This is a genomic window from Flavobacterium psychrolimnae, assembly GCF_003312425.1.
GTDB classification, from domain to species: domain Bacteria; phylum Bacteroidota; class Bacteroidia; order Flavobacteriales; family Flavobacteriaceae; genus Flavobacterium; species Flavobacterium psychrolimnae.
Genome location: NZ_QNUX01000015.1, coordinates 1 through 111,652, shown reverse-complemented (window position 1 = coordinate 111,652; position 111,652 = coordinate 1). Strand labels below are relative to the sequence as shown.

At 34.0% G+C, this 111,652-nt stretch carries 101 protein-coding genes, 2 tRNA genes, 1 other RNA gene and 1 pseudogene; 52 read left to right on the top strand and 53 right to left on the bottom strand.

What is annotated here, in order from left to right; genetic code table 11:
• The coding region (locus DR980_RS14520) for an Ig-like domain-containing protein (protein WP_208630817.1) at nucleotides 1-1,698 on the bottom strand (1,698 nt) is incomplete at its 3' end.
• Nucleotides 1,699-1,778: 80 nt separating this feature from the next.
• Complete coding sequence (locus tag DR980_RS14515; RefSeq protein WP_113637462.1) at nucleotides 1,779-2,057, bottom strand: hypothetical protein; 279 nt, start codon at nucleotides 2,055-2,057, stop codon at nucleotides 1,779-1,781.
• Between the two features lie 394 nt (nucleotides 2,058-2,451).
• Between DR980_RS14515 and DR980_RS14510 the strand changes: the two genes are divergently transcribed.
• From DR980_RS14510 to DR980_RS14500, 3 genes are all read left to right on the top strand, one after another.
• The gene (locus tag DR980_RS14510) at nucleotides 2,452-2,937 is read left to right on the top strand and encodes a SixA phosphatase family protein (RefSeq protein WP_113637460.1); all 486 of its coding nucleotides are present in this window, start codon (nucleotides 2,452-2,454) and stop codon (nucleotides 2,935-2,937) included.
• The gene (gene ppk1, locus DR980_RS14505) at nucleotides 2,934-5,021 is read left to right on the top strand and encodes a polyphosphate kinase 1 (protein ID WP_113637479.1); all 2,088 of its coding nucleotides are present in this window, start codon (nucleotides 2,934-2,936) and stop codon (nucleotides 5,019-5,021) included. The genes DR980_RS14510 and ppk1 overlap by 4 nt, the downstream gene beginning before the upstream one ends.
• Nucleotides 5,022-5,089: 68 nt before the next feature.
• The gene (locus DR980_RS14500; RefSeq protein WP_113637458.1) at nucleotides 5,090-5,980 is read left to right on the top strand and encodes a Ppx/GppA phosphatase family protein; all 891 of its coding nucleotides are present in this window, start codon (nucleotides 5,090-5,092) and stop codon (nucleotides 5,978-5,980) included.
• A gap of 12 nt (nucleotides 5,981-5,992) precedes the next feature.
• Here the strand turns inward: DR980_RS14500 and DR980_RS14495 are convergent, their stop codons facing one another.
• Nucleotides 5,993-6,385: a DNA polymerase III gene (locus DR980_RS14495; RefSeq protein ID WP_244199317.1), complete on the bottom strand. Its 393-nt coding sequence runs from the start codon at nucleotides 6,383-6,385 to the stop codon at nucleotides 5,993-5,995.
• Nucleotides 6,386-6,473: 88 nt separating this feature from the next.
• On the opposite strand from DR980_RS14495, the gene DR980_RS16625 reads away from it, so the two are divergent.
• A complete protein-coding gene (locus tag DR980_RS16625; protein ID WP_262510253.1) occupies nucleotides 6,474-6,599 on the top strand; it encodes a hypothetical protein in 126 nt (41 codons plus the stop codon).
• A 43-nt stretch (nucleotides 6,600-6,642) separates the two neighbouring features.
• Here the strand turns inward: DR980_RS16625 and dnaX are convergent, their stop codons facing one another.
• Both dnaX and DR980_RS14485 read right to left on the bottom strand, forming a co-directional pair.
• Nucleotides 6,643-7,728: a DNA polymerase III subunit gamma/tau gene (dnaX, locus tag DR980_RS14490; protein ID WP_113637452.1), complete on the bottom strand. Its 1,086-nt coding sequence runs from the start codon at nucleotides 7,726-7,728 to the stop codon at nucleotides 6,643-6,645.
• A gap of 241 nt (nucleotides 7,729-7,969) precedes the next feature.
• Nucleotides 7,970-8,269: a hypothetical protein gene (locus DR980_RS14485; protein WP_113637450.1), complete on the bottom strand. Its 300-nt coding sequence runs from the start codon at nucleotides 8,267-8,269 to the stop codon at nucleotides 7,970-7,972.
• 118 nt (nucleotides 8,270-8,387) lie between these two features.
• Here DR980_RS14485 and rnpB point away from each other — a divergent pair.
• Nucleotides 8,388-8,711, top strand: an RNA gene (gene rnpB, locus DR980_RS14480) — RNase P RNA component class A.
• A 99-nt stretch (nucleotides 8,712-8,810) separates the two neighbouring features.
• On the opposite strand, the gene DR980_RS14475 is transcribed toward rnpB, so the two are convergent.
• From DR980_RS14475 to DR980_RS14455, 5 genes are read right to left on the bottom strand one after another with little or no spacing between them, the layout of a single operon-like run.
• On the bottom strand, nucleotides 8,811-10,595 hold the full coding sequence (locus tag DR980_RS14475) for a chloride channel protein (RefSeq protein WP_113637448.1): 1,785 nt from the start codon (nucleotides 10,593-10,595) through the stop codon (nucleotides 8,811-8,813).
• A gap of 42 nt (nucleotides 10,596-10,637) precedes the next feature.
• On the bottom strand, nucleotides 10,638-11,306 hold the full coding sequence (locus DR980_RS14470) for a DNA alkylation repair protein (RefSeq protein ID WP_113637445.1): 669 nt from the start codon (nucleotides 11,304-11,306) through the stop codon (nucleotides 10,638-10,640).
• Between the two features lie 41 nt (nucleotides 11,307-11,347).
• The gene (gene ggt, locus DR980_RS14465; RefSeq protein ID WP_113637442.1) at nucleotides 11,348-13,033 is read right to left on the bottom strand and encodes a gamma-glutamyltransferase; all 1,686 of its coding nucleotides are present in this window, start codon (nucleotides 13,031-13,033) and stop codon (nucleotides 11,348-11,350) included.
• Nucleotides 13,034-13,049: 16 nt separating this feature from the next.
• Nucleotides 13,050-14,735 carry a gamma-glutamyltransferase gene (ggt, locus tag DR980_RS14460; protein WP_113637439.1) on the bottom strand — a complete coding sequence of 562 codons (1,686 nt, stop codon included), beginning with the start codon at nucleotides 14,733-14,735 and terminating at the stop codon, nucleotides 13,050-13,052.
• Complete coding sequence (locus DR980_RS14455) at nucleotides 14,732-15,316, bottom strand: acyl carrier protein phosphodiesterase (RefSeq protein WP_113637438.1); 585 nt, start codon at nucleotides 15,314-15,316, stop codon at nucleotides 14,732-14,734. Before DR980_RS14455 ends, ggt (DR980_RS14460) begins: the two co-directional genes overlap by 4 nt.
• Nucleotides 15,317-15,487: 171 nt before the next feature.
• Here DR980_RS14455 and glmM point away from each other — a divergent pair, with 171 nt between their 5' ends.
• From glmM to DR980_RS14430, 4 genes are all read left to right on the top strand, one after another.
• The gene (gene glmM, locus DR980_RS14450; protein ID WP_113637436.1) at nucleotides 15,488-16,876 is read left to right on the top strand and encodes a phosphoglucosamine mutase; all 1,389 of its coding nucleotides are present in this window, start codon (nucleotides 15,488-15,490) and stop codon (nucleotides 16,874-16,876) included.
• A 201-nt stretch (nucleotides 16,877-17,077) separates the two neighbouring features.
• Nucleotides 17,078-17,854 (top strand): membrane metalloprotease, encoded by a 777-nt coding sequence (locus DR980_RS14445; protein ID WP_113637434.1) that lies wholly within the window; start codon nucleotides 17,078-17,080, stop codon nucleotides 17,852-17,854.
• 32 nt (nucleotides 17,855-17,886) lie between these two features.
• Nucleotides 17,887-18,468, top strand: a complete 582-nt coding sequence (locus tag DR980_RS14440; RefSeq protein WP_113637432.1) for a porin family protein — start codon at nucleotides 17,887-17,889, stop codon at nucleotides 18,466-18,468.
• Nucleotides 18,469-18,745: 277 nt separating this feature from the next.
• Entirely contained in the window at nucleotides 18,746-20,233 is a 1,488-nt protein-coding gene (locus tag DR980_RS14430) for an aminotransferase class V-fold PLP-dependent enzyme (protein WP_113637428.1), read from the top strand.
• 96 nt (nucleotides 20,234-20,329) lie between these two features.
• Here DR980_RS14430 and DR980_RS14425 read toward each other — a convergent pair whose 3' ends face one another.
• Nucleotides 20,330-21,199, bottom strand: a complete 870-nt coding sequence (locus DR980_RS14425; protein ID WP_113637425.1) for a lysophospholipid acyltransferase family protein — start codon at nucleotides 21,197-21,199, stop codon at nucleotides 20,330-20,332.
• 114 nt (nucleotides 21,200-21,313) lie between these two features.
• On the opposite strand from DR980_RS14425, the gene DR980_RS14420 reads away from it, so the two are divergent.
• From DR980_RS14420 to DR980_RS14390, 8 genes are all read left to right on the top strand, one after another.
• Nucleotides 21,314-21,952, top strand: a complete 639-nt coding sequence (locus DR980_RS14420) for a rhomboid family intramembrane serine protease (RefSeq protein WP_113637423.1) — start codon at nucleotides 21,314-21,316, stop codon at nucleotides 21,950-21,952.
• Between the two features lie 50 nt (nucleotides 21,953-22,002).
• Nucleotides 22,003-22,692 (top strand): SIMPL domain-containing protein, encoded by a 690-nt coding sequence (locus tag DR980_RS14415; protein ID WP_113637421.1) that lies wholly within the window; start codon nucleotides 22,003-22,005, stop codon nucleotides 22,690-22,692.
• 559 nt (nucleotides 22,693-23,251) lie between these two features.
• Nucleotides 23,252-23,401: a hypothetical protein gene (locus tag DR980_RS16385; RefSeq protein WP_165151136.1), complete on the top strand. Its 150-nt coding sequence runs from the start codon at nucleotides 23,252-23,254 to the stop codon at nucleotides 23,399-23,401.
• Nucleotides 23,402-23,417: 16 nt separating this feature from the next.
• Nucleotides 23,418-23,660: a hypothetical protein gene (locus tag DR980_RS14410; protein WP_113637418.1), complete on the top strand. Its 243-nt coding sequence runs from the start codon at nucleotides 23,418-23,420 to the stop codon at nucleotides 23,658-23,660.
• A gap of 20 nt (nucleotides 23,661-23,680) precedes the next feature.
• Complete coding sequence (locus DR980_RS14405) at nucleotides 23,681-24,061, top strand: YchJ family protein (RefSeq protein ID WP_113637416.1); 381 nt, start codon at nucleotides 23,681-23,683, stop codon at nucleotides 24,059-24,061.
• A gap of 91 nt (nucleotides 24,062-24,152) precedes the next feature.
• Nucleotides 24,153-25,271 carry a vWA domain-containing protein gene (locus tag DR980_RS14400; protein WP_113637414.1) on the top strand — a complete coding sequence of 373 codons (1,119 nt, stop codon included), beginning with the start codon at nucleotides 24,153-24,155 and terminating at the stop codon, nucleotides 25,269-25,271.
• A gap of 60 nt (nucleotides 25,272-25,331) precedes the next feature.
• A complete protein-coding gene (locus DR980_RS14395) occupies nucleotides 25,332-26,795 on the top strand; it encodes an AAA family ATPase (protein WP_113637411.1) in 1,464 nt (487 codons plus the stop codon).
• Nucleotides 26,796-27,015: 220 nt separating this feature from the next.
• The gene (locus DR980_RS14390) at nucleotides 27,016-27,609 is read left to right on the top strand and encodes a 2OG-Fe(II) oxygenase (protein WP_113637409.1); all 594 of its coding nucleotides are present in this window, start codon (nucleotides 27,016-27,018) and stop codon (nucleotides 27,607-27,609) included.
• Nucleotides 27,610-27,624: 15 nt separating this feature from the next.
• On the opposite strand, the gene DR980_RS14385 is transcribed toward DR980_RS14390, so the two are convergent.
• On the bottom strand, nucleotides 27,625-28,620 hold the full coding sequence (locus tag DR980_RS14385) for a metal-dependent hydrolase (protein WP_113637407.1): 996 nt from the start codon (nucleotides 28,618-28,620) through the stop codon (nucleotides 27,625-27,627).
• 180 nt (nucleotides 28,621-28,800) lie between these two features.
• Between DR980_RS14385 and DR980_RS14380 the strand changes: the two genes are divergently transcribed.
• Nucleotides 28,801-29,655 carry a DMT family transporter gene (locus DR980_RS14380; protein WP_113637405.1) on the top strand — a complete coding sequence of 285 codons (855 nt, stop codon included), beginning with the start codon at nucleotides 28,801-28,803 and terminating at the stop codon, nucleotides 29,653-29,655.
• A 34-nt stretch (nucleotides 29,656-29,689) separates the two neighbouring features.
• Here the strand turns inward: DR980_RS14380 and DR980_RS14375 are convergent, their stop codons facing one another.
• The 3 genes from DR980_RS14375 to DR980_RS14365 all read right to left on the bottom strand — a co-directional run bounded on the left by DR980_RS14375 (nucleotide 29,690) and on the right by DR980_RS14365 (nucleotide 32,362).
• On the bottom strand, nucleotides 29,690-30,250 hold the full coding sequence (locus DR980_RS14375) for a 2'-5' RNA ligase family protein (RefSeq protein WP_113637403.1): 561 nt from the start codon (nucleotides 30,248-30,250) through the stop codon (nucleotides 29,690-29,692).
• A gap of 94 nt (nucleotides 30,251-30,344) precedes the next feature.
• Nucleotides 30,345-31,496 (bottom strand): saccharopine dehydrogenase family protein, encoded by a 1,152-nt coding sequence (locus tag DR980_RS14370; RefSeq protein WP_113637401.1) that lies wholly within the window; start codon nucleotides 31,494-31,496, stop codon nucleotides 30,345-30,347.
• A 383-nt stretch (nucleotides 31,497-31,879) separates the two neighbouring features.
• Nucleotides 31,880-32,362 carry a hypothetical protein gene (locus DR980_RS14365; protein ID WP_113637399.1) on the bottom strand — a complete coding sequence of 161 codons (483 nt, stop codon included), beginning with the start codon at nucleotides 32,360-32,362 and terminating at the stop codon, nucleotides 31,880-31,882.
• Between the two features lie 584 nt (nucleotides 32,363-32,946).
• On the opposite strand from DR980_RS14365, the gene moaCB reads away from it, so the two are divergent.
• The 4 genes from moaCB to DR980_RS14345 all read left to right on the top strand — a co-directional run bounded on the left by moaCB (nucleotide 32,947) and on the right by DR980_RS14345 (nucleotide 38,447).
• Entirely contained in the window at nucleotides 32,947-33,861 is a 915-nt protein-coding gene (gene moaCB / locus DR980_RS14360) for a bifunctional molybdenum cofactor biosynthesis protein MoaC/MoaB (protein ID WP_113637477.1), read from the top strand.
• A gap of 430 nt (nucleotides 33,862-34,291) precedes the next feature.
• The gene (locus tag DR980_RS14355; RefSeq protein ID WP_113637397.1) at nucleotides 34,292-35,839 is read left to right on the top strand and encodes a GmrSD restriction endonuclease domain-containing protein; all 1,548 of its coding nucleotides are present in this window, start codon (nucleotides 34,292-34,294) and stop codon (nucleotides 35,837-35,839) included.
• Between the two features lie 57 nt (nucleotides 35,840-35,896).
• Nucleotides 35,897-36,763, top strand: a complete 867-nt coding sequence (locus DR980_RS14350) for a protein NO VEIN domain-containing protein (protein WP_113637394.1) — start codon at nucleotides 35,897-35,899, stop codon at nucleotides 36,761-36,763.
• A 373-nt stretch (nucleotides 36,764-37,136) separates the two neighbouring features.
• Nucleotides 37,137-38,447: a M28 family metallopeptidase gene (locus DR980_RS14345; protein ID WP_113637392.1), complete on the top strand. Its 1,311-nt coding sequence runs from the start codon at nucleotides 37,137-37,139 to the stop codon at nucleotides 38,445-38,447.
• 410 nt (nucleotides 38,448-38,857) lie between these two features.
• Here DR980_RS14345 and DR980_RS16680 read toward each other — a convergent pair whose 3' ends face one another.
• The 8 genes from DR980_RS16680 to DR980_RS14310 all read right to left on the bottom strand — a co-directional run bounded on the left by DR980_RS16680 (nucleotide 38,858) and on the right by DR980_RS14310 (nucleotide 44,391).
• Complete coding sequence (locus tag DR980_RS16680) at nucleotides 38,858-39,019, bottom strand: helix-turn-helix domain-containing protein (protein ID WP_208630816.1); 162 nt, start codon at nucleotides 39,017-39,019, stop codon at nucleotides 38,858-38,860.
• A gap of 293 nt (nucleotides 39,020-39,312) precedes the next feature.
• Nucleotides 39,313-39,615, bottom strand: a complete 303-nt coding sequence (locus DR980_RS16420; protein WP_208630815.1) for a carboxymuconolactone decarboxylase family protein — start codon at nucleotides 39,613-39,615, stop codon at nucleotides 39,313-39,315.
• Nucleotides 39,616-39,619: 4 nt separating this feature from the next.
• Complete coding sequence (locus DR980_RS14335; protein WP_208630814.1) at nucleotides 39,620-40,480, bottom strand: (R)-mandelonitrile lyase; 861 nt, start codon at nucleotides 40,478-40,480, stop codon at nucleotides 39,620-39,622.
• A gap of 232 nt (nucleotides 40,481-40,712) precedes the next feature.
• Nucleotides 40,713-41,183 (bottom strand): cyclophilin-like fold protein, encoded by a 471-nt coding sequence (locus DR980_RS14330; protein ID WP_208630813.1) that lies wholly within the window; start codon nucleotides 41,181-41,183, stop codon nucleotides 40,713-40,715.
• A gap of 7 nt (nucleotides 41,184-41,190) precedes the next feature.
• A complete protein-coding gene (locus tag DR980_RS14325) occupies nucleotides 41,191-41,595 on the bottom strand; it encodes a (R)-mandelonitrile lyase (protein WP_113637475.1) in 405 nt (134 codons plus the stop codon).
• A 104-nt stretch (nucleotides 41,596-41,699) separates the two neighbouring features.
• On the bottom strand, nucleotides 41,700-42,878 hold the full coding sequence (locus DR980_RS14320) for an NAD(P)-dependent alcohol dehydrogenase (RefSeq protein ID WP_113637387.1): 1,179 nt from the start codon (nucleotides 42,876-42,878) through the stop codon (nucleotides 41,700-41,702).
• A 14-nt stretch (nucleotides 42,879-42,892) separates the two neighbouring features.
• The gene (locus tag DR980_RS14315; protein ID WP_113637385.1) at nucleotides 42,893-43,471 is read right to left on the bottom strand and encodes a sugar O-acetyltransferase; all 579 of its coding nucleotides are present in this window, start codon (nucleotides 43,469-43,471) and stop codon (nucleotides 42,893-42,895) included.
• Between the two features lie 92 nt (nucleotides 43,472-43,563).
• Nucleotides 43,564-44,391: a helix-turn-helix domain-containing protein gene (locus DR980_RS14310; RefSeq protein ID WP_113637382.1), complete on the bottom strand. Its 828-nt coding sequence runs from the start codon at nucleotides 44,389-44,391 to the stop codon at nucleotides 43,564-43,566.
• Between the two features lie 421 nt (nucleotides 44,392-44,812).
• Here DR980_RS14310 and DR980_RS14305 point away from each other — a divergent pair, with 421 nt between their 5' ends.
• The 8 genes from DR980_RS14305 to DR980_RS14270 all read left to right on the top strand — a co-directional run bounded on the left by DR980_RS14305 (nucleotide 44,813) and on the right by DR980_RS14270 (nucleotide 51,346).
• Nucleotides 44,813-45,931, top strand: a complete 1,119-nt coding sequence (locus tag DR980_RS14305; RefSeq protein ID WP_113637380.1) for an XdhC family protein — start codon at nucleotides 44,813-44,815, stop codon at nucleotides 45,929-45,931.
• 10 nt (nucleotides 45,932-45,941) lie between these two features.
• Nucleotides 45,942-46,922, top strand: a complete 981-nt coding sequence (gene moaA, locus DR980_RS14300) for a GTP 3',8-cyclase MoaA (RefSeq protein ID WP_113637379.1) — start codon at nucleotides 45,942-45,944, stop codon at nucleotides 46,920-46,922.
• Nucleotides 46,919-47,509: a nucleotidyltransferase family protein gene (locus DR980_RS14295; RefSeq protein WP_113637378.1), complete on the top strand. Its 591-nt coding sequence runs from the start codon at nucleotides 46,919-46,921 to the stop codon at nucleotides 47,507-47,509. The genes moaA and DR980_RS14295 overlap by 4 nt, the downstream gene beginning before the upstream one ends.
• Nucleotides 47,506-48,684, top strand: a complete 1,179-nt coding sequence (locus DR980_RS14290; RefSeq protein ID WP_113637377.1) for a molybdopterin molybdotransferase MoeA — start codon at nucleotides 47,506-47,508, stop codon at nucleotides 48,682-48,684. The genes DR980_RS14295 and DR980_RS14290 overlap by 4 nt, the downstream gene beginning before the upstream one ends.
• A gap of 48 nt (nucleotides 48,685-48,732) precedes the next feature.
• On the top strand, nucleotides 48,733-49,467 hold the full coding sequence (locus DR980_RS14285; protein WP_113637376.1) for a sulfite exporter TauE/SafE family protein: 735 nt from the start codon (nucleotides 48,733-48,735) through the stop codon (nucleotides 49,465-49,467).
• A 104-nt stretch (nucleotides 49,468-49,571) separates the two neighbouring features.
• Nucleotides 49,572-49,799: a MoaD/ThiS family protein gene (locus DR980_RS14280; RefSeq protein WP_113637374.1), complete on the top strand. Its 228-nt coding sequence runs from the start codon at nucleotides 49,572-49,574 to the stop codon at nucleotides 49,797-49,799.
• A gap of 1 nt (nucleotide 49,800) precedes the next feature.
• Nucleotides 49,801-50,922, top strand: coding sequence for a HesA/MoeB/ThiF family protein (locus DR980_RS14275; RefSeq protein WP_113637372.1), 1,122 nt, complete (start codon nucleotides 49,801-49,803; stop codon nucleotides 50,920-50,922).
• The gene (locus DR980_RS14270; RefSeq protein ID WP_113637368.1) at nucleotides 50,906-51,346 is read left to right on the top strand and encodes a molybdenum cofactor biosynthesis protein MoaE; all 441 of its coding nucleotides are present in this window, start codon (nucleotides 50,906-50,908) and stop codon (nucleotides 51,344-51,346) included. Before DR980_RS14275 ends, DR980_RS14270 begins: the two co-directional genes overlap by 17 nt.
• Before the next feature lie 140 nt (nucleotides 51,347-51,486).
• On the opposite strand, the gene DR980_RS14265 is transcribed toward DR980_RS14270, so the two are convergent.
• From DR980_RS14265 to DR980_RS14220, 11 genes are all read right to left on the bottom strand, one after another.
• Nucleotides 51,487-52,623, bottom strand: a complete 1,137-nt coding sequence (locus DR980_RS14265) for a cysteine desulfurase family protein (protein ID WP_113637365.1) — start codon at nucleotides 52,621-52,623, stop codon at nucleotides 51,487-51,489.
• A gap of 183 nt (nucleotides 52,624-52,806) precedes the next feature.
• Complete coding sequence (locus DR980_RS14260; RefSeq protein WP_208630812.1) at nucleotides 52,807-54,972, bottom strand: xanthine dehydrogenase family protein molybdopterin-binding subunit; 2,166 nt, start codon at nucleotides 54,970-54,972, stop codon at nucleotides 52,807-52,809.
• 42 nt (nucleotides 54,973-55,014) lie between these two features.
• Nucleotides 55,015-55,638: a hypothetical protein gene (locus DR980_RS14255; RefSeq protein WP_113637363.1), complete on the bottom strand. Its 624-nt coding sequence runs from the start codon at nucleotides 55,636-55,638 to the stop codon at nucleotides 55,015-55,017.
• Nucleotides 55,639-55,704: 66 nt separating this feature from the next.
• A complete protein-coding gene (locus tag DR980_RS14250) occupies nucleotides 55,705-56,178 on the bottom strand; it encodes a (2Fe-2S)-binding protein (protein WP_449404197.1) in 474 nt (157 codons plus the stop codon).
• Nucleotides 56,179-57,411: 1,233 nt separating this feature from the next.
• Complete coding sequence (locus tag DR980_RS14245) at nucleotides 57,412-58,560, bottom strand: cytochrome-c peroxidase (protein ID WP_113637358.1); 1,149 nt, start codon at nucleotides 58,558-58,560, stop codon at nucleotides 57,412-57,414.
• Between the two features lie 20 nt (nucleotides 58,561-58,580).
• The gene (locus DR980_RS14240; RefSeq protein WP_146779249.1) at nucleotides 58,581-60,050 is read right to left on the bottom strand and encodes a hypothetical protein; all 1,470 of its coding nucleotides are present in this window, start codon (nucleotides 60,048-60,050) and stop codon (nucleotides 58,581-58,583) included.
• Entirely contained in the window at nucleotides 60,037-61,518 is a 1,482-nt protein-coding gene (locus DR980_RS14235) for a RagB/SusD family nutrient uptake outer membrane protein (RefSeq protein ID WP_113637354.1), read from the bottom strand. The genes DR980_RS14240 and DR980_RS14235 overlap by 14 nt, the downstream gene beginning before the upstream one ends.
• A 1-nt stretch (nucleotide 61,519) precedes the next feature.
• A complete protein-coding gene (locus tag DR980_RS16550) occupies nucleotides 61,520-63,535 on the bottom strand; it encodes a TonB-dependent receptor domain-containing protein (protein WP_244199316.1) in 2,016 nt (671 codons plus the stop codon).
• A gap of 74 nt (nucleotides 63,536-63,609) precedes the next feature.
• Nucleotides 63,610-64,845 carry a SusC/RagA family TonB-linked outer membrane protein gene (locus DR980_RS16545; protein ID WP_244199315.1) on the bottom strand — a complete coding sequence of 412 codons (1,236 nt, stop codon included), beginning with the start codon at nucleotides 64,843-64,845 and terminating at the stop codon, nucleotides 63,610-63,612.
• A gap of 38 nt (nucleotides 64,846-64,883) precedes the next feature.
• Nucleotides 64,884-65,996: a FecR family protein gene (locus DR980_RS14225; protein WP_113637352.1), complete on the bottom strand. Its 1,113-nt coding sequence runs from the start codon at nucleotides 65,994-65,996 to the stop codon at nucleotides 64,884-64,886.
• A 161-nt stretch (nucleotides 65,997-66,157) separates the two neighbouring features.
• Nucleotides 66,158-66,760 (bottom strand): RNA polymerase sigma-70 factor, encoded by a 603-nt coding sequence (locus tag DR980_RS14220; protein WP_113637349.1) that lies wholly within the window; start codon nucleotides 66,758-66,760, stop codon nucleotides 66,158-66,160.
• Between the two features lie 1,213 nt (nucleotides 66,761-67,973).
• On the opposite strand from DR980_RS14220, the gene DR980_RS14210 reads away from it, so the two are divergent.
• Nucleotides 67,974-68,252 (top strand): MerR family transcriptional regulator, encoded by a 279-nt coding sequence (locus tag DR980_RS14210; RefSeq protein WP_113637347.1) that lies wholly within the window; start codon nucleotides 67,974-67,976, stop codon nucleotides 68,250-68,252.
• 348 nt (nucleotides 68,253-68,600) lie between these two features.
• Here DR980_RS14210 and DR980_RS14200 read toward each other — a convergent pair whose 3' ends face one another.
• The 7 genes and pseudogenes from DR980_RS14200 to DR980_RS14170 all read right to left on the bottom strand — a co-directional run bounded on the left by DR980_RS14200 (nucleotide 68,601) and on the right by DR980_RS14170 (nucleotide 73,265).
• Nucleotides 68,601-69,911: a site-specific integrase gene (locus tag DR980_RS14200; protein WP_113637343.1), complete on the bottom strand. Its 1,311-nt coding sequence runs from the start codon at nucleotides 69,909-69,911 to the stop codon at nucleotides 68,601-68,603.
• Nucleotides 69,912-70,200: 289 nt separating this feature from the next.
• Nucleotides 70,201-70,284 (bottom strand) — tRNA-Tyr (locus tag DR980_RS14195).
• A 174-nt stretch (nucleotides 70,285-70,458) separates the two neighbouring features.
• A pseudogene (locus DR980_RS14190) lies at nucleotides 70,459-70,845 on the bottom strand (TlpA family protein disulfide reductase); the annotation flags it as partial.
• An 18-nt stretch (nucleotides 70,846-70,863) separates the two neighbouring features.
• Entirely contained in the window at nucleotides 70,864-71,625 is a 762-nt protein-coding gene (locus tag DR980_RS14185; protein WP_113637340.1) for a DUF4369 domain-containing protein, read from the bottom strand.
• Between the two features lie 376 nt (nucleotides 71,626-72,001).
• A complete protein-coding gene (locus tag DR980_RS14180) occupies nucleotides 72,002-72,232 on the bottom strand; it encodes a hypothetical protein (protein ID WP_113637338.1) in 231 nt (76 codons plus the stop codon).
• 174 nt (nucleotides 72,233-72,406) lie between these two features.
• Entirely contained in the window at nucleotides 72,407-72,847 is a 441-nt protein-coding gene (locus tag DR980_RS14175) for a KTSC domain-containing protein (protein ID WP_113637335.1), read from the bottom strand.
• Between the two features lie 172 nt (nucleotides 72,848-73,019).
• On the bottom strand, nucleotides 73,020-73,265 hold the full coding sequence (locus DR980_RS14170; protein WP_113637332.1) for a hypothetical protein: 246 nt from the start codon (nucleotides 73,263-73,265) through the stop codon (nucleotides 73,020-73,022).
• 90 nt (nucleotides 73,266-73,355) lie between these two features.
• Here DR980_RS14170 and DR980_RS14165 point away from each other — a divergent pair, with 90 nt between their 5' ends.
• Entirely contained in the window at nucleotides 73,356-73,901 is a 546-nt protein-coding gene (locus DR980_RS14165) for a hypothetical protein (RefSeq protein WP_113637329.1), read from the top strand.
• Nucleotides 73,902-73,948: 47 nt separating this feature from the next.
• Here DR980_RS14165 and DR980_RS14160 read toward each other — a convergent pair whose 3' ends face one another.
• The 4 genes from DR980_RS14160 to DR980_RS14140 all read right to left on the bottom strand — a co-directional run bounded on the left by DR980_RS14160 (nucleotide 73,949) and on the right by DR980_RS14140 (nucleotide 82,327).
• The gene (locus tag DR980_RS14160) at nucleotides 73,949-74,344 is read right to left on the bottom strand and encodes a response regulator (protein ID WP_113637327.1); all 396 of its coding nucleotides are present in this window, start codon (nucleotides 74,342-74,344) and stop codon (nucleotides 73,949-73,951) included.
• Nucleotides 74,341-77,184, bottom strand: coding sequence for a PAS domain S-box protein (locus DR980_RS14155; protein WP_167400572.1), 2,844 nt, complete (start codon nucleotides 77,182-77,184; stop codon nucleotides 74,341-74,343). Before DR980_RS14155 ends, DR980_RS14160 begins: the two co-directional genes overlap by 4 nt.
• A 363-nt stretch (nucleotides 77,185-77,547) precedes the next feature.
• Complete coding sequence (locus DR980_RS14150; RefSeq protein WP_113637322.1) at nucleotides 77,548-79,224, bottom strand: amino acid permease; 1,677 nt, start codon at nucleotides 79,222-79,224, stop codon at nucleotides 77,548-77,550.
• 187 nt (nucleotides 79,225-79,411) lie between these two features.
• Entirely contained in the window at nucleotides 79,412-82,327 is a 2,916-nt protein-coding gene (locus DR980_RS14140) for an FAD-binding and (Fe-S)-binding domain-containing protein (RefSeq protein ID WP_113637316.1), read from the bottom strand.
• 237 nt (nucleotides 82,328-82,564) lie between these two features.
• Between DR980_RS14140 and DR980_RS14135 the strand changes: the two genes are divergently transcribed.
• The 13 genes from DR980_RS14135 to DR980_RS14075 all read left to right on the top strand — a co-directional run bounded on the left by DR980_RS14135 (nucleotide 82,565) and on the right by DR980_RS14075 (nucleotide 95,819).
• Nucleotides 82,565-84,097, top strand: a complete 1,533-nt coding sequence (locus DR980_RS14135; RefSeq protein WP_113637314.1) for a glycoside hydrolase family 10 protein — start codon at nucleotides 82,565-82,567, stop codon at nucleotides 84,095-84,097.
• Nucleotides 84,098-84,124: 27 nt separating this feature from the next.
• Nucleotides 84,125-85,390: an AmpG family muropeptide MFS transporter gene (locus DR980_RS14130; RefSeq protein ID WP_113637312.1), complete on the top strand. Its 1,266-nt coding sequence runs from the start codon at nucleotides 84,125-84,127 to the stop codon at nucleotides 85,388-85,390.
• Between the two features lie 163 nt (nucleotides 85,391-85,553).
• Nucleotides 85,554-87,164 carry a glycoside hydrolase family 3 protein gene (locus DR980_RS14125; protein ID WP_113637310.1) on the top strand — a complete coding sequence of 537 codons (1,611 nt, stop codon included), beginning with the start codon at nucleotides 85,554-85,556 and terminating at the stop codon, nucleotides 87,162-87,164.
• A gap of 141 nt (nucleotides 87,165-87,305) precedes the next feature.
• A complete protein-coding gene (locus tag DR980_RS14120; RefSeq protein WP_113637308.1) occupies nucleotides 87,306-87,944 on the top strand; it encodes a peroxiredoxin in 639 nt (212 codons plus the stop codon).
• A gap of 126 nt (nucleotides 87,945-88,070) precedes the next feature.
• Nucleotides 88,071-88,379 carry a thioredoxin family protein gene (locus tag DR980_RS14115; RefSeq protein ID WP_091172170.1) on the top strand — a complete coding sequence of 103 codons (309 nt, stop codon included), beginning with the start codon at nucleotides 88,071-88,073 and terminating at the stop codon, nucleotides 88,377-88,379.
• A gap of 111 nt (nucleotides 88,380-88,490) precedes the next feature.
• Complete coding sequence (locus DR980_RS14110; RefSeq protein ID WP_113637306.1) at nucleotides 88,491-88,748, top strand: DUF6952 family protein; 258 nt, start codon at nucleotides 88,491-88,493, stop codon at nucleotides 88,746-88,748.
• Nucleotides 88,749-88,935: 187 nt separating this feature from the next.
• Nucleotides 88,936-89,433 (top strand): thiol peroxidase, encoded by a 498-nt coding sequence (gene tpx / locus DR980_RS14105; protein WP_113637304.1) that lies wholly within the window; start codon nucleotides 88,936-88,938, stop codon nucleotides 89,431-89,433.
• Between the two features lie 10 nt (nucleotides 89,434-89,443).
• Nucleotides 89,444-89,818: a diacylglycerol kinase family protein gene (locus DR980_RS14100; protein WP_113637302.1), complete on the top strand. Its 375-nt coding sequence runs from the start codon at nucleotides 89,444-89,446 to the stop codon at nucleotides 89,816-89,818.
• Nucleotides 89,819-89,837: 19 nt separating this feature from the next.
• Entirely contained in the window at nucleotides 89,838-92,285 is a 2,448-nt protein-coding gene (locus DR980_RS14095) for a DNA translocase FtsK (protein WP_113637468.1), read from the top strand.
• Nucleotides 92,269-92,979, top strand: a complete 711-nt coding sequence (locus DR980_RS14090; protein ID WP_113637300.1) for a LolA family protein — start codon at nucleotides 92,269-92,271, stop codon at nucleotides 92,977-92,979. The genes DR980_RS14095 and DR980_RS14090 overlap by 17 nt, the downstream gene beginning before the upstream one ends.
• 8 nt (nucleotides 92,980-92,987) lie before the next feature.
• Complete coding sequence (locus DR980_RS14085) at nucleotides 92,988-94,427, top strand: LptF/LptG family permease (protein ID WP_113637297.1); 1,440 nt, start codon at nucleotides 92,988-92,990, stop codon at nucleotides 94,425-94,427.
• 7 nt (nucleotides 94,428-94,434) lie between these two features.
• Nucleotides 94,435-95,568 carry a 3,4-dihydroxy-2-butanone-4-phosphate synthase gene (ribB, locus tag DR980_RS14080; protein ID WP_113637295.1) on the top strand — a complete coding sequence of 378 codons (1,134 nt, stop codon included), beginning with the start codon at nucleotides 94,435-94,437 and terminating at the stop codon, nucleotides 95,566-95,568.
• A 166-nt stretch (nucleotides 95,569-95,734) separates the two neighbouring features.
• Nucleotides 95,735-95,819: transfer RNA gene (locus DR980_RS14075), tRNA-Ser, on the top strand.
• A 924-nt stretch (nucleotides 95,820-96,743) separates the two neighbouring features.
• Here DR980_RS14075 and dnaN read toward each other — a convergent pair.
• The 6 genes from dnaN to DR980_RS14040 all read right to left on the bottom strand — a co-directional run bounded on the left by dnaN (nucleotide 96,744) and on the right by DR980_RS14040 (nucleotide 102,167).
• Complete coding sequence (dnaN, locus tag DR980_RS14065; protein WP_113637292.1) at nucleotides 96,744-97,862, bottom strand: DNA polymerase III subunit beta; 1,119 nt, start codon at nucleotides 97,860-97,862, stop codon at nucleotides 96,744-96,746.
• A gap of 103 nt (nucleotides 97,863-97,965) precedes the next feature.
• On the bottom strand, nucleotides 97,966-99,651 hold the full coding sequence (gldG, locus tag DR980_RS14060; protein ID WP_113637289.1) for a gliding motility-associated ABC transporter substrate-binding protein GldG: 1,686 nt from the start codon (nucleotides 99,649-99,651) through the stop codon (nucleotides 97,966-97,968).
• On the bottom strand, nucleotides 99,651-100,376 hold the full coding sequence (gene gldF, locus DR980_RS14055; protein ID WP_113637288.1) for a gliding motility-associated ABC transporter permease subunit GldF: 726 nt from the start codon (nucleotides 100,374-100,376) through the stop codon (nucleotides 99,651-99,653). The genes gldG and gldF overlap by 1 nt, the downstream gene beginning before the upstream one ends.
• 84 nt (nucleotides 100,377-100,460) lie before the next feature.
• The gene (locus tag DR980_RS14050) at nucleotides 100,461-100,757 is read right to left on the bottom strand and encodes a putative quinol monooxygenase (RefSeq protein WP_113637286.1); all 297 of its coding nucleotides are present in this window, start codon (nucleotides 100,755-100,757) and stop codon (nucleotides 100,461-100,463) included.
• A gap of 48 nt (nucleotides 100,758-100,805) precedes the next feature.
• Nucleotides 100,806-101,282 carry a DUF1493 family protein gene (locus DR980_RS14045; protein ID WP_113637284.1) on the bottom strand — a complete coding sequence of 159 codons (477 nt, stop codon included), beginning with the start codon at nucleotides 101,280-101,282 and terminating at the stop codon, nucleotides 100,806-100,808.
• A 57-nt stretch (nucleotides 101,283-101,339) separates the two neighbouring features.
• On the bottom strand, nucleotides 101,340-102,167 hold the full coding sequence (locus DR980_RS14040) for an SAM hydrolase/SAM-dependent halogenase family protein (RefSeq protein WP_113637282.1): 828 nt from the start codon (nucleotides 102,165-102,167) through the stop codon (nucleotides 101,340-101,342).
• Between the two features lie 120 nt (nucleotides 102,168-102,287).
• Between DR980_RS14040 and DR980_RS14035 the strand changes: the two genes are divergently transcribed.
• The 6 genes from DR980_RS14035 (at nucleotide 102,288) to DR980_RS16380 (ending at nucleotide 108,484) form a co-directional block, all read left to right on the top strand.
• Complete coding sequence (locus DR980_RS14035) at nucleotides 102,288-102,815, top strand: hypothetical protein (RefSeq protein ID WP_113637280.1); 528 nt, start codon at nucleotides 102,288-102,290, stop codon at nucleotides 102,813-102,815.
• Between the two features lie 20 nt (nucleotides 102,816-102,835).
• Complete coding sequence (locus DR980_RS14030; protein ID WP_113637278.1) at nucleotides 102,836-103,786, top strand: PhoH family protein; 951 nt, start codon at nucleotides 102,836-102,838, stop codon at nucleotides 103,784-103,786.
• 160 nt (nucleotides 103,787-103,946) lie between these two features.
• On the top strand, nucleotides 103,947-104,792 hold the full coding sequence (locus DR980_RS14025) for an HAD family hydrolase (RefSeq protein ID WP_317047946.1): 846 nt from the start codon (nucleotides 103,947-103,949) through the stop codon (nucleotides 104,790-104,792).
• Nucleotides 104,793-104,841: 49 nt separating this feature from the next.
• On the top strand, nucleotides 104,842-107,190 hold the full coding sequence (locus tag DR980_RS14020; protein WP_113637276.1) for a S9 family peptidase: 2,349 nt from the start codon (nucleotides 104,842-104,844) through the stop codon (nucleotides 107,188-107,190).
• A gap of 103 nt (nucleotides 107,191-107,293) precedes the next feature.
• Nucleotides 107,294-108,247 (top strand): phosphoribosylaminoimidazolesuccinocarboxamide synthase, encoded by a 954-nt coding sequence (locus DR980_RS14015; RefSeq protein WP_113637274.1) that lies wholly within the window; start codon nucleotides 107,294-107,296, stop codon nucleotides 108,245-108,247.
• Between the two features lie 60 nt (nucleotides 108,248-108,307).
• Nucleotides 108,308-108,484, top strand: a complete 177-nt coding sequence (locus DR980_RS16380; protein ID WP_167400571.1) for a hypothetical protein — start codon at nucleotides 108,308-108,310, stop codon at nucleotides 108,482-108,484.
• A gap of 60 nt (nucleotides 108,485-108,544) precedes the next feature.
• Here the strand turns inward: DR980_RS16380 and DR980_RS14010 are convergent, their stop codons facing one another.
• Both DR980_RS14010 and DR980_RS14005 read right to left on the bottom strand, forming a co-directional pair.
• Nucleotides 108,545-109,000, bottom strand: coding sequence for a DUF1801 domain-containing protein (locus DR980_RS14010; protein WP_113637271.1), 456 nt, complete (start codon nucleotides 108,998-109,000; stop codon nucleotides 108,545-108,547).
• Nucleotides 109,001-109,208: 208 nt separating this feature from the next.
• Nucleotides 109,209-110,297: a M42 family metallopeptidase gene (locus tag DR980_RS14005; RefSeq protein WP_113637269.1), complete on the bottom strand. Its 1,089-nt coding sequence runs from the start codon at nucleotides 110,295-110,297 to the stop codon at nucleotides 109,209-109,211.
• A gap of 82 nt (nucleotides 110,298-110,379) precedes the next feature.
• On the opposite strand from DR980_RS14005, the gene DR980_RS14000 reads away from it, so the two are divergent.
• Entirely contained in the window at nucleotides 110,380-111,057 is a 678-nt protein-coding gene (locus DR980_RS14000) for a DUF4294 domain-containing protein (protein ID WP_113637267.1), read from the top strand.
• Nucleotides 111,058-111,652: the final 595 nt, after the last annotated feature.

Here is a 111,652-nt window from a genome sequence, read left to right as displayed (position 1 = left end):
TTGAGTAGGAGTTGCAGTGAAGGCAATTGCATCAGGAGCCGCGTTGATAGTAACGGTTATAGATTTGGAACAACCGTTTGCATCAGTAGCTGTGTAGGTATAATTTCCGGCAGCTAAATTAGATGTAGCAGTTGTGTTGAAAGTGATACTTCCTGTTCCACCAGTTGGCGTGCTAAGAACCACCGATCCTTTTTCACCAAAACATTTTGGTTGCGTAGGGGTTGCAGTGAACGCAATTACATCAGGAGCCGCATTGATAGTAACGGTTATAGATTTGGAACAACCGTTTGCATCAGTGGCTGTGTAGGTATAATTTCCGGCAGCTAAATTAGTTGTAGCAGTTGTATTGAAAGTGATACTTCCTGTTCCTCCTGTTGGCGTGCTTAAAACAACCGACCCTTTTTCACCAAAACATTTTGGTTGAGTAGGAGTTGTAGTGAAGGCAATTGTGGGTGTAATAGTTAATTTAACGGCTGTTCTGGTTAAACTTGAACATGTGCCATTAGAATATTCCGCATAATAAGTTATCGAGCCTACCGTTTTTAAGGTTGGACTTGAAACAATATTTCCATTCGTTGCGGCATCATACCAAGTTATTCCAGTAGTTGATGTTAAAGCAGTATTTGCATTTAGCGTCTGTATAGGTGTTGATTCACATTCAGTAATATTCCCGTTGCTCGTTGGTTGATTTGGCGCAAATGTTATCGTTATTTTAGCTTGGTTTGATAGTAATCCAGTTAAATCTTTGATGGTATAATTAATAGGCGTTGGATTATTTTTAAAACTAGCTAACGGAACAAAAGTTACTATTCCACTTGAGTTAACAGACCAAGTTCCCTGTCCTGATACCGTTAAGGAAGTTTGAATTCCCGACTGTGTTGGGTTTAAATCTACAGTTGATTTGTCGATGTTTTGGTTAGAATCAATATCATTAGATGTAACATCTATGGTGATCGTGCCGTATGATTTGCATAAACTTGAATCATCATTTGCAATTGGTGCCTTTGGTATGGTGAAAATTACCTCTCCAAAACTAATCGAACTTTGTCTTTGACTAGATGTAGAACTATTTCCTAATCTAAAAGATATTGAATTAAGAGTTCCAAAGTTAACTGCGGCAATATACCTTGTATTAGAAATGCTAATAGGGTCAACAGAATTACTAGGTCCTTGAAATCTTGTATATATTCCTACGGAGCTTACTGTAATAAAACTATTGTTTTCTGTTGTATAACTTTCATTGTTAGGTCTGGCTACATCAAAAAATTCATTTCCGTCCAAATCAAGAGCTTCTAAAATGAAAGAGCTTAAATCAATTTTTAATTCTTGTGGAGTATTAAATGTGCCTCCTTTGTAAAAAGCAAATTGAAATTCAACATTTCCATTAGCCTTCGAGGTACTGATAACAGGTTGAAATCTATCTTTTAGACTGCCGCCCCCATTATTTGCATTGTCAACATCAACAATTGTAGCATTTGTTATACTAAGAATTGTAACGATGGCATCAACATCAGTACCGTCAACTTGTGTGACAGAAGGATAACGATATTTTGCACCTGCTGCTTTATCATTTCCAGATATTAATGTTGGTGTTGTGAATTTTGGTGTTTGTGAATATGAATTTAGGGAAACTAAAAGACATAGAAAAAGTAATAATACACTTCCTAATTTATGTTTTTTTATAGTAATTTTATTCATAGTTATATTTTTTAGTAGAAAATGCTTGATGATATTTTTTATAAACTGTCTTTTTTAATTTTTTATATAGTGAAAGACAGCTAATCAAAAAATGTTATAAGTAAATTTTCCAAGCGTTTAGATTCAGGTTTCGCTGATCTTGAATTTTGCTCAGATTTCTTCATTGATGCAATCAAAGATTTCACCTCCATAACTTGAGGCGTTTTATCATTTGATTTTGATACTTGGGCAGTTAGTAAAGTTGTCAATAAAGTGAAACACAACAAAACTAATTTTTTGAAATTTTGATTGAAAGAATTTTCAAAGAAATCACAAAAATCGGAGAAGATATTTTTTGAGGTAAAGTATTTTTTTATCATGTAGGTTCTTATTTTTAGATTTGAGCTCTTTCTGTTAAACAGGGCAATGTTTAAGATGCTAAATTAAATGTAAAAATTTAGAGTTAACTTTTTTTTCTTTAAACAACCTAAATAGTCGTTGAATTACCTTTTTTCTGTTAATTCAATCTTAAAAAATTATAAAAAAAATATTAATATTTTTAAAACATAGCTTGACTGACGTGGATATTTTTAGTTTTTTAACTTTAATTTTCAGGACGATTACAATATTATTAATCAGAAAAATTAGATTTTAAGTGAACAATATTAATAAGATTTTATAGAATAAAAAGTTAAAAAAAAAGATTGTAAGTTTTAGTTTTGTAAATTGTATCTAATAAATTTTACCAGTTGATAACAAAATTATTTTCTACTCATGAAAAACTTAATATTGGTTCGCCATGCAAAATCAAGTTGGGAAGTTCCTATGCATGATAAAGATCGCGGTTTGACCTGTCAAGGTGTAAAAGATGCTCATCTTGTCTCTGTGGAGGCTAAAGATTCGATTCCTAAAACATATATAATTTGGAGTAGTACAGCCAAAAGGGCTACTGATACTGCTTTAATTTTTGCTCAAAATATTTCATATCCTATTGAAAGTATCATTTACAAAGACGACCTTTATACCTTTGATGAAAAGAAACTGGAAAAAGTAATTAAATCTTGCAGTAATAATTTTGATAGTGTTATTCTTTTTGGACATAACGCGGCAATTACAGATTTTGTTAATAAATTTGGAGACGTTTCCATTGAAAATGTTCCTACTTCAGGTTTTGTGTCGTTTAAATTTGACACAGATGATTGGAAAAAAATAAAGAAAGGCAAAATAAAAAAAATAATATTTCCCAAAGATTTAAGATGAATAAAGTATTAGAATATAAATATATTGATAGAGAAAAAAGCTGGTTGGCTTTCAACGCCAGAGTGCTTCAAGAAGCTGGTGATCATTCCGTTCCGTTATTAGATAGGTTGCGTTTTTTAGGTATTTTTTCTAATAATTTAGATGAATTTTTCAGAGTGCGATTTGCCGCAATCAGACGTTTAAGTTTAACAGGCATATCCGGTGAAAAATATCTTGGAGGCATATCTGCTCAGCAATTAGTCAAGGATATTACCGAAATCGTTATTCAGCAACAATCTGAAAGTCTTCGAATATTAAATATTATCGAAAGCGAACTGGAAACTAAAAATATTTTTATCATAACTGAAACCGATATTACTGTTGAACAAGAAATTTTCCTAAAAGATTTTTTTATTCAAAAAGTGAGTCCTGAATTAGTTACTATAATCTTAAATGATTTAGCAGAATTCCCCGTATTGAAAGATACTTCAGGATATTTAGCGATTAAATTGGTGATGAACAAAAACTCAGAAGTTCGTTATGCAGTAATCGAAATTCCTAAAACGATTAACCGATTTGTTGTTTTACCATCCAATAATGAAAAACAATATGTTATACTTCTGGATGATGTTATTCGCCATAATCTTAGTAATATTTTTAATATTTTTGATTATAAAAGCGTTTCTGCTCACATGATAAAAATCACTAGAGATGCGCAACTTGACATCGACAGTGATTTGAGTAAAAGTATGATCGAAAAAATATCTTTGAGTGTAAAAGACCGAAGAATAGGGGAGCCGGTGCGTTTTATTTACGATCAATTAATTGAAGAAGATACTTTAAAGTTTTTTCTGGATAAAATGAAAATTGTCTCCACTGACAGTATCATTCCAGGCGGCAGATACCACAACAGGAGGGATTATATGAATTTCCCAAACCTTGGAAGATATGATTTATTATATCAAACGAATGATCCGCTTCCTATTCCTGGATTAAGTCTTGAAGGCAGTATGCTTGAAAAAATAAGCGAAAAAGATTATTTATTAAATGCGCCCTACCAATCATTTTCCTATTTGACTAAGTTTTTGCGTGAAGCTGCCTTAGATCCTAAAGTAGTTTCGATAAAAATCACGTTGTATCGATTGGCAAAAAATTCTCAAATTATAAGTTCGCTTATAAATGCGGCTAAAAACGGGAAAAAAGTTACCGTTCAAATCGAATTGCAAGCCCGCTTTGATGAAGCATCCAATATTTCCTATGCAGAACAAATGCAATTGGAAGGTATTGAACTTATTTTTGGAATAAAAGGCCTGAAAGTGCACAGTAAAATTTGTGTTATTGAAAGAATTGAAAATGAGAAAATAAAAAGATACGGCTTTATTTCAACTGGAAATTTCAATGAATCTACTGCCAAAGTATATACGGATGTTACTCTTTTTACCAGTCATCAGCAGATTCTGAAAGATATTATGAGGATTTTCGAGTTCTTTGACATCAATTACAGAGTGCATCGCTACAAACATCTTATTGTTTCTCCACATTATACCAGAACGAGATTCGTGAAGTTAATTGATAGAGAAATAACGCATGCTCTGGCCGGACGAAAAACTCACATAAAACTAAAAATGAATAGTTTATCTGATTTTGCAATGATTGATAAATTATATGAAGCAAGCAGAGCCGGAGTAAAAATTCAACTTGAAGTCAGAGGGATTTGTTCGTTGATTCCAGGAATCCCAGGGATGAGTGATAACATCGAGGCAATAAGTATTGTAGATAATTATCTAGAGCATTCTAGAATTTATATTTTTGGAAATGCCGGACAAACTGAAGTTTATATTTCTTCAGCGGATTTCATGACTAGAAATCTGGATGGAAGAGTTGAAGTGACTTGTCCTATTTACGATCAGGGAATAAAAAATGAGCTAATTGATAATTTTGATATTGGTTGGAAAGGAAATGTCAAGGCGCGTTTTCACTCTTATAAATTAGATAATAAGTATCGCCCTAGAAATCATAATCCTATTTTTAGAGCACAATTAGAGACCTATAAATACTACCAAAAAAAGCTGGACGCAGTATTAAATGAAAAGGAAAAAGTATAATTGTTTGTTGATGATTAAAGGGAAACTTTAACAAAAGAATCAAACAATAAATCAGAAATTAAACGAATATGATTAAAATAAAAAAATATGCAGCAATTGATATTGGTTCCAATGCCATGCGTTTGTTGATTGCTAATATTGTGGAACAAGAGGGTAAAGAGCCTCAGTTTAATAAAAGTTCCTTGGTTCGTGTACCTATTCGTCTTGGGCAGGACGCCTTCACCGTTGGAGAAATTTCAGAGGAGAATATCGAAAGAATGTGTGATGCAATGAAAGCTTTCAACTTGTTGATGAAGGTTCATAAAGTAGAGCGCTATATGGCTTTTGCGACATCAGCAATGCGTGAGGCCTATAATGGTAAGGAAGTTGTAGCATTAATTAAGAAAAAAGCAGATATAAAAATAGAAATTATTGATGGAAAAAAAGAAGCAGCCATAATTGCATCAACCGATTTACATCATTTGTTAAAAACAGATCAAACCTATCTTTTTGTAGATGTTGGTGGAGGAAGTACTGAGTTTACACTTTTTTCTAACGGCAAAATGATTAATTCAAGATCGTTCAAAGCCGGAACCGTTCGTTTATTGAACGATATGGTTTGCGATGTCGTTTGGGATGAAATTGAAAAATGGATAAAAGTAAATACTAAAGAATACGACGAAGTTACACTGATTGGGTCTGGTGGAAATATCAATAAAATTTTCAAAATGTCTGGAAAATTGCAAGAAAAACCACTTTCCTATATTTATATGAATTCGCAATATGCTTTTTTGAATTCTCTTACTTATGAACAAAGAATTTCTGAATTAGGTCTGAATCCGGATCGTGCCGATGTAATTATCCCAGCGACAAGAATTTATCTGAATGCGATGAAGTGGAGTGGAGCACGAAATATTTATGTTCCTAAAATAGGTCTTTCAGATGGAATTGTAAAAGCAATGTATTACGGTAAAATATAATTTTAATAATGATTATGCGTCTAAATCTAATCCAAATGTTGTGCGTAAAAGCTCAATATTTGGATTTATTTCTAATAACCTGTTGTAGCGGTCTTGGTCATTAAAGCTTCTTTTGTTTTCTATACTTTCATTTACAATAACTTCAATTGTAATGTCATGATTGTGTAAATGACCTTTTAAATGGCCTAAAAGTCCATGTATTTCCTTTTCAAAATCTAATTTTGATCCTTCGTTAGGCAATTCAATTGTGATGGCGGTTCCATTTAATTTTGGATCATTAATAAGTAACAAAGATTCCATAATTCTATAGCCTTTGTCGCCTAAACGTTGCGCATATTTATTCCATTGTAGCAACATTTCAGTCTCTGAGAAAGGCTCGGTTGGCAAATGAAGCACTTCTTTCACAAATCCTCTACTACTTTCTTCTAATGCTTTTTTTGCACGAATACTGGCTAATGAAAACGCAGAAACCTTTGGTCCATCGGATTGCAGAATGTTTATTTTTGCTGCTGGAGTAGGTAATGGAATTGATGTAACAGCATCTGTAGTTTCCGGTTCTTTTAATGGAACAGAATCTATAACTGGGATAGCAGGTTTTGAATCTTCAATTTTCGGTTGAACCGTTATCGAATAATCATTCTTTCTATAATAAGTAGGGGGAATTATATATTGTTCAACTTTTTTTTTTCTCCATCAAAAGTGATAGAGGCAAGTTGCATTAGGCAAAGTTCAACAAGAAGTCGTTGGTTTTGACTCAGTTTGTATTTCAAATCACAATCATTTGCAATCTCGATTCCTTTCAAAAGAAAGTCTTGACTACATTTCTGAGCTTGCACGCCATACATTTGTTGTGCTTGTTCGCCAACTTCTAATAAAGTCAAAGTTGCAGGCGTTTTAGAAACTAATAAATCTCTAAAATGAGAAGCCAATCCAGATACAAAATGATGTGCATCAAAACCTTTAGCAAGAATTTCGTTGAACGCCATCAATAGATCCGGGATTTTGTTTTCCAAAATCAAATCGGTGATGTTGATGTATGTTTCGTAATCCAACACATTCAAATTCTCTGTAACGGCCTGACGTGTTAAATCTTTTCCACAAAAAGAAACTACTCGGTCAAAAATAGACAAAGCGTCACGCATGGCGCCATCAGCTTTTTGAGCAATAATGTGCAAAGCGTCATCTTCAAAAACTACGCCTTGACTGGTGGCCACTTCGGCAAGATGTTCTTTGGCATCTTTTACGGTAATTCTTTTGAAATCAAATATCTGACAACGAGAAAGTATCGTTGGAATAATTTTATGTTTTTCGGTCGTAGCCAAAATAAAAATGGCGTGCTTAGGCGGTTCTTCCAGTGTTTTCAGAAAAGCATTGAAAGCTGCCGAAGACAACATGTGAACCTCATCAATAATGTATACTTTGTATTGTCCCGTTTGTGGTGGGATCCGAACTTGGTCAATAAGATTCCTAATATCATCAACAGAATTATTAGAAGCGGCATCTAATTCGAAAACATTAAAGGCAAAATCTTCATTAGGATCATCATATCCAGGCTGGTTAATTTTACGAGCCAAAATACGGGCACAAGTTGTTTTTCCAACGCCACGAGGTCCTGTAAATAATAATGCTGAAGCTAAGTGATTGCTTTCTATGGCATTCAATAAAGTATTAGTAATGGCTTTTTGTCCTACAACATCTTTAAACGTTTGAGGACGATATTTACGGGCCGATACAACAAATTGTTCCATAGAAATTTTATTCGAAAGCAAATATAGGTTTTAATTTAAAGATGCAAAAATTTAAGGATTGAAAGATTTTATAATTTTCAGAATGGTTTTTGTTTCTCAAATTCCCTAGCCCAGATAGTAGCGAAAATCCTTATGCGCCGGGGTTCGGCGTATAAGATTGTAACGGATAGCTGGAATAAGCTCCTAAAAAATAATTGATTTAAATTCTTGATTTAGTTTTAAATTATTTTAGAAAACGAGCTTACTTGTCTCTTCCTTTGATGCTAAGATCGATTAAAACTCTTGCGGCACCATTATCTGAATTTGCGGCATATCCCGCTACAAACACACCTTTTTTTCCAGAAGTTGATTTTATACCATAAACCGTTGCTTCATCATCTGGATTGGTATCTCCTTCGTAGCGGTAAATATGTTGAATTTCATAGTGGCTTGGGTTTTTTATAATGTCTTCCTCATGGAGATTGAAATCATAGGTAAATCCCATCTCATTCAAATCGTCTAAGGCTTTAGAAACGCTGGCATAATGATACATATTTGACATAATAAAGAATTTATAGTTAGTTAATAAAGGTAACTATTTTATTATGAATAGATTGTAAAAGGCTTGTTAAAGTAAGTAGCAGTAAATGAAAAAAAAGAATTAAATAGTGTAAATTTGCACCGCAGACCGCCTTATCGCCGTTTTGAGCAATCAAGAGGGAGGAAAGTCCGGACACCAAAGGGAAGCATAGCGGGTAACACCCGTCGGTCTCGTCTTTACGGACGAGATTAGGACAAGTGCAACAGAAAGTATGTACAGGTAATGCTGTAGTGAAACCAGGTAAACTCTATGCGGTGAAATATCAAGTATATCAGCATTTAAGGGCTTCTCGTCCGTTGTTGAAGGGTAGATAGCTTGAGTCTCGCAGTAATGCGGGATCTAGATAAATGATAAGGCTCTAATTTATTGGAGACAGAATCCGGCTTACAGGTCTGCTTTTTTTTAAAATTTCACTTCAGATTTTTTCTTCTAAAAACTCTTATCTTATTGTAATTGCAAAATGTTGATAGCGAAATATCTCTTTTTTTAGACTATAAATGACCTACTCAATCGTCATTGATTTCAGTTTTGTTCGATAAGCTTCAAGCGCAACAGATTTAGAAATAAAACCGTGATATTTTCCGTCTTTAAGTACCGGTAAAAATGCTTTTTTCGATTTCTCAAATTTATTCATGACCATTTCCATGCTGTCGTCCGGTGAAATTGTTTCAACAGGTTTCAGCATTATTTCCTTCACCAATGTATATTTAACGCGGTAATTATTGAATATTATTTCGCGAATATCATTAAAATGAACAATGCCCAATAAGTTCTGTTCGGTATCAACTACTGCAAATATCACTTGGTTGGAATGAGAAATGAGATCAACGAGTCTTTCTAAATTTTCATTAGGAGTTACCGTAAGAAAATCTGTTTGAATAATGGTACTTGTCTCTAGTGTAGAAAGTACATTAGTGTCTTTATTACTGGTAAAGGCATGCCCTTTTTGCACGAGATTTTTCACATCCATCGAGTGTTTTTCAAAACGCTTTGAAATAGCAAAACTGATTGATGCCACAATCATCAGCGGAATCATCAAGTTATATCCTCCTGTAATTTCAGCAATTAAGAATATCGCAGTCAAGGGAGCATGAAATAAACCGCTCAAAATACCTGCCATTCCCACCAAAGTAAAATTACTAACGGGTAATTTAGTAAGTCCTGTGAGATTTAAAAATTTGGAAAAAAAGAAACCAACATAAGATCCGAGAAACAGGGAAGGAGCAAAATTTCCACCATTACCACCACTGCCTAAAGTAATTCCTGTCGCAAAAACTTTTATCATCATCGTGCACCCTACAAAAAGTAAAAGTGCCCAACTATTATCGCGAAAACTACTGAATAATGTGTTTTCTAATAATTTTCCGGGATCGTTCTCTGATAATGTTTTGATACTTTCATATCCTTCTCCAAAAAGTGTTGGAAAAATAAAAATAAGAATGGCTAAAATTGAAGAACCAAACAACGCTTTTTTATAGGGTGATAATTTAAGTCTTGCGAAAAAATGTTCTACTTTCTGAAAATTTCGGGAGTAATAAACGGAAATGAATCCGGTAAATAAACCTAAAAGAATATAAAAAGCAATATTATGATAATCAAAACTCTGTTGCTGTTTGAAGGATAGTAAAATTTCCTCGTTCAATGCAATTACAGAAACTAAAGCTCCTGTGGCAGCAGCTATCATGATAGGTGTAAAGGCTGCAATACTAACATCTACCAACAGTACTTCGATAGCAAATAATACTCCAGCAATAGGTGCATTAAAGGCAGCAGCAATTCCGGCTGCAACTCCACAACCAATTAGTAAAGTTCGGTCTTTATAACTTAATTTATATTTTTGTGCATAGTTTGAACCAAAAGCGGCTCCTGTAATTACAATCGGACTTTCTAAACCTGCGGAACCTCCCAAACCAACCGTTAATGAACTGGTTACAATTTGGGCGTACATTTGTTTTTTTGGAATAATACTTGCTTTTTTAGCTACTGCATATAAAATTTGCGAAGTCCCTTTTTGTATTGTTCCTCCTAAAACTCTTTTGATGACAAAAACGGTGAGCACAATACCAATTATAGGTAGAATACTATTAACGAAACCCAATTTTAAAATTCCGCTGACATAAGTTGCAAAAGAAAATACCCAATGCGCAAAAGTTTTCAGAACTATTACGGCAAATGCAGAGGAGATTCCAACCAAAACGGCAGATAAAAATATAAACTGTTTTGGAGTCAATATAGACTGTGCTACGGCAATTATTACTTCTAGTTTGGCTATTATTTTTTTGAACATGATACTTTTTAAGAGGGCTACAAAACTACTATTATTTTAATCCTAACACATATTTTTTAACGCTTCTTTTTTGCTTAATGGCTTTAAAGTATTGGTTTTTACAAATTCTTGAACATCTTCAGGATTTGATTTTGCATATTCCCGTAATGCCCAACCGATTGCTTTTTGAATAAAAAATTCTTTACAATGCGAATGCTTTAAACATTCGGAAAATAATAAATCAGCACTGGTTTTTTGTTTGTACCCCAATTGAAATAAAATTGCACTTCGGTTCAACCACATATTCTCAGACCTTGAAAATCGTTCTATTACATTTTTGGTTTCCAATGGAAATTCTCTTAGATATTTACCTAAAATATATTTTGCAATGGTATCAACGCTATCCCACCAAGAGTTATTCAGTATCAGTTTTTCAATCAGTTGAATGTCCTCCTTTTTGTAATTTCCTTTAAGTTCTTTTATCAAAATTTCAATGGCACAATACTGAAATTCCCGTTCTGGTTTTGAATATAAATCCAATGCAATTTCCCTTACGTTTGCCGAAACCTCTTCTTTGTTTTCTTTCCAAATTTCCTTAAAAATGCGTCTTCGTTCCTCCGTTTTTATTCCAAAAAACGGAAAGTTATTCTTCATGTATTTTGCCATGGCAAAAGCATTTTCAGGATTCTCATTTTGCTTAAAAGTGTTTTCTAAGGCAAGTATAAAGTTCATAAATATTTAAATTTTTAGTCATCCTGAGCGCAGTCGAAGGGCTAAAATCCAACCGCTTTATCGTCTCCTCTAAAATCAGCGCCACCTTCGATTTTTTTATTTGGTAAAACCAAAATCGCATCTACTTTTCCTATTACTGGTGTTGTTTTTTCATTGATAAGATATCCTTTTGACTTCAAGGTTTCAAAGGTTTTAGTATCGAATGTATTGGGTTCAAAAGTGATTAAATCCGGTAACCATTGATGATGAAAACGAGGTGCATTTACAGCTTCCTGCATACTCAAACGATACTCATAAACATTTAATATCGTTTGCAATACCGATGTAATAATCGTAGAACCGCCGGGAGAACCCACTACCATAAATAATTTTCCGTTTTTCTCTACAATCGTTGGCGTCATAGAACTCAGCATTCTTTTTTGAGGCGCAATACTGTTGGCTTCATTCCCCACTAATCCAAACATATTCGGTTCACCTGGTTTGGAACTGAAATCATCCATTTCGTTGTTTAGGAAAAAGCCCAATTCATCACAATAATATTTAGAACCATATCCGTCGTTTAATGTTGTAGTTGACGAAACCGCATTGCCAAACTGATCTACAATCGAATAATGGGTAGTCTCCGTACTTTCATTATAAGTTACTTTTCCTTCCTTTATATCCGATGATAAAGTGGCTTTTTCAAAACTAAAATTTGACATTCTTTGTTTCAAATAGTCCTCATCCATTAAGGCTTTCAAGGGAATTTTTACAAAATCCGGATCCCCCAGATAATAACTTCTGTCGGCATACGCTCTTCTTTCGGCTTCTACAATAACTTGAATGGCTTCGGTAGAATTATGACCCATTTTAGCCAAGTCATAAGGTGCAATCATTTTGAATATTTCAGCTAGACATATTCCGCCACTGCTGGGCGGAGGCATAGAAATAACCTTTAAATCTTTATAATCAAAAGTAAGCGGCGTTCTCCATTTGGCTTCATATTTGGCCAAATCTTCCAAAGTGATTATTGCTCCTTTCTCCTGAAGGTATTTGACTAATATTTTAGCTGTTTCTCCTTTGTAAAATTCATCTCTGCCATTTTTTAAGATCTTTTTCAATGTAGCTGCCAGCGCAGGATATTTTATAACATCATTTTCTTTAAAAGCAGTAGCAAATAATGTTTTATCGCCATTTACTGTTATGATTTTGTCTCGATATGCAGCCAATCGGTCTTCTTGTTTTTTGGTAACAATAACACCTCTTACTGCCAATTCAATTACAGGTTTTAGAATTTCTTCAATTGGTAATGAGCCCAATTTTTCGTGAACTGCAAAAACGCCGGCAATCGTTCCGGGAACTCCAATAGCAAGAGGGGATTCAGTACTTTTTCCTTTTATAACATTTCCTTTTTCGTCCAGAAACATGTCTTTAGTGGCTGCTATCGGCGCTTTTTCACGGTAATCTAACGAACCAATTTCACCGTTTGATTTTCTATAGACCATAAAACCACCACCTCCAAGATTTCCTGCAAACGGATAGGCTACAGCCAAAGCCAATTCGGTACCAACCATCGCATCAAAAGCATTACCGCCTTTTTTCATGATTTCAACTCCAATTTTGGAAGCTTCTTCACGTGCCGAAACGACCATTGCTTCATTGGCAACAAGTCCAGTAGGTTGAACCATTACATTTTGGGTTTTACAACCAATTGACAAAACACTCAATAGAATAATAATCTTTTTCATTCGAAATAGTATAAATTTAAAAACCAACGGCTTTGTTATCGCCTCTTTTGTCAGCGCCACCCTCCAGTTTTCCATTTGGCAACATCAAAATCGCATCTACTTCACCAATAATTTCTTTATTTTTTTCATTAATGATATATCCTTTTTTCTTTAAACCACTCAATAATTCTTTATCGAAAGAATTGGGTTCAAAAGTAATTTCGTCTGGCAGCCATTGATGGTGAAAACGGGGTGCATTTACCGCTTCTTGCATACTCATATCAAATTCATACACATTCAATATCGTTTGCAACACCGATGTGATAATAGTGGAACCTCCCGGGGTTCCTACAACCATGAAAAGTTTGTTGTCTTTTTCTACAATCGTTGGCGTCATGGAACTCAACATTCTTTTTCCCGGCGCAATGCTGTTAGCTTCACTTCCAGTCAATCCGTATAAGTTGGGAACTCCAGGTTTGGCGCTGAAATCGTCCATTTGATTATTCAAAAAGAAACCCAATTCGTCGCAATATATTTTGGAACCATAATTATCATTTAAAGTAGTCGTTGCCGAAACTGAATTTCCTTTTGAATCCACAATAGAATAATGCGTGGTTTGGTTGCTTTCGTATCCTTTAATTTTTCCATGTGCAATATCCGAAGATTTAGAAGCTTGATCGAATGAAAAATCATTCATTCTTTTTTCTAAATAAGATGGACTTAGTAATTCTTTCGTTGGAAGTTTTACAAAATCTGGATCACCTAAAAAGTAATTCCTGTCGGCATACGCTCGTCGTTCGGCTTCTGTAATTACTTGAACGGTTTTTATACTATTGTGTCCCATTTGCGATAGGTTGAAAGGCTCAATCATTTTCATGATTTGATTCAGACAAATTCCGCCACTGCTGGGAGGAGACATCGAAGTAATTTTTAAATTTTTATACTTAAAAGTAATTGGAGTTCTCCATTTGGAATTATAACTGTTGAAATCTTCTAATGTGGCATTTCCGCCTTTTTTAGCAAGAAAAGCTACTAACTTTTGAGCTGTTTCTCCTTTGTAAAATTCATCCCGCCCGTTTTTCGCAATCCTTTTTAATGTTGCTGCTAATGCGGTATATTTTATGGTATCATTTTCTTTGTATGCTTTGGAAAACAAACTATTCTTACCATTACTTTTTATAAAGGAAGCACTGTAATAAGCCAAGCTTTCGGCTTGAAATTTAGTGACAACAACTCCTCTTTCTGCTAAGGCAATTACAGGTTCCAGAATTTCATTGATGGGTAAAGAACCATATTTTTTGTGGACTTCAAATATTCCTGCAATCGTACCCGGAATTCCCGATGCTAAAGCCGTTGCAATACTTTTCCCTTCAATTACATTTCCTTTTTCGTCCAGAAACATATCTTTAGACGCTGCCAAAGGTGCTTTTTCTCTATAATCGATAGCACCCGTTTCGCCATTGGCTTTTCTGAAAACCATGAAGCCGCCACCACCAATATTTCCTGCCTGTGGATGAGAAACTCCCAATGCGAGTTCTGTGGCAACCATTGCGTCAAAAGCGTTTCCGCCTTTTTTCATGATTTCCACCCCAATTTGCGAAGCTTCTTCACGAGCAGAAACTACCATAGCTTTTGAAGTTACTAAGCCAGTTGGTTCAACCGCTTTTTCATTCGATTTACAACCTAAAACAGCTAAGACGAGTAGGAAAATTATTTTTTTCATAAAGTGGTTATTTTAATATTTGAATGTGCGATTAATTCCTCGAAAAACTCGCTAAAATGAGCTTCGAATTCCGAGTAATATTCAGTTAGTTCCTGACTGGCAAAACGCATTTTAGATTCGTTTTTGGTGCGTTGGTCCATTTGAGTTAAAATCCGATTAATTCCTTCAATCGTTTGATAACTCACCAGCCAATTGTGTTCAATCATATAAGGCATCATTCCCTTAGTTCTCTCCGAAAGAATACTGTGATTGTCGTGCAAGGATTGGTAAAAGCGTTCTACAAATTCTTCTAATTTTTCATCGGAATACCTATTCCAGTTTTTAGCCAAAAAATGATCGTAAAAAACATCAACTATTACACCTGCGTAATGATGGTATTTTTCATGAAGGCGTTTGGTACTTTTTCTAAAAATGGGATGGGCATCGGTGAATGTGTCAATAGCACGATGCAAAATGATTCCTTTTTGAATTTCTAAAGGATAACTTTCAAAATGCTTCCCCCGAATTCCATCAGCCATAAAATTGCCAATTTTGATTAAATCATTATCACCGGAAAGATAAATATGTGCTAAGAAATTCATTGTTTAAAGTTCTGTAGTTTCAAAGATACAAAGTTTCAAAGTTGAATCCATACAATAGAAATTTAGTTTTGTAAAAAAAATAAATGAAGTCTAAGTGCCTTTAACAGTAACAACTTTTTATATTTGTGAGTAATTTAATATTTATAATTCAAAATTTAAAATAGAAATAAGATGACTTTAATAAAATCAATATCGGGAATTCGCGGAACAATAGGAGGTAAAGTAGGTGATAATCTGACGCCTGTTGATGCCGTTAAATTTGCTTCGGCGTATGGAACTTGGTTGAAAAAATATATTGGAAAAGAAAAAATCACTGTTGTTGTAGGTCGTGATGCCCGTATTTCGGGACCAATGATTCACAATTTGGTGGTAAATACTTTAATTGGTTTAGGAATTGATGTGATTGATTTGGGGCTTTCGACAACACCAACTGTTGAAGTAGCTGTCACGCTTGAAAAAGCCGAAGGTGGAATTATTCTTACCGCTTCTCACAATCCAAAACAATGGAATGCCTTGAAATTATTAAATGAAAAAGGAGAATTCTTAAACGGAGAAGAAGGCTTGAAAATCCTTGAAATTGCTGAAGCGGAAGCTTTCGATTTCTCTGATGTAGATGATTTAGGAGTTATTATGATTAACGATGCTTATATGGATATTCATATTGATGAAGTCTTGAATTTACCTTTGGTAGATGTTGATGCCGTAAAAGCAGCTAAATTTAAAGTGGTTGTTGATGGTGTAAACTCTTCAGGAGGAATTATTATCCCAAGATTATTGGAATTAATGGGCGTTGAAGTGGTAGAATTATACTGTGAACCAAACGGACATTTTCCTCATAATCCGGAACCGTTAAAAGAACATTTGACTGATATTTCAGAATTGGTAGTAAAAGAAAAAGCTGATTTAGGGATTGTTGTTGATCCTGATGTGGATCGTTTGGCTTTCATTTGCGAAGACGGTGAAATGTTTGGTGAAGAATATACTTTGGTGGCTTGCGCCGATTATGTTTTAAGCAAAACACCAGGAAATACCGTTTCGAATATGTCTTCCTCTCGTGCGTTGCGTGACGTGACTAATTTGCACAACGGAAGCTATGAAGCCAGTGCCGTGGGTGAGGTGAATGTGGTAGAATTAATGAAAAAGAATAATGCCGTAATTGGTGGTGAAGGAAACGGTGGAATCATTTATCCTGAATTGCATTACGGACGTGATAGTTTAGTAGGAGTGGCGCTGTTTTTAACGCATTTGGCAAACAAAAAAATGACGGTTTCTGCTTTGCGTGCTTCGTATCCTGAATATTATATGAGTAAAAACAAAATCGAATTGACCCCACAAATTGACGTAGATGCGATTCTTGTTGCGATGACGGAGAAATATAAAAACGAAGATATCACAACCATTGACGGTGTGAAAATTGACTTTGCTGAAAATTGGGTTCATCTTAGAAAATCAAATACGGAGCCAATCATTCGTATTTATACTGAAGCGGCATCTCAAGAAAAAGCAGATGCTTTGGCATTACGAATCATTGATGAAATAAAAGCAATTGCCGGAATATAATTTCGTATTCATATATAAAACGAACCCTTTCAAAATAACATTTGAAAGGGTTTTTTCGTTTGAAATATGATGGTATGAATTTTTGTTTAAATTATTGAAGACAATATTTTTAATCCAAAAGACGTTAGTTTTCGTAAATGACTGAGAGCATAAATCCGTGTTCGATTAAGATACTATCAAAACTACTAATTTAGAAAAACTTTGAAAAAAATATTTACATTACTCGCGCTAGGTTTGTTTCTATCAGTAACCTCCTGTTCAAATGAAGATGATCCCTTAGATAATCCAGTTGCAATAAATCCAGTAACTAATAAACAGCCAACAGGAAGTTCTGCCAACGATTTATTATCTGATAAAAAATTTAAGAGTATGGTTATTGAAGTGGTATATGTAGCTGGTTTTGAACCAAGCAGTACCTCAATTAATAATTTTATAAATTTTCTTACAGCAAGAACATACAACCCAAACGGTATTCGTGTTGTCAAACGTTCTATACCTTCGCCTGGAAATTCGCCTTACACAAATGAAGAAATTGTAAGTATTGAAGATGTGAACAGAACAAAATACAACAATGCTGATGAAATTGCAGTTTGGGCATTTTTTGCAGATGGAAAATCTTCGAAGGATACAGATACATCAGTTATTCTTGGAACGGCTTATAGAAATACTTCTTTTGTTATTTACGAACAAACTATTCGAAGTTTGAGTGACAGTCCATTTGAACCCAACAGAAGTTTGTTAGAAACAACAGTAATCACTCATGAGTTCGGTCACATACTAGGATTGACAAACCTTGGGACACCTTTGCAAAGCAATCACGAAGATGCAGAACATCCAAAACATTGTATAGAAAAAACGTGTTTGATGTATTGGTCTTCAGAAACAGGAGGCGGTATTTCTAACATGGTTTCAGGCGGTGCAGCTCCACAATTAGATGCGCAATGTATTACTGATCTTCGTGCCAATGGAGGGAAATAAAAGTAGAATTTGAATAATCAAAAACAAAAAAGATGAAAATAAAACAGATAACAATACCTTTATTCTTTTGTGTAATAACATCAATGAATGCGCAGGACAATACGATTCCTAAATCGAATGGAGGGATAAAAGGAGGTTATAATTTAGCAGCCGTAAGTTTTGACGGAGATGGAGAAACGGAGCAACGACACGGTTTTCATATAGGAGTTTATGGCGAGTCATTTATTAGCGAAAGCTTTTCTATTCAACCTGAATTAATGTATTCTCAACAAGGATATGAAATAACAAATAGCAGTGGGACTTTTACCCAAAAATTAGATTACATAAACTTACCATTAATGCTTAAAGCCTATCCTTCTAAAAATTTCTTTTTGGAAGTGGGTACACAAATTGGATTAGCAGTTTCGCACAAAGAAGAATACGATGGACTTTTTAGTAGTTCACAAGAATATGATCCTAATAATTTTGATTGGGGAATGAACTTTGGAGGAGGATTTAAAACGGATTCCGGTATTAGTTTAGGAGTGCGTTATCATTTAGGTTTAGGAGATTTATATGATGAAGGCAAAGCTCAAAATAGAGTGCTGCAATTTTCTTTAGGATTTGATTTATAGTTCTAGATTTTTTTAAGCCAAATTTGTTTCCTGTCATGGAGCGAGTTATTGGTGCTTTTCAGAAATATCGTTCCCGTTTTCCGTTGCAATCTTTTCCTTTTTAAAGAAAAAAGGAAAAGGATTTTCACTGCAACCGGGGCTAAATTTGGAAAAATGATTCTTTTTTTGGAAGTATTAAAAAATAGCATTACCGAATTTCATAACTGATCCTCAAATAAGTTTCTAATTTCAGAAATACCAAGAAAACCTATATCTTTGAACTCAAATTAGAGATACAATGATTACCAAAGAAGCGCCAACACAATTAGAGCAATACTTTCAACAGTTCCGCGATAACATAATCGGAATAGATCAAGAGTTTGAATCTCCTTACGGACATAAACAAATTATTTATACGGATTGGACGGCGAGTGGTCGTTTGTATCGTCCTATTGAAGAAAAATTAATGAATCAATTTGGTCCTTTTGTGGCCAATACGCATACTGAAACCACGGTTTCAGGAACTGCCATGACTAAAGCGTATCATCAAGCGCGTCACATTATCAAACATCATGTGAATGCAAGTGCTGATGATGTTTTAATTACCGATGGAACTGGAATGACGGGCGTAGTCAATAAATTTCAACGTATTTTAGGTTTAAAAGTACCAGAAAATTTAAAAAATTTTATCACTATTCCAGCTGAAAAGAAACCAATTGTTTTTATTTCGCACATGGAACATCATTCCAATCAAACATCTTGGTTGGAAACAATTGCCGATGTTGAGGTTATTCCTTCTTCGGAAGATGGATTGTTCAGCATAGAAAATCTGGAACTTTTATTAGAAAAATATAAAGAACGACCTTTTAAAATAGCTTCTATTACCTCATGTTCGAATGTTACGGGAATCAGAACTCCATATCATAAAGTGGCAAAAATCATGCACAAAAACAATGGACTTTGTTTTGTGGATTTTGCTTGTTCAGGGCCTTACGTGAAAATCGACATGCATCCTGAAGATGTTGAAAGTTATTTAGATGCCATTTTCTTTTCACCACATAAATTCCTTGGAGGACCTGGAACTTGCGGAGTTTTGGTCTTTAATAAAAAATTATACCAAAATTTAGTTCCTGATAATCCAGGTGGCGGAACGGTAAGTTGGACGAATCCTTGGGGAGAACACAAATACATTGATAATATTGAAGATAGAGAAGATGGTGGTACTCCGGGTTTTCTTCAGGTCATAAAAACTGCATTAGCTGTTCAGTTGAAAGAGCAAATGGGAATTGAAAATATCTTAAAAAGAGAGCACGAAATCGTAGATTATATTTTCTCGGAATTAGGGAATGTTTCCAATATTAAAATTCTTGCAGGACAGCATCATGATAGGCTAGGAGTGATTTCTTTCTTTGTGGAAGATTTACATTTTAACTTGGGCGTTAAATTATTGAATGATAAATTCGGAATTCAAACTCGTGGCGGTTGCAGTTGCGCGGGAACCTACGGACACTTTTTATTGCATGTTGACCAAGAAACTTCCCACAAATTAATTGACGAAATTACTCTTGGAGATTTAATTAGAAAACCGGGTTGGATTAGAATGTCTATTCATCCTACAACTACAAATGCTGAAATTGAATTTGTTTGTAACGGAATAAAAGCATTGGCCGAAAATCATAAAACATGGGCTTTAGATTACGCATATAATCCTTCTACAAATGAGTTTGTCAATAAGAACGCGAAACCTTTAGAGGATGAATTGGTAAAAAACTGGTTTTCATTATAACAGAATTGAACTTTTAAAAATAAAAAAAATCACTAATTCAAAAGCGTATGTTTTTGAATTAGTGATTTTTTTTTAACTGAAAACAGCGACTTAATACTATCGCCTGTGTTTCCATCTTTTATGTGTCCAGAAATAATATTCAGGAGCTTCCAGAATTTGTTTTTCTACTTCATTAATGTACGCATCAGTAATTCCAAAATTAGGGACTGAATTAGGATTATCACTAATTGGGATAATTGTAAGTTCATAATATCCTCTTTTTACCTTTTTGACTTTTGCAAAAACAACGGTCATGCCATATTTTTTGGCCAGCATTTCAGGTCCTGTGTGTACTGGAACTTCTACACCCATAAAACTTTTCCAGTGAAATATTCTGTCTGCTTTTGGAGATTGGTCACTCGCTAGTCCATACACGCAGTTAATATTGTTTTTTTTGTTAAAAGCAATCAATGGAATTGTCTTGCTAGTAGGAACTAATTCCGTGTTGTATTTAGAGCGAATATCTCTTACGAGTTTATCAAAATATTTATTTGCTAATTTTTTATAAACGGCTACTCCTCGAAAAGATATTTTTTGATTCAATGTAATCAGCCACTCCCAACTTGCATAATGCGAAGCGATAAGCATGATACTTTTGCCTTTTTCTTCGTAATCCTTCATGACCTCCAGATTTGTGATTGTAAATCTTTTGTTCATTTCTTCCGATGAAATTGTCATGGTTTTTATCATTTCCATAAACATATCGCATAAATGATGATATGATTTTTTTTCGATAATAAGACGTTCTTCTTCATTAAGATGCGGCAAAGCCAAGACTAGGTTTGTACGAACAACTTTTCTACGGTATCCTATCACGTGGTATACTAAAAAGTAAACTACATCAGATAAACCATAAAAAATACGAAATGGCAGTATAGAAACGATCCAAAGAAAGGGGTAAGCAATAATAAAAATAAGGAATTGCATGCAGAATTTTTTATGCAAATATAATGTAAAAATGATTGTTGAGATAAAATTTGACAGCTTACTATATCCGTATTTTAGAATGACTATCTTTACAATTCACAATAAATATACTTTATGAATACCGTTTTAATAGTAATAATTGTAGTAAATGTTTTAATTAGTTATAAAGGATTTAATGATCTTTCTTTTTTTAGAAAATACGAATTTCATGTTGGAAGTATTCGTTCCGGTGAACAAATCAGAATGTTAACGTCTGGTTTTCTGCATGCTGACATGACGCATTTGATTTTTAATATGTTGACACTTTGGTTTTTTGCTCCTGTCGTTATTAGTTATTTAGGTGATTTTTCGTTTTTGCTGGTCTATTTTGGAAGTTTGATTTTTGGAAGTTTATTAACAATGGTTTTTCACAAAAATGATTATGGTTATAGGGCTGTAGGAGCATCTGGAGCTGTAACAGGAGTTTTATATTCGGCAATATTGCTGCAGCCTGATATGATGTTGGGCATCTTTTTTATTATTCCAATGCCTGCTTACATTTTTGGAATCCTTTATTTGCTGTATTCTATTTACGGAATGAAAGCTAAAAATGATAATATTGGTCATACGGCACATTTTGGTGGTGCGGTGGGAGGTTATTTAATCACTTTAGTAAAAGAACCAACTTTGTTAGTAGACCACACTTTGATGGTGGTATTATTGGCAATTCCAATTATCATTCTTTTTGTGATGGAAAAGATGGGGAAACTATAATGGCACAACTTTTGAAAAGCAATTAGTACAAACAATTAAATAATAAAAAAATGAAAAAAGCACTATTTATTCTGTCCATTCTATTTATTTCTATGTCTTATGGACAAGAAGTGAAGCAAGTTCCTCAAGTTAATGTTAATGGAGAAGGGAAAGTAAAGGTTGTTCCAGATCAAGCTACTATTGCGGTAACTGTTGAAACTAAAGGAAATAATGCCAAAGATGTAAAAAAACAAAATGATGAAAAGATAGAGGCTGTTATAAAATTTATCAAAAAAATGAATTTGGCACCGGCTGATTATAAAACACAACGTGTTGCATTGAATCCACAATACGATTACGAAAAAAAGAAACACAGCTACAACGCAACTCAAACTATTGAAATTCTTTTGAGAGATTTGTCAAAATATGATGAATTGATGGAAGGATTGGTAGACCAAGGAATTAATAGAATTGATAATGTTACTTTTCAATCTTCAAAACTAGCGCAATATCAATCGGAAGCTAGAAAATTAGCAATGAAAGAGGCAAAATTAAAAGCGGAAGATTATGTGTCTGTTTTAGGACAAAAAGTAGGTCGTGCAATGACTATATCTGATAATTCACAAACGTTTTATCCGCAACCGATGTATTCAGCAATGAAAACAATGGAAAGAAGTGATGCTGATGCACCTAGAGAAACGCTTGCAGTAGGAGAAATCAATATTACAGCAAATGTAACTGTGAGTTTTATTTTAGAATAAAGAAATATTATTACGGTAATGTAGTTTAGAAATTTATAATTTCAGAATAGTTAAAATCGGAATAGGTTCGCCTATTCCGATTTTTTTTGTTTTTTTCTATCTCTATTTCAAGTTAAACGGAATAGGTTTGTTACAATAAAATATAACATAATTTGAGGTACAGCATGATGGTAAAATTTTATAAATGTTACTCAATGTTTTGTTAAGTTATTTAGTAATTCAAAATTATGAATTTCATTATATTGTGTGATTTTATGCTGTTGTTTACTCTAAATAATTACGCCTAATGGATTATTATTTTTAATAGTTTTCTGATCATAAAAAACTTTTTTATGAATCACTGGACATGATAAATGGTTATAGCGTGACAATTGTAGTATTAGCTATTTGAATATAAATAAATTGGTTTTTCATTCATTGGTATAAATTCCAAATTGTGATTGCAATTTTCTAACAAGAAGAAAGAATCAAATTAAATATAATTTTAGTTTAATAATAAAACCGAACTTTGCAGTAGTTTTAGATCAAGGAACAGATTTGATTATTAAAAAGGAAACACATGAGCAGAAATAACGAAAGAAATATCAAAAAGCATAACGATAAGTTGCACAAAGCACAAGATAAAGCCAAACAAGCCGTGCTGTTGCGCAAGGAAAAACTAAAACAAATCACTAAAAAATTCAATGAAGATAAGGCTTCAGAAGAATAAAATATAAACTCATATTATGGAAAAAAATAAATTTAACGAAGTGAAAAATGGAGTTCAGCAGATAATTGATTTTATTGCCGAAAAAAATGCAAAAGAAGCCAACAATAAATTAGTAGAAGTTAGCGAGGAGTTAGACGAACTTCTAGATTTTGCTGAGGAAGATGAAGATCTAATGGAAATAAGCCGTTATCAAGTATTATTGAATCAGCTGCATCAACGAATAGTAGGACTTAATGGTCAGGCAACAGAATCTCTTTAAACGATTATTATCAAAAAATAATGAGAAATAAGTGTTATTGCGGTTCCCATAAAATTTTTCAGGATTGTTGTGAACCAATTATAAAAGGTATTCAAAAAGCGCCGACAGCTGAATCCTTAATGCGTTCCCGATATTCGGCTTATGCAACTCATCAAGCCGATTATTTGTTGGAAACCACACATATTTCGGAACGGAAATACTATTCGAAATCCGACATTCTAAATTGGGCAACTTCAAATCAATGGCTTCAATTAGAGATTATAAGTGCTACAGAAAATACGGTTGAATTCAAAGCTTATTTTTTGGACAGCAAACTTCAAAAACAAATTCATCATGAACTTTCGACTTTCAAACTCGAAAATGGAAGGTGGTTCTATGTAGATGGACAATTTTTTAATTAGTTTCATTATATCCTTTTCACAGTATTGTTTTAACTAAAAATTAATAAACGTTTGTATTCAGTACATTTTTATTGATGTAATTTTATTGTCTATGAAAAATGATAATAAAAAAGGATTTTATTTCAAGCAATACGAAGCACCATTTCAATCTCCGTTTGATAAACTCTTTGGTATTTTCAAAGAGTTAATTACGCATACTTCTGGAGATTTTGATGAAGCAATCGATTGGTTGCGGGAATTAGATAAAGAATATAAACTGACCGATGAACACTACACAATCGATGATTTTATCGAAGATTTAAAGAAAAAAGGCTACATCCGCGACGAGCTCAAAGAGGATGGAACTTCGGGAATTGGAATAACTGCCAAGACCGAACGCGCCATTCGACAGCAAGCTTTAGATAACATTTTTGGTAATCTAAAACGTTCTGGAAGCGGGAATCACAAAACTAAACATTCCGGAAACGGTGACGAACATACCGGCGAATTTCGGGAGTTTCATTTTGGTGACGGACTCGAACGAATTTCATTGACCGAAAGTTTACGCAACGCCCAAATCAATAATGGAGTAGCGGATTTTATGTTAACTGAAAATGATTTGGTTGTCGAAGAAACACAGTATAAATCTCAGATGAGTACCGTTTTGATGATTGACATCAGTCACAGTATGATTTTGTATGGCGAAGATAGAATTACTCCTGCTAAAAAGGTGGCAATGGCTCTTGCTGAATTGATTACGACACGTTATCCAAAAGACACGTTAGATATTTTGGTTTTTGGGAATGATGCCTGGACGATTGCAATTCGGGATTTACCGTATTTAAAAGTGGGTCCTTATCACACGAATACGGTTGCAGGTTTACAACTAGCCATGGATATTTTGCGTCGTAAACGAAATACCAACAAGCAAATTTTCATGATTACCGATGGGAAACCGAGCTGTGTTCGCGAAAAAGACGGTTCCTATTACATGAACAGTAACGGGCTCGACGAATATATCGTTGATAAATGCTACAATCAGGCGCAACAAGCCCGAAAATTGCACATTCCAATCACTACTTTTATGATTGCAAATGATCCGTATCTGCAAAAATTCGTAAATAAATTCACGGAATCAAATCAGGGTAAAGCATTTTATACCGGATTAAAAGGACTGGGCGAAATGATTTTTGAGGATTATGAAACCAATCGAAAGAAGAGAATTAAATAAGTGATCAATATTCAGATTTTAGTGTTCAGTTGATCCAATAAATAACAATAAAGTAAAAAAATGAAAATAGAAAATATAAAAACACTCGGAGAATTAAAAAAATCAGGTTACGAAAGGAAAGGCATTAAAGATGAATTGCGTTCTAATCTTAGAGAAAAAATAAAATCTGGAAAACCAACATTTGATGGCGTTCATGGTTTTGAAAACACCGTAATTCCTGAATTAGAGCGAGCTATTTTATCACGTCACAACATCAATTTGTTAGGTCTTCGTGGTCAAGCCAAAACCAGATTGGCACGTAAAATGATTGAATTGTTAGACGAGTACATTCCATTTGTGACGGGTTCCGAAATTAATGATGATCCGTTGCAACCGATTTCCCGTTTTGCAAAAGACATCATTGAAACCAAAGGCGATGAAACTCCAATTTCTTGGTTGCACAGAAGCGACCGTTTTTTCGAAAAATTAGCTACGCCAGATGTTACTGTTGCGGATTTGATAGGTGATGTGGATCCAATAAAAGCAGCCAATTTAAAATTGTCTTATGCGGATGATCGTGTGATACATTTTGGGATGATTCCAAGAGCGAATCGTTGTATTTTTGTAATCAATGAATTACCGGATTTACAAGCGAGAATCCAGGTAGCATTGTTTAATATTTTGCAGGAAGGCGATATCCAAATTCGAGGTTTTAAGTTGCGAATGCCACTCGATATGCAATTTGTTTTCACGGCAAATCCAGAGGATTATACGAATCGTGGTAGTATTGTAACACCATTAAAAGATAGAATAGGTTCTCAAATATTAACTCATTATCCGGAAACCATTAAAATTGCCCGAACCATTACGGAACAAGAAGCAAAACTGGATGCAACGCAAAATGATATGGTTTACGTGCCTTCATTGGCAAGGGATTTATTGGAACAAATCAGTTTTGAAGCTAGAGAAAGCGAATATATTGATAACAAAAGCGGAGTAAGTGCGCGATTGAGCATTACTGCTTTTGAGAATTTATTAAGTACTGCAGAAAGAAGGGCTTTGAAGTCCGGAGCCGACAAAACAACTCTACGTTTATCCGATTTTATGGGAATTATTCCTGCCATAACCGGAAAAGTAGAATTGGTTTATGAAGGAGAGCAGGAGGGAGCTGCCGCTGTAGCGCAACATTTATTGGGCGATGCGATTCATACTTTTTTTCCGGCTTATTTTCCAAAGATTGAAAAATTAGAGAAAGAAGGGGTAAAAAATGTTTATACGGATATTATTGAATGGTTTTTTGCCGAAAGTGGTTTTGAATTATTAGATGATTGTTCTGATGAAGAATATGAAAGAATTTTGGGAAGTATCGTTCCGCTTGAAATTTTAATCAAAAAATACCAACCGCAACTGGAAAAAGAAGATAAATTTTTCATGAAGGAATTTATTCTTTGGGGATTGGTTGAATACAAGAAACTAAGCAAAGACCGTTTTTCTGAAGGCTATCAGTTCAAGGATATTTACGGTAGCTTTATCAGTAAACTATAAAGAACGTACTGTTTTTTACCATATAAGTCATTTAAGAAATCAATATTTTGTGGTTTCTTAAATGACTTTTCTGCTTAAAATTGATATTTTGTTTTTACTTTTCTTCTTGGTTACGAAAGAAGTTTACACTTTAATTTTTATTTATTTCAGAATCAAGCTTTAACGATTTTTATTAGTCTACCTTGTCCCGTTGGCGGTATTTTCAGTCAATGCAAATGTCATGGAAAATAGCTTTGAGGATTTAATTGCCTCTTATATTGAAAATAAAGTGGGGATATCTGAACATTTTTTGAGTACCGATTTGGCCAATAATCTAAAACAAAATTTAATTGTTTTGAACCAAAAAAGTCTCTTGATGGAAGCTGGAATTGGCAACTCAGAGAAAGTTTCTTATGATGGTGCGATACGAAGCGATTCCATTTATTGGTTGGATAAAAAACACAACAATGCATTCGAAAATGAATTCTTTGCCCAAATAGAAGCCTTTATTATTTATTTGAATCAAAGTTGTTATGCCGGAATAACGGGGTACGAATTTCATTATTCGTTGTACGAATCGGGTGATTTTTATTTAAAACATTTGGATCAATTCAAGAATAATCCCAGCCGAAAATATTCAATGATTAGCTATTTGAATAGCAATTGGCAAGAAAGTGACGGTGGTGAATTACTCATTCATCAATTGGATAACAATCAAAAAATATCGCCTACTCAGGGTAAAACTGTTTTCTTTAAGAGTGACGAATTAGTTCATGAAGTTTTGGTTACCCAAAATACTAGAATGAGTATCACAGGATGGTTGAAGAGTGATTGATATTTTAAAAAACTTCTAGTTTCCTTTCAATCGAATCACTATTTTTTGAAGAAGTCGCTTTCCGTCTCTTTTGTTTTTAGGGACTTCTACTGCTTTTAATTTATCGTTGTTTCTAATAAATTGATAACTGAATGCAAATTGCGGGTTTTTTGGGTTGTCATTTAACAATCCAAAGCGCAAATCATTGAAGTATAAAGATTGATTTTTTTGAGAAATGATATACCAGCCTTCACTGGCATTTTGGAGTTTCTCAAAATCCGAATTACCATTTAATTGCGATTCTAAAATTTTATTTTTGCTGTAAGCAGTGAACGAAATGGGTTGTGTGTCAAAAAGAGAATAGTCTCCCAATAAGTAATTTTCCTGAGTTGCAACATTAGCATTCCATAAAATGAGATTGAAAGCGGTGGGTTTAACGATAATTTCGGAATATTCTATTCCTTGTTTTAATAACGCTTTTTCAAATTGTTTCAAGGCGTATATTTTTATAAAACAGGACAAAAGCAAATAGGAACTACTGATGAATAATCCTCTGAAGATGTATTTTTTACGAAGTATGGTGTCTTTTGTTTTCCAGACCATAATCAATGAAATTACTAGTGGAATGGTGTACAGCGGATCAATTACAAAAATGGTTTTAAATGCAAACCGATAATCTAAAGGCCATAAAATTTGTGTACCCCAAGACGTAAACATATCCAATAAAACATGGGTAAATAAACACCAAAATGCCATTGCTGTTGCTTGCATGAAGTTGATTTTGGCTCTTTCTATTTTTGAAATAATCCAACCCAATAAAGGCGATAAAAACAGAAAAAGAAAAAGGGAGTGACTAATACCTCGGTGAATCAAGACTGCATCTACTGGATTTAAAAATAATCCCACAACAATATCTAAATCTGGAATTGTCCCCAGAATTGAACCGTATAAAACCGTTTTGTTTTTAAGTTTTTTGCCAGCGCAAACTTCGGCTATGGCAATTCCTAAAGCGATTTGAGTAAAAGAATCCATAATGCAAAAGTAGTGGAAATCATGGAATATCTTTATGACACGAATCTAAATGTTTGTTATTCACTGAACCGTTTAGTGCAAGCCATAATTTGGATGAAGAACGGAAGTTCATATTAAAATTTTATAAAAGCAGTATTTGAAAGGACAATATATGGTAATTTTGCACTCTAAAAATTTGCTATGTTATTTCTTATTTTAAGTATTATTTGCAGTGTTACTGTTGGAGTGTTGTTTAAAGTGGCTCGCAGATATGAAGTCAGTCCTGTTCAAATTGTTGCTTGGAATTATGTATTTGCGCTTATTCTTTGTTATTTTTTCTTCAGTCCTGATGTAACAAACTTAGTAACCTTGGCACCTTGGGGAATTTATATTCCTCTTGGGATTTTGTTGCCAGCTATCTTTCTTTTTTTGGCGGCTTCAATCAAACGGGTAGGAATTGTAAAAACTGATGCAGCTCAAAGGCTTTCGCTTTTTATACCCATTTTGGCTGCATGGTTGTTATTCAAAGAAGAATTCAATAACCTAAAAATCACAGCCCTTTTGATAGGTTTTCCTGCGTTACTGCTTATTCTAGCCAAACCTTCCGAAAAAACAGAAAATAAATGGATTTATCCAACGGTTGTTTTACTGGGCTTTGGAATTATCGATATTCTTTTCAAGCAAATTGCACTTCACACTACTTTACCATATACTACGTCATTATTTGTAGTTTTTGGAATCGCTTTATTCATTATGATTGGCGCCGTTATTTATGACTTGATAAGAACTAGAATTCCATTAAACTTCAAAAATATTTTTTTTGGAGGTTTGGTGGGGATTTTCAATTTTGGAAACATACTTTTCTATCTAAAAGCGCATAAAGCTTTCGCTGAAAATCCTTCAACGGTTTTTGCCGGTATGAATATGGGAGTAATAGTGATTGGAAGCCTTGTTGGAATTTTTGTTTTTAAGGAAAAACTAACAAAAATGAATTATGCAGGTCTCTTTTTAGCTTTGATTGCGATTGTTTTAATCGTAGTCTCGCAGACTGTTTAAAATAAAGTAAATCATATGAGCTAAAAAATTTCAGTTAAAAAAGCTTCCCTTGTATAAATTCAGGTTGCGGATTATTATTGAATGTAAAGGTATTCGTTATGAAAAACTGTTTTATAATAGGATTATACTCGCGAAGAACAATAGTATCGCATAAAAATGAAGTATTTACTGTTGTAAATAAGTGTTTTGCAATTTCAAGATTATCAGGTTTAAGTTTACGGGCAATAGATATATGAGGAGCACTACTTTTTTTTGTTTTTATGGAACGAAGCGATTTAGTAACTTTTTTCATTATCACTTTTAGCTTGATTTTGGAATCTTCATTGGGAGTAATAACAAAAGCGCCATTGGAATACGAATCAAAACCATTCAGATAAACTTCAAAAGGTTCAAAAGTATCACATAACAGGTTTAGTTTATTTTTGATAATTTCAATTGCAGCGTCGGTAGCTATGAATTCACAAATCGTAATATGAGCGATCGAATTTTTACTGTTAAACCATCTTACTTTCTCAAATAATTTTTCCTTCATAGCTTTTACTAATACTATTATGGTTTCCGAAGTATAGAAGGCTATTGAATATTTTGTTTCCATTTTGAAAAAATATAAGATGATGCAAAAAGGAAATCTGCTGAAAAGTCGATGAATTTAATTAAGATTTCAAACTACGTTACGATGTCTTAATGTTTTATTTAGTTAATACTTTACCATAAACGGGTACAATATAATTACCATTCAAAAAGGCTATCGGATTAATTTTGCTTTGGAGAATCACTCCGCTGAGAGACGATTCAAGCAAAAGTTGTGCTACTTGTGCTAATGGCGCTGCAGTTGTGGTTTGTATTGCCCGTAATTGATGTTTCCCAACAATTTGCGGAAGAATCCGCTTGGCAATTTCTCGTCTTCGTAAAATTCCTAATGCATCTTTCCCTTGTACGGCAGCATACAAAATAATTTGGTCATCCTCAATATGTGGAATTATGGCTTCCATTTTTTCTTGTAGGCTTTTAATGGTATCTGCTGTGTTATCTAAATCATTTAGTTGCGCTTGTATCCACGCATAATGTCCTGGATGACGTAATGTTTTGTAATCGAGTGAACCTACTTTTCCGGACAAAGCATCTGGCAAATCTGCAGCGCCACCGGAAGTGAGATCTTCCTCGTAGGTGATTCCGTCAATAATGATTGTGGCTCTTTCAGATAATGATGGCCGATTTGTTTTTTTGAAATCCCGAAGTACGATAGTGTCCTTTATATATTCAGTAGCCACACCCACGGGACTCCACGTAAAACCATAATAATGTGGAGCAACGGCATGATTGGTTAGCGCTCCAACTTTAAATTCCAGCTTATCTACAGCATCTACTTCAAAATCCTTGCAAAATTGTTGGAATAGCCCATTAGCGAGTAAATCGATATATCCTGGAGCTAAGCCGGTTTGAAGTACAAAACCAGTTTTGGCATCTTTTGCTAAGGCTATTATTTGTTCGGTTTCAGCAACATATTCTGTTAGGTTGGCGTAATGAAGGTTATAATCTTTTGCAAATTGCGCTATTCTTGGCGCTTGGCTGCCCGGTAAGCAGTCAAGAATAATGTCTCCTTGACTTAAGATTGCTTTCATTTCCTCGTTTAAACCATTTTCTGCAAGATGAAAATCTTGGATTAATCCATTTTTTGTTGTTCCTTCTTGAATCCATTGAGCTACTTTTTGTGCTTTTGAATGGGTTCTGTCACCAATGAAAATTGTTGGCGCTACGGTGCTCCATTCCATTAATATCAAACCAACAGCTTCGGCAATTCCGCCGGCTCCTGCAATAATAATAGTGTGATGTTTTTTCATATTTTAAAGATACTATTTTTTATTGGTTTAGAATAGTGATTTGGCAGTTAAGGAATATCGATTTCCTGTCAAGGATAGCAACAAAAAGCCCGCAAAGGAAAAAGTCCTTTTATAAAATAAACATGAAAACAGCGACCGAAGGAAGCTCGTTTGAAGTTTTATTTTATGGACTTATCCCTGCGGACTTGTAGTGAATAGCCTGCCCGGACAGCATACTTAATATGTAAATCAAGAATTTTGATACTATATTTCAATTAATTGATATTCTTTTAAAAGGCAAATAAATTGAAATGCATTTAAGGCTGCTATTTTCCAAAAAAACTTTTATTGTTTACTCTTTTTGGTTATCATCAAAGGGAGTATAACTAGACTCGAATCGTTCCTTATTCAGCTACACACTCAACCGCTGAAAACTTAAACTTCACACTTTCAAAGTCTATAGGTGAGCTTTTATCAAAATACGTGGCTCCCATAGTGTTTAGCATTTTTCCATTTCCTAAAATAAGTTGTTCTCCTCGTTTTAAAAATGCCATTGGGTTTTTAAATGTTATTTTTTTATCATTGCCCTGAATAAAGGTGTAGCTTGCAAATAGCGTGTCTCCACTGAATTCTCCAGCAATTTTTCCAATCTTTTTTGGGGTGTTAAAAAATTTCATCACCATCTCGCCGGTTATTTTTCCGTTTTTTAAAGTATTCATTTTTAAATCTATGGTATCTTTTTCATACATAGCTTTATAGCACTGGACACTTACAGGTTTTTCAACGGCGATTTTTTTAGAATTAACGACTTTTTCGTTTTCATTTTTTTTACAGCTTTGGAATCCTATACTGGCACACAGTATACATAAAAGAAGAGAGATTTTCATGGGACTAAATATTTAGTTATTAATTATTGCTAATTTAGTCAAAATTACGCTTTTATATTTTAAATAATATAAAATATTGGCTATCAGTATTTTGAATAGTTTTTTTAGTAGTTTATTCCCGTTTCAGATGTTGAGGTATGAAAAACGGAACAAATGGGAACACAATAAAACGAAACAAAAATCACAAACTTTAATTCGTAATTTCAATTGAACGATAGCAATTTTGTTCGATACGATATCCTTTTAGATGAGGAATTGTTACAGTATGCTATGCAGGCAGAAATCATTTTTGTGTGTTAGCGTTTTGGTCATGTCGTCTGATTAAAAGGCGGCGATCCATCTGTTTTGGAAGAGTAAGCGAAGAAATTGAATATGATGAAAAATTGGATTTAGAAATAGCGATTGTTCCCGGAATATCATCTACTAACGGTTTATTCCCAAAAGAAGAATGTAGAAGATGTGCCTACTTTTGGTAAAATAAATATTTGAAAACAGTACTTTTACGGGAAGGAAAATATTTAATAGTCTTAATGTCGGTTGTCGATAAGGATTGTCTTGAAACCTTAAATCTGAAACATAAAAAAATGGTTGATATCACACATAAAATAAGTACGCTCCGTTCCGCAACCGCAAAGGCAACAGTGATTGTGAGTCTTCAAGACACCATTGATGCCGTTGTGAATAATTTGGTTCCCAAAGGAAACGTACTGGAAATGGCTAAAACGGCAGGTTTATTTGCTGTGAAAAATACGCATTTATCGATTCCGGATTGCCATCCTATTCCAATTGAATTTACATCGGTGGAATATGAAATCAACGGACTGAGCATTGATATTATTTTCAATGTAAAAACGGTGTACAAAACTGGAGTAGAGGTCGAGGCGATGCACGGTGCTTCGATTGTGGCGCTTACCATGTACGACATGCTGAAACCGATTGACAAGAATATTGAGATTTCTACCATTAAATTAATCAATAAAGAAGGCGGAAAATCGTCCTTCAAAAATAGAGTTTCAACCGCCATCACAGCAGCGGTTTTCGTTTGTTCCGATTCTATTTTTGCGGGAGATAAACAAGATCGTTCGGGTAAAATAATTGTCGAGAAACTGGAAATTAGCGGAGTAGAAACGACGCATTACGAAGTCATTCCTGATGAAATTGATGTGATTCAAGAGCGAACTAAAGCTTTCGCCAAAGAAAATCAATTGATCATTTTTACAGGCGGAACCGGGCTTTCGCCAAGAGATGTTACGCCGCAGGCACTAGAACCTTTATTAGAAACCAGAATTTCAGGAATCGAGGAAGCCATACGCAATTACGGGCAGGAGCGCATGCCGTATTCCATGCTTTCCAGAACCGTTGCGGGAACTTTAGGAAATTCGTTGGTATTGGCTTTGCCGGGTTCAACCAATGGCGCAAAGGAATCCATGGATGCCATATTTCCTCATGTGCTGCATGTTTTTCATATTTTAAAAGGCAATAATCACGACACTAAATAAAGTAGTTTTAACGGATAATTTTTGATGAAAACATAACAATTTCTGTATTTTCTTAAGTGAGAAATGCAATTTGGGTTGTACGTAATTGTATGCCTGCTGTTGTCAGGAGCTTCTCCCGAAGTGTCTTTATTCGTTCTACTACCACCAGAAATAGTGGTTTTCCACCTGCATGAGTTTTCACTGCTACGGGACTAGGAATTTTGTGTAAAAAGACCTTGAATGTGGTTTCCTGTAAAGTTTACAAGTAAGAAGGAATTAGTTTTGAAAATAAGTTAATTATCAAAACTAATTTATCAGTTTTTCGGTGATTAATAGTATATTTGAAATAAGTAAAGTCTGACGATTATCTGAACTATTTATCTAATTTAAGAGTGATAAGTTTGATAGCGTCAGACTTATTACTAGTTAGGCACAATAATTAAAAAACTATATGGCAAAAGTAAACTTAGACGCAATTATACCAAGAGAAGATTTTGAAGTTACTGGAAATCAGAATTCAACGAATTTATTTAATTCCATTTCGATATCTAATTTTACAGGTGGATTTTTCTATCCTTTTTTAAGGAAACCTGATTTTCAAAGAGAAACGAATGAATGGGATGCAAAAAAAATTGTAGAGTTTGTTGAGAGTTATATAAATGGAGAATTAATACCTGCAATTATTTTATGGAGAAATAATTCAGGATTATATTTCGTAATAGATGGAGCTCACAGATTAAGTGCTTTAATAAGTTGGATAAAAGATGACTATGGTGATGGTGAAATTTCTAAAAAATTTTATGGAGATAGTATAAATGATGAGCATAAAGACATTGCTGAAAAGACAAGAAAAATTATCAATAAAAAAATTGGAAGGTATGAAGACATTATAAATGCTCCATATACTGATAAACCAAGTGAAAATTTAATTCAAAAAGCTAAAAACCTTGGTGCTTATTCAATTCAAGTACAATGGGTTGATGGTGATGCTAAAAAGGCTGAAAAATCTTTTTTTAAAATTAACCAACAGCCTTCAAAGATTGACCCTACAGAATTAAAAATTCTTGAATCTCGCAAAAAAGGTAATTGTATTGCAGCTAGAGCAATTATTCGTGGAGGTCAAGGACATAAATATTGGTCCGATTTTTCAGCGGAAATTCAAGCAGAAATTCAAAAATTATCTAAAGAAATAAATGAAATAATTTATAATCCGACATTAAAAACACCAGTTAAAACATTAGATATTCCAATCGGTGGAAAATTGGTTTCTGCTCAAAGTTTGCCTTTGATACTTGAATTTGTTAATATGGCAAATAATATCGCGGCAGACTTTTCGGAAAAGTTAAGCGACGATATTGATGGCTCAGAAACGCTAAAATATTTAAAAAACACTAGAAAATTGGCTTGGAGAATAAACAGTGTTCACCCTTCTTCATTAGGTCTACATCCAATAGTTTATTTTTATTCAATTGAAGGCAAACATAAACCAGCATCATTCTATTTCACTTTAGCTTTTGTTATTGAGTTAGAAAAGAAAAACAAATACAAAGAGTTTATAGAAATAAGAGATAAATTTGAAGATTTCTTGTTAAACTATGATTATCTGATACAACAAATATCTAGAAAATATCGAAGTGCTTTTGCAGCAATTCCTCACGTAGTTGATTTTTACTTTGAAATTCTGAATAAATTAAAAATTGAAGAAGACGTAAAAAAAGTGATTGATGAGATTATAAAAAGTGAAAAATATAAGTATTTAACACTACAAACATTACTTGAATATAAAGACATTTACAGAAACTTTACTACAGATTCGAAATCAGAAGTTTTTATTAAAGAAGCAATCAAAAACGGCATTAAATGTAGTATTTGTAATGGGTTTATCCATAAAAATTCAATCTCAATTGATCATATTGACAGAAAAGAAGATGGAGGTAAAGGAAATGCAGAAAATGGACAAATTACGCATCCCTTTTGTAATACAACATATAAAAACTAAATATTACTGTGTGCCACTGCTACCGCCCCGCTCGTGCCCGTAATTAAACCCAACATAATGAGTACAAATTTTAAATTTATAGAAGACGAAAAGGAATTGGTTCAATCAACTATTGAGTTTTTTGGTAAACCTCAATTTTGGAAAGCAACTATTGGAAATGCACCTAAATATTTTGTTCATATTCAAAATGGCAAACAACACATTTTTGGACTTTCGAAATTTTGTGCATTTAAAAATATTACTGTAGAGGATTATATTGAAAGTTATAGGTACAAAACTGATGGAGGTTATACACAGAAACATATTGCAAAACGTACTGGCAAAGAGTGGATTCCACGAAAGAGGATCCAAAACGATATACGTGAAGAGTTTGACAATTGGATTACTGAATTTCATCCAAATTACACCCTTGACAACGCGTCGTTTATTACAATATCTTTAAAGGAAAAAGTAAAATTCCCTAAAGTAAAATTTACCGACCCTAAAACTCTCGAAGAAAAATTAAAGTTACAAAGAGAAATTGGAGAAATCGGAGAACTTATAGCATTTACTTATGAAATAAATCGTTTAAATAATATTGGTATAAAAAATCCAGAAAAATATATAGAGCATACTTCTAAAATAAATTCAAGTGCTGGATTTGATATAAGTTGTTTAGTTAAAAAAGACAATAGATTTATAGAAGTAAAATCATCTTTGAATGACGATTTGGATTTTTTTATAACAGAAAATGAATATCATACACTTGAGCAACTTGGAGAACAAGCCTTTATATATTTTGTTCATATTACAGACCTCATTAAAAAGAAGGGAAAAGTATTTCGAACTTTAAGAAATCCAATTGAAGAATTAAATATAAATGGAAATTTAAAACCAATAGCATATAGAGCAACTTTAGCCAAGTCTTCTGATTATATATCCTGAGTTAGGTACGGAAACTTATCACTGTATTGTGTCAGAAAGATAGGTTTGCAAAAGTGAATAGAATAGATAAATCAATCTACTTGATTTTTTTTCTTTTGTCATTATGAAAAAATATCGTGGTCCCTAGCCCTGATGGAAGCGGCATCCTCGTAATCCCGACGCTTCGGGATTGCGAGATACAGCGGACAGCAGGAGGTTTCGTTCTTGAGAACTGCAATCGTTCTGCTCCTAATTGTAAACAAGTTCTAAAACCTTTTTATTTTAGAAACAGGCTTTACGCTTAAATGCTACTATTTTTAGTAGTTTTACTGTAACACATTTTCAATACTGCACTCTTATCTGTAGAATTTATTGTTATTAAACGTTATACTTTATGAAAAAAAATATTTTAAGTGCTGTTGTACTTTGCTCGGCTTGCATGATGCAGGCACAGTCCATCAATAAAATTATCAAAATAAAACACGTTACCAAAATAGAGAAAGTACTTTCGGCAGATGATATGCAAGGCCGAAGAGCGTTTACTCCGGGTATCGATAAGGCTTCCTCTTTTATTGAATATGAATTTAAGAAAATAGGGTTGCAAACATTTAACGGTGCAAAAGATTTTAAGCAGGAATTTTTCATGACTGAGTCTAAAAATGTTTCATTAAAGGTGTTGATTGATGGTAAAGTGATAGACAAAGCGGATGTGGTTTCTTTTTCCTACCAACCGCAAATTGCCATGACTGAAAAAAGTGATGTTCAGGTTGTAAAAATAAATGCCGGAGATAAATTTGGCCCAAAGTTTTACGAATATTACCAAAGCGGAAAAAACCTTTTGGTGCTTGTGGATGCTTCTTTTAAAGCCCGAATTCCAAATGTGAGACACATTTCGCAAATGAGCGCTAATCCTGAGGGAAATACGGTGGTATATGTTTTTGGTGCTACTGAGGCGACTCAGTTTTCAATAGAAGGCACCAATACTGTTACAAAAAAGGCACTGAATAATGTAGTAGGGGTATTGAAAGGTAAAAGTAAACCCAATGAATATGTAGTGTTTTCAGGGCATTATGACCATCTGGGTATTGGTTCTCCTGCTGAGGGGGAGCAACATGATGCAACGGATTCTATTTATAATGGTGCCAATGACGATGCAGCGGGAACTACAGCCGTAATCATGCTGGCCAAGTATTTCAAGAAACTGAACAATAATGAGCGTACGATAGTGTTTACCGCATTTGTAGCAGAAGAAATAGGCGGGTATGGTTCCCAATATTTTTCGAAACAATTAAATCCGGATCACGTTATGGCGATGTTTAATTTGGAAATGATTGGAACCGAATCAAAATGGGGTAAAAATTCGGCTTATATTACTGGTTTTGAAAAATCTAGTATGGGAGCAATTCTTCAGAAAAATTTAGAAGGATCAGCATTTAAATTTTACCCAGATCCTTATCCGGAACAACAATTATTCTATCGTTCCGATAATGCGACTTTGGCAAAACTGGGTGTTCCTGCGCATACGATTTCTACGTCTAAAATGGATAGCGAACCGAATTACCACAAAGTAAGTGATGAAATAGAAACTCTAGATATGGTGAATATGACCGAAATTATTAAAGCGATTGCCATTAGTTCTTCGACTATCATTAAAGGAAAAGATACGCCATCAAGAGTGGATAGCAGTGCTTTGAATAGAAATTAGATTGTTTCTTCGGACATTTATTGATAATTGGAGTTTTATAGTAGTAATGGGTACTTGTTTTACAATCTTATTTTGTAGAATAAGTACCCATTTTATATTTTAAAAATAGGTATAATTTATTGTAATTCTGCCTTCACATTATACTGATTTTTATTCAAAATACTTTTTATAAACTCAAAAGTAGAATAGCTTCTTTGGTTTTGCTTAATGCCGTCCCTTATGAAGTACTCCTTTGTCACATTTACCAACAATTTCATTCATTTTTGAAAGGGAAACAGATTTGTTTTCAAAAATGATTTGAACTATTACTTGATCCCCTTACTATTTTGTATGTCATTTTTTGTTTTCTAAAAAATTTAGTTTGGAATCAAAGCTGATAAAACCTATGTAGAAATTTTAGCTTTCGAGAATCAAATATTACGGAATTTTAAAGGACTCAGTTTAACATGTTTTTTAAAGAAGTTGTTAAAATGTGTAATTTCCCGAAAACCTAATACAAAGGCAATTTTGCCTACTGTCCAAACGGTCTGTTTTAATAAAATTTTAGCTTCTTGTATAAAACTTTTTCGCAATTAATTGTGGAAGTGGTTTTACAAGAAGCAACCTTAATGGCACGATTTAAATGAGTGGTATGAATATTGATTTTCACAGTTTTATTAGCATATTCAACTGTAATTTCTTCTTTTACGATTGATAACTTATAGTAATTAAATTTAATATATAAAACTGATTTACAAGTTTTTGAAATTAAATAATCTAATTTAAATATATTTAAATGACTACTTTCACTTGTGATATTTTCGGGCAAGAGGTCGTATTTTCAATTGTAAAAATCAGATGTTGTTCTGTACTTTTTATCTCTGTTTTATTTTGCTGGCACTGTCTCGTTTAAACAATTAATGGCGTTTAAAGTTCTCGGATAACCCACATACGGAATGAGGTGAGTGATTAAGTTAATGATTTTCTGTCTGTCATTTCCAACTTTTACATTCCCTGCAATATGTCCCTTTATTTGACTTTCGGTTCCACCCATTGCGATGAGGAATGAAAGCGTAACCATTTCACGCATTTGAATGTCTAAACCATCTCTTGTAATGAAATCACCAAAGCAATTGGCAGACAAATACTGCTGGATGTGTAGTAAATCTTCTGGCGAATTTCTATACATATCGTCAATGAGATCGCCAAAAATTTCTTTTTGTTTGGCCAATCCTTTTTTCCATTCGGGTTTCTGGTGTAGTGGTAGATTGACTTTCGAGAGGCAAAGCAATATTACGTTCGGTAAATATTTCGTTAGTTGCAGAAATGAAATCATTCACTTTTGAAATTCCCACATAAGGAACCGATTGGTATAAAACTTCTTTGATTTCGATGGGTGTAACATCTACATTCAAAGCTACATTCACAAATATTTTATATTCGGTTAAAGCTTGACTTCCTATGGTCGAAGCCAAAATCACTAAAGTTCTAGTTTTCAAATCCATCGCATCATGATTGATTACCTCATCAAAAGCAAAATTGTCGAATACTTCTATTAAATCCGGATCTTTTTCTTTTGTTTTAGAAATGTATTCGGGCCATAATTTTTCGTGGTTCATAATTGCTGCTGCGGATAATGTATTTTCAACTTCATATGCAGGAGCTTTGAAAGTGTTATAATCTGCATCACTTACTGGTTGCAACCATTCGGTTTTATCCTCATCCTGATTCAGTACAAGAGCAATGTGTCGCATAGAATTATGGTGTGAAGCTCCGTGCCAATGTGTTGCGTTTTTTGGAATTTTAATCACATCACCTTTTTGTATCAATTGAATGGGTTTGCCTTTTTCCTGATAGTAACCAATACCTTCTATTACAAGTAGAATTTGTCCAGATTTATGGTTGTGCCAATTGGTTCTGGCTTTAGGTTCGAATGTTACCATTGCCATATTGATGTTGTACCCTTCTTCCGGGGTTACATTCATATTTACCCAAACGGTTCCTGTGAAATAGGTTACCGGAGCAGCTATTCCTTTATCTGTAAATTTCGTCATTTTCTAATTTTTTTTTCGCTTGTGCTTATGTACTAATTGTCTCGGTTAAAAAGAATGTAGCACGTTAAAAATACATTTTGTCTATCGTACAATTTTTATTGAGTTATTTGTTTTTTTCTATGATTTTAGAAAGAATTTTTTTCCATTGCAAAGGTCTGAATATTTAAGAATGGTATTGTTATACAGATTATGGCTTCTCTAACTATTATTAAGGATTGTATAGGTTTTCCAGTTACTCCAACTCCAACTTAATTGTAACATTTCCTGAGCCTAAAGCAGCAACAAGTCCTGTTGTATTATCAATTTTACCTAGTCTCGAATAACTGTACGAAGTATTGAGGTTTTCATAGAAAAGTACCAAACAATTATTGCCATAAAGCATTAAATCTCCTACTTGAATGGATCCTCCTGGAGACGCATTGGAGGGTAAAGTGGAAGCGAAATAAAAAAACTTTTCATTTCCATTCAACTCACTCATATTGATGGTCATAGGCAAAATTGTTTGGAATGCCGCTGTGGTTTCATCGTCAGTGAGAGTGGCTGTAAAAACGCTAGTGTCAATTGTTATTTTCATTTTGCTTCCAATTGGATTAGTAGTGTTTCCGTTGGTTTGATTTGTGATTGTTTTCTCCTCTTGGTTGCAACTAGCGAGACTAACAGAGAAGGAAATAAAAACAAAAATGGTTGTTATTAAATTTTTCAATGCAATTTTATTGTGGGTTTACTTTGTTGTATTCTTCGTCAGATACAGGCTGTAACCATGTGACCTGAACGTCCTCTTTGTAATTGGTAATGGCAATATGAACCATTTTGCTTTTTGCCGATGCGCCGTGCCAATGTTCTACATTTTCTGGAATATTCACTACATCGCCTTTTTTAATCGGTTGAACTAGTTTTCCTTTTTCCTGATAAAAACCTTCTCCTTTAGTTATAATCAATACTTGTCCTTTGGGATGTGTGTGCCAATGGGTTCTTGCATTAGATTCAAAAGTGACACTTCCTACTGAAAAATCATTGTTGTTGTCTTTGGCTATTAATGGGTGCAAAAATGCGTTTCCGGTAAACCACTCATTTGGTAATTGCTGTCCTTTTGGGAATATTGCTGCTGTTTCCATTTTCTTTTCTTTTTTTATACTGCAACTTGTAATTACGATTGTCGCAAATATTAATGATATAATTTGTTTTTTGTTCATCGATTATAGAAGTTCTCTTTCTTAAATTAAATGGTTGCCGCATCAATTACATATCGGTAACGCGCATCTTTATTGACTACTTTTTTCCAAGCATCATTGATTTCTTCCGCTTTAATGATTTCTATTTGTGGATAGATTTTATGTTCTGCACAATAATCCATCACCTCTTGTGTTTCGGGAATACCACCAATTAATGAAGCGTTAAAATTGACTCTATTAAAAATCATATTGAAATTATTAATCGTCAGTTCACCGTTAATGGGTTGTCCTACTTGCGTAAAAAATCCATAAGGTTTGATACAATCGATATAAGCAGACATTTCGTAAGCATAAGGAACGGTGGAAATCATAAAGTCCAATTTTCCTTTCCAAGGTTTTAAATCTTCTCCAGAACGAACAACAATCACTTCCTTAGCTCCAAAACCTTTGATGTCATTCACTTTTGAAGGCGAAGTGGTAAACGCATATACTTCGGCACCTTTTGAAACTGCTAATTTTACCGCCATATGTCCCAATCCTCCAATGCCAACTACGCCAATTTTATCGGCTTTTTTCATTTTTACTTTCATCAATGGCGAATAGGTTGTAATCCCAGCACAAAGCAAAGGCGCTGCAAATTTCAAGTCCATATTTTTAGGAATTTTAATGGCAAAATGTTCAGTTACCACGATATTATTCGAATAGCCACCTTGAGTAATTCCTGTTGGTGATGATTTTTCGGGTGAACCATAAGTGCCTGTCATTCCTGTAGTTTCGCAATGATGTTCTTCACCGTTTTTGCAACTGTCGCATTGCATACAACTGTTTACCATACAGCCCACGCCAGCTTTATCGCCTAATTTAAACTTGGTAACGTTCTTCCCAACTGCAGTAACGATGCCCGCAATTTCGTGTCCCGGAACCTGTGGATATTGTTGTTTCCCCCAATGCCCTTTGATGGTATGAATGTCAGAATGGCAAATGCCGGAGAACTTGATGTCTATTAAAATATCATTGTCACCAATAGCTCTGCGTTCAAAATTCCATAACGTTAGTTTTCCTTCTTCGTCTTTACCTGCGTAACCTTTTGATTTAATGGTGCTCATAGTTTTTGTATTATCAGTTTGTGAAAAAAGAGCAATTGGGTTGGCAAGCACTAGACCTGCTCCTGCAATTGCGCTTTGTTGAATAAATTTTCTTCGAGAATTATTGCTATTGTTGGACATACTATTTTTTTAGTTTAATTTTCAATTGATTTAATGAATTTTGCCGGAATACCACCTACAATTGTATTAGCAGGAACATCTTTGGAAACCACCGCACCAGCAGCGACAATAGAATTTTCGCCGATGGTTACTCCGGGTAAAATAATAGCACCAGCTCCAATCCACACATTTCTTTTTATGGTCACGGATTTTGTGATTAAGGCTTTCCTATCTCTGGGATTTGAAGGATGATTTTCGGTGATGATATTGACTTTTGGGCCAATCAAAACATCATCTTCTATTACAATTCCGCCCATATCCAGAAAGGAACAAGCGTGATTGATAAAAACGTTTTTTCCTAAGCTGATGAATTTTCCAAAGTTGGTATAGAATGGTGTGAAAATGGTGGTGGTTTCATCGATTTTTGCACCAATAATTTCGCCCAAATAATATCGAATGGTTTCTAATTCGTCGGCATTGTTCATTTTCTTCGACAGTTTTAGCGTTCGGTGAACCACTTCATTTATTTTGTGATATTCTGGGTCGTTTAACCGGATGGGTTCTCCGGATTGTAACCTTTCAAAAATATCTGGATTCGTTTTTTCGGATTGCATGATGCTGTCTTTTTATATTACAAATTTAAACAAAGAGCCTCTCAACAAGATTGCTGAGAGGCTCAAATATGCTTTCTTAAAAGCTCAAAATTTTATATTTCAGTGGGCGGAATTCCGTATTGTTTTTTGAATGCTGTCGAAAAATGCGAAGGGTTTTTAAAACCTACTTCCAGATACACATCTTGCACTTTCATTCCTTCTTCTTTCAATTTATAATAAGCGGTTTCCAAACGTTTTTTAATCAACCATTTCTGCGGACTCAGGTTGCTGATTTTATTAAAATCGCGTTTGAATGTTGCTAAACTTCTGCCCGTGTACGAGGCGATTTGTTCCATCGTAAGTTCATCCTTGTAATTTTCATTCAGAAATTCCAGAATGTCGATTTTCCAAGGTTCTGTAAAGTCAAAAAGTATCGGAAAAAGGAGTTCTGAATTGTTTAACAAAGCATAAATTCCTTCTTGAATTTTCAAATGAGCAACACCTTCCGTTGGTTTTATTTTATCATCAAAATATGGAGTAAGCGACTGGAAAAGGCTTGTGATATCCGGACTGGGTTTGATTTTAAATACATTCTCTTCAGCAATGGAAACTTTTTTAGGGAAATCAGACTTTTTTATTTGACTGTAAAAATTGCGCAATACATTTCTTTTGAAGGTTAGCGAAATTCCTTTATACAATTCATCACCTTTACTGTTTTTGTACATCAGCAACCGATGGTTTCTTCTGACAAAAGCACATTCGCCAGCTTGAATAGTTATGATTTCGTCTCCGTCCTGAATTACTTGTTCACCGGAATAGAGGTAAACCATTGTATGCTCTGGTGTGGCGTGAATACATTTTTCGCTGTAATCCGAAAAGCATGACAAAAATATGCCTGAATAGTTGATGGTCTTTAGTTTTTCTGATGGTTGAATGGACATATTTAGGCTTTTCTATTGGATTGACATTCAACAAAATTACTTTTTATAACTGGTATGCGCTTTACTCTGCGGCTCATTTAACATTGTTGAGCGGCTCAACGGAAAATTATAATGTAGTATAAAATTTATTTTGTCATCACTTTATTTTGTACAACATTTCCAGAATAGGAAGTTTTAATGTGCGTTCTCGCTAAATATATTTGATTTGAGTAATAAAATGTTTAAATTTCGTAATTCTTTAATTATCCAAAGCGATACATTTACTTTCAATAGTTTTTACAGTAGTATTGACTTTAGAAAAGACGGTTTATATTTTATGTAAACAGATAATGTAAATAGGCTATTATTTTATATTTATCCTTAATTTTTAGCATAAAACAATGTAAGAATGCAGTCAGAGAATTAAAAAAAAAATAGAGTAATGAAAGAGGTCACTGATATTTTAAAATCATATGCTTTAGCAAAATCTGCAGGAAAAAAATCGGCTTTGGCAACAGTTGTCAAGGTTGAAGGCTCTTCCTATCGACAACCTGGAGCGCGAATGCTCGTTACAGATGATGGATTATTGACCGGTGCAATAAGTGGCGGATGTCTTGAAGGTGATGCATTGCGAAAAGCACTTCTTGCCATCAATCAAAAGCAAAATAAGTTGATTACTTACGATACCAGCAACGAAGATGACGTCGAATTTGGAGTGCAATTGGGCTGTAACGGCATCGTCCATATTCTGTTTGAATACATAAATGAAGAAGATGCGAATAATCCAATTGAGTTACTCAAAAAATTAGAAACTGTCCGAAAAGAAGCGGTAATTCTGATCCTTTTTTCCTTAAATAGAAATGCACCACAAATCGGGACCCAATTTTTATACAGAGAAGAAACTGATGTTTTGCCAAACAATTTTTCAATTTTACATTCCTATTTAAATCAAGTAGTACGTACTAAAACATCAATCATCAATACAATAATAATCGAAAACAACGCTCACGAAGTCTTGATGGAGTATATTGCTCCGCCAGTGTCGTTGCTAATTGCAGGTGCTGGAAATGATGTGCAGCCCCTTGCTAAAATGGCTGATTTACTGGGTTGGGAAGTAACTTTAGGCGATGGAAGGGCAACTCATTCTAAGGAAAAACGTTTTCCCAATGCAAAAAAAGTGATTGTAGCCAAGCCGCAACAACTCCTTGAAAGCGTCGTGATTGATGCTCGAACTTTTGCTGTTTTAATGACTCATAATTATAAATATGACCTCGAGATGTTGGAATTGCTTCTTAAAACCGACTGTAGTTACATTGGTGTTTTAGGTCCAAAAACAAAACTCGATCGGATGTTTGATGATTTAGCACAACAAGGAATTACGCTTACCGATGAGCAACTTGGACGTATTTACGGACCTGTCGGGCTTGATATTGGTGGGGAAACTTCTGAGGAAATTGCGCTATCAATTGTGGCAGAAATAAAAGCGGTGATGGAAGGAAAAAATGGAACTTCTTTGAAATTTAAAAAAGAAAAAATACATCAGGCTGCGAATGTGGTTTAAAAGATAGAAAATGATAAAAGATACCTTCGGACGCGTACATGATTACCTCAGGATTTCACTCACTGACAACTGTAACCTGCGCTGCTTTTATTGTATGCCAGAAGAAAAATATGCTTTTGCACCAGCGTCAAAATTGATGCAGGTTGACGAAATAGAAACCATTGCAAAATTATTTGTAGCAAATGGCGTCAAAAAAATACGCTTGACAGGAGGCGAACCTCTTGTACGCAAAGATGCTCCAAAAATTATCGAATCTTTGGGGAAATTAGGAGTTGAACTCGCCATAACCACAAACGGAATTCGAGTTCATGAAATGCTTGATGAGCTTTTGGGAGCCAATATTAGAGCGATAAACATCAGCCTTGATACTTTGCAGGCTGATAAATTTTTGAAAATTACAAGAAGAGATTTATACCATCAAGTGCGAAGTAATATCGAATTGTTATTGCAACATGATATTCGGGTGAAAATAAATGTTGTGGTTATGAAAGGCTTGAATGACAATGAAATTTTGGATTTTATTGCATTGACAAAACATAATAATATTGAAGTGCGCTTCATTGAATTCATGCCTTTTAGCGGTAATCAATGGACTAGCAACCAGGTGTTTACATCACATGAAATCTTGTTAGAAGTGGCATCTGCCTATGATGCAATTCCTTTGGAATCGGAGCCAAATGATACTTCAAAACGATATATGATTCCCGGTCACAGCGGCTCATTTGCTGTAATTAGTACGATGAGCGCTCCTTTTTGCGAAACATGCAATCGCATGCGACTGACAGCTGATGGAAAATTAAAAAATTGTCTGTTTTCTAAAAGTGAAACTGATTTGCTTGGAGCTTTGCGCAAAGGAGAAGCGATTTTGCCTTTGATTGAAGAAACGATTTTGGCAAAAGCCAAAGCTTTAGGAGGACAATTCAGCGGTGTTTTTGAAAATATCGATGCCAGTAAATTAGAAAACCGAAGTATGATAACAATTGGCGGATGATGACCGAAAAAACAGGGATACTAATATTGGCAGCTGGAAATTCTTCTCGATTGGGACAGCCAAAACAACTTTTGGAATTTAATGGCAATACGTTGTTAAATCATACTTTGGAACAAGCTCTTAAAGTGAGCAGCAGTACCATTGTGGTCACAGGTTCAAAAAAAATTGAAATCGAGAAAGAACTCCATCCGAGTATAACTTGCTACAATCCAAATTGGGAAAAAGGATTGGGCTCATCGCTAAATTTTGGCATACAGCAGCTGTTATTCACATTTCCAGATATAAGTAATTGTATAATTTCAGTTTGTGACCAGCCGTTTATCAACGCTTCCATTTTTTTTCAATTAATAGAAAAACAAAAGTTTACGGATAGAGGAATTGTTGCTTCGGCATATTCAGATACTTTGGGAATACCGGTTTTGTTTACAAAGAAGTATTTCGGTGAGTTGGTGAAACTTTCAGGAAATGAAGGTGCGAAGAAGCTATTGCTGGAATTTAAAGATGATGTTGCTGAAATAAATTTTGAAAAGGGAGCTACTGATATTGACACGATAGCCGACTATGAACAACTTATAAAACGAAGATGATTTCCGTAAAACAAGCGAAACAAATTATTATTGAGGCAGCTTTGCCAAAAAAAAGTGTGCTTTTACCGCTTTCCGAAGCTTTTGGATTGGTAACTTCAAAGGGGATAATAGCAACTACTGATATCCCTAACTTCGCGCAATCTTCTATGGACGGATATGCTTTAAAATACGAGGATAAGGGCAATTTGCTTAAAGTAATAGGTGAAATGGCAGCAGGAATTTCGGAGCAAATAAAAATAAGTAAAGGCGAAGCTACGAGAATTTTTACCGGGGCACCTTTGCCTTTAAATGCTGACACTGTGGTAATGCAGGAAAAGATTCACTTTGAAAATAATCTGTTAATTGTTCAGGATGAAAACCTAAAACAGGGTTCAAATGTTCGTTCCAAGGGAGCTGAGGTAAAGCAGGGTGATATTGCAATGGTTTCAGGAATGTATCTTTCTGCTGCGGCAATTGGTTTTTTAGCAGGAATCGGTTGTGTTGAAGTTTCAGTTTATGCTCCGCCAAAGGTGGCCATTATTCTTACCGGAAATGAGTTGCAAAAGCCGGGTAATCCTTTAGAATTTGGTCAGGTTTATGAAGCCAATTCGTTTCAATTAAAAGCTGCTTTGAATAAAATTGGAATAAAAAACAGTATGGTGCTAACGGCTGAAGATGATCCTGAAGAACTCCAGAAAGTATTGCAAAAGGCACTTGAAGTTAATGATGTCGTTTTATTAAACGGAGGCGTTAGCGTGGGTGATTATGATTTTGTTACGCAAGCTGCCCATACGTGCGGAGTTGAAGAAAAATTTCATAAAATAAAGCAAAAGCCAGGCAAGCCACTGTTTTTTGGAACAAAAGAAGACAAGTTGGTTTTTGGACTTCCCGGAAATCCGTCATCATCGTTGACTTGCTTTTATGAATATGTTCTTCCTGCTTTGGAAAGTAGTATGGGATTGCACTCCAGTTTGGTAGAAATCACAGCTTCTGTTACACACGATTATCCGAAGCCTGCTGGACTGACTCATTTTTTGAAAGCATTTTACAGCAATGGAAAAGTAACCCCTTTGCATGCGCAAGAATCTTTTCGTTTGCATTCTTTTGCGCAAGCTAACTGTTTTATTATTCTTCCGGAAGAGTCCATTGGCTGTAAAGCTGGCGCTATTGTCACGGTTCATTTGTTGCCATTGTAGGCATTATTATAATAAATATATTTAAATTCCGCCTGAAGCAATAATCCTATGTCTGTAGAACTATTTTATGTAATCCTCTTCTTTGTTGCATTTTTATATGCAGCCGTCGGGCATGGTGGAGCAAGTGGTTATTTGGCCTTGATGGCTATTTATGGTATTGCACCAGAGGAAATGAAACCAACAGCATTAGTGCTTAATCTTTTTGTTTCGATAACTTCTTTTACGCATTATTATAGAGGAGGTTACTTTAAATATAAAATTTTTATTCCTATGGCTGCTGCGTCAATTCCGTTGGCCTTTATTGGCGGAATGATGACTGTTGAAGAAAATATTTACAAGCGAATTCTCGGAGTTTTATTGCTTTTTCCAATCCTCCGTTTTTTCTTTTTCAAAAATGTGGAAGACAATGAATTGAAGTCGCACAAGGTTTTCTTTGCGATATTCATCGGCGGTATTGTTGGTTTACTCTCCGGAATGATTGGTATTGGTGGAGGAATTATTCTTTCGCCTATTTTGCTGTTATTGCATTGGACTAATCAAAAGCAGACTGCAGCTATCAGCGCTGCATTTATATTCGTAAATTCAGTTGCCGGACTCGGTGGGATGCTCACACAGGGAATTTCATTTACAAAAGATATGGTATTGTATGTTATTGTCGCTTTTATTGGCGGATTTTTGGGTGCTTATTTAGGTGCTAAAAGGTTTAATCATAATGTTTTAAAATACGTATTGGCGACAGTTTTACTTTTGGCTTCTTATAAATTAATATTCACAAGCGCATAGCACATGCAGAAATTTAAAATCAGTATTTTTATTTCAAGCAAACAGTGAATTTTAAAATATATAAGTGAATGTTAATTAGTAAAATAACAGTCTTCAGGTAAAAAATGGAAATAAAAATTATAGCCTTTGGCTCAATAGCGGAACTTACAGGAAAAGAAATTACTGTGCAAGCAAGTGATGTTGATTCTCTGAAAGTGACTTTGCAAGAACTTTTTCCCGAGCTGGCCGACAGGAAATATGCGGTTGCAGTAAATATGAAAGTAGTTCAAGAAAATTTAGAATTAAAACAAAATGACACGGTAGCTCTTATGCCACCTTATTCAGGAGGATAGTATGGAAAATTATAATGCTCGATATGCTCGCCATTATTCTCTGAAAAATTTTGGGCAGGAAGGGCAACAAAAATTGGCTGCCGCCAAAGTGCTAGTGATTGGTGCCGGTGGTTTGGGATGTCCGGTTTTGCAGTATCTCATAGCGTCGGGGATTGGTGGAGTTGGAATCGTAGATAACGACATCGTTTCTTTAAGCAACCTGCAACGTCAGGTTTTGTATACAACGGATGATATTGGTAAATTTAAAGTCGAAGTGGCCGCAGAAAAGCTCAAAAGGCTCAATCCTGAAACAAAGATCACAATTTATAATACAGCGATAAGCTCAAAAAATGCGCTTGAAATAATTGTAAATTTCGACATTGTAGTTGATTGTACCGATAATTTTGCCTCACGATACCTGATAAATGATGCCTGTGTTTTGTTAGATAAACCATTGGTTTTTGGAGCCGTTTATCAATATGAAGGTCAAGTCGCGGTTTTTAACGTAAAGGATAAAAACGGAGTCCAAGCAAACTACCGACATTTGTTTCCAAATCCTCCACAATCTGACGAAGTACAAAATTGTAATGAAGGGGGAGTCTTGGGAGTTTTACCCGGGATAATTGGAGTCATGCAAGCCACTGAAGTTATTAAATTACTTACAAAAATAGGAGAGGTGTTGCTTAATAAGTTACTGACATACAATTTGTTAAATAATGAAATTTTTATTTTGGAAATCATAGGTGGAAGTGCTGCTTATAATCTGATACCTAAAACCGAAATTGCTTTTAAAGCGATGGATTATGATTGGCTCTGCGGTATTTCAGTTACTGAAACTGGAGCACTTTCTCCAGCTGATTTTGTCCGTAAAAGTACTATTTCGGATACTATTGTAATTGACGTAAGAGAAAAGTACGAACTTCCTAAAGCGGATTTTCGTTGCATAAACATTCCTTTATCTGAATTGAGCATCAAAATGGATGCTATTAACGAAAAAAATATTCTGCTATTTTGTCAAAGTGGAAAAAGGAGCTTGAAAGCCGCAGCAATTTTAACAGAGAAATTCGGAACAACTAAAACAATTCGCCACTTAAAAGACGGCATAATGGCATTACAAGATAAATATAATGAGCAAGACAATTAAAAACATTTTTATTGAAGGAGCGATACATCCGACGTTTATTTCAGATAGTATTGCCAAGCATTCATCCAAAAAAGATATTGGAGCACACAGTATTTTCTTAGGACAAATTCGGCAAGATGTAATCGATGGTGCCACAGTGCAAGCTATTGAATATACCGCTTATGAAACAATGGCTTTAGACAAAATGCATGAAATCAGGGAAGCGGTATTTTCTAAGTACGACCTGACATGTATGCATGTTTATCATAGTCTAGGTGTTGTAAATGCAGGTGAAATTTGCCTATTCGTTTTTACCTCTTCAAAACACAGAACTGTTGCCATGGAAGCCTGCAATGAAATCGTGGAACGCATTAAAGCTGAACTCCCGATTTGGGGCAAAGAAATTTTTAATGACGAATCATATCAGTGGAAAGTAAATCGCTAGTAAGATGAATATTGCACATATTGGTGTCGAAAAAATAGCGTAATGGAAAACAATTTTCAATATGATGCAAAATTATCGATGCAATTTGCTGACTGAATTTAATTATCGTCTTAAAATTAAATCCTATACAGCAGATTTTTTTATGATTTCAATTGTTGTACTAACTTTGAAATTGTAGCAATTGTGGTTTCGATTTCTTCAAAAGTCGTAAATCGGCCCAAACTGAATCTTATGGAGCTTAAAGCATTTTCATCGGAAAGACCTAAAGCTTTTAAAACATGCGAAGGCTTTGAGATAACTGCGGAACAAGCAGAACCATTAGAAACCGAAATGTTTCCCAATGCAAGAATTAAATTTTCAGCATTTACGCCCGGAAAACAAATGTTTAAAGTATTGTACAGCCGGTTTTGAGTACATCCGTTTACAAAAGAATCCTTGATTTTAAGTAATTCGGTTTCAAGGAGGTCGCGCAGTATTGCTATCCTCTGGCTGTCGATTTCCATTTCTGATTTTGCAATTTCGCAGGCTTTTCCAATTCCAATAATTCCCGGAACATTCAAGGTGCCGCTTCTTTTGTTCTTTTGCTGGCCACCGCCTGTAATTTGCGGTTCTAGTTTTATTTTTGCTTTATTCGAAATAAATAATGCGCCAATACCTTTTGGACCGTAAAATTTATGTGCGGAAAAAGGCATCAGATCTATTCCTAAATCAGTGACATCAATTGGAATTTTACCTACTGCCTGAGTGGCATCACATAAAAAAAGTGCTCCATTTGAATGAGCAATTTCTCCAATTTTTTTAATTTCCTGAAGTGTTCCGATTTCATTATTTGCCATCATGACCAGTACCAGCAAAGTTTTTTCGGAGATGGCTTGCGCTAAAATACCTAAATCCAGCATGCCGTTTCCTTTTGTTGGAAGATAGGTAACTTCAAATCCAATGGTTTCCATAAAAATACAGGTATCCAAAATCGCTTTGTGTTCAGTGGTTACGGTTATAATTTGTTTCCGATTTTCAGTTGAAAGTCCTCTAATTGCTAGATTTATGGCTTCGGTAGCTCCTGATGTAAAAACTATTTCATGAGGTTTTGCTCCAATTAATTCTGCTGTTTGCCAACTCGCCATTTCGACCGCTTCATTCACCGATAATCCTGCGAGATGGCTGCTGTTTGCATTGGCATAAAAATCCGTGAAATACGGAAGCATTGCGTCCAATACACGATTATCAATGCGTGTTGTGGCATTATTGTCTAGATAAATTATTTCTTGAATGGGCATTGTTTACGCTATTGTTGTACATCTACTTTTTGGGGAATGTACGAATCTTGATAATTTTGAAATTTTTAGAAATCGGGTGCTGCAGAAGGATTTGAATTATTGCAATTATATGTGGCCTTCAAAAAAAAAATTAGCTAAGATCATCCAGAAATGCTGAACAATCTTAGCTAATAAAGGTCTTGATTATACCGTTGCAAGACTGAAAGGTAATTTTCGTATTCTTTTGCCAGTCAGGTCAAAAATAGCATTTGTCAGTGCAGGTGCAAAAGGAGGAAGGGCAGGTTCACCAACTCCGCCTGCATCTTCTTCATTTTCTATAATATATACTTCTATTGGTGGAATATCCGTAATGCGAGGCATTGGATAATCATAGAAATTGTTTTGTTCGACTTTACCATCTTTGAACGTGATTTCATGTATCGTAGCCGCACCAAGTCCCATGACTATAGAACCTTCGACTTGTGCGCGAATGATATCAGGATTTACATACCATCCACAATCCATAACAGCCCAAACTTTGTCAATTTTGACACCGCCAGAGATATTTTTTGATACTTTTACGATGTGACCTACTGTTGATTTGAAACATTCTGTAATGGCTACACCGTAACCTTCATTTTTATTTCTTTTTTTCCAGCCGGAAACTTCTTCCATTTTATCGATTAGTTTTTGGCATCTTTTGTCTTGAAGATGAGTTCTTCTAAAATCGAGAGGATCTTTGCCAGCTTCTACTGCCATTTCGTCCATAAAACTCTCATAGGCAAATCCATTGGTGGATGCATATACGGAACGCCACCACATTGTTGGCAGCGGTGTTTCAAATGGAACATCTGAAATACTTAAATTTTTGATGCTTGCGTAGTAGGGTTCTAAGAATCCCTCGCTTGTGCTATCATTTGGCACGTCTTTTTTTCCTCCACTCCAGTGGTCGTTATTTTGGCCCGCCATTCTAAATTTAAGTGCCTCAATTTTCCCTTCTGAAACCACTCCTTCACAGCGGTAAGAGATTCCTGGTCGATAAGGTCCTTGTTTTAAATCATCTTCCCTTGACCAAACTACTTGAACCGGAGCACCAATTTCTTTTGAAATCAGGACAGCTTCATGTGGATAATCCGTAAAGGCTTTTCTTCCGAAACCACCACCAAGAAAAGTCATGTTGACAATTACCTTGTCTTTTGCAATTCCCATTTGGGTACTTATAAAATCCTGAACCCACCCAGGCGCTTGAATCGGACCCCAAATTTCTATCTTATCTCCTTGGAAATGGGCAATGCAATTCAGAGGTTCCATACAACTATGGGATTGATAAGGTGTCTGATAAATTACGTCAACTTTCTTTTTTGATTTTTCTATGATTGCAGTCGGATTACCTTGAGATTTAAGTGGCAATCCTTCTTTTATTTTTAAAAAATCTTCCTGACGCTTGAAAATTTCAAGACTATTTACATGTTCAAATCCGGTATCATCCCATGTTACTCGCAAAGCTTTTTTTCCTTCTAACGCTGCCCAGGTAGAATCAGCGACAACGGCTATACCTTCCCGAATGGTATTGTGTACCATCATTTTTACGACGAAAATATTTTTTACTCCGGGTATCTTTTTTGCTTCGGAATCGTCAAAGCTTTTTACTTTTCCGCGTAGTCTTGGGTTTCTTTCCACGGCAGCATATAGCATTCCGGGAATTTTTTTATCCAAACCAAAGATGGCACTTCCATTAAGTTTCATGGGCGTATCCAAACGGTGTAATGGCTGACGAATCAGCTTATATTCGGATATTTTTTTAAGTTTTGGATTTTTTGGTGCTTCTAGTTTTGAAGCTTGCAGTACGAGTTCTCCGTAGTGCATTTTTTTGGCAGATGGTCGGTGTATGACATGTCCAGCTTCTGCATAACAATCATTCACGGATACTTTCCATTGCAAAGCTGCTGCTGTTATCAGCATTTCACGTGCCGTGGCACTCAGCTGAAGTAACCTCTTGTAAGAAGATCTGATGGTTGAACTGCCTCCAGTTATTTGATTTCCGTATTTTTTTTCATTTCCTTGCGCAAAAATAACGTCGATGTCTTTTAAATTAACTTCCAGTTCCTCAGCGATAATTTGCGGAATTGAATGATATGCTCCCTGACCCATTTCGGCACGGTGGCTTACTAAGGTCACTTTACCAGATGTATTAATGAGTATCCATGCGCACATTTCAATATCGGCTGCAGTTAAATCCGAGGGTTTTATTAAAGTTACCGCTGCATCACTTGGTAAATAAAAACCCATGCAAAGCGCAGCACCGCCCAAGCCAGTAAGTTTAAGGAAGCTTCTTCTTGTATTATCTATATTGTTTTTTGAATCCATCATACTTTAGAAATTATTTATTTTGACAACATAATCCATTAGAAACTATTTGGCTGGGGCATAGGCGCCATTGTTCAGCCATGTGAGCCATTCTTTTTTAAACTCGGCATGACTCATTGGTGGGAGAGTACGTCCTTCGCCGGGATTCCAGCCAGCCAAAACTAATGCATCGTCAGCGTGTTCCTTGAGTTTTTTGATATTCTTATTTCCGTTTTGCGCTGGATCTACTAATTGTTTAGCAAGCTCATGTGCGGTTCTGCCTTCAAAAACCATTTTCATATCAGCAGGAGGTAAGTGCCAGTCCGGATTTCCAGGAGGTGTATGTTGTCCTGGAGTATTTTTAGGTTGGTGACAATTTGTGCATTTCATTGCATATACGCCTTTTCCGTCCAACCCTCTCTTAGGAGCCATAACATGCAAATGGCTGTCATCACCTTGAAGCGGTACATCCCCTTTTGGATGGCAATTCACGCAACGCGGACTCATTAAAACCTTATAAACATTTTTGAATGCCATTACTGAGGCGATACTATCTTTTTTGAGCGCTGCTTTATCTAGTTTTATATAATTCGTTTCATCATCCTGTTTTAAAGTCCAACCCAGTGCAACCATACTAGCGAGAGAAAGAAAGATAACAGAAATCGTTTTGTTTTTTAGGAATGTAGCCATAGCAAATATATTATTTTAGGAGATGAGTTTCCTCCAAGAAGTTGATTCAGTATATCGAAATACCTTTTATTTTTTATCTTTTTCTTGCATTTCTGCTGCCAAATGAATGGCTTTTCTTACACGTGGATAAGTTCCACATCTACAAATATTTCCGGACATCGCATCATCTATATCTTTATCTGTAGGTTTTGGATTTTCTCTTAATAAAACTGCGGCAGACATAATTTGTCCTGAATGACAATATCCGCATTGAGGGACATCAATTTCCTCCCATGCCAGCTGCGCCGGATGGTCGTTGTTTGCAGATAATCCTTCAATCGTAATGATTTTTTTTCCTTCTGCTCTGCTAACTTTTGTCACGCAAGATCGTACTGCTTCACCGTCAAGATGCAAAACGCATGCGCCACATTGGGCCACACCGCAACCGAATTTTGTTCCAGTGAGTCCCAGTGTATCTCTTACAACCCATAGTAATGGCATGTCTGGACTTACATCGACCTGGTAGGTTTTATTGTTTACGTTTAATGTAATCATAGGAATAAAAATTAGATTGAATATTAAAAGTGGGCCTGATGAAACAGGTTGAAAATTTGCGAAAGATTAAATTTACTAAAAAAAAATAAAAGTAGTCAGATATTAACAATGAATATAACGAAAATCAAATAATTGATTATAATTTTCAAACATCTTCAGGTTTTTAATCTAATTTCTATCATTAGGATGAAGCAATATTAGACTAAAAAAGCTTTTTTGATTCCTTCAATAATTTGATTTCACATGAAACCAATCTTTATGTTTTTTGAGGAAGTTCCTCTAAAGTTGATAAAAAAATATTGAATGATAAAAAAGGTTCAAAATTCAGGAAAAAAGTTCTAATGAGAAAAAAGCAATCTAATTTAGTTATTAAAGAATAAGAATGTCATAACTGGCCAGAAGGCTTGTAATAACAGCATCAAATTTGTACAAATCGAGCAAAGCGTCCGAGGAGTTCGAAAACGAATGGTTTTCTGGAAAATTAAAATTAATTATTGAGTAAAAAAAGATTCGTCGATTGGAGAAAATACTGAAAGATGCTGATTTATAGTATAATATTTTAAAAAAAAAGCAATAGGTCGTTTTTCCTAAGAAGCGTTGCTGGTTTATAATTTCTTTAAAAATAATGACCAAGTATTCCCCTTCAAATAATGTACAAATTTTTACAAGTGGGCAATAAAAGTTATTTCAGATTAAAAAACAAGCACTCACTGCACGACTGAGACTAAAAATTACCAAAAAAGAAAATATTAATAATTTATTTTGTGGATGCTTAACGGATAAGGAAGTCATAAAATAATTTTATAACTTCGGATTTCTTTAGTCGCCATCAAAAAAAAAATAGAACTGTAATAATCATTCCATATAGTATTTCTCAAATTATTGATGCGAGAAATATTGTGGTTTTATAAAAGGTAAAAGTAGGTACTTACGAAAGTTTTTATGATTTGAAAGGTGCCTATTTTCAAATATTTACAGCTATGGCTAATAGCTTGAATATTGAAAAAATCAACCAAACTATCGAGTAGAAATGAATTTTAAAATGCAGTTTTTTAAATTTTATTTCCAAAATTATAGCCGAATATTCAGCTAATTCAATGTTGATTTTTCTGATTATAAATGCTTTTTTTTGACATTTAATGATTTCTAAATTTGAACTTTATAAGTAAATAAAAAGATTCTAAACTTCCAAAATTGCTGGCAGTTTAGAATCTTTTAATTTCTCTATTTTACAGGTTGTTATTGAGGCATTTTTGGAGTTGCAATTCGGCTGTTTGGTGTGCTTAGTGTTTCAATAAAAGCTAAAAGTGCATTGATTTCGGTTCTGTTTAAATCTAATTTTTTAAGAATTGGAGAAGTTACAGGAATCAAAGAATCGCGTGCTGTTCCTAAATATTTTTTTTGAATAGCAGCAGGATTTCCTAAATTATAAAATTCAACAACATCCAGTAAACTAGGAAAATGTCCGTGATGCATCCAAGGTCTTGTATTGGCAACCTCTCTTAAAGTTGGCGTCCTAAATTTTCCAAGATCTTTTTTGTCTCCCGTAACATTGTATCGACCAAAATCTTCATCCTTGGTCCCGAACAATGATTGTCCGTCATTATGGAATTGATTGTCGCTAAAATACGGCGTATTGTGACAGTTAATGCATTGCGCTTTAGTTCTGAACAAATGTAATCCGGTTACTAGCTGATCCGTAAATGCTTCCGATTTTCCGCTAACAAAATTGTCAAATTTACTTTTCGGGCTTTTTATAGTACGTTCAAAAGTAGCAATCGCATATTGAATTCTTTGTAAAGTAACTTTTTCGTCACCAAAAGCTTCTGTAAACAATTTGCCATAGCCTTTTACAGCAACAATTTTATCTACAGCAATGGTCAACTTTTCATTCATTTCTAAAGGATCTGCAATAGGAAACTGCGCTTGATCTTCTAAGCTGGAAGCACGCCCATCCCAAAATAATGTTTTGGCATAACCTGAATTCAAAATGGTCATGGAGTTTCGTTTTCCGTTTTGTCTATTGTGACCAAAAGAGCGCGTTAGATTATCGGTCCAACCCAATTCCGGATTGTGGCAGGAAGCACATGCTATTTGTCCGCTTACCGATAATCTGGGATCAAAAAATAATGTTTTACCTAAAAACGCTTTTTCTTTTGAGTATTTATTGTACTCCGGATAAGTCATTTCCGGCAGTGGTCCAATATCTTGAAAAGTGGTTTTATCTACATTCTTGTCCAAAGTAGGTTTTGGCCATGACGACGGATTTCCACTAGAATACAGTTTCCTTAAATCCTGTATGTCAATATATTCGTTTTCATCGTCTGTTTTGTAAGCGGATAAAAAAATCAGCAAGGCGATTGGCAGTATGATGTGTTTTATTTTCATTTGTGACTTGTATTACTAATTTATAAACTAATTTCTTTGAGACAGCTCTCGGTTATCGGAGCCGGTTTTGGATACACTCTGTTATTAAAAATTCTGTATTGTGAGGAAACAGTTCCGCCAAAAAGAGCCGAATTTGTTGCTTTTAATTCGAATGAAATTTCAAATAAACCGGCACTAATTTCTCTATATGTTCCGCTACCGGAAATACCTATGCTGTAACTTTTACCGTTTGTTCCTGCAATGGTAATGTATTGCGGAATCACTAAAACAGCACCTTTTGTTTTACTATTTCCGTTTTCAGGGAAAAATTCAAGCGCCGAAGTAATATTAAATCCCGGAGAATTTGCGGCCGAAATACTTTCATTAGAAAACCATCGTTTCAAACCGAAAGAATTCGTTGTATTAGTCCCCGTAGTAACATTAAACCCAATTTTGAAAGCATGATGGTACACATCATCAGAAGTGCTAGGAGTTCCTTTATCACTGTATAAAATGGCGTTTTCTGAACCAGCAGGAACAACCACAGGAAATGTAAATGCATTAAAAGTCTGCCACGCACACACGCCGTTTCTATCAAACCAATTCTCTCCATAAGTCAGGTAAAAAGGATTGGATAAATCATAGAATTTACCCGCAGTATTTGCCGCCGTATCTCGGATTGATTTAATAGGTTTTACAATTTGAAGAATCGCATTTCCCGTTGTAGAGTAGGTATCAGTATTGACTAATGCAATATTAGTTTGATAAAAAACATCATCGTTTTTTATATTTTCCAAAAGTTTCAAACGATAGGTTACGCTGTTTCTATTTTCTCCAAAATCATCGTGCGTTAACGAATAATTAAACCCATTTAAAAACTCAAACATTGTATTATCATTAATTTCCGAAGGTATAAAACCATTTGGAAAATCAACTTTAAAAACAATTTCTTCACCTATTTCGCCTTTTATTTCAAACCTGTTTATCGGAAAAGTGTAGGTTGTTTTTACCTCATCCAGATTCACTTCGAAACTATTATTAGGAGCTACAGTATTCAAATTTCCAAGAGTAATCGCGGGATCTGAACTTTCTTCAAGTTTTAAAGTAATCTTTTGTTTTGTATTCCATCTTTTGTCGAAAGACAAATATATAGTATCCGTAAGTTGATTACCCAAAAATGAGATTTGGTCCAATGGTTTAACACTAAAACTATCGCTATCTCCTGTTCCTGTTATGCTATAGGTTACAAAAACAGGTTTTTTCAATGTAGGCGACGTTAATGTTACTGGAATTTTCAATGTTTTCACGGATGTGTTCTTGTAACTGCTCACAGGAACTAATGCGCTGTTCACCGCAGGATATTGTAGCGGTACGTTGTTGCTACTCACCAATACATTGAACCGTACAAATGGATCTACAGCATTTGAACTTAATTGATAATCATCCTTTGAGCAAGCGGTAAACAGGCTTAGGATCAAAACGGCTATCGATATAATTTTAATAGGATTCATTTTGCTGTAAGTTTGAATTAAGATTAATATTCTTTCTTGGAATTGGCAATACAAATTTTGGAGATGGATAATCCAAACTACAGTTTAGCGACAAACATCCGTCGTTTCTTGATACGGACTTATTTCTTCTGGCCAAATCAAAAAATAAATGTCCTTCAAAGCAAAGTTCTTTTCTTCGTTCCAATAACAGGGCTTGTTCTAAATTATCAGTTGTGGTTAACAGAGTCGCTTTTGCTCTAGCTCTAATAGTATTGATATCGTTTTTGGCAGTTTCTAAATTTCCAAGTTCCAAGGCTGCTTCAGCACGAATTAAATAGAGTTCACTTAATCTAATGGCGGAATATCCGGGATTGTCTTGCAACTTTTTGGTAAAAGAATAATTCACATTTACAAATACTCCATTGATCAACGTAGGAAGTGCTTTTTCTAAAAACAATTGCTTTCTAATATCAGTAGATTCATAAAGTCCTAATAAATCCTGGGAAGCCACGTATTTATTGTAATTTGTATTGGAGAAATACCCAAAATAACTGGATAAAGAACCTCCAACTTCGCCACCACTATCTCTGGGAATAGAAAACTCCAACAGATTTTCAGCAATTGGAACATTAGTTTGTTCCCATTGTGAGATGTAATTTTCAGTTGGCGTTAATGAAACTCCCGAATTCAAAATAACATCGTTTGCAGTTGCAAAAGCATTCTGCCAATCGTTTTTAGATAGATATACTCGCGCCAATAATGCTTTCGCATTTATACTGTTGAAAAAGGAATATGATGGTCCTGTTAACAGCGATTTATCCGAAAAATTATCCAAAGCCGCGTTGATGTCCTCAATAATTAGAGAATAAGTGGTTGTCAAAGTTTCTCTTTTGGGATACGTAATGCCACCCGATAAACTTGTTTTGTTATAGACAATTCCCAATTGTGTATCTGGAGAAGTGTTTCCTACAGCCTGACTGTAAATTAAAGTTAACAAATAATGAGAATAGGCTCTTATTACTAAAGCTTCGGCCTTGATTTGTTTTTTTTCAACATCAGATGCGTCTGGTAAAGCATCAACGTATTCTAAGATTAAATTGGTTTGATTTATTACATCATAACTTTCGTCATAAAAAGTAGTGAAATCACTATCAAGCGCCTGGTCTTGGAACGAATACACATTTTCAAGATTTATTGGTATAGTAATCTGGCCTCTGCTGTTACCAGTTATCGTAGGTGTAAACTTGAGATTCCCACCTTGTAAATCAGCATAAACTGCAAATCGTTCGCCTCTTACATTTGCTTCAAGCGATCCATAAGTGCCGTTTAAAGCGCTTAATATTCCTTTTTTTGTGGATAACTGTTCGGTAATCGAGGTTTGGGAACCGGGTTCTTGTTCTAAAAAATCACTGCAACTCTGCAATGCAAAAAGAACAAATAAAACCATTACTAATTGATACTTATATGTTGTTTTATAGTAGTTCATCATGTTAAAATTTAGTGTTAAACCCTAAAGAAATTGTTCGTGCTTGTGGATAGGTAAAGTTAAATTCACGTATACCGTTCCTTCCGGCCGGACTTTTGTCTTTGTACCAATATACCACATTCGAAACATCCACAAAAACAGATAATGCGTCTAAAAAAGTCTTTTTGATAGGAACATTATAGCTTAAATTAATATTGCTGATTTTTAAATAAGTAGCGTCATATAAAAATTTGCTCAAATTTGGAATTAGCGTTGTATTACTGATTACCAAAGGCTGTGAAACTACATCTCCTTGATTTCTCCAATAATCATACGCATTTACCGAAAGGTTTCTATTAGAGGTAATGTTATATTTTGAGATCAGACTGTTATCCACTAAATAATCTCCCCCCAATTGAAAGGCTCCTCTTATGGATAAAACAATCGCATTATTGATGGTGAAATTATTATTAAAACCACCGTAAGCTTTAGGTTGGTTATTTCCAATAGGCACCCAATCAGCCGCAGTAAATAAGCTTGTATAAGTAGCCGCATCGTATATTTGCCCGTCTTTCTCTACCAAATCTCTACCGGTTGCAGGATCAACACCTGCCCATTTTATTCCCCAAATTGTTGAGGTGCTGTATCCTACTTTTTGAGCAAGAGCAACTTCTGAAGTAGAAAACTCACTTCCTAAACCTACAAGTTGCGTTACTTTATTTTCAACGGTAGAAATATTAAAGGATGTTGTCCATTTAAAACTATCGCTCTGCAACCATTTAATACGAGTTGAAAATTCCACTCCTTTATTGTACATACTGGCTGCATTTAATTGAATAGAACTATAACCAGTTTCGGTTGGAATATCTCTACTGGTGATCAAATCTTTTAAATCGTCATAAAAATATTCCAAGGACAACTCTACTCTTCCTAAGAAATTAAAATCGACACCCGCGTTAAACTTTGTATTTTTCTCCCAACTCAGTTGCCCGTTTGGCGCTTCACTTGGAAAGGAACCTTCAGCACCATTATACCCGTTTTGGCTCAAAATGTAAAGCCCTTTTGAACGATACGATCCTATTCTTGAATTCCCGGTTGTTCCATAACTGATTTTAAATTTTAATAAATCAATACCTTTGCTCGATTTCATAAAATCTTCATTACTGACAATCCAGCTCAATCCCGCTCCACCATTTAAAGCAACATTAGTATCATCACCAAAAACGGAACTTTCATCTCTCCTGAAATTCCCTAAAAAGTAATACCTCTTTTTGTAATTGTAGTTAAACTGTGAAAAGAAAGAAACTCTTGAACTATAACTGATATCATCGCCAAACGTCTGATTAGCTAATGTTTCATCAACGGTTGTCAACGGATCATCATCTCGAATCGCATCTTGAACATTATTTATCCCATTTGGATTAACAAAACCTCTACCGGAGGAATAACTGAAATTCGCTTTGTCATTAGACAATTCAAAACCCAAAATCCCATCAATGTTATGGTCTAAATTCAATGTTTTATTGAATAAAGCTTGTCCTTGCCAGTTCCATTTAGTAGAGTTCCTTTCGTTCAAAAGACGTCTTCCCCAGTTTGGGTATTGCATTCCTCCTAAGGTAAATGAACCGTTGTATTGTCCGCTTTCATTGGCACCGGAAAAGTACCTGTCCTGCGTTTTGTCTTTGTAATCTATTCCAAAAAGCGTAGAAAAGCTTAAAAAATCGCTGAATTTATAAGAGGCATTCAAACTTCCTAAAAGACCGTAACTATCGGTAATATTTTTATTTTGTTCGATGGCTGCCAATGGATTTCCTAAACCTAAAACACCCACAGTTGCAAACGTTCCATCCGCATTGTAAGGCGAAATAGTAGGAACAAAAGCATAACTGTAATAAATATTTGGTGCATCCTTCTGAATAAAACTAGGGTTCAATGACAAACTGAAATCAAATTTATCCAAGCGGTAACCCAGATTTATTCCAGCGTTAAGTTGTTTTGTTTTATTCCCTTTTTGCGGCTCATCTATTGCAAGATAACTCAAACTGCTGCGATATGAAAACTTAGAGTTAGCTCCTGAAACATTAAAGTTATATTTGTTATAAATTCCTGCAACATTTAGCAAATCAAACCAATCCGTATGTAATTTGTTTGACTGTTTTTTAAGTATTCATTCCTCAAATCATTGTATTGGGAACCACTTAAATATTTAATAGGATTAATGGCTGAGGAAATTCCCAGTTGGTTAGAAAATCCGAATTTTGCTTTTCCTTTTTTTCCTTTTTTGGTTGTGATAAGAATGACACCATTTGCACCGTCAGCACCATAAATACTAACTGCAGCAGCATCTTTCAATACCGTAAAACTTTCAATATTCTCTGGTGAAATTTGGGCAAGGGGATTCGATAAGTTTTCAGAAAAAGTACCGTTTGCATCAAAAAACTGACTATCAATACCTACTTCTTCACTCATTATTACTCCATCAACAATGATTAAAGGTTGTGTAGAAGTTCCTAAATTTGAATTGGTCAGCGAACTCAAACTTCCTTGTCCACGGATATTAATTTTAACAGGACCTCCAATCCCGGAAGTATTTTCAATCAATACCCCTGCAATTTGACCGCCCACAATTTTATCGATGCTTTCAGAGGCTTGCTCCACGGCAATATCTTTAGCATTTAAAGTAGAAATACTTCCTACGATTTCCTCTTTTAATTTTTTAGTTCCGTAAGAGGAAGTAATCACAACTTGCTCTAATTCATCTGTGACTTGCTCCATATTAAAAACAAAATCAAATGAGTTTCCTACACGAACGGACTGCGCTTTCATTCCTAAAAACGACACTTCTAAAAACGTATTTTGAATATCATTTCCTTTCAATAAATAAACAAATTTACCGTTGCTGTCACTAATAGCTCCAGTAGAAGTTCCTTTTATCAAAATAGTGGCACCAGGAACAGGGTTTTTGTCTTTGCTGTCTAAGACTACGCCTTTTATGAATCGTTCTTTTTCCTGTGAAACCGTTTTGTCTGAAATCTCCAGTAATAATATTTGTTCTTTTTGTATAAAAAACGATATTTTCCTGTCTTTTAAGAGTTTGGTCAACGCATTTTCCAGTGTACTGTTTTTAAGAGATAAAGTAACTTTTTGATTTACATCAATTTTATTAGCATTGTAAATAATTCGGAAATTGGTTTGTTGTTCTATAGATTTTAATACTTGACTTAGTGGTTGTTCTCTAAAACTTAAAGTAATCGTTTTATCTTTTGACTGGGAAAAAGTATTTATACTCAATAAGAATATCCCAAAAGTCAGTAAGAGTTTTTGCCAATAGGGGTGTTCTGTAAACGTCATTTAATTTTGGTTTTTGGTTGGTTAGTGTTAGTTGTTTATTAATTTGTAATTTTTATAATGCCATCTTTTTTGGAATATTTAAAAGGAGTATCCAGCTTTAGTAAGTCCAGAATATCTTCTACCTTAGACTCTTTAATTTTAATTGTTCCTGAGAATTTTTGTGCGACCAAATTGCTATTTGAGTTTACAATCGTGACATCGAAGGCGCGTTCCATTCTTTTGCAAATGGATCCAAAAGAAGCATCCTTGAAAATAAGTTCGCCTTGAACCCAGTCAGTAAATAAATCGACATCTACTGTTTCAGTTGCAAATTTTTTGGAGGAATCACTCCACGTTGCTAAATAGTTTGGTGATAAGATTGTATTGTTTTTGGGATTCGCATTTTCGGACAATCGCACGCTGCCTTCTACTAAAACAGTTTGAATTTGTTTTTCATCCGGATATGCCGAAAGGTTAAACTTTGTGCCAAGAACTTCGACACTTACCTGATTAGACTCCACTATAAATGGATGCAATTTATCTTTGGTAACATCAAAAAAAGCTTCTCCGGTCAAATACACTTTTCTAGAGGTATTTAATCCAAATTGTTGTGGATATTTCAGTGTACTTCCCGCATTCAAATGAACCATCGTACCATCTGAAAGAGTTACTTTGAATGTTTTGCCATAAGGTACCTTAAGTGTATTGTAAACCAATTCATTATTGGTTGCATGACCGTAATAAACGATGGAATCCTGACTTTGTTTTGCTATTGCATTGCCTTTCTCATCGATAACGTTTTTCGTTTGATCCTTAGAAATATATTCTATAGTACCATTGCTTAACTCCAGAACGATTTCTTTGGAAGGATTTGAATTTGGCACAAACAACTGTGTAGCTGTTTTTCCCAAGCCGATAAATACAAGAATAATAGCTGCATAACGTAACAATTTATACCATTTACCCCTACTTTTGTTTTGTTTTTTCTTGTAAAATTCCTGAAGCGCCATTGCCGGAGAGTCGCTTGAATTTTCAGTGAAAGCCCATGCTTTTTTTAAAGCTATAAATTGTTTTTTATTCTCTTCAGAACTTTCAATCCATTTAAAGACAACAAGAACCTCTTCTTCAGAGGCTTCATTATCTAGATATTTATAAATCAATTCAGAAATCATATTTTTTTTATTTAATCAAATACTACTATAAGTAACTATTAGAAACTTCGAAAATTATTATTGTGGAGAAAAGAATCAAAAAAATCCGCAAGCAATACTCCAATCGTCTAAGTAAGTACACTTAACAATTGAAATACCCTATGTTAAAATTTAATTATTTTTTAACTATTTAGTAAAGTGATAATAAGTATAGAAGGTAAATAGTCTGACAATTGTTCTTTAAGAATCTTCAAAGCCTTTGTCATGTGGGCTTCAACTGCTTTTTGCGTTACACCCATTTCAATGGCAATTTCTTCATTTTTTTTATTCTCAAAACGTTTTTTCAGGTAAACTTGTTTTGTTTTTTCAGGAAGTTCAGCGATTACTTTATTAATCAACACTTCTAATTCGGTTAATTCTAAAGAATCAAAATGCATTGAATTCAAAATTTGAGTGTCTAATTGTCTCTCTTTTTGATTTAATAAGTCATTTTTAAATTTGTCTTTTACTTTATTATGCCTTAAAAGGTTTAAGCATATTGATTTTGCATACGTGTATAAAAAAGGTTGGATACCAGTTTCAGTCTGGATTTTATCTTTATTAATCCATAATTTCAAAAAAGCTTCTTGGGTTACATTTTTAGCTTCGTCCTTATCGTATAAAAATTGGATACTAAAACCTATAACGCGATTATAGTACTTGTTGAAATAAAAATTGAAAGCAACATCATTCCCTTCCTTAAAGGCTTTGAAGTGGCTTAATTCATTATGATTTATTTCTTTCATTAAATAAAATGACTCGCTGTTTTGGAAAAAGCTAAATTAAAAAAATAAATGAACTAATTGTAACTGTTCAGCCTGTAATGCAGTAATTGATTCAATTATTTTATTAAAATAATAATGACCTTTAAAGTATTTAATTTGTTTTAAGATAGAAAAACGGAGTTTCATATTTAAGAAGCGATTGTCATTTTTTCGAATCAATTTGGTTAATTTCGCTATGGAAAATACTATTACAAATTAAAGGATTCATATATAAACTGATGGCATTCTGATTGGAAATTCGTTGTGATTTTGCTCCGAAAAAGATATTCAATTTGCGTGTTTTTTTAATCTTGAATATTGCAAAATAATTTTTTACGATTTCTATGAGTCTGATTTTTAATTCCTCTCTTTTTATTGTTAAAAGGATTTAAATATTATTTTTACATCTTCAATTACTACTAAACATTTGATTAGTCCTGTTTTTGATTTAAAAGAACAACTTTTCATCTTAAATAATTTCAATATTTGTAATTTGTGTATGGATTTATGAGTTACCAAATAGTGGACCTGTCGCAACCGATTTAAACTTTAAAATGAAATTAGTTTCCATCAAATAATTCTATTAGGTTTAATACTTAGGTGCTGTAAAATAAGGGATTTTGTAAATAAAGGAAAGTATTGAAAGGTAAAAAGCCTGACTATGAAGATGCCCCAAAAAGTTAGACACTATTTGGGGCATTTTTTATGGAAAAAAAAGTAAACCCTCAAAGAAATCTTTATGGTAAATAGCTGCTTTTACATTTATATTATTTGTTGGTTATGGCTAATTCTCTTGAATTGACCAAAGCCAGAGTATGGCCAAACATTTTGAGTACCTGATTAACCTTTTCCAGATTTAGATTTTTATTTGCCGATACAGAAAATTGCAAAAAAACTCTCGGCAAAAATTACAAAATACTATCGCTGAAGGTTTTCTTCAACCCGAGGATGATTCGTTTGCTTAAGGCTCGTTTTTGAAAGTATTTTTGAAGTAGCCTTTACTATAGATTAATTGCCAAGAGTTGATGAACAGACAATCATAGCCAAGAATCTCCTTTTAAAGCCGAAGATTGATTATTTCTGTATCATTCTAATAATTTAGTAGTTGTACCGATTAAAAAAAAGAAATCAAAAAAGCAGAATTTATTTTTTGGTAAATGAAAATATGCAACAGTCAAATTTTTAAAAAAATGTTATGGAAGAAATTATAACAAAAGAAGATTTAAGGCAGTTTGGTCTGCAATTATTAGATAAAATGCGCATTATAGTTCAAGAGACCACTCCTACGCAAACGGAATTAGTACAGCCAGAATGGCTCAAAAGTAAGGCTGTCAAAAAGCTGCTGGATATCTCTGCAGGTTCAGTGCAGAATCTCAGAGTGACACAGAAAGTCCGATTTAAAAAAGTTCTGGGCTCGTATTATTACAATAAAGAAGATCTTCAGAAACTTTTTAATGATGAATCAGACAAATAAACCAAGTGAAGACCAAATCATGAACTATTTATCCATTTGTATGGACGATCCAAGGCTTAATGTTTGGCATCTGGCCATTTTAGCGGCAATTCTAAATTTAGGTTACAGGCAGAGACAATGGCAGAGAATCAAAGTTAGTCGTAGTAAAATAATGGCATTGTCGCACATAAATACACTGCCAACATACCATAAATACTTTAAACAGCTTCAAGATTTTGGATATTTCAAGTACAGCCCCTCATACCATCCAGACTATAGGAGTGAAGTTGAATTACATGAAAAAAGGTTATCTCATAACTAGTGAGATAACCTCTTTGTTTTACTATTTATTTTTTTTCCAAATATGAATTAAGATGAGGGTATATTGTATTTTTCCTTAATTGTTTTTATATCTTTTTCTAATCTTGAAAGTACAGCCAGATCTACTTTGGACATCTTAAAGGACGTTTTAGACAGTCTTTTATTGAGCAGTGACATTTCGCGTCCAATGGTTGCCTGTTCTGTAATGGCATAGGCTTCCGTCTGTTTAACAGACGCATGGCCTAGCATTTCTTTAACTACATTAATGGGGACATTATTGTTTAATGTAACTGTACTTCCAAAGGTTCGACGTGCCATATGTGTATTTAATGTGAAGGGAAAACCGCATAGAGTCGCAATCTCTTTAAGATACTCGTTCATTTTCTGGTTGGAAGAAACTGGTAAAACTGTGCCACGCTGTAAGCACAGAGGGTGTTCTTTATATTTTTTAATTATTTTGAGTGCTTGAGGCAATAGTGGGACATTGGTAGGAGAACCCGTTTTTTGTCTTTCAGACATTATCCAAGAATTCCCGTCAATACCATCTTTGATATCGGTTTTTTTTAATTGATATGCGTCGATATAAGCCAATCCCGTGTAACATTGGAATACAAATACATCTCTGACAACATTAAGTCTTTCTGTGGTAAAATAATGCCGTTCCAATTCATACAGTTCTTGTGTGGAAAGAGGTTTCTTAACTATTTTGGTTTTTCGGCTTTTAAAGTTTTTAAAAGGGTCTTTTAGGATGACTTCCTTATCGATTGCACGAATGACAATTTTTTTGAAATTAGCAATGTATTTAAGCGTGGTATTGTTGCTGCAATTTCGAACTGTTCTCAGGTAAAACTCAAAGTCCTTAATAAATTCAAGATTTAGATCTGTAAATTCAATATCATCAGCATTAAATTTAAATCTAATAAATGACCTTAAATGATTTATCGTAATAGTAAAACGATCAAGAGTTCCTTTAGCATATCCTTTTCCCAGTAAGGCAGTCATTTCATCATTATGTTTTTGAAATTCTTCCAGTACTTTAACCCTTGGAGTAACGTTTCCTAATATGTAATCCATGATCTTTTGGGAAGTTATTGGTTTTCCGCTGTACATGATGTCGGTCTTGTATTCATTGATTTTTAAAATCAGTGAATCCAGAAAAAAGTTAAGGGATCTCGCATCTTCTTTGGTGCCGATAGCCCTTTCGGTTTTCTGGTCCCAGCGGGCGCTGTCCCATTTTCGTTTGGTGGATGTTTCCTTAGGGATTCCATCTACAGTTATTCTAAGATAAACTGTTCTAATTTTACTTTCATTGCGGGGGATTTTCAAAAAGAAAACCAACCCAAAGCTGCTCTCTAACATAATTCAACTTTTTAGATTAATAAATGTAGAATTATAGCATCAAAAAAACAAGTCGTTAACCTCGTTAACCTCTGTATTTACTAGTGTTTAAGTGGTATTCTGTGGCACATTTTGTGAACACGGTAATGTGCCACGATTTTGCCATAGAAACTTTGAGCGTTTTTATAAATATTGAAAAGTGCTTTAAAATAAAAAAACCTGCGAATCCTTGGATTTGCAGGTTTTACCACGTTTTTTGCGGGTTTTTGAAAAGATTGAAAAAGTTGCCTTTTTGCTTCTTTTACCCTTTTGGTGGGGAGAGCAGGATTCGAACCTGCGAAGTTTGCACAGCAGATTTACAGTCTGCCCTCGTTGGCCGCTTGAGTATCTCCCCAAGAGTTAACAAGCATTGCTTGTTGTGCTAACCGGGTGCAAATATAAAAACTGTTTTGATGTTTCCAAACTAAATTTGCACTTAATTTCACTATTATTTTTAATACCTTGGTATTGAATAAAATAAAAAAATCTCCACTAGGGAGATTTTTTTATTTTGTATCGAAGTACATCTTTATTTTGCTAAAAGCTCTAGAATTTTAGCTCTAAGCGCTTCACCTCGTAAATCTTTTGCGACTACATTTCCTGCAGCATCAAGAATAAAAGTTGCCGGAATAGATTCTACTTTATACTGTGCTGCGATTGGCTCATCCCAAAATTTTAAATTTGAAACTTGATTCCAGGTCAGTTTATCTTTTGCAATGGCGTCTTTCCAAGCTTTAGCATCTTTATCTAAAGATACTCCAATAATATTAAGCCCTTTTCCGTGTAACTCTTTGTAAAGAGCAACAACATTCGGGTTTTCTTGACGACATGGTCCACACCACGAAGCCCAAAAATCAACTATTGTTACTTTACCTAAACTTTCTTTCAGAGAAATTATTTTCCCTTGAGGATTAGGACCTGAAAAATCTGCTCTTCATTTAGCTTCTCCAGCAGGAGCAGGAGCAGCGCCTACAGCAGCAGGAGCTTTCATTTCAGCAAGTTTAGTTTTAATTGCTATACCTGGCTTAGTTTTTTTCAATGACTCATCTAAACCGTTGTACAGTTTTTCAGATTTTGCTATGTCAGCCGTTGGATCGTTTAACATACCTTGAATAATCAAAGCAGTAATAAATGATTTTGGGTGTGTTTCAGCATAAGCAACGTATTTTGCTTTCGAAGCTACACCAACTTCTTCTTGAATTTTAGAAAATTCTTGCATCAATCCATTGATTACAACAGTATCTTTAGCCTGTTGAGCAGCATTCATTGCTTGCATGTTTTTAGTTTGGAAATCCATAAGTTTCTTTTGAACTTTAGTAATTTCTGCATTGAAAGTTGCATACTCATCATTATTATAAGTACCTGAAACTTTTGATTTTTGAATGCTATCTTTATCAATGGCAATAGTTACCTCACCATTTTCTAATATGAAAGGTATTTTAGCTTGTGCTCCTTCTAATTGAATGGTGTAGAAAGCAGGCTCTGTAATATTTCCTTTCATTTCAAATTTACCGTTTTCAACTTTTACAGTATCTTTTGGTAACATCATTCCGGTTGCATCTTGTGTTTCTAAGATAATCGTTTTACCATTGTCAATTCCTGTTGCAGTACCTGAAATAAGGTATTCATCTTTGCCAACTTTGTTACAAGAAATTAAAACAACAGCAGCCGAAAGTAATAAAATTATTTTTTTCATTATTAATTAGTTAATTGAGTTAAGTCTGCAAAAGTATTTAAAAAATATAAAATACAAATAATTTTAGAACCTAAATTTTTGTTATAATTTGGTAATAATTATGTATTGTTTTGAGTTGATTATGAAACAAATTCCCTTCATTATTAGAAGCTTTGGCTGATAGCGAAATTTAATACTATTTAAAAAGTCAAGAGGTTTATGGATTACACCAAACAAGACTCGGAAAAGCGATTTTTGAATCGTATTCGAAATAGGATTTTAATTTCAAAAAAAACGAAACTTATTATGTACTGTAGCGGAATTGTTTTTTACTTATAAAAGTGAATTTGCAGCTCAAGGATGTAAAGTATTTTTAATACCAAGAAATGATTTACAGCTAAATAACGCTGTTTTGGTTGTGTCTAATGATAACGGATTCAGCATGTTCCATTTCATTTTCTGTAATTCTAATGTCTAAGTTTATATCCCTAAGTTCTTTGTGTAGAATTGCGCAAGATGCATTTGATTGTAAATTAAAATCAATTTGGTTTCTTTGCTTTTGAAGAATATCAAGTGTTTCTTTTGCCTTTTTATATTGAGATTTGTACCGAACGCAAAAGTCTTCCATGATTTATATTGGTTTGTGAATTTTAGGTTTGCTAAAGTACACAAAACAAGTTTAGTACACAACATGACTTATCTAATTAATGACTTTGATTCTTTTAAATACAGACTTAATAAATGCTATTAAACAAAAAAAAGCATCCTTATTAGGATGCTTAAGTATTTTATCTGTTGAAAATTAATCTTGATTGATAGTTTTTCTCCAAGTAAATGAATTCAAAATGTGTCTTTTTGCAAATCTTCCAGGAGAATCAGCATTGACCATTTTTACATACGTTGCTTTAGGAACACTGATGTATTCGTAAACGCTACCGTTAGAAAAATTGATAATTAATCTTCCTTCAACAAATTTATAATCTGTAATTGTTGACGTAGAAATTGTTTCAGTATATTCTGGTAAGTTTGCTTTTATAGTCTCAGGATTGATGCTCACTAAAAAGTGGTAAGCTTCAATAATTTTTTTACTATTTTCTTCTGCAGCTTTCAATCCAGCTTCATCACCTGAAAATTTATCAGGATGTGATTCTTTCATCGCATTGCGATAAATTGTTTTCAAATCTTTTAGCTCTGCAGTTTTGTCTACATTTAGCAGTTTGCGGTATTCAACTATTTTTTTCATAAATAAGGTAACTACTTGTCTTTTACTATAAAATCAATATAATTTGATTTCAAAATCGACAATTTTTTGCAAAGGTACACTTTTTTTTATTTTATTGGTTTCAGACCAATAAATTTTCATAAAAAAGTACTTTATAGTGTTCTTATTTGAATATTTTAGAAGTTAAAAACAGCTATTGTTGTGGCTTATTATTCGCTTTATCGAAGTTTTTCGATTTTTTTGGATATTTGTTATAGCTGATATCGCTTGGATTTTCTATGATTGATTTAATAGTAATCCAATCTCCAACTGCGTGTTTTTGAGCCATTTTATAGTCTAAAAGATATACACCACAAAAAAAGTTGTTATTTTCATCTTTTTCCATAATTCCGGTGAAAACACCTTTTTGTAACATTCTTTCTTCAGAAGCTTTAGTCATAATCCGTTTATTTTAATAATTCCAGTTGGCAAAGTTAATCAAATATTGTTTGTCTTGCTACGAATTGGGCTTTCTCATTACCTTTGTAGCATGGAAAAAAATTTTCGACCAAACCCCAATTCGTTCAAGAATACGTTCTGTGTTTTTAATGAAGTGGCTATTGAGTCTATAAATGGATTGAAAATCCAGTACGACAGTAAATCTGGAAGTAAATATTACTACACTAAAACTGGTATGTATCGCTTGTCAAATCATTGGGGCCGCTTGGCAAATAGTAAATGGCGTTTAGAACCTTTAGAACCTGAAACTATTTCTAAAATTAAACTGGGTTTTGCCTCGTGGGAAAATTTTTATCCTGATAATGCTGTTGAAGAACTATATTATTTAGAAGCAAATTTCCAAAATAGAACGGTCAATTACCAACACAAGAATAATCCAAACTACGATAAAAAGGCAATACTAAGAACGAGCTTTGAAACCACTAAACGCATCAAACAAATTCGGAATCTATTCAGTCTTACTTCTTGGGCCAAGTATTTTGAATATGATGAAATAGATAATTTGAGGAAAAAAATCATCCATGAACTAATTTTCACCAATAAAACTTTGGAGGAAATAAAAAAAGAATTCATCTGAGATTTCTAATTTCTGTCTCTTTGCGATTCAAAATTCAGCTTAAACTTTTAATCATTAGAAGCAATTAATACCAAATCGTTTACTGTAACTGGTTTAGATAAATAGCCTAAAATATTTTCGTACGATTTTGATTTGTTTTTATCTTCTATCGCAATGGAGGAACTGACAATATAAACGACTATTTCTTTTGGAAACTTAGGTTTGATCATTCCCATTTCTTCCATGAATTCCCAGCCGTCCATTATTGGCATATTGATATCCAATAAAATTATATCCGGAAGGTGTTGGTTATTTTCTAAAGCATTATGCAAGTCATCAATAGCGTCTTTTCCATTTTTGAAAGAGGAAATCGCTGAAAACATTTCGGATCTTTGAATTATTTTATTAACGATGATTTGGTAAATTGCATCATCGTCTACTATCCAGATTGCTTTTTTTGTCATTGAATATAGATTTTAAATGTAGTGCCAATATTGGGTTCACTTTCTACAGTAATATTTCCTCCCATTGCATCAATTTGATTTTTGGTAATAAATAATCCAATTCCTTTTGAGTCGGAATTGTTTGTAAATGTTTTATACATACCAAAAATTTTATCCGCATTTCTGACAAGGTCAATTCCTATGCCGTTATCCGAAATTTGTAGAACTTTCATATCGTTTTCTACAAGTAATTTAATTTTTATAATTGGTTTGCGTGACGGATGTCTGTATCTGATAGAATTTGAAATGATATTATAAAGGATGCTTTCCAGATAAGCAGGATTGTAATTAATCATTGCTTCATCAGGTATTTCTGTTAAAATAGTTACTTCATTGGTTGTGATTTGTTCCGAAAGTACGTTTCTTACCGTAGTAATGTAATCCTCTAAATTTAAAGGTTCCGATACTAAACCAATATTTGTTCTAATGTTGATAACTTCGTTTAAATGAAGCATGGTTTCGTTTAGCGAACAGGAAACAGTTTTCAATAATTCCATCATTTGTTCTCTTTCTTCTTCCGTTTCCGAGGATTCTATCAAAGCTACAATAGAGGCAATGTTACTGGTGTGTGATCTTAAATTATGAGAAACGATGTAGGAGAAATTTAACAGTCTTTTGTTTTGTTCGGTAACCAGGTTGAAAGAGTTATGCAATTCCTTTTCAGCTTCTTTTGTTTTAGTGATATCAATCATTATACCTCGTAAACTTTTTGCTTTGCCGTTTTCAATTACAATATTTACAATATCTCTTAGCCAAACAATCGAACCGTTTTTTGCAACCATTCGGTATTCAAAATCATGATCTAAAACATCATTTGTTTTTATTTTGCAATAATTCTGAACCCATGTGCTATCTTCGGAATAGATATGATCACGCCAAAATGTTGGGTTTCCAAGCCATTCTTCAGGAGTGTATCCCAAAATATTTTCTACTTTTTGACTTATAAAATTAAAATTAAAAGTAGCTGCGTCACATTCCCAAACAATTCCGTCAATAGTATTTATAAGCGATTCGATTCTTTGTTGCGAATTGAAAATTATTTTTTCTGAGTATTTACGTTCTGTAATATCTTCAGTGGAAATGATGATTCGTTCTAATGATTTTTCGTAACCACGAATTACATTCCACCTTAAATTCACATCTCGGAATTCGCCTTCTTTATTTTTTATTTTGGTGTCTACAATCAATTTTTTTTCACCTTGCGTTATGGCAATTAGTTGTTTTGTGAAATCAGGAATAGAATTTTTATCAATTATTTGCGCAAGACCTAAAATTAATTCATTTTTTGTTTTGACTTTATGAAGGTCCAAGCACATCGTATTAACATCAATAATTTTTACCAAGGAGATGCATTTTTCAACAACATCAGGATGCATTTTGAAATATAGAGCAACAGTTTCAAGACTTTCACCGATAAGTTTTAAGTCTTGCAAATAATTTTTTACTTCTGAGAAATCTTCTTCCCATAAAGGAATAGGAGAGTCCTCAAATAAGCTTTTGAATCTAATTTCACTTTTTTTGATTAATTTTTCACTTTCTTTTTTTGCTGAAATATCTTCAACAATTGAAATATGAGTAGTTACTTTTTTGTCTTTTTTAAATAGCGGTGATACGGTAAGATTTACCCAAACAATACCGCCTGATTTTGTATAATACCGTTTCTCCATAGAATACTCATTGATTTTTCCATCCCTAAGTTTTTCTAAGTTCATTAAATCCTCCTCTAAATCCTCTGGGTGCGTCACGGATTGAAAATTCCTCTCTTTCATTTCTTGTTGAGAGTATCCTAGTAATTGACAATATTGATTATTGATTTCAATAAAATTACCTGTAAACGAGTTTATGTGTGCAATTCCAACTGCTGCCTGATCAAATATGGCTTGGAATTTTATTTCAGAATTCAATAATTTAGTGGCTTGAGTATTTACTAAAGATTGTAACTCTTCGGGTATTTTTAAAAGTGTAAATATCAAAACACCAAAAAGTGCCGCAAGAATAATTCCTATAATTCCAGGAATTACAATTTGAGAATACAGATAATTTTTGTTTTTTGATATTAAATATAACTTCCAGTTGCCATCGGGTATTGTTCTGTTAATACTGTAATTTTTAGAGAAATCAGTTTTATTAGAAATATAGAAAATCTCTTTTTGTTTTTCAATATCAAATTTTGAAAACTTTAAATAGTACTTTGAATCATCTACATTATTGATCCCTGAAGCTTTTAAAAAAGTTTCTAATTTGATGATTACAGCAGAAAATCCCCAAAATTTATTGTTTTGAAAAACAGGAAATCTTCCTACAATTCCCACTCCACCTTGCTTTAATTCTAGTGGTCCTGCGAAATACATCTTTTTGTCAGCGATTGACTTTAAAGCTTCTTTTCTTAGATTCGGAGCAGTTAAAATATTTAAATTTAAAGCCGGTTCATTACCATTTAATGGATAAATATATTTAATTACCCCACCTGGAACCAATTGGACAGCACTAATATTGGAATTTGATTCCATTAGTTTTTCACTTACATAGTCAAAATTTTCAGGAATGCCTTTATCGTTGATAGTTAGTGCCAGTGTTAAAGTGGTCGTGTAACAGTTTTTAAGGGCTTGTTCTATATTCTGATGAACAACATTCAAGATGTTATTCATTTCCCGTTGTTCATCTTCTTTTATTAGTTTGTACTGCTGTGAGACTATAAAGGCAGCTACATAACTTAAGAATAAAAATGTTATGAAGCCTGTTGTCTTTGGCCTTTCTAAGAACCATCTGATGAATGTAGTTTGTTTTTTTTCAGACTTCATGTATTGTTTTAGTAGGTTTGGGAAAGGCATGATTAATAAAATAAATATATAAAAAAATATAATAGGAGCATAATATTTTATTAATTTTAGTATTATTCTTAGTTATTGCCTCTTAAATGCTTTTTTTTGACAAATTTCACTCTAACTAATCGGATGTTTTGAGCCTTTTCTTTATTTCGAGAATTTTTTTAATATTAGGTTTAGTTTTGAATTCTTTTTTTTATGAAAATTTCACTCTATAAAATCATCTAAAGTTGATTTCACTCAATCCTTTGTTTAATATCTTTCTCAGCACTTCATTATTTAGTACAAAAAAACCGTTTCTGAAATAGAAACGGCTCATTTTATATCTTTTATTCTTATTTATTTATTGGTATTCAATTTACTGTTTTTGTATCCGTAAATAAAGTAAAACACTAATCCGATTAGCAACCAAACACCGAACCATTTCCAGTTAGAAACTGCCATTCCGGTCAGCAAATAACAACAAGAGATTAATCCCAATAACGGAATCAAAGAAAGGTTTTTTAGGAATGATAGAACCGCCATCACAATACACAATATAAAGAAAATGATCATCGTGCTATTTGTTGTCATGTTATCTGCTGAGAAATCGAAAGTATCAGCAAAGAAAGTCGGAAATAAATACTGAATTAACAATGCTGAAACCACAACCAATAGAGGAAAAATAAACTTAGAATTTATATACGGGATTTTGAATTTTCCATTGATCTTACGCTCTGCAATTTCAGCTTCGCTTTGAGGAGATAACATTAAAACCCCTCCACAAACCAATACGAAAGCAAATAAAGTCCCAATACTGGTAAAGTCTAATACAAAGTTTTCATCGGTGAAAAAAATTGGAATTCCAACCACTAAACCAGTTACGATAGTTGCAAATCCAGGTGTTTTATATTTTGGATGAATCTCAGAAAATTTCTTTGGCATCAGTCCATCACGACTCATTGTCATCCAAATTCTCGGTTGTCCCATTTGAAAAACTAACATTACACTAGTCATAGCCACCACAGCCGCAATGGAAACAATAAATAACATCCATTTTACGCCTTTCAAAGCAAATATTTCAGCTAGAGGATCGCTAACGCCGAGTAATGTATAGGAAACCATCCCTGTAATTACCAATGCTAAAATAATATAGACAACGGTACAAACCAGTAGGGAATAAATCATACCGCGAGGTAAATCACGTTGTGGATTTTTACTTTCTTCTGCCAATGTTGAAACGGCATCAAATCCAATATAAGCAAAGAAAACTGCCGAAACACCACCCATAACTCCTTTGAAACCATTAGGCATAAACGGAGTCCAATTATCAATATCTACATAAAACGCACCAACTACAATGACTAAAACTATAATCACCAACTTAATCATTACCATGAAGTTGCTTATATTTCTGGACTCTTTTGTACCTCTGTAAACTAAATAAGTGATTAGTAAATTGATCACAACCGCAGGCATATCAAAAATTATTTTCAAGTTCCCCACCATCGGAGCAGTTTGCCAAGCATTAAATCCTTCTCCTGCTTTATTTTCTAAAAAGGCAGAATGTGCCGATTGATAATTTATCGTGAGCCACTCAGGCAAATGAATTTGAAAAGTTTCCAACAAATTCGTAAAATAGCCACTCCAAGAAAAAGCAATATAAATGTTCCCGATAGAATATTCCATTATCAAAGCCCATCCGATAATCCATGCAAATAATTCCCCAAAAGAGACATAAGCATAGGTATATGCACTTCCAGAAATTGGGACACGTGAGGCAAATTCAGCATAGCACATAGCGGTAAATCCACAGGCGATAGCACAAATGATATAAAGTATTACTACTCCTGGGCCTCCAGAAAAACACGCATTTCCTATCGCACTAAAAGTTCCGCCACCAATGATTGCGGCAATCCCAAAAAAAGTAAGATCCCTAACTGTCAAAACCTTGTGAAGTTCAGTGTGATCTCCATCACCACCTTGCTGTAGTATTGTTGTTGTTGATTTTCTTCTAAATAAACTTGAAAATGCCATATCTAAATTTTATAATTAAAAATTAATCTATTTGTACGCCTTTTTACTTGCAATTTGCAATAATATAAATTTTGTTCGGATATAATAATATAAAAGAATTTTATTATTTTTATTTTTAAAAAAGTGTTCGGTTGTTTTTGGCAAACTAAATTAAATACCAATTTTTCTATTTGTAAAGAAATAGGTTCTATTTCAAACAATTCCTTAAAATTGTCACCGGATGCAATGCTTTTCTGCTCGTTCCATCAAAAATCTGGTGGCGACAACTGGTTCCTGCTGCAGCAATAGTTGTTGTTGGATCAGTTGTTCTAATTTTTGGAAACAATGTATCTTCACCCATTTGCATGCTGATTTCATAATGTTCTTTTTCATATCCGAAAGAACCTGCCATACCACAACAACCTGAATTATAAATGGTAACCGAACTATTTTTTGGTACATTCAACATTGCAAAAGTCGCTTCCATCGTGCTCAATGACTTTTGATGGCAATGTCCGTGAATTTTTATTGTTTTTTCCTCTTCAGAAAATTGTTCTGCATGAATTTTACCTTTTGAAATCTCATTTTTGAAAAACTCTTCAATCGTAAATACATTTTTGGCTAATTTTTCGGCACCTTCTTTATCGTCAGCCAGCCGAATGTATTCGTCCCTAAAGGTCAATATCGCCGAAGGTTCGATTCCTATCAAAGGAAAATCTGCAGTAACGTAATTGGAAAAAATTTCAACATTTATATTCGCAATTGCTTTTGCTTCTTCGAGAAAACCTTTCGAAATAAAAGCTCTTCCGCTTTCTTCATGGTCCACCAGAATTACTTCGTATCCTAACGCTGTTAATAATTCATACGCATCAATTCCAACTGAAACATCATAAAAATTAGTGAACTCGTCACAAAACAGACATACTTTTCCGTTGACAAAAGAATCACTTGGCGCCTGATTCCAGTTTTTCTCATACCATTTTCGAAATGTCTTTGGAGCCAAAAGCGGTACTTCTCTTTTGGATGCAATTCCCATACTTTTTTTCACCAAAGGCAAATTCACCATAAAATTCGTAAACTTTGGAGTGATACTTCCCAGCCCGTTAAGTTTTGCATTAAAAGCAAACACTTTATTGCGCCATGAAAATCCATTTGCTTTTTGGTATTGGTACAAAAACTCCGATTTTAAAGCCGCTACATCCACATTACTGGGACATTCGCTGGCGCAAGCTTTACAACTCACACACAATTCAAATACTTTATATAATTCTTCGTGATCGAATTTATTATCTTTTTCTGAATGCGTAAGATATTCTCTCAACGCATTTGCTCTGGCGCGAGTCGTATCTTTTTCATTTAGGGTAGCGCGATAACTTGGACACAAAGTCCCGCCAGCAGAAGGTAATTTTCTGCAATCACCAGAACCATTGCATTTCTCTGCGGCACGCAAAATCCCCATACTATCCGAGAAATCCTGAATAGTTTGTATTTCCGGTTCCACTCTGCCCGCTTCCACCCGAAGGTTTTCATCCATTTTGAAAGCATTTACGATTTTACCCACGTTTAAGATAGTGTTAGGGTCAAAAGCATGTTTGATTCGTTTCAACAATTCATAATTCTGGTCTCCAATCATGAATGGCAAAAACTCCCCACGCACAATTCCGTCTCCATGTTCTCCGCTCAGCGAACCTCTGTATTTTTTGACTAAAATTGCGACTTCGGTTGCAATGTTTCTAAATTGATGCAGCCCTTCTTTTGTTTTTAAATTTAAAACTGGTCGCAAATGCAACTCTCCGGCACCGGCATGTGCATAATAAATAGCACTCTGACCGTGGCGCTCCATCATGGCGGAGAATTCGGCAATATAATTGGGTAAATCACTCAACTCAACTGCGGTATCTTCAATAGAATCTGCCGCTTTATTATCGCCTACAATACTTCCTAAAAGCCCGAGACCTGCTTTTCGCAACTCATTTATTTTATCAATATCAGCTCCGTAAATTTTTGGCAAAGCATACCCGAAATTATTTCTTTCCAAATCAGCGATTAAAGCATTTGCTTGCGATTCGGCATCTTCCATACTGTGATGCGACGCCACTTCGAGCATGATAACCGCTTTTGGTTCGCCTTGAATAAAAAATCTGTTTTTGGCTTGTTCGCGGTTGGTTTTGGTACAATCCAATATCGTGTCATCCATCATTTCACACGTAAACAAATGATGTTTCATCGCCGTAACCACAGCTTCTAAACTTTCCTGAATGGTATGAAAATGAGCTACTACCATAACATTATTCGTTGGTGGTAAATCATCAACTTTCAATGTGATTTCTGTAGTAAAAGCCAATGTTCCCTCGCTTCCGCAAAGGAGTTTCCCTAAATTTATAGTATTTTCTGTTCCTCCAAAAAGTTCCGATTTCAATAATAAATCAATCGCATATCCGGTATTTCGTCTATGAATTTCAGGTTTCGGAAATTCTTTTATAATCTCTTTTTGATTTTCTGTATTCGAAAGCTCCTCATAAATCGTTTTGTAAATAGAATTTTCGAGCGTGTTTCCTTTTGTTTTTTCAATGAATTCAGCAGAAGTTATTTCCTTAAACACTGCCGAACTTCCGTCACTCAAAATCGCTTTAATTTCCACTATTTTATCTCGGGTAACTCCGTATCGAATTGACGTGGTTCCTGATGAATTATTACCTACCATTCCACCAATCATACATCGATTTGAGGTTGAAGTATTGGGTCCAAAAAACAATCCGTGTTCTTTTAAATATAAATTCAGTTCGTCCCGAATTACTCCCGGCTGCACGGTAATTGTTTTTTTATCATTATCAAAAGAGACAATCTTGGTAAAATGTTTCGAAACATCCACAATTATTCCATTACCTACTGTTTGACCTGCCAGTGAAGTTCCGGCAGTTCTGGGCGTAATTGAAATTTTATTTTTTGCTGCAAAGCGAATAATTTTGACTATATCTTTCTCAGTTTTTGGAATCGCTACAGCAATTGGCATAATCCGATAAGCAGAAGCATCTGTGGCATACAGTGTTTTATGAAGATCATCATGTAAAAGTGTTCCTTCTAATGACTGAGATAATTCTTGTAATTGAGGCGTAATTGACATGTGGTGGCGTAAATTGCTATTATTTTCACAAATATAAATATATAGCGGTTTATACTTTAAAAACTGATAAGAAATATTCAAATCCTTTTATTATTAAAGACAAAGTATTCTTTAATTTCATTTTGAAAAAATTGGCAAAGAAATTGAGCTGTTAAAATAAGTCAAATTTTAAAACCATTTTAACTGGTAAATTTCACTAAAAAAACTATTTTTGAATACTTTATAAACATTACTCTGATGAAAAATTTCAAGCACACTCTTTTGCTTATTACTTTCCTGTTACTTTCTTTTTGGAATGGTAATGCACAGGTATTGGCTACAAATCCAAAAAATGAATTTAGAGCCGTTTGGATTGCTACCGTGGTAAATATTGACTGGCCGAAAATGAGTACTGATAATGTTGCCAAACAAAAAGCGGATTATATAGAAATTTTAGACGCTTATAAAAAACTAAATTATAATGCTGTAATTGTGCAAATCAGAAGCGTTGGGGATGCTTTTTATCCAACAGAATTAGCACCATGGTCCCGTTTTTTGACCGGAAAAGAAGGTCAGGCTCCAAAACCTTATTTTGACACATTAGCTTGGATGATTGCTGAAACGCATGCCAGAGGTTTTGAGTTTCATGCTTGGATGAATCCATACAGAGCTACGATGGATTATAATACTTCGCTTTTGAGTCCAAATCATGATTTTTTCAAGCATCCAGATTGGATGATTAAATACGGTGGAAAATATTATTACAATCCGGCATTACCAGAAGTTCAGAACCATTTATTGGCTATTGTAGAGGAAGTTGTGGAAAAATACGATATCGATGCGATACATTTTGACGATTATTTTTATCCATACAGAATAAAAGGAGAGCTATTTAATGATACTGCTTCGTACATAAAATACGGAGATGGACTAAGTATTGAAGATTGGAGACGCTCGAATGTAAATAATTTTGTGCGATGTGTTTCTTTATCTATAAAAAGTATTAAACCATGGGTGCAATTCGGTATTAGCCCATTTGGAGTATGGAGAAATAAATCAGTAGATCCCAGAGGTTCTGAAACTGAAGCAGGACAAACAAATTACGATGATTTATTCGCTGATCCTTTAGCGTGGATGGAGAACAAATGGATTGATTATTTAGTTCCTCAATTGTATTGGAGTATGGATCACCCTAAAGCTTCTTATTCAAAACTATTGCGTTGGTGGTCTGAAAACTCAACAAATACCGCAATTTACATTGGAAACGGAACCTATAAAATTAATGCGGATTCTGATAAAAGATGGAATAATCCACAAGAAATTCCAAATCAAATAGATATTACCAGATCCTACAAAAACATTCAGGGAAATGCTTTTTTTAGTGCCAAATCATTTTTGAACAGAAATCAAACTGTGACTAAATTACTAACAGAAAACCAATACAAATATCCTGCTCTTCCAACTGTAGTGCCCGGTTCCGTAAAAAAAATGGCTATAGTACCAACTGCAAATAACATTTTGATAGATCCAATTGCATCACGATTTAATGTGACCTATCCTATGTACAGCAAAGTGCGTTATGTTATGGTTTATGGAGCAAAATTGAATTCAAAAATTGACATCAACGATCCGAGTCAAATTATTGATAAAATAGCATTCAAAGACGATAATGATACGGTTGAAGTAGTGATTCCAACTTATAAATTAGACAAAAACACCACGTGCGCGATTACATTCATTGATTTTTATGGTAATGAAAGTGACCCAACTTTAGTAAACTTTACGCTATAAAATTTAATCGATTATAATTTGCCTTTCATGAAAACAGACAATAGACCTTGGTATTGGATTCCCGTTTTAAACTTTGCTTCCGGCTTGCCTTACGCCATCATTATTTCGGTTTCGGTGATTATGTACAAAAACCTCGGAATCAATAATGAAGACATTGGAATTTATACCAGCTTACTCTATTTGCCTTGGGTGATTAAACCGTTGTGGAGTCCGTTTATTGATCTCTATTCGACTAAAAGAAAATGGTTTTTGAGCATGCAATTGCTTATTTCTCTTGCTTTTTTGATTGTGGGTTTAACGATTCCTTTGAGTAATTTTTTCGTTATCAGTTTAGCCGTTTTTTGGGTTGCTGCATTTGCATCGGCCTCAAATGATGTAGCCAGCGATGGATTTTACATGTTGGCTTTAGAAAAAGACCAACAATCTTTTTTTCTTGGAATCAGAAGTACTTTTTATAGACTTTCGATGCTTACCGGAAATGGATTAATGGTATTTATTGCTGGTTATTTAGAACAAGAATTTGGCGATAAGCAAAAAGCATGGTCCTATACAATGATAGTTGTAGGATTAATCATGACCGTAATTACAATTTACAATTATTTTTCGACTCCAAAAATGGAAGCAAAAATCGTAGAAACAACAACGGAATCGGTTGCAAATAAAAGTTTTGCTGCTGTTTTCGCTACTTTTTTTCAAAAGAAACAAATTGGTTTAGTTCTGGCTTTCATTCTATTATTCAGATTAGGGGAATCGCAATTGTTAAAAATGCTGACTCCTTTTTTAATTGATCCTGTAACAGCAGGAGGAATGGGTTTAACCACTCAGGATGTTGGAGTTATTTATGGAACTTTTGGCGTGATTGCACTTACTGTTGGTGGAATTTTAGGCGGAATCGTAATTTCACGAGACGGATTAGGAAAATGGATGTTGCCAATGATTTTGGCCATGCACTTACCTATAATTGGGTTCATTTTACTTTCACATTTTCATCCTGGTTCCGTTTTGTATGTTTATGCAACCGTTATCGCAGAGCAATTTGGCTACGGATTTGGTTTTGCCGCTTTCATGATGTACTTGATTTATGTCGCTGATGGCGAATCAAAAACGTCTCATTACTCGATTGCAACTGGATTTATGGCTTTAGGAATGATGCTTCCGGGAATGATAAGTGGTTATATCCAAGAATATCTTGGCTATGGAAATTTCTTTATTTGGGTATTTCTAGCAACGATTCCGGGACTAATTTTGTCGCGCTTTTTGATTTTTCCAGCCGATTTCGGCAAGAAATCATAACAAGAATAAATAAATTAGCTTTTTTTTTAACACATAAGTTTATTTAAGTAATTAAGTCTCTTGTAAAACAACTTTTTTGCAACTACTCTTCTTTATTATTTATTCTGTATAGTTTGTCTTACATGACTTACATGTTGAAAATTATTACCATATCCATTTCAAAATGACATTAGAACAAAAAATAGGACAATTTTTCTTTCCAGCCGTTTTTATCAATGATACTAAAGAAAATATTCAGGCTACCGAACGATTAATCAAAGAACACAACATAGGCGGATTGACTTTTTTTCACAGCCGAGCCAGTGCGGCAACGAACTATGAAACGAAGAAAAAAATAGTTCTGAATGACGATAGTTTTCAGCGTTTAAAAGAACTGATTGTACGTTATCAAAATTGCGCAACTACTCCTTTATTAATGAGCATTGATGCCGAATGGGGATTAGCCATGCGCGTCGAAAAAACACCTCAATATCCATATGCAATTACGCTTGGTGCTTTACCTGAAAGTGAAAAACATTTGGTTTACGAAGTGGGGAAACAAATAGGTTTAGACTTAAAATCTGTTGGGATTCATTATAATTTAGCGCCGTTAGCGGATATTAACAACAATCCGAACAATCCTGTAATTGGATACCGTTCTTTTGGGCAAAACAAAGATAAAGTAGCTGATTTTGCTTTGGAATATCTAAGAGGAATGAATGACGTTGGGGTTTTGGGATGTCTTAAACATTTTCCCGGACACGGAAATACCAATGTCGATTCACATTTAGGATTACCGGTTTTAAAAGAAACATTGGAAGAATTATTAGCAAATGAATTAGTTCCTTTTATAAAAGGAATCGAACATAATGTGGATTCGATTATGATTGGTCATTTGGCTGTTCCTGCTTTGAATGACGGAAAAGATACTTCGGCAACATTATCAAAATCCGTGATTGAAACACTTTTGCGAAAGCAATTAGGATACGATGGTTTAGTAATTTCGGATGCGTTGAACATGCACAGCGTTTCTAAATTATACGATCAAAAAGGGCAATTGGAATGGGAAGCTTTTAATGCTGGAAATGATGTGTTATGCTTTGCCGAAAATGTTCCTGAAGGAATCCAGGAAATCTTAAAAAATGCAACTCCGGAGCGAATTGAAGCTAGTTTTCAACGCATCTGGAAATGCAAACAAAAAGCAGGAATTTTGGATGGAAAACTAAGTTTGCCAAACCTCTCCAAAAGTAATTTTGATTTTGAAACCACTTCAAAATTAAACCTAAAAATTGCTCAAAACTGCATCACAAAAATAAAAGACAATCATAATACTGTGACTGTTTTTGATGCAAAAAACAGAGAAGATTTCGCCAAAATTAGCCTTTACAAAAATATTGATAATGTATTTTTTAAAAGCTTGACACATGCTTTGCCTTCTCCAGAATTTAGTTACGAAACTGGAGGCGCATCTGTTCTGAATGAATTAGAGGAAAATTTAAATAGATTTGACACGTTAGTTATTTCTTTATTTGTTCCAAAGGCAAAACCTTTAAACAATTTTGATATTGAAGATTCTGTACTTCAATTTTTAGGCAACTTATTGACTACTAAAAAGTGTATTTTATATGTTTTTGGGAATCCGTACGCACTTCAAGTGATCCCAAATCTGAAAAAAGCTTCAGGGATTATAATGGTCTACCAAGATTTTATTGAATTCCAAGAAGCCGCTGCAGAGCAACTCCTGGAAAACACAAACTGCAAAGGAACTCTTCCTGTGCAGGTTAACATGTTATAATTAGTAAATTAAATCTTTCAAAAAGTAGAGTATAGTAATTCCCTATTTTGAAATAAATTTTTATAATCATTTGGTATTTTATTTAACTTTTAGACTAACTACTTTTGCACCATCAAAAAAATAACTAAAAAAGTAAATAAAATGTCATTAGTAGGTAAAAAATTTCCAAGTATTGCAGTAGACGCTATCTCTGAAATGGGTGATAATTTGAAAATCAACATTTTCGATGAAGCTGTAAATAACAACAAAAAAGTACTTTTGTTTTGGTACCCAAAAGATTTTACATTCGTTTGTCCAACTGAATTGCATGCTTTTCAAGCTGCTTTACCGGAATTCGAAAAAAGAAATACAATTGTTATTGGTGCTTCTTGTGATACTAACGAAGTACACTTTGCTTGGTTAAATACACCAAAAAATAACGGTGGAATTGAAGGTGTTACTTACCCAATTCTTGCTGATACTAACAGAAATTTATCTAATATCTTAGGAATTCTTGATATTGATTCAACGGAATATTCTGAAGAAACTGATTCTGTAATTGTTGAAGGTTCTAATGTAACTTTTAGAGCGACTTACTTAATTGATGAAACTGGAAAAATTTTCCACGAAAGTGTTAACGATATGCCACTTGGTCGTAACGTAAATGAGTATTTACGTATGGTTGATGCTTACACGCACATTCAGGAAAAAGGAGAAGTTTGTCCTGCAAACTGGGAAGCTGGAAAAGAAGCGATGAGCGCTGATAGAATCAGTACTGCTGAATACTTGACTTTAAACTAATTAAAATAAAGATACAAAGGTTCAGAGGTCCTGAGCAACAAAGGTTTTTTGTTGTGTAAATTCACGAAGTTCTAAAAACTTGGTCCCCTTGAACCTTTGCCTCTTTCAACCTTAAAAAACAAACTTATGTTAATCGAATTAACTGAAGATACGTTGCAGGATTTAATTGCAAAAGACGAAAAAGTAGTCGTTCAATTTTCGGCATCATGGTGCGGAAATTGCCGAATTATGAAGCCAAAATTCAAAAAATTAGCTTCAGAAAACGAAACAATCACTTTTGCTCTTGTTGATGCTGAGAATTTTCCAGAATCGAGAAAATTAGCAAATGTTAGCAATTTACCAACTTTTGCCACTTTTGTAAATGGAAAACTGGTAAACGAAACACAAACCAATAAACAAGAAGTTTTAATTGAATTAGTGAACGAAATAGTTTAATGATTTCTTAGTTTAAAGTTTAAAGTTACCTGACTTTATCAATAAGTTTAATGTAACAGCAGTTCAAACCTTAAACTTTTAAAACCTTAAACTTTAAACTTAAAAAATAAAATGAAATTACCCGTAATTAAGCATTTAACGCAGTTTATAGAAGAAAATGATGAAGATTACATCATAGAAACAATCGAAGTTCTGGAAGCAATGACTGAAATTTCATCATTGAAAGATGAAGAATTAGATGTGATTGGGGAATTAATTTCTAATATGTATGGCGCTTTAGAAGTCAACAAATTAGTAAAAACCGGAACTGACAAAAAAGAAGCTTTAAACAGTTTTATGAAACGTGTTTTGGGTTCTATTGACAAATAAAAGAATTTTTAATTCTTTATTTCAAAAACGCACTCCGCAACGAGTGTGTTTTTTTTATTTAAAATTCAAAAGATATTGTAGCCATGCAGTTTAAAAATTGAACCAAAACGCTAAACTTATCGCGACATATGAGGACTTATTCTTAAATAATTTTCATACTTTTGAACCTCACAAAAAAACAAACATTATGGCTTCAATAACATTAGGAGGAAATCCGATTCACACTTCAGGAGAATTACCAAAAATAGGTACGAAAATAGCTGATTTCAAATTAGTTAAAACTGACCTTTCTATAGCTTCACTAAGTGATTTTGCTGGAAAAAAATTAGTTTTAAATATTTTCCCAAGTGTTGACACCGGAACATGTGCAGCATCAGTTCGTAAATTTAACGAAAGTGCCAGTACTTTAGAAAACACAACGGTTTTATGCGTTTCAAGAGATTTACCTTTTGCACAAAAACGTTTTTGTGGAGCGGAAGGACTTGAAAATGTTGTTATTTTATCTGATTTTCCAGAAGGAAGTTTTGGTAAAGCAAATGGTTTAGAAATTACTGACGGACCATTGGCCGGATTGCATTCAAGAGTTATTATTGTTGTTGACGAAAACGGAATAATCACTCACACGGAACAAGTTGCTGAAATTGCAGATGAACCAAACTACGAAGCTGCATTAGCAGTACTATAATCCAAACTTGATGGAGTTTCAAAAAGACAATACTTTCTTTACCGGAAGATTAAAAAGCGTCTCTTATGCATTTAAGGGCGCTTTGAAATTAATCTCGACGGAACACAGTGTTATGGTTCAATTTTCCATTGGGATTTTGATGAGCATTGCTGGATTTTATTTTGGTATCTCTAAAACAGAATGGCTTTTTCAGACTTTAGCTATCGGTTTAGTCATGAGCATCGAAGGTCTAAATACTGCTGTTGAGAAAATAGCCGATTTTATTCATCCAAATTACCATGAAAGAATTGGATTCATCAAAGATATTGCTGCGGGAGCGGTATTTTTTGCTGCTTTGACAGCAGTAGCAATTGGTTTAATCATATATGTACCTTTATTTCTTTAGGTATTATTTCAAATTAAGAATGGCAAAAACAACAAAAACAGCTCCTTTAAATAAAAAAAACGATACTAAATCAGTAGATAAAACTCCATTACAGCTAACCAAACAGCACAAAATTGTTTTTGGTTCCCTATTGGTTTTATTTTCTGTTGCTTTATTGTTTGCCTTTGTGTCCTTTTTCATTTACGGACAACAAGACCAAAGTGCTGTTCAGGAATTGACAAATCGTTCAGAAACCGTTCAGAACTGGCTTGGAAAATTTGGTGCCTTTTTAGCAGATTTACTAGTTTATAAAGGTTTCGGAATTGCCGCGTTTATATTTGTACGTTTGTTTTTCCTTTCAGGGATTTATTTAGTACTCGGAATTCCGGCGAGGAAATTAAAAAATATATGGTTTTGGGATTTATTCGTAATCATTATTTTATCTGTTTTGTTTGGGTTCTTTGCTACTTCAGCACCAGAATTAGGCGGAACAATTGGATATGAATTAAATTTATTTCTGCAAGATTATATTGGAAAACCCGGAACTTTGTTGATTTTGTTCTTCGGATTAATAATCTACGTCATTTTTAAAATCAAACTTTCTCCTGAAAGTATTCAGTCCTTTTTTGACACTACCAAAAAAGAAATAAAAGCAGTTTCAATCACTAATCCGCTTAACAATGGCAAAAGTGGTTATAACCTAGAAGAATTTGCAGTTGTAGAAGAAGAGATTGATGACATCCATTTAAAAACGAATGGTTCGCAATTCGAAATTAATAAAGAAGCACTGAAACCTACCATCAGTAATTCTTCTGATATTAGTAGAGATCCAATTGCAAAACCGCTTGCAATGCAAATTACGCCAATAGCTATTCCAGATGTTATAGCGAATGTTGACGAATCTTTTGTTATAGAAACTGCTCCGGAAGAAGATATTATCGAAGAAAATTTAGCTTCAAGATTGGTGGCTGATTTTGGATTATTTGATCCAACTTTGGATTTATCGAATTATAAATTCCCTACTATTGATTTATTGAAAGAATATTCAACTGGCGGAATTACCATCAACCAAGAAGAATTAGAAGAAAATAAAAACCGAATAGTAGATACGCTTCGCAATTATAAAATAGAAATTGCACAAATAAAAGCGACCGTTGGACCATCGGTAACATTATACGAAATTGTTCCGGAAGCTGGAATTCGTATTTCAAAAATCAAGAGTTTAGAAGATGATATTGCATTATCACTATCAGCATTAGGAATTCGTATTATTGCCCCTATTCCTGGAAAAGGAACGATAGGAATCGAGGTTCCGAATAAGAATCCAACGATGGTTTCAATGAAAAGTGTTATTGGCTCTGCCAAATTTCAAGAAGCCGAAATGGAATTACCAATCGCACTTGGAAAAACAATTTCAAACGAAACATTTGTCGTGGATTTAGCCAAAATGCCTCACTTATTGATGGCGGGTGCTACCGGACAAGGAAAATCTGTTGGTTTGAATGCCGTACTGACTTCGCTTTTGTACAAAAAACATCCAGCGGAAGTTAAGTTTGTTTTGGTTGACCCAAAGAAAGTGGAGCTTACACTTTTTAATAAAATTGAAAGACATTATTTAGCGAAACTTCCAGATATGGATGATGCTATTATTACGGATAATGCAAAAGTGGTGAATACGTTGAATTCGCTTTGTGTGGAAATGGACAACCGCTATTCGTTATTGAAAGACGCAATGGTGCGTAACATCAAAGAATACAACGATAAATTTAAGGCTCGAAAACTAAATCCTGAAAACGGCCACCGATTTTTACCCTATATCGTTCTTGTTGTCGATGAGTTTGCCGATTTAATTATGACCGCTGGAAAAGAAGTTGAAGTTCCTATTGCACGATTGGCGCAACTGGCGCGAGCAATTGGAATCCACTTAATTATAGCGACACAAAGACCGTCAGTAAATGTAATTACAGGTTTGATAAAAGCCAATTTCCCTGCGAGGATAGCTTTTAGAGTGACCTCAAAAATTGATTCCAGAACTATTTTGGACACACAAGGTGCGGATCAATTAATAGGTCGTGGTGATATGCTTTACACTAATGGAAATGATGTCGTGCGAGTACAATGTGCATTTATAGATACGCCAGAAGTAGAAAAAATTACTGATTTTATTGGTTCACAAAAAGCGTATGCGACTGCTTATTTACTTCCTGAGTTCGTTGGGGAGGAAAGTGGCATTAATCTTGATATGGATATTTCCGACAGAGATACTTTGTTTAGAGAAGCCGCCGAGATAATTGTAAATGCACAACAAGGATCAGCTTCCTTGTTACAAAGAAAACTTAAATTAGGCTACAACAGAGCAGGTCGATTAATCGATCAACTCGAAGCTGCCGGAATTGTAGGTCCTTTTGAAGGAAGTAAAGCACGAAGCGTAAACATTCTAGATATGAGTTCTCTTGATCAATTTTTCAACAATGAACAAAACAAATAATACGATGAAATCAAAAATTCAAGATTCTAAAAAAAACAATACTAAAAGCATTGGTAAAAAACTATTTTTATTAACTGCAATGTTTCTGTTTACTTTTTCGATTCAAGCACAAGACAAAAAAGCAAAAGACCTTTTAGACCAAGTTACTGCCAAGGTTAAAAGTTATAATAATATTGCCATTGATTTTAAATACTCCTTGAATAATGCAAAAGAAAACATTAATCAGGACAGTAAAGGAAATGTAACGATGAAAGGCAATCAATATGTATTGAATTTCATGGGAGTCACTAAAATTTTTGATGGAAAAAAAACATACACTATCGTTCCGGAAGATGAAGAAATTACCATTTCTACAGTTAACGAAAAGGACGATAATGCAATTACGCCTTCTAAAATGTTGACTTTTTTCAATACCGGTTATAAATACAATATGGATATTTTGCAAAATGTAAAAGGCAGAAAAATCCAATATATTAAATTAGTTCCTTTGAATGCTAAAGATCAAAGAAAAGAGGTGTTATTGGGAATTGATGTACAAACAAAACACATCTATAATTTGATAGAAGTGGGCAAAAAAGGAACAAAAACAACATTAACGGTTAATTCTTTCAAAACCAACCAACCTTTGTCAAAAAATCAATTTACATTTGCGGGAAGTAAATATCCAAATTACTACATCAACAAATTAGATTAATGCACTAGGTGAAAATTCTTGACAAATACTTATTAAAAACCTTTTTGACTACATTTACTACGGTATTTGTAATCCTATTTTTTATATTTATACTTCAAACCGTTTGGTTATTCATATCCGAATTGGCCGGGAAAGATTTAGATCTATTAATGATCATTAAATTCCTGGCCTTTTCTATGCCTAGAATTGTACCATTAGTTCTACCACTTTCAATACTATTATCTTCGATAATGACTTTTGGAAACTTAGCTGAAAATTATGAATTTGCAGCGATGAAATCTTCTGGAATTTCGCTTCAACGAGCCATGCGAAGTTTAACTGTATTTATAATCTTATTGAGTATTGTTGCTTTTTTCTTTTCGAACAATGTCATTCCATATGCCGAATACAAGTTTATTAATTTCAGAAAAAACATTGCACAAGTTAAACCGGCATTGGCAATAGCCGAAGGACAGTTTAATGATGTTGGTTTCTATAATATTAAAGTCAACAAAAAAAGCGGTGCAGAAGGCAATACGCTTACTGGAATAACCATTCATAAAAAATCAAAGATTGGTGACGGAAGCAAAACTGTTATCAAAGCAAAAGACGGAGAATTAATCAGTAGTGAAGAATCCAGTATTCTACAATTAGTGCTTAATAATGGGTATTATTACGAAGATATTGTACCAAAAAAATACGAAGACCGCAGTAAAATGCCTTTTGCAAAAAGTTCCTTTAAAAAGCAAATCATTAATATTGATTTGTCAGAACTAAATAAAGTTGACGTGAATGACGAATCGGTTGCCAATACCAATACGATGCTTACAGTTAATGAACTGAATTACACTTTAGATTCTTTAAGGAAAAATATGAAAACGGATATCATTTCGTTTACAGAAAATAGTAATTCCCGAATTGGATTTCCTGCAAAAAAAGTAATGGTTGCAGCCAAAGCAGATAAAAGAAAACCACTTCCAAATGATATTTTGTCTTTATATACGAACCAAGAAAAATCAGATATTTTAAAAATCGCGAGCAGTAATGTAACCAGTACTTCCTATGCTATTGATACTTCCAGAACTGAATTGTTTAATAAGCAAAAAAACATAAACAGGCATTTATTAGCTTTTTACGATAAATTTGTAATTGTATTCGCCTGCTTTCTTATGTTTTTTATAGGAGCGCCATTGGGAGCAATTATCAGAAAAGGCGGATTAGGACTTCCGATAGTTTTTGCCGTATTGATATTTATTACTTTTCACTTTATAAATACTTTTGGAAAAAGGATTGCTCAGGAAAACGGAATGACTCCTTTTATGGGAGCTTGGTTATCGTCATTTATATTAACACCATTAGCCGTTTTACTGACTTACAGAGCTACAAACGACATTGGATTAATAAATATGGATGTTATTTTAACACCCTTCCAAAAAGTAATAAAAAAATTATTCCCAACACAAAACTAAACCCTAAATGGACTTAAATAAAATACAACTTAACACAATTGAAGAAGCAATAGAAGACATCCGTCAAGGAAAAATTATTATAGTTGTTGATGATGAAGATCGTGAAAATGAAGGCGATTTTTTGGCTGCAGCCGAAAAAGTGACACCAGAAATGATCAATTTTATGGCAACACATGGCCGTGGATTAATTTGTGCTCCACTAACAGAAAGCCGTTGTAAAGAATTAGGATTACATGTAATGGTGACCAACAATACGGATCCTATGGAAACTGCTTTTACAGTTTCGGTAGATTTAAGAGGAAATGGTGTAACCACAGGAATATCTGCTGCGGATAGAGCAAAAACAGTTTTAGCGCTCGTTAATCCCGAAACAAAACCACATGATTTAGCAAGACCAGGACATATTTTCCCTTTGATTGCTAAACAAGGAGGTGTTTTAAGAAGAACTGGTCACACAGAAGCTGCAATTGATTTCGCTCGTTTAGCTGGATTTAAATCAGCCGGTGTAATTGTGGAAATCATGAATGAAGACGGAACAATGGCGAGACTTCCACAATTGGTTGAAGTGGCTAAAAAATTCGATTTAAAATTAGTTTCCATTGAAGCCTTAGTTGCGTATCGAATGCAACACGACAGTTTGATTGTCAAAAAAGAAGATTTTGATATTGAAACGCGTTACGGGACTTTCAGATTGAGAGCGTACCAACAAACTACCAACAAACAAATACATATTGCCTTAACCAAAGGTACGTGGAATATTGGCGAATCTGTTTTAACGAGAATTAATTCGACATTAGTCAATAATGATATTTTAGGTACATTGACAAACGATGTCAACAAAAAATTAGATGATATGTTTGAAATCATCAATCAACAAGGAAAAGGTGCCGTTTTATTTATCAATCAGGAAGCACAATCAGTGGAATTACTGAATCGAATTGTAGAATTGAAAGGATTGCAAGCCAAAGGAGAATTTAAAGCGCCACAAATCAAGATGGACAACAAAGATTTTGGTATTGGAGCACAAATTTTACATGATATAGACATTTCAAAAATTCGTTTACTGTCCAATACCGAGCAAACAAAACGAGTTGGAATGATAGGATACGGCCTAGAAATCACAGAATATGTTAAGTATTAAATTTTTTTTCTAATTTTTTTTAAAATATTTTTTGTCTAAAGTATACAAAATGAAACCTTTAAAAATTAGTATAAAAAATAGATGTTTTTTTTCTAAAAATAGATTTGCATAACCAAAAAAGGTTCTTATATTTGCACTCGCAATCAGGTAATGAAAGCGACATACTGGAGAAATGGCAGAGCGGTCGAATGCGGCAGTCTTGAAAACTGTTGACTGTAACAGGTCCGGGGGTTCGAATCCCTCTTTCTCCGCGGAAAGCCCCTCAGTGAGGGGCTTTTTATATTTCAATACTTTCCTGTATTTAAAAAATCTGGTTTAAGTTTGAAAGTTGGAGATTTTCCTAAAAGATTAGTTACTCTAAATAGAAAAAAGTCAATTTTACAAACCCCTCTAAACTTACTTCTAAATGCTTTAATCTTTTGCGTTAAAATCTTTTGCAGATGTTTTTACTTCGATTATCAAAGTAGTTTAAAATTGATTGATAATTAAAGAATATGGTATTTAAGAACGATACTAAAGTTTTTAAAACCTGATTCCTCCACTTTTCTACTTTTAATATAGCCACATTGTTATCTTTATTAGTATTGTAGATTGTTCGTAGTTGCTGTGATAGAGTCTATGCTTTTTTAATATTAGGTTACAATTCAAATAATAGTTTCGCTCTTTCTTCTTGGCTGTAGGTTCATCTTTGTCTTGATTTATGAAGTAAATATCGACTTCTGGCTAATAATTGTTTTACGGTATCATAGTTGATTAAAAGTTGGGGTGTATGAGTATTGTTTTAAGTCATAGCTATTCATGATATTGAAGTTTGTTTGACCACAAATGAATATCCAAATATATTAACAAATAAATGTTTTGAAGTAGAGATTATCAATAATGACTTTATTTTCACTACATATTGCGTGACGGAATTTGTGAAAAATGAAGTACTATATTCTTAATGAAAAAAATGGGAGTGATTTAATTAGTATTCAGTGTTCAGTTTGTCTTTGCAAGGAACGAAGCAAACACACTATAACGAGCAGTTATCATAATCATTTAAACGAAATATCAAAGAGATTCCTTATTCGGTATTGACAAAAATGCAAAATGAATTAAAGCAAAAAACCGTCCCGATAAATCGAGACGGTTTTTTAAATATAAAAATGGTTTGGTTAATAGCGTATTTTAATCTAGCTGTTCAGCATTACTGGCATTACAAGCATAGTAACTGTTTCACCTTCTTCTAATCCATCAACAGGAGTTAGGATTCCGGCTCTGTTTGGCAATGACATTTCAAGCATAATCATATCCGATTGCAAGTTAGTCAACATTTCAGTCAAGAAACGAGAATTGTAGCCTATTTGCATATCATCACCTTGATAATCACATGTCAATCTTTCTTCCGCCTTGTTTGAATAGTCAATATCTTCAGCGGAAACATTCAATTCAGCACCCGCGATTTTCAAACGAATTTGGTGAGTTGTTTTATTAGAAAAGATCGCAACACGACGCACAGAACTCAAAAATTGAGAACGGTCAATCATTAATTTATTTGGATTCTCTTTTGGAATTACCGCTTCGTAATTTGGATATTTTCCATCAATCAAACGACACATTAAAACATAATTGTCGAAAGAAAAAGTAGCATTCGAATCGTTATATTCAATTTTCACTTCAGCATCTGAACTACCAAGAATATTTTTTAAAATGTTCAAAGGTTTCTTTGGCATAATAAAATCAGCGACTTGAGAAGCCGTTACATCTGTACGCGCATATTTTACTAATTTGTGCGCATCAGTTGCTACAAATGTTAATCCCTGTGGCGAAAACTGGAAGAATACACCTGACATTACTGGACGCAAATCATCATTTCCTGCAGCAAATATTGTTTTGCTTATGGCTGTTGCCAAAACATCAGCAGGAACAAGTGTTACAGATGGATCGTCTAAGTTTACCGATTTTGGAAATTCGTCTCCAAGAGCATAAGCCAAAGCATATTTTCCAGAATTAGAACTGATTTCTATCGTACTATTTTCTTCAACGGTAAAAGTTAAAGGCTGTTCTGGGAATGTTTTAAGGATTTCCAAAAGTAATTTTGCAGGTACAGCAACGCTTCCTTTACTTTCTGAATCAATTCCTAAAGTAGCAGACATTGTTGTCTCTAAATCAGAAGCGGAAACCGTTAGTACATTATGGTCTAAATCAAATAAAAAGTTATCTAAAATAGGCAAAGTATTACTGCTGTTGATAACGTTACCTAAAACTTGTAATTGCTTCAATAAGTACGAACTCGATACTATAAATTTCATCTGTTTTGTTTTATTTTTTAAGGTATTTCTTTAATTCCGAAATACGATACATTTTACAAATGTATCGTAAACTATTCTAGTTTGGAAACTTTTTTATTAACATCTATTTGCTATATTTTCTTTTTCGAAGGAAAGTAAATACGACACCAAAAAGTACCAAAATAAGAATTGGAAGCCCGATAGTTAGGATTTGTGTTCGGGTATAGTTTTCATAAACTTTTTCTTTATCCAATAAAGGTAAATCAAGATCTTTGCTTCGAATGTTAATAAGTCCAGTATCATCTAATAGATAATTGACGCAATTTATCAGGAAATCTTTATTATCATACAAATTACCAGACCTTTGGTCATAACCCAATTCTACGGGTTGAAAGTTTTTATCCAATTGGTTTTTTATCAAATCCCCATCTGAAATCACAATCATCTTGTTCTTTTGTCCTGTGGCTTGAAATGTTTTTTGTTCAAATGGTAATACGCGATTTTCAAACATGGAATGAAATGAACCTTCCAATAAAACCGAAAGCGGAATCTTTCCTTTGTTCAAGTAATCGTTTGGTGAAGTTTCTTCGGCAACAATGTTTAAATTTATCTCTGTTGGAGTTCCTATTTTTTTCGAATATTGTGATGATTGTAACAAAATGGTTTTCTTGATTCCGTTTTTCAAGGTATCGATAGGATTCGCAAAATCAAATTTGATTCCCCCTAAATTTTTCACAATCGGATGCAAACTGTTTGGATACACCTGTGGTGCAAATTTCCAGTTGAATTCCTGAAATTGAGTGGCGCTTCCTTGTTCTCCGGTGGCTAGTTTTATGGGACTTCCTTGTTCGTCTTTTACTAAATCAGGATTGATTCGGATGCCGTATTTAAAGAACATATCATTCAAATTCAAATCTTTTGGATACGCCAAAGTTGCTCCTGAAGCATTATATAAACTATCCATTTCTGCTGTAACTTGGTCAATCAACCACAATGTTTTTCCTCCGTTGATGATAAATTGATCCAAAACTTGTTTCTCAGCATCGGTAAATGTTTCAGTAGGTTTAGCAATAACAGCCAAGTCATATTTTTCTAAAGCTTCTAAACTTCCAACAGGATTTTTTACAACAGAATCTAATGTAAACGGACCAATAAAATAACTTTCGCGCACTTGCAAAAGAAATTTAGCCATCAAAATATCTTGCAATTCACCGTTTCCTTTAATGACGGCGATTTTCTTTTGTTTGGCTTTGGTAATCTTATTCAACCCTTCCGCAATTGAGTATTCTAAATGCTGCACAGATCCAATTACTTTTTGGGTAGTTGAAGCTCCCATAATATTTTTCAACAATGGAATATTTACTTCCTTGTTGTCATAAACGGCAATCGCCCACGGAAAAACCATCGCTTGAGATTGCTTTCCTTTGTTGTCAACGGTTATGTTTATTGGCGTAAGCCCTTTTCGATACAAGTCTTTAATATTGTCCATGCTTGCGACTTCGTTTTCCAAAGGATCTACGAATTCAAAAATGATATTTTTGTTGTACGCCTGAAATTCTTCCAGTAATTGTTTCGTTTCTTGCTGTAAACGTTTGAATTCGGCAGGTAAATCGCCTTGCATATATACTTTTATGGACAACGGGTTTTGAACTTGCTTGATGATATTCAAAGAAGTAGGGGAAAGCGTGTATCTTTTATCTTTGGTTAAATCAAAACGATGAAAAAAGGAACTTCCTATCACATTCGCAAGCACTACAATAGCAAGTATAATCAATACTGATTTTAGGTTATTTTTCTTAGAAGTAGTCATTACGATTTGAAAGATTTTAGATTGTAAACAGTAAAGGAAAGAAAGACAACGGTTATGCTTGTAAAATATAGGATATCTCTTGTGTCTAATACGCCTCGGCTCATGCTTTTGAAATGATCTTGCATTCCTAATGATGCGATTATGGAAGATACATTTGGAACAACAGATGCTAATCCTTCAAAACCAAAATAGAAGAAGAAACATAAAAATACGGCAACAATAAAAGCTACTATTTGGTTATCAGATAGCGTTGAAGTAAATATTCCGATGGCAGAATACGCTGCAATCAGGAACAATAATCCAAAATAAGAACCAATCGTACTTCCCATATCGATATTGCCTTCCGGCATTCCTAAATTATAAATAACGAATACATAAATGAATGTTGGGATAATTGCCATTACAATCAAAAGCAAAGCTCCAAGAAATTTTCCGTTTACGATTTGCCAAATACTCAATGGTTTTGTCAGTAATAATTCTAATGTTCCTTGTTTTTTTTCATCCGAAAAACTACGCATGGTTACCGCAGGAATCAAGAATATCAAAATCCAGGGCGCCAAGGTGAAAAACGGCGTCAAATCAGAAAAACCGGTATTCAGAATATTATACTCTCCCTCGAAAACCCAAAGAAACAATCCGTTAATAATTAGAAAAATGGCAATTACTAAGTAACCTATGGGCGAACCGAAAAAGGATTTTATCTCTCGTAATACTATTGATTTCATTTATTTTTTTGTTTAAAGTTTCAAATGTTTAAGGTTTAAAGTTCCCAATCCAGCAACTTTAAACCTTAAAATTTAAACTATTTTTTATTCTAAACTAACTAATTTATCAACGCTCCACGCTTCTGGTTTGTCATTGAATAATTTCTTGGTGAATGTCCAAACATCGTAAAAAAGTTCGGAATTCCTGTAATTTTCTAAATCAGCTTCGGTTTCCCAATAACTGTAAGTAAAGAAAATGCTTTTGTTGTTTTTATCTTGATACAATTCTAAGAAACGATTTCCGGGCGCATTTCGTATTTTATATTTCATCAACTCGAAGTTTTCTAAAAATGCAGGAATATGTTCCTCGTGAAAACTCAATTTTACTATTCGTACAAACATTTAGATTTATGATTTTAGATTAACGATTTATGATTTCAGATTTTGCAATTAGTTAAGAACAAATCTTATATCTTCTCTTAAAGAAAACTTTCCTTTAATTTTGGATGTAATTAAATCTCCCATTGTTAAATCAATTTTATCTGATTTGTATTCTTTTAAAAAGAAATTGAATTTATCAATCTTATATGAATACTTATTTGATAAAAAATTAAGAAGATAAGACAAAATACCTTTAGTAATGAACAGAGGAAGCAATAAAACAGATAAAATAGACCAAATACTGATGGTTAATTCACCCTCACTTTCGAAATGTTTATCATATTTAAAATCTGAAAAATCTAAATTGTATTTTGTAATAAAATCTTCTAACATATCATAATTATCATCTCCCCAAAGACTTAAATCATTTGCTACTTTTGATTTGCTATAAATATTTTTTTCTCCAGATTCTTTTTGAAGAAATTGTTGCACTTCAAGATAATTTTGTTTTAAATTTTTAAAACTTATTTTTATAACTGTTTTCATATTGTCTTGCTTTAAATCATAAATCGTTAGTCTTCAATCAAAAATCAAAAAAAAAAATTAACTGAACATTATATTTATAACATCCCTATAATTCAATCCTAATAAACTATTGGCAGAACCCACTTTAGAAGGATTACTTCTAAAAATAGCAATTTCCAGAAAACCGGCTTCGTTGAAAATCGCTAATTTTTCGCCTTCATACGATTTGATAGGATATTTTTCAGAATTTGCAATGGCAGAATAGTTGGGCAAAATGGTTTTGATATTTTTAGTTTTCAATACAATTTCATACGGTCTTCCTTTGGCAACTTCGATAAAATATTTTTTAGAAATATTAGTAATTACATTTCCAAAATGGTCAATATAAATCACGTGTCCTTTCAGCGAATTTCCATCAGCGGAAAGAACAGCTTGTAAGTCGGTGACTTGTTTAATCGTGTTTATTTCTTTCCCAATAACGTTCATCAAGCCGCCTTTAGCGAGATGACAAGCCACCGTTACAAACACATCTAAATCTGCGGCATCACTGGGTAAACGATCATGAATATTAATAGCGACCATTTTTTGCGGAACAATTTTTTGCGAAAGCATGCTTAAAATACCATTATCGGCAGCAATGAAATAATGATCGTTCCATTGCATCACAATATGTTGGTTTTCCTTATTGTGTTCCATATCCACACCAATAAGGTGAACAGTTCCTTTTGGGAAGCTTGAATACGAAGCGCTAATAATGTAACTTGCTTCTACCGTGTTGAATGGGTCAATTTCGTGTGAAATGTCAATGATTTTTGCTTCGGAATACTCAGATAAAATCTTCCCTTTTAGCGCACCTACAAAGTGGTCTTTCAAGCCATAATCGGAAGTAAGGGTAATTATTGACATAAATTTGTTTATAACTATTGGTGTTTTGTAAACCTAATTTTCATTAAATTTGAGAAACGCAAAGCTAAAGTATTTTCGGCTTTAATTAATTAGAATTTTAATTTCAATTTAAACTAACACATGATTAAACCTCTATTTTTTCTTCTTCTTTTCTTTTGTAGCTTACAATCGCATTCACAAAAATTAGTTTACAAGTCCAACGGAACTATTTTAGATTCTGAAAGCCAAAAAATTTCACCCAATCAAGTAAGGGAATTGTTAAAAGATAATCAACAATTACTAGAGGATTACAATGATGGTAGATCTAAAAAAACACTTGGAAACATTTTAATTATTAGTGGTCTTGGATTTTTGACTGCTGATTTAGTTCAGGGAGTTACTGCTTCTGGAATATCAGCAACACCAATTGGAGGTGGGCAATATGCTCTTCAAGACGAGGAAAACAATTATCCATCATTAATGACTTATATTGGTATTGCAGCAGTCATAATAGCCATTCCTATCAAGATTGGTTTTTCTAATAAAATTAAAAATGTAGTTACTGAATATAACAATCAAAATGCTACAGGATACAAACAATTCAATCAACCAAGACTGGATTTAATTACCAATTCAAGCGGAATTGGATTGCGAATGACCTTAAATTAATAACCTAAAAACAACCGCATTTGAACGAAAGAATAATCGAGCTCATAGACATCGCTCCAAAAGACTTTTGGGGCGCTCAAGACACTCATCTTGAAACAATTAAAAAATATTATCCAAAATTGAAAATTGTCGCTCGGGGAACAACTTTAAAAGCTTTTGGTGAAAAAGAAGTTTTAGACGAGTTCGAAAAACGTTTTCAACGATTAATGGTGCACTTTTCAAGATACAATAACATTGATAATAATGTAATCGAACGCGTTATTCTAGGCGATGTTCAGGAAGACAGAAAATTTCAAGGTCAGGATAAAATATTAGTGCATGGAGTAGGAGGGAAAATCATAAAGGCCATGACTCCCAATCAGCAATTGCTGGTAGATACCATGGAAAAAAATGATATGGTTTTTGCTGTTGGACCAGCCGGAACCGGAAAAACATATACAGGTGTTGCCATGGCAATTAAAGCGCTGAAAGAAAAACAAGTTAAACGGATTATTCTGACTAGACCAGCAGTTGAAGCAGGGGAGAACCTTGGTTTTCTTCCGGGTGATATGAAGGAAAAACTGGATCCTTACATGCAACCTTTATATGATGCTTTGCGCGATATGTTACCCAATGAAAAGCTCGAAGATTATATTTTAAAGGGAGTTATCCAAATTGCGCCTTTGGCATTTATGCGAGGTAGAACACTGGATAATGCTTTTGTAATTTTGGATGAAGCCCAAAATACTACTCATTCCCAAATGAAAATGTTTCTTACCCGTATGGGGAAAAGTGCTAAATTTATGATTACTGGTGATCCAGGTCAGGTCGATTTACCACGAAGAACTATTTCCGGACTAAAAGAAGCCTTATTGGTTTTGAAAGATATTGATGGAATTGGAATCATTTATCTGGATGACAAAGACATTGTACGACACCGATTAGTCAAAAAAGTAATTGATGCTTATAAAATGATTGAAAACAACGATTAGTAAATAAACGAAATTTTTTTAAGCGGAAAGAAAGTTCATTTTCAGTAGAGAATGGATTTACTTTCCGCTTTGTTATTTAAAAAAAAGCTACCAGTTTATCCGTAAAGCTTTAAATAAAATCCGATCGATTCCTTTTGTATGTCTTATAAATGCAATAAATTTGGAATTAATAAAATTTCAGTTGAAAGAAATGATTTTAAAAGATAAAATTAAAGTAGTAATTAGTGATTTAGATGGAACTCTACTCAATTCAGATCACAAAATTTCCAAATATACCAAAACTGTTTTTCAAGAACTTCACAATCAAAATTATTTAATTATTGTAGCAACAGGCCGTCATCACTTGGATGCAATGCCTATTGTTGCAGGATTGGATATTCCTCTGTATTTAGTTACTTCAAATGGAGCGCGCATACATTCTCCTGAAAAAGAACTTCTTTTTTCTTTTAATATGGAAAGCGACGCTGTTAAATCTGTTTTGTCTTTAGATATTGATCCTGAAATAACAACCGTATTGTTCAGAGAAAATGTTTGGCAAACCAACAAGCACAATGAAAAACTAAACGAATTTCAACCTGAAGTAAATTATCATCCTGAACTGGTAGATTTTTCCAGTTTAGAAGATTTGAGTGCTATAAAAGTTTTTTTTACACATCCTAAACATTCAAAATTAATTGAATTACGCGATAAGATTTTAGAAAATCATATCGGACTTTTTAGCCATGCGTTTAGTTTGCCTTTTTGTTTGGAATTTATGGACAAGTCTGTAGACAAAAGTGTTGCGATTGCTAAAATTCTGGAAAAAGAGAATTTTGTTTTCGAGCAAACAATTTCCTTTGGTGATGGATATAACGATGAAAATATGCTCAAATCCTCAGGTAAAGGTTTAGTTATGGGAAATGCACCCGACAGTTTGAAGGCGAAGCTGTCCCATTTAGATGTAATTTCAACTAATGATAAAGAAGGAGTTGCGAAATATATCGCTCAGCAACTACTGAATAATTAATTTTTTTAACTAACCACATTTACCAATTTACACATAAAATTAAAACCAAATGAATAAAAAAATAATCCTTGCCATCTCTGTTTTGTTTTCCATAACAATGCAAAGTCAAACGCTACAATTGGAAGAAATCATGAAAGGTAACGCTTTCATTGGTGCGCAACCAGAAAATGAAAGATGGTCTTTAGATGGACAGAAAGTTTATTTTGATTGGAATCCAAATAATGAATTGGGTACGAGTACTTATTTTTGGAAAAATGGATTATCAAAACCAGAAATAGCGTCTCCAAATGAAGCCGTTTTTTCAAAATTTGATTTCAAAAAAACAGCCAATCCGGATTTGTATTATTACATTGATAAAGGAAGATTGTTTTCATATTCCTTGAAAAGTAAAACTACAAAAAAACTATACCAACAAAGCAGTCCGATTGCTAATTTGCAAATGGGCGCTATGCCGGGAGTGCTTTATTTCAGACAAAATGAAAATCTTTTTCAGTTTAATACCAATGAAGGTTCTATTATTCAAATTACGAACTTTCGTAAAGGAAAATCAGATGAGAAAGTCGCTGATAAAGAATCTTTTTTGAAAAGCCAACAAGAGGAATTATTTCAATTCGTCAGAGATCAGGAAGAACTGAAAAAATGGAATTTGGCAAAATCAAAAACTACAAAATCGGATTTTCCAAAACCGTATTATTATGGAAAAAACACTTTTGGAAGCTTGAAAGTGGATCCAAAAGGAAATTTCGCCACCTTTAGATTAATAGAGGAATCAGAACGAAAAAGTGAAAAAATGGAACTTTTCATAACTGCAGATGGGTATAACCAAATTGAAGATACGAAGGAAAAAGTTTCTGTAGACAATTTATTGGCAACCAAATTCGGGATTTACAACATCGCCAAAGATTCTGTTTATTTCATGAATTTTTCATCGTTGAGTCATATTCAGGATGTTCCTAAATATTTTGAGTCCTATGAAAAATCAAAAACTGCAGTAAAGAAGGATAAACTAATTGTTGTTCAAGAACCTGTTTACAATGAAAATGGTTCTTACGCCATTGCTGAAATAAGAAGTCAGGATAACAAAGACCGATGGATTATCAGTTTAAATCTTGAGAAAGGAACCTTTCAAGAATTAGATCATCAACATGATGAAGCTTGGATTGGCGGACCTGGAATTCCTTCTAATTCTTATGGAAGAGGAACGCTTGGATTTTTGGGAGATAATGAAACAGTTTATTTTCAATCCGAAGAAACGGGTTATTCTCATTTGTATACCTATAATTTAAAATCAAAAAAGAAAACACAACTGACCAAAGGAAATTGGGAAGTGCGCAATGTGAATTTGTCAAAAGATAAAAAGTCTTTTTATTTAACCACAACAACGACACACCCGGGAAACAGAAATTTTTATAAATTGGAAGTGGCAGATCTTGTTTTACAACCTATTTTAACTAAAGATGGCGCTCATGAAGTGAGTTTGTCTCCCGACGAAAGCACCTTATTGGTTCGATATTCCTATAAAAATAAACCTTGGGAATTGTATGTAGCGCCTAATAAAAAGAATACCATCTTAAATCAGATAACGACTTCAACATCGGAAAGTTTCAGAGGGTATTCATGGCGTGAACCGGAAGTAATCACTTTCAAAGCTCAGGATGGAACTCCGGTAAATGCCAGATTGTACAAGCCACAAACTGCAAATGCTAACAAAGCAGCAATCTTGTTTGTTCATGGTGCCGGTTATTTGCAAAACGCACATAACTACTGGAGTACATACCATAGAGAATACATGTTTCATAATTTATTGGTCGATTTAGGCTATACTGTTTTAGATATTGATTATAGAGGAAGCGATGGATACGGACGTGATTTTAGAACAGGTATTTACCGTTTTATGGGCGGAAAAGATTTAACAGATCAAATTGATGGCAAAAAATATCTAGTCGAAAAATACGGAATTGATGCGTCAAAAGTTGGGATTTATGGTGGTTCTTATGGAGGTTTCATAACGTTGATGGGAATGCTGACTACTCCAAAGGAGTTTGCTTCGGGTGCTGCATTACGTTCCGTAACGGATTGGGCACATTACAATCAAGGCTACACCGGAAACATTCTTAATTTCCCGGAAACAGATCCGGATGCCTACAAAAAAAGTTCTCCAATCTATTTTGCCGATAATTTACAAGGGGATTTATTGATGCTTCACGGTATGGTAGATGATAATGTAGAATACAAAGATATTGTTCGTTTGTCTCAACGTTTTATCGAATTAGGCAAGAAAAAATGGAGTTTATCCAGTTTTCCAGTGGAAGCTCACGGTTTTAAAGAAACCTATTCTTGGGTTGACGAATACAGCCGAATCTTCAATTTATTTAATGAAACGTTGCTTAAAAAATAACTTTAAATATAAAAATGAAATTTAAGAGTTCTGTTCTTTGCGAAACTGTATGAAATAGTTTTAAATTTGCAGGAACTAAAAATAAACACACACAACTAGTATAATGAGCAACACCATCACAACTACTGATTTTAATTTTCCAAACCAGAAATCTGTTTACCGCGGTAAAGTAAGAGAAGTGTATAATATCAATGATGAACTTTTGGTTATGGTAGCTACAGACAGGCTTTCGGCTTTTGATGTAGTTTTGCCAAAAGGAATTCCATATAAAGGTCAAATTCTAAACCAGATTGCAACAAAATTCATGGAATTGACGGAGGATATTGTTCCTAACTGGTTAATTGCAACTCCTGATCCTAATGTTGCTGTTGGGCATTTATGTGAGCCTTTCAAAGTAGAAATGGTGATTCGTGGATATCTTTCAGGTCATGCTGCTCGTGAATACGCTCTTGGCAAAAGAGAAATTTGCGGAGTTTCAATGCCTAACTATTTGAAAGAAAATGATAAATTTCCAGAACCTATTATTACGCCGACTACAAAAGCGGATAACGGAGAACATGATGCGGATATTTCACGTGAGGATATTTTGTCGAAAGGAATTGTTACGGAAGAAGATTATATCGTTTTAGAAAAATTCACGAGAGATTTATTTCAAAGAGGAACTGAAATTGCTGCTAGTCGTGGTTTGATTTTAGTGGACACCAAATATGAATTTGGTAAAACTAAAGAAGGAGTAATTGTCTTGATTGATGAAATCCATACACCGGATTCTTCTCGTTATTTTTATGCAGAAGGATACCAAGAACGTCAAAACAGCGGTGAAGAACAAAAACAATTATCGAAAGAGTTTGTTCGTCGTTGGTTAATCGAAAATGGTTTTCAAGGTCTGGAAGGGCAACAAATTCCAAATATGACTGACGAATACATAGAAACTGTTTCTGAAAGATATATTGAATTATACGAAAATATCTTAGGAGAGAAATTTGTAAAAGCAGATATTGCAAATATAGAGGAGCGAATAGAGAAAAATGTTTTGGAATATCTAGCTAATATATAAAAACATTAGCTTTTATTTAAAACATATAGTTACCTTTAGTTGATAAAAAAAACATTAATTATGAAAAATTTAATTTACAGTATTAGTCTTGTTATGATATCGATTTCCATTTATCTACTTATTGAGTATCCAAACTCTGGAAGAGCAGGTCTAATCGCTGGAGGTTTAATTTTTATTGGGTTTGTACTTAATATTGTTGGATTTTCTTTAAATGCTAAAGCAATACTTGAAAAATAGATAATTATACAACACAGTTTATTAAAAGCCGCAATTCATAAATTTTGAATTGCGGTTTTTTTATTTTTTAAATGATGATTCATAACAAGTAATCCATTCTTGCACTGTTATTTTTTGCACGAGTTCAGCAATTAAGTCAAACGGAATTTGGTCTATCTTCTTAAATCGGATGCAACTTTTTCCCATGTCTAGTTTTTGTTTACTGTGTTTTGGATATTCGGTAACAAACCAATTCAGTAATTCGGGTTTAGCATAAATTCCCATGTGGTAAAGCGCAATGAAATTTTTTTGAGAAGCGATGTTAATAAAAGGTAACGGGAGTTTTGGTTCGCAATGATAGCCACTAGGATAAATAGAATGTGGCACTACATAACCAATCATGCCGTAGGACATTTGTTCAACAAATACTTTTGGAATATTTTCTAGAATTGTTTCTCGGAGTTTTGTTAAAGCTATTTTTCTTTCCTCTGGAATTTCTTCTAAATACGCTTGTATTGATGTGGCGGTTGATTGCATTTTTATGAATTGTTTAAGTAAATTTAATAAAAAAACCGCAATTCATAATTTGAACTGCGGTTTTTAGCCCCGATTACTTCACCTTGCTTCTGCTTTCAGCGGAGTTCAGTGAACTTCGTTTGAAGAGGAAATCCTTTTCCTTTTTGCTGTCAAAAAGGGAAAGATTGCAATCTCGTTTTTAGAACGAGACGGGATTAGCTCCTAAAAACTATTTGAAATAAGAGAATGTTTCTTCGTTCTCTAATTTCAATAAGGTTTCATAAATTAATTTGATCACGTTTTCAACGTCATCACGGTGCACCATTTCAACCGTGGTATGCATATAACGCAACGGCAAGGATATCAAAGCCGAAGCTACGCCGCCATTACTGTAAGCAAAAGCATCGGTATCTGTGCCGGTAACGCGAGAAGAAGCCAATCTTTGGAACGGAATTTCTTTCGCCATAGCAGTTTCTAAAATCAATTCTCTCAAATTATTTTGAACTGCAGGAGCATAAGTAACTACAGGTCCTTTACCAATTTTTGTATCACCTTCAATTTTCTTTTCAATCATTGGAGTAGTGGAGTCATGACAAACATCAGTAACAATGGCGACATTTGGTTTGATTGTTTTGGTAATCATTTCAGCACCACGAAGACCTACTTCCTCTTGAACCGAATTAGTGATATACAGTCCAAAAGGAAGTTTTATTTTGTTTTCGTGTAATAAACGTGCCACTTCGGCAATCATAAATCCGCCCATACGGTTGTCAATCGCGCGACAAACAAATTTGTTTTCGTTCAAAATCATGAATTCATCAGGATACGTAATCACGCAACCTACATGAACACCCATTTTATCTACCTGTTCTTTAGTTTCACAACCAATATCAATAAACAAATTATCAACTTTTGCTACTTCTTCTTTTCCTCTATTGCGGGTATGAATAGCCGGCCAGCCAAAAACACCTTTTACAATTCCTGCTTTAGTATGAATGTTAACGCGTTTTGAAGGTGCAATTTGGTGATCTGAACCACCATTTCTAATCACGTAGATTAACCCATCATCCGTAATATAATTGACATACCATGAAATTTCGTCAGCATGACCTTCAATCACTACTTTATAAGGTGCATCCGGATTTATAATTCCAACAGCAGAACCGTAAGTGTCCGTTATAAAAGTATCTACATAAGGTTTCAGGTATTCCATCCATAATTTTTGCCCGCCACTTTCATATCCTGTGGGTGATGCATTATTAAGATAGTTTTCTAAAAACTCAAGTGATGACTTGTTTAATATTGATTTAGTGCTCATAAAATTATTTTTTTGCTAAATTATAAATTTGGCATTACAGTTGTGTATATAATGTATAATTTTGGCAATTAAATTTCCCTGTATGAAGCTAATTAAATTTTTGTTGTTTTGTTTATTTACTACTCTGTCTGTTAATGCACAGGTAATACCTCAGGATACCACAAAGATGGGATATGAATTAGGAGAAGATGAATATATTCTTAATGATACCATTCAATTACCCGAAGTTCTGATATATAAGGGAAATACAGATCCTGAAGCAAGAAAGCAGTTTTTATTACTTCAAAGTCGGGTATATAAAACTTATCCTTATGCAAAACTAGCTTCGGAGCGATTAATTATTCTTAATAAAGGAATGGAAAAACTTAAAACTAATAAGGAGAAAAAAAGATACTTTAAAATAGTAGAAAGTTATTTGAGTGATGAGTTTGAAGCTAAACTTAAAAAGCTTTCCCGTAAACAAGGTCAAATATTAGTCAAATTAATTCATCGTCAAACTGGCACTACAACTTATGAATTGGTTAAAAACCTGAAAAGTGGTTGGAAGGCATTTTGGTCGAATACTGCGGCAAGCATGTTTGATATTAATTTAAAAACAAAATATGCACCTTTCGATGTTAATGAAGACTATCTGATAGAAACTATATTAGTGAGGGCATTTGATTCCGGAAGATTACAAAATCAAAATCCGGCCAAACCAGTTGATTATGATAGTCTAACTGATTCCTGGGAATCCAGAGCTGAAAATCTCAATAAATAAAATTCATTTGGGCGTTCCTCATTATATAAAGAAAGGCGATTATCAAAAAAAGATAATCGCCTTTCTTTATATAATGAGTCGGGCTATTCACTACAAGTCCTCGTCCCGCCATAAAAAGGCGGGGCTGTGGGCTTTCCGCTGCTATCCCTAACGCGACCCTGGAATTATTAGGATATCTAGTTTAATCAAGAGCAAAAGAACTCACACCAATACAAAACCCAGTAAGCTTATATATAGGAGATATTAGAAAAGCAATGTCATATATAAGGTAGAGGATAAAGTCATTTTATTGATACAACAGTTTTTTCTCCATAGAAAATAGGCAAGACAAACTTTTAATAGGAGTAGATACGAAGAGACGAACCAAGAAATAGGCAACAAATGATAAATTGAACAAGATTGTATGGGTAAATCAAGTCGCTATTAAACTGGTTAAGACTATAGAAACTACCATTTTTACACACAAATTTATCTTTTCTTTCGGAGAGGGTCGGAGAGAGGCAAAAACTTTTACTTTCAAAATTCACGGTTTCAGCGAGTTAAAGATTAGGTTAAGAAAACATCAAAAAAAAGCGTTGAAAAAGCTTGAATAACT

What these genes read in the sequence shown, in the direction of transcription:
- DR980_RS14325 (WP_113637475.1), bottom strand. Translation starts at nt 41,595, where the DNA reads ATGGAAACAGCAGCAATATTCCCAAAAGGACAGCAATTACCAAATGAG.
- DR980_RS14010 (WP_113637271.1), bottom strand. Translation starts at nt 109,000, where the DNA reads ATGCAATCAACCGCCACATCAATACAAGCGTATTTAGAAGAAATTCCA.
- DR980_RS14385 (WP_113637407.1), bottom strand. Translation starts at nt 28,620, where the DNA reads ATGGATTCTTTTACTCAAATCGCTTTAGGAATTGCCATAGCCGAAGTT.
- DR980_RS14180 (WP_113637338.1), bottom strand. Translation starts at nt 72,232, where the DNA reads ATGGAAGACTTTTGCGTTCGGTACAAATCTCAATATAAAAAGGCAAAA.
- DR980_RS14380 (WP_113637405.1), top strand. Translation starts at nt 28,801, where the DNA reads ATGTTATTTCTTATTTTAAGTATTATTTGCAGTGTTACTGTTGGAGTG.
- DR980_RS14095 (WP_113637468.1), top strand. Translation starts at nt 89,838, where the DNA reads ATGGCAAAAACAACAAAAACAGCTCCTTTAAATAAAAAAAACGATACT.
- DR980_RS14240 (WP_146779249.1), bottom strand. Translation starts at nt 60,050, where the DNA reads ATGAATCCTATTAAAATTATATCGATAGCCGTTTTGATCCTAAGCCTG.
- DR980_RS14270 (WP_113637368.1), top strand. Translation starts at nt 50,906, where the DNA reads ATGAGCAAGACAATTAAAAACATTTTTATTGAAGGAGCGATACATCCG.
- DR980_RS14320 (WP_113637387.1), bottom strand. Translation starts at nt 42,878, where the DNA reads ATGTCCAACAATAGCAATAATTCTCGAAGAAAATTTATTCAACAAAGC.
- moaA (WP_113637379.1), top strand. Translation starts at nt 45,942, where the DNA reads ATGATAAAAGATACCTTCGGACGCGTACATGATTACCTCAGGATTTCA.
- DR980_RS14155 (WP_167400572.1), bottom strand. Translation starts at nt 77,184, where the DNA reads ATGAAGTCTGAAAAAAAACAAACTACATTCATCAGATGGTTCTTAGAA.
- DR980_RS14395 (WP_113637411.1), top strand. Translation starts at nt 25,332, where the DNA reads ATGAAAATAGAAAATATAAAAACACTCGGAGAATTAAAAAAATCAGGT.
- DR980_RS14260 (WP_208630812.1), bottom strand. Translation starts at nt 54,972, where the DNA reads ATGATGGATTCAAAAAACAATATAGATAATACAAGAAGAAGCTTCCTT.
- DR980_RS14135 (WP_113637314.1), top strand. Translation starts at nt 82,565, where the DNA reads ATGAAAAATTTCAAGCACACTCTTTTGCTTATTACTTTCCTGTTACTT.
- gldF (WP_113637288.1), bottom strand. Translation starts at nt 100,376, where the DNA reads ATGAAATCAATAGTATTACGAGAGATAAAATCCTTTTTCGGTTCGCCC.
- ribB (WP_113637295.1), top strand. Translation starts at nt 94,435, where the DNA reads ATGGACTTAAATAAAATACAACTTAACACAATTGAAGAAGCAATAGAA.
- DR980_RS14130 (WP_113637312.1), top strand. Translation starts at nt 84,125, where the DNA reads ATGAAAACAGACAATAGACCTTGGTATTGGATTCCCGTTTTAAACTTT.
- DR980_RS14415 (WP_113637421.1), top strand. Translation starts at nt 22,003, where the DNA reads ATGAAAAAAGCACTATTTATTCTGTCCATTCTATTTATTTCTATGTCT.
- DR980_RS14115 (WP_091172170.1), top strand. Translation starts at nt 88,071, where the DNA reads ATGTTAATCGAATTAACTGAAGATACGTTGCAGGATTTAATTGCAAAA.
- DR980_RS16380 (WP_167400571.1), top strand. Translation starts at nt 108,308, where the DNA reads ATGAAAAATTTAATTTACAGTATTAGTCTTGTTATGATATCGATTTCC.
- ggt (WP_113637439.1), bottom strand. Translation starts at nt 14,735, where the DNA reads ATGAAAAAAATAATTTTCCTACTCGTCTTAGCTGTTTTAGGTTGTAAA.
- DR980_RS14510 (WP_113637460.1), top strand. Translation starts at nt 2,452, where the DNA reads ATGAAAAACTTAATATTGGTTCGCCATGCAAAATCAAGTTGGGAAGTT.
- DR980_RS14000 (WP_113637267.1), top strand. Translation starts at nt 110,380, where the DNA reads ATGAAGCTAATTAAATTTTTGTTGTTTTGTTTATTTACTACTCTGTCT.
- DR980_RS14345 (WP_113637392.1), top strand. Translation starts at nt 37,137, where the DNA reads ATGAAAAAAAATATTTTAAGTGCTGTTGTACTTTGCTCGGCTTGCATG.
- DR980_RS14470 (WP_113637445.1), bottom strand. Translation starts at nt 11,306, where the DNA reads ATGAACTTTATACTTGCCTTAGAAAACACTTTTAAGCAAAATGAGAAT.
- DR980_RS14390 (WP_113637409.1), top strand. Translation starts at nt 27,016, where the DNA reads ATGGAAAATAGCTTTGAGGATTTAATTGCCTCTTATATTGAAAATAAA.
- DR980_RS14100 (WP_113637302.1), top strand. Translation starts at nt 89,444, where the DNA reads ATGGAGTTTCAAAAAGACAATACTTTCTTTACCGGAAGATTAAAAAGC.
- DR980_RS14375 (WP_113637403.1), bottom strand. Translation starts at nt 30,250, where the DNA reads ATGGAAACAAAATATTCAATAGCCTTCTATACTTCGGAAACCATAATA.
- DR980_RS14160 (WP_113637327.1), bottom strand. Translation starts at nt 74,344, where the DNA reads ATGACAAAAAAAGCAATCTGGATAGTAGACGATGATGCAATTTACCAA.
- DR980_RS14265 (WP_113637365.1), bottom strand. Translation starts at nt 52,623, where the DNA reads ATGCCCATTCAAGAAATAATTTATCTAGACAATAATGCCACAACACGC.
- DR980_RS14210 (WP_113637347.1), top strand. Translation starts at nt 67,974, where the DNA reads ATGGAAGAAATTATAACAAAAGAAGATTTAAGGCAGTTTGGTCTGCAA.
- DR980_RS14045 (WP_113637284.1), bottom strand. Translation starts at nt 101,282, where the DNA reads ATGAAAACAGTTATAAAAATAAGTTTTAAAAATTTAAAACAAAATTAT.
- DR980_RS14110 (WP_113637306.1), top strand. Translation starts at nt 88,491, where the DNA reads ATGAAATTACCCGTAATTAAGCATTTAACGCAGTTTATAGAAGAAAAT.
- DR980_RS14335 (WP_208630814.1), bottom strand. Translation starts at nt 40,480, where the DNA reads ATGACGAAATTTACAGATAAAGGAATAGCTGCTCCGGTAACCTATTTC.
- gldG (WP_113637289.1), bottom strand. Translation starts at nt 99,651, where the DNA reads ATGACTACTTCTAAGAAAAATAACCTAAAATCAGTATTGATTATACTT.
- DR980_RS14165 (WP_113637329.1), top strand. Translation starts at nt 73,356, where the DNA reads ATGGAAAAAAATTTTCGACCAAACCCCAATTCGTTCAAGAATACGTTC.
- ggt (WP_113637442.1), bottom strand. Translation starts at nt 13,033, where the DNA reads ATGAAAAAGATTATTATTCTATTGAGTGTTTTGTCAATTGGTTGTAAA.
- DR980_RS14475 (WP_113637448.1), bottom strand. Translation starts at nt 10,595, where the DNA reads ATGTTCAAAAAAATAATAGCCAAACTAGAAGTAATAATTGCCGTAGCA.
- DR980_RS14015 (WP_113637274.1), top strand. Translation starts at nt 107,294, where the DNA reads ATGAGCAACACCATCACAACTACTGATTTTAATTTTCCAAACCAGAAA.
- DR980_RS14050 (WP_113637286.1), bottom strand. Translation starts at nt 100,757, where the DNA reads ATGTTTGTACGAATAGTAAAATTGAGTTTTCACGAGGAACATATTCCT.
- dnaX (WP_113637452.1), bottom strand. Translation starts at nt 7,728, where the DNA reads ATGGAACAATTTGTTGTATCGGCCCGTAAATATCGTCCTCAAACGTTT.
- ppk1 (WP_113637479.1), top strand. Translation starts at nt 2,934, where the DNA reads ATGAATAAAGTATTAGAATATAAATATATTGATAGAGAAAAAAGCTGG.
- DR980_RS14290 (WP_113637377.1), top strand. Translation starts at nt 47,506, where the DNA reads ATGATTTCCGTAAAACAAGCGAAACAAATTATTATTGAGGCAGCTTTG.
- DR980_RS14440 (WP_113637432.1), top strand. Translation starts at nt 17,887, where the DNA reads ATGAAAATAAAACAGATAACAATACCTTTATTCTTTTGTGTAATAACA.
- DR980_RS14405 (WP_113637416.1), top strand. Translation starts at nt 23,681, where the DNA reads ATGAGAAATAAGTGTTATTGCGGTTCCCATAAAATTTTTCAGGATTGT.
- DR980_RS14515 (WP_113637462.1), bottom strand. Translation starts at nt 2,057, where the DNA reads ATGATAAAAAAATACTTTACCTCAAAAAATATCTTCTCCGATTTTTGT.
- DR980_RS14310 (WP_113637382.1), bottom strand. Translation starts at nt 44,391, where the DNA reads ATGTCCATTCAACCATCAGAAAAACTAAAGACCATCAACTATTCAGGC.
- DR980_RS14175 (WP_113637335.1), bottom strand. Translation starts at nt 72,847, where the DNA reads ATGAAAAAAATAGTTGAATACCGCAAACTGCTAAATGTAGACAAAACT.
- DR980_RS14420 (WP_113637423.1), top strand. Translation starts at nt 21,314, where the DNA reads ATGAATACCGTTTTAATAGTAATAATTGTAGTAAATGTTTTAATTAGT.
- tpx (WP_113637304.1), top strand. Translation starts at nt 88,936, where the DNA reads ATGGCTTCAATAACATTAGGAGGAAATCCGATTCACACTTCAGGAGAA.
- DR980_RS14485 (WP_113637450.1), bottom strand. Translation starts at nt 8,269, where the DNA reads ATGTCAAATATGTATCATTATGCCAGCGTTTCTAAAGCCTTAGACGAT.
- DR980_RS14305 (WP_113637380.1), top strand. Translation starts at nt 44,813, where the DNA reads ATGAAAGAGGTCACTGATATTTTAAAATCATATGCTTTAGCAAAATCT.
- DR980_RS14035 (WP_113637280.1), top strand. Translation starts at nt 102,288, where the DNA reads ATGATTAAACCTCTATTTTTTCTTCTTCTTTTCTTTTGTAGCTTACAA.
- DR980_RS14040 (WP_113637282.1), bottom strand. Translation starts at nt 102,167, where the DNA reads ATGTCAATAATTACCCTTACTTCCGATTATGGCTTGAAAGACCACTTT.
- DR980_RS14355 (WP_113637397.1), top strand. Translation starts at nt 34,292, where the DNA reads ATGGCAAAAGTAAACTTAGACGCAATTATACCAAGAGAAGATTTTGAA.
- DR980_RS14255 (WP_113637363.1), bottom strand. Translation starts at nt 55,638, where the DNA reads ATGGCTACATTCCTAAAAAACAAAACGATTTCTGTTATCTTTCTTTCT.
- DR980_RS14280 (WP_113637374.1), top strand. Translation starts at nt 49,572, where the DNA reads ATGGAAATAAAAATTATAGCCTTTGGCTCAATAGCGGAACTTACAGGA.
- DR980_RS14455 (WP_113637438.1), bottom strand. Translation starts at nt 15,316, where the DNA reads ATGAATTTCTTAGCACATATTTATCTTTCCGGTGATAATGATTTAATC.
- DR980_RS14170 (WP_113637332.1), bottom strand. Translation starts at nt 73,265, where the DNA reads ATGACTAAAGCTTCTGAAGAAAGAATGTTACAAAAAGGTGTTTTCACC.
- DR980_RS14370 (WP_113637401.1), bottom strand. Translation starts at nt 31,496, where the DNA reads ATGAAAAAACATCACACTATTATTATTGCAGGAGCCGGCGGAATTGCC.
- DR980_RS14430 (WP_113637428.1), top strand. Translation starts at nt 18,746, where the DNA reads ATGATTACCAAAGAAGCGCCAACACAATTAGAGCAATACTTTCAACAG.
- DR980_RS14245 (WP_113637358.1), bottom strand. Translation starts at nt 58,560, where the DNA reads ATGAAAATAAAACACATCATACTGCCAATCGCCTTGCTGATTTTTTTA.
- DR980_RS14285 (WP_113637376.1), top strand. Translation starts at nt 48,733, where the DNA reads ATGTCTGTAGAACTATTTTATGTAATCCTCTTCTTTGTTGCATTTTTA.
- DR980_RS14140 (WP_113637316.1), bottom strand. Translation starts at nt 82,327, where the DNA reads ATGTCAATTACGCCTCAATTACAAGAATTATCTCAGTCATTAGAAGGA.
- DR980_RS14020 (WP_113637276.1), top strand. Translation starts at nt 104,842, where the DNA reads ATGAATAAAAAAATAATCCTTGCCATCTCTGTTTTGTTTTCCATAACA.
- DR980_RS14125 (WP_113637310.1), top strand. Translation starts at nt 85,554, where the DNA reads ATGACATTAGAACAAAAAATAGGACAATTTTTCTTTCCAGCCGTTTTT.
- DR980_RS14500 (WP_113637458.1), top strand. Translation starts at nt 5,090, where the DNA reads ATGATTAAAATAAAAAAATATGCAGCAATTGATATTGGTTCCAATGCC.
- DR980_RS14185 (WP_113637340.1), bottom strand. Translation starts at nt 71,625, where the DNA reads ATGAAAAAAATAATTTTATTACTTTCGGCTGCTGTTGTTTTAATTTCT.
- dnaN (WP_113637292.1), bottom strand. Translation starts at nt 97,862, where the DNA reads ATGAAATTTATAGTATCGAGTTCGTACTTATTGAAGCAATTACAAGTT.
- DR980_RS14410 (WP_113637418.1), top strand. Translation starts at nt 23,418, where the DNA reads ATGGAAAAAAATAAATTTAACGAAGTGAAAAATGGAGTTCAGCAGATA.
- DR980_RS14350 (WP_113637394.1), top strand. Translation starts at nt 35,897, where the DNA reads ATGAGTACAAATTTTAAATTTATAGAAGACGAAAAGGAATTGGTTCAA.
- DR980_RS14005 (WP_113637269.1), bottom strand. Translation starts at nt 110,297, where the DNA reads ATGAGCACTAAATCAATATTAAACAAGTCATCACTTGAGTTTTTAGAA.
- DR980_RS14090 (WP_113637300.1), top strand. Translation starts at nt 92,269, where the DNA reads ATGAACAAAACAAATAATACGATGAAATCAAAAATTCAAGATTCTAAA.
- DR980_RS14235 (WP_113637354.1), bottom strand. Translation starts at nt 61,518, where the DNA reads ATGATGAACTACTATAAAACAACATATAAGTATCAATTAGTAATGGTT.
- DR980_RS14200 (WP_113637343.1), bottom strand. Translation starts at nt 69,911, where the DNA reads ATGTTAGAGAGCAGCTTTGGGTTGGTTTTCTTTTTGAAAATCCCCCGC.
- DR980_RS14315 (WP_113637385.1), bottom strand. Translation starts at nt 43,471, where the DNA reads ATGCAATCCGAAAAAACGAATCCAGATATTTTTGAAAGGTTACAATCC.
- DR980_RS16625 (WP_262510253.1), top strand. Translation starts at nt 6,474, where the DNA reads ATGTTTATTTTTGCTGCTGGAGTAGGTAATGGAATTGATGTAACAGCA.
- DR980_RS14400 (WP_113637414.1), top strand. Translation starts at nt 24,153, where the DNA reads ATGAAAAATGATAATAAAAAAGGATTTTATTTCAAGCAATACGAAGCA.
- DR980_RS14275 (WP_113637372.1), top strand. Translation starts at nt 49,801, where the DNA reads ATGGAAAATTATAATGCTCGATATGCTCGCCATTATTCTCTGAAAAAT.
- DR980_RS14365 (WP_113637399.1), bottom strand. Translation starts at nt 32,362, where the DNA reads ATGAAAATCTCTCTTCTTTTATGTATACTGTGTGCCAGTATAGGATTC.
- moaCB (WP_113637477.1), top strand. Translation starts at nt 32,947, where the DNA reads ATGGTTGATATCACACATAAAATAAGTACGCTCCGTTCCGCAACCGCA.
- glmM (WP_113637436.1), top strand. Translation starts at nt 15,488, where the DNA reads ATGACTTTAATAAAATCAATATCGGGAATTCGCGGAACAATAGGAGGT.
- DR980_RS14150 (WP_113637322.1), bottom strand. Translation starts at nt 79,224, where the DNA reads ATGGCATTTTCAAGTTTATTTAGAAGAAAATCAACAACAACAATACTA.
- DR980_RS14295 (WP_113637378.1), top strand. Translation starts at nt 46,919, where the DNA reads ATGATGACCGAAAAAACAGGGATACTAATATTGGCAGCTGGAAATTCT.
- DR980_RS16385 (WP_165151136.1), top strand. Translation starts at nt 23,252, where the DNA reads ATGAGCAGAAATAACGAAAGAAATATCAAAAAGCATAACGATAAGTTG.
- DR980_RS14220 (WP_113637349.1), bottom strand. Translation starts at nt 66,760, where the DNA reads ATGAAAGAAATAAATCATAATGAATTAAGCCACTTCAAAGCCTTTAAG.
- DR980_RS14425 (WP_113637425.1), bottom strand. Translation starts at nt 21,199, where the DNA reads ATGCAATTCCTTATTTTTATTATTGCTTACCCCTTTCTTTGGATCGTT.
- DR980_RS14120 (WP_113637308.1), top strand. Translation starts at nt 87,306, where the DNA reads ATGTCATTAGTAGGTAAAAAATTTCCAAGTATTGCAGTAGACGCTATC.
- DR980_RS14225 (WP_113637352.1), bottom strand. Translation starts at nt 65,996, where the DNA reads ATGATTTCTGAATTGATTTATAAATATCTAGATAATGAAGCCTCTGAA.
- DR980_RS16420 (WP_208630815.1), bottom strand. Translation starts at nt 39,615, where the DNA reads ATGTATAGAAATTCGCCAGAAGATTTACTACACATCCAGCAGTATTTG.
- DR980_RS16545 (WP_244199315.1), bottom strand. Translation starts at nt 64,845, where the DNA reads ATGACGTTTACAGAACACCCCTATTGGCAAAAACTCTTACTGACTTTT.